This is a genomic window from Nostoc sp. (genome assembly GCF_036917535.1).
GTDB lineage: Bacteria > Cyanobacteriota > Cyanobacteriia > Cyanobacteriales > Nostocaceae > Nostoc.
This window is the reverse complement of sequence record NZ_JBALDA010000035.1, coordinates 1-115,343: the sequence shown is the minus strand read 5'-3', so window position 1 is coordinate 115,343 and position 115,343 is coordinate 1. Positions and strand designations below refer to the sequence as shown.

Genomic DNA, 115,343 nt, shown 5'->3' with positions numbered 1-115,343 from the left:
GTACCGAGTCCGAGTTCTGGTTGCTGAGTAGAAGTCCATAACTAAAGTTAGCGGATTGAATGAGGAACTCGTTTATTTTTCTTTTAGAGTTGAAAGCGGGGATTGGGACTAATTGCCAAGCTGTGAATACTAAGTTACTTGCTTTTACTCAGGACTCAGGACTCAGCTACTGCTTCAGAGGAGGATTGGCAAGTCACTAACTGCCGATAGATGCTTTCAGGACACAAATATTCAGGACACAGAATAATTGGCAAAAATTGAGCGTGTTAATGTGTCTCTGACAGAAAAGCCACCTTAGAAGCCGCGTTGGCTTTTTTGGATGTTAAACTCCTGATTGCCTGGCTGTCTGGGGATTTGACTGAATCTGTCACTTTCTTTCAACGAAAGGCAACTGACCAACAACTACCAATATAAAATCTTAAGCTGACTGAACGCACCCTCCATTGAATAGATGTTTGAATTTATCCTACATTGATTTGGAGCAATTGATAAGCTAAAATTTGCATCTATTTCGGATTTTCTGCTGACAGTGGGGATCGTCCAAAGTTACCATCCTATATTACTAGTTGCTTCCAGTAACAGAGGGTGTGACCACCAAAGCAAAGCTATAAAAATGGCAACTCCCAAATAGGCAGGGCGGATAAATTCCTGCCATTTGAGAGATTGACGCCCGTCAAGAATTGCTTTAAAGGGAATAATTGAAGTCCGCTGTTTGGCAATTTCAAAAGCTTCCCCATAACGATCGCTCAAACGACGATCCCCGTGCCAAACCCCAAACAAATGATGCAATACCAATCCAATGGAAGTCACAAGGGTAAAGGTAGTGCCCAGCCAGAGAGTATGGGCAACACACCAAATTATTTGTCCCACCATCTGGGGATGACGGGTAATCCGAATAATTCCTGTTTCGTAGAGATGAACTTGGGGCTTTTGAATAGCAGCAATTTCTAGTAGATTGAAGGTAGCAGGATATAAAAACAAAAACGAGATTGCTGACAGCAGCCAAACAAATTCTCGCACTCCTGGCACCCCTTGTACCTGCCAAATTTGCAAACCATCATAGCGGTGCCCAAAAAAGTAAATAATTAATATCACAGCCAACAGTAGGCTGACTAATGCAAAGAGAATGCGATAAAACCTTGGGCCAATGTATTTTTCTGCCCAAGGGCGTAAAGCAGCGCCTCCACTGTGAGCGATCGCAAAAACTATTTGTAACCCCAGTATGACAAAATGACTGGGTGTCAACCAAGAAATCAGCAGCATATACACAGGTGAAGTAATTTAAAGAAAACTGAATTCAGTACAACCAATACCACAAAGTATTCAAAAGGGGACTTTAGTCAAGATGTTGTGCTACTGTCTTTTTCGAGTCAAACCTTCAAGTTTAATATGCCAACAAATCATGTCCGGCTAATTGCTGCCAAACCGGATTTATTACGTGCATCTGCTCCTTTAAAAGTTTGTGGGTTGAGCCTTATGTCTGACCTTCCTTTCACTTTAGATCAGTTACGTATCCTGAAAGCGATCGCCCAAGAAGGAAGCTTCAAGCGTGCCGCTGATAGTCTTTACGTCTCTCAGCCTGCCGTCAGTTTGCAAGTTCAAAATCTCGAACGGCAACTCGATGTGCCCTTATTCGATCGTGGAGGACGACGCGCCCAATTAACCGAAGCTGGGCATTTACTCTTAAATTACGGTGAAAAAATCCTCAGTCTCTGTCAGGAAACTTGCCGCGCCATTGAAGATTTACAAAATCTCCAAGGTGGTACTTTAATTGTCGGTGCTTCTCAAACCACTGGCACTTATCTTTTGCCCAGAATGATCGGTATGTTCCGACAAAAATATCCAGATGTGGCAGTGCAATTACACGTCCACTCTACCCGACGGACTGCTTGGAGTGTCGCTAATGGACAAGTCGATCTGGCGATTATTGGTGGTGAAATTCCTGGTGAACTGTCAGAATCTTTAGACGTGATTCCTTACGCTGAGGACGAGCTAGCGCTGATCATACCTGTCTTTCATCCTTTTACCAAACTTGAAAAAATCCAGAAAGAAGACCTATATAAATTACAATTCATTGCTCTAGATTCCCAATCGACTATCCGCAAGGTAATTGACCAAGTGCTAGCACGCTGTGAAATCGATACCAGACGTTTTAAAGTTGAAATGGAATTGAATTCCATTGAAGCAATTAAAAATGCTGTGCAATCTGGTTTAGGAGCTGCCTTTGTTTCAACTAGTGCGATCGCTAAAGAGTTACAAATGGGCGTTCTGCACCGTACTCCCATTGAAGGCGTTGTCGTCAAACGGACGCTGTGGCTGATTTATAATCCCAATCGCTATAGATCCAAAGCCGCAGAAGCCTTTAGTCAAGAAATTTTGCCCCAGTTTGCCAACCCAGGATGGAATCAAGATGTCTTAAAATTAACACAAAAAAGTCTAGTGTTAACTACATTGGAGGTAGCAACACCCACCTCATCTAGCGAAGACTAAAATCAGGTTATTAGTCCCTTGTCATTTGGACTTTGTTTTTTGTAAATGACCAAATAATTCGTAATGACGCTCCTCTATCGCTAACTTAATTCGTAATTATTAACCCATTGTGTTCGTACAGGGTGCTGTAGGCAAACCAAGGGTTTGACATCAGGAAAAAAGTTTCCTGTTCCTCATTAACAAATTTAGTTACTCTGTAACCGGAACTAATTACGAATTACGTAGCTTGCTTCTTGCCATTCGCGTAGCATCTCGTAGAGAAGGTGAGTATTATCAATTGCGAATTATTTTGACTAATCACGAAAATGGAAGTTTACTGCACTCGTCCACGTTGTCCACGCCCACAAAACTATTTTGCCGATTTAGATGATGTTACGACACTGAAAACAACCCAGCAAAAATATTGCACTACCTGTGGTATGCCATTAATGCTAGATGGTCGATACGTACCAACAAAACTACTGGGAAGGGGCGGATTTGGAGCCGCATTTTTGGCACGCGATCGCCGAATACCAGGAATGCGTCAATGCGTGGTTAAGCAGTTTCAACCATCGGGAAATTTAACCTTAACTCAACTGCAACAAGCGCAGTTAATGTTTGAAAGAGAAGCAGAAGTTTTAGCACAACTTGGTAACGATCATGAGCAAATTCCTGACTTGTTTGCTTTCTTTCCAGTAATAGTTAATAGCTTGCAACCAGGAGAGGAAGACCAATTTTTTTACTTGGTACAAGAATACATTGATGGGCAAACTTTAGAGGAAGAATTAATCCAACAGGGCAAATTTTCTGAACAGCAAGTGTTAGAGATATTGCAAGGAATTCTACGGGTTCTAGAGTTTGTTCATGACAGAGGCATTATCCACAGAGACATCAAACCTTCAAACATTATGCGTCGTCGTGATGGTAAACTTTTTTTACTAGACTTTGGCGCCGTCAAGCAAGTAACAAATGCTGCACTTGGTTCTGCTGCTTCTTCCACAGGAATTTATTCTATGGGATTTGCACCGCCTGAGCAAATGGCTGGAGGCCAAGTATTTCCATCTACAGATTTATACGCTTTAGCTGTAACTCTGATTACCTTGTTAACAAATAAGGAAGCAATTCAACTATTTGATGTTTATAATAACCAGTGGAAATGGCGAACCCAAGTAAGTATCAACCCTCACCTTGCTGACATTTTAGACAAGATGCTGCTACCTGCGGCTAATCAGCGCTTCCAGTCAGCCCAGGAAGTTCTACGCGCACTTAACTCACAAGCGGCTCAAGCCCCTACACAACTTAATTCGCCCTCTGCAACCCTCCCGCCACAACCACCCCAAGGTTCTAGCCCTGTTGTTCCCCGTCGTCCACCAACTCAGCCAGCGTTTTCGACATTGGAATTATTGGGTGGGGCGGCATTTAGTGGATTTGAGGGTGCATTGATCGCGATCGCCCTCTTCAGTCTAGTCAAATCACCAATAGTTACTTTGATTACTTCCGCCCTGATCTTAGGTATACTTATTTTTGCCCAAACTCGGCGATGGATTGAAAAGTTCGATTTATTAATTATTCCCACAATTACTTTTGCAATTATTTTTTTTCTCCCCTTTTTACGGGGAGGTCTTGACCTTCCGTCAGTGGTGATTTTAGCAGTTGGAGCAGGCTTAGTAGCTATTTCATTGACAGCTGTATTTCGACTTATTTATAAATTACTATCTTTCTTACTTTAAAAAATTTCTGGTACTAACAGCTACATAAAGATCTCAGACACACGAAACACTTAGTCTTTTTTTTAGCCGTTGTCATCACTATTGGTTTAATCTTTGGTGGTCTGTGGTTTCTTGTATTAAACGGAACTGGCAACAAGTGGGTGGAGCCAAATACCCGCAATTTATTTGTAATTGTTAAACAGAATGGTCAAAGAGACCAGTAAGCTAGTGAAGCTTGTGCAAATTGGCTGTTGACACCTCAGGGTCAAAAACTGAGCGAAAAAACTGGATTTGTTAGAATTAAATGATAAAAATGCTTAAGTTTAGCCAAATAATTAAAATAATAAATATTTTTTCTTTATTTAAATTTGTTCATGTCACAAAAGAATGAAACCGCAATTTTAGCCTTGGCCCTGCTGCTGACAGTTGGTATAGTTGGCGGTAGTTTTTGGTGGTTTAGTAACAATGGGGTCAAAATTGGTAATAACATCATTCCAAATCAAGAACCAGGCAACAATTCATCTTTACAAGACCGCATTAGTTTTGGAGAAAAATTTTTTACTCCGGGTGACATTTCTCCTGTGAAAAAAGAAGGAGTACAGGCGCTCGCAGCTAAAAATTACGATCAAGCGATCGCCAATTTCATAGCTGCCCTAAAACTCAACCGTAACGATCCAGAAGCATTAATTTTTCTTAACAATGCCCGCATCGGTTCTTCCAAAAGCTACACCATTATGGCTTCTGTACCATTTGGCACTAACCCCAACGTTTCTTTAGAAATTTTACGTGGGATAGCCCAAGCTCAAAATCAAGTCAATAGCTCTGGAGGAGTCAAGGGAGTACCGTTGAGGGTAGGAATAGCTAATGACGACGATAATCCAGAAATATCCAAGCAAATTGCTTCTACCCTAGTCAGCAATTCCGAAGTATTGGGTGTAGTTGGGCCGAATACCAGCGATTCTACCTTAGCCGCAGGTGCTATCTATACTTCGGGACAACTTGTAGCCATATCTCCCACCAGTACATCTGTCAAAATTTCTAACTTTAGCCACTACGTTTTTCGTACAGTTCCCAGTGATTTTATGGCTGCGAGAACTTTAGCTAACTATATGGTGAGAACCTTGCAGAAAAAAAATGCAGTGGTTTTCTTTAATTCTCAGAGTAACTATAGCCAGTCTTTAAAGTCGGAGTTTGTCTCATCTGTTTCTCTAGAGGGTGGACAAGTAGCCAGCGAATTTGACTTATCCAAGGCGGATTTTAGTGCGGCTAAAAGCGTAGAACAAGCAACGAAGCAAGGTGCAGAAGTGTTGATGTTAGCTGCTAATACTGAAACTTTGGATAAAGCGCTGCAAGTAGTTCAAATTAACCAGAAAAAGTTAATTCTGCTGGGGGGAGATGATGTTTACATCGCTAAAACTTTGGAAATTGGCAGAGAACAAGCTGTAGGAATGGTATTAGCAGTTCCCTGGCATATTGATAGCAATCCGAAGTCAGATTTTCCCCAGAAATCGCGGCAGTTATGGGGCGCTGATGTGAGTTGGCGAAGTGCCCTCAGTTATGATGCCACTGTCGCTCTAATTGCGGCATTAAAACGCAATCCCACGCGAGATGGAGTCCAACAAGCACTCTTGTCCTCTGACTTTTCTGCCACTGGCGCTTCTGGTACAATTCGATTTTTAGCATCAGGCGATCGCAATGCGCCAGTCCAACTTGTAAAAATCGTTCCTGGTTCTCGCTCTGGAACTGGTTATGACTTTGAACCAGTACGATAACAATTCAAAATTTAAAATTTAAAGACATTTTGCCTATGGCACGCTGTGGGAACAGAGCGGGATTTAAATCCGTCTGAAAATGATGCTACGTGTAAACATAGGTGGCTTAAACTCTTCAATTTCCGATAAACTTTGCTTTTTCTTAACTTGTCATTAATTTTCAGGTAACAAAATTTAGAAGTAGAGATTTTTAGTAACTGGTGAGGTGGGAGTAACTACCGAAGCTAAAAGGCTAATGGATAAGTGGTTTAATAGCTTGTCCTTTGTAGGGAAAATCAAGAATAATTTGATGCGATAGAAATTGTATTAAATTATGGATGCAGTCATTTTTGGATTTTTCTTTATACCTTCAAGCCTAGTACAGCACGGCGGAAATAAACATACCCTTCGGGTTCGGCAGTTCCTCATGGGGGGAACCCCCAAGACCGGACTGCCTCACCATTTCAAATGGCGCAAGAGCTTGGAACACAATTCTTTTGACTTCCACTTTGTGGTACTAGCCATAAGAATCTCTTCACTTTGGCATTATTTTCGGTGTGCAAAAAGCACACTTACATAAACTATGGGCAAAAATATTAAGACCCAACTTATGCTGAGTGCAACACCTCTAAAAAGGTTATCGCAAGCAACTGCCACCGCAGCAGTTGCTTTTGCTATGCTTACAGCTATTGGCACAGATCCTGCCCAAGCTGTCAATTTGAAAACATTTAATATTTCAGGAGATTTTGCTCCTGCGCCTCTTGATGGTTCAGTAGGGCTACCTGTGAGTTTAGCAAATGCCTCTTTTAATGGGACTTATACAGTAGATGTCGATCAATTACCCACTTCTAATTCTTTTGTTGATTTGACAAGTTGGACAGTCAATTTAGTCAAAGATAATACTGTTTTGCGAACATTATCCAATAGTTTAACTGGTAATACAGCTTACATTCAAGAGAACATACTTGCTTTTTCAGACGCAGGCTTATTAACAAAGCAAAACAATAACTTGTACAGTTTGGAACTGAATTTTGACAAAATTTTCACAGGTGCGGGTAGCACCAATGATGGAAAGTTTTTAGACAATAGTGACCTTGGAAGTGTCCAAAATTCAGGACTTACTGGCGTTACTTTCGCTCAAAGTGAGCCTGTCCCTGAACCTCAAAGCTTTGCCGGAACAGTAGTTGTTGCGACTATCGGTTTGTTGCTGAAAAGAAAGCAAAAAACTTAAATAGCAGCACAACTTTGCTTATCTTCAACGGTATTATTTGTTTCTAAATTTTGCAACCAATAAAGCACAGTGTAACCAAAACACCTATTCTAAATCAATCAAATGCTTGCGGTATATGAATACAAATTCTGAAATACGCATAGCAATATTAGCTAGATAGAAATTACTAAGGAGATGTGCTTTGAAAAGGTTTACGAAGTTCTATTTTGCTCTAACACTCTTGCTACTTCCGTCCTTCATTGTCCCGGTGATCGCAGAGGATTCTTCTTCACAGGAAGTTTCGCAACCAAAATCAACCGTTACGACTCAGCCAAATGCAACGCCAGACGTGGCGCGATACTTAAACGATCCAGGCAAGGAACCCCAGCTACCGCCGAAGTTACTCACAAGGCTGCTTCAGGAGCGGATCAAGTACGTCTTCGTAATTTTTAACGAGAACCATTCCTTCGACAACGAGTATGGCACATTGCCCGGTGTGAACGGAGTCTACTCAGATGGACAAAAGCCTCGTGACCCAAAGAATACGCCGGGCTTCACCCAGACCTACACGGATACTGACGGTGCAACCGTCACAGTTCAGCCATTCCGAATCGGATCTGAGCAGAATGCCAGTGCTGTTGACAGCGTTGATCACTCACACACCGGACTGGCAACTAAGCTCCACGTTGTGGACGGCAAGCCACAGATGGATCAGTTCGTCTACGACGAGTACACGCGGTTCGCGTCGAAAGGTGGAGCCGCCAACATTGCTGAGGGCAAGCAGTTCGCGCGTCTTGTCATGTCGCATATCGACTGCGATACCATTCCGTTCTTCTGGAAGTGGGCTAGTCGCTTCACGGTTTTTGACAATATTTTTGCAACTGAAGACACGCCCTCAACCCCGAATGCAGTGGCGATGATCGCGGGGCAAGCGGGTGAAACGCAATGGGTCAAGCACGGTGCAAGTGGCCAATCCTACACCGTAGGTAGCCACACTGGTACGACGCAGGGAGTACCCCTAGTCAACGATCCACAGCCCTTCTATGGCTCCCAGTTCGACACAACGACAGATAACAAGCAACCTGCTGGTACGAAAGAGAGCTACGCCGATGGCAACATTTCCTCCAACCTGACCTTCGCCAGTCTGCCACTCACCTTCCAGGGGCGCGATATTCGATGGGTTTTGGCTGGTAACAAAAATCCTTTATTCGACCTAGCCGACATCCAGCAGGATATTCCCTATATTCACAAACTCCAGACTGAGCCAGTCAATTGGCGCTGGTATCAAGAAGGCTACGATCTTGAACCGACCGATACCAACGGCATTGCTTCCCACAATACCTATGTTACCCATCACAATGGCGCGCAGTATTTCGGCTATATTGCCAACACACCGGAGGTGAGCAAAAATCTTCGGGGGCTAAATGACTTTTTTAGCGACATAGCCAATAATTCACTGCCCAAAAGTGGCGTGTTCTACATTCGTGGCGGCTATACGAACCAGCAGGGTTTAAAGCCGCCGATCACCAACCCTAATACGCCCGCGGATGAAATCGCCGCAATTAATGCCGCGAAGTCAGGTGATGACGACCATCCGGGTTACGCCGATCGCCAACTCAGTGAGGGAATGGCGGCTAGAGCAATCAATGCGATCGCATCAAATCCAAAAATCTGGCAGCAGAGTGCCATCATCATTACCTACGACGAGTCCGATGGCTTCTACGACCATGTACCACCAAGAATCTTGTCCTATGGCCCTGATGGGCTGCCGCTCTCTCGTGGTGTCCGTGTGCCACTGATCCTCATCTCACCCTATGCCCGGACGCACGCCGTCTCGCACGTCGAGGGCGACCATAATTCGGTGATCGAGACGATCAACACGATCTTCGGTTTACCAGCTCTTGCCAGCCTACCCGATGAGGCACAGGCGCTCGCTGCTGGCAATTCTCCAGAGTTCAACAAATTTGGACCGCCAGGATTCCAGCAGAAGTATCTCGGCCCACGGGACATCAATTCGCCGATCACCGACAGCTTGCTGTCGGGCTTTGATCCCAAGCGCCTACTAGGCATATCGCCACCACTGCCAGCCTCCTTTGCGAAGATTCCAGATAGTGTTGTGAACACATTACCGCACTACGGCGGTGAAGGCTGTCGGGCGATCGGAATCACACCGGAGGACAAGCGCCAGGGGATAGTCAACAACATCCCCAAGGGTTTCAACCCGCTACCAAGCACTTATCCAGCCGCTAACCCTTAAAAACACAGACGGATGGGGCACACGCCATCCACCTTTCAACCCAAGATACCTTTTGATCGCGCCGAGGACTGGGTATTAAAGAAGAAAATATGAGTATGAGTAAGATTTGCTTAGGGTCTAAATTCCCATTCAAATCTTCCCAGTCCCCAATTCATATCGTCGTTTTTCGATATTTCTTGAGGAGAATTCATGCGTTTTGTGTTAGTCTTCCTGACTCTGTTTGGTTTCTGCTGCTCGATTTCCGACGCTCAGGCGGGTTCTGTTATCAAACGTGTAAAGGAACGCAATGTGGTTCGCTGTGGCAGCGTTGAGCGGACGGGTCTGGCAACTGAAGCCGAGACAGGTGGTTGGAGTGGTCTCAACGTTGATATCTGCCGTGCGATTGCTGCCGCCGTGCTGGGATCTTCTGACCGTATCGAATATCATGAGTATGAGACCCCGAAGGACTTCGATGCGGTGCGTAACCAGCAGGATGACGTATACTTCCTTACAGGATCGGAAATTGAGGAGCAAAAATTAGCAGGGAAATTGCTACCTGGCCCGACTATCTTCGTAGAATCCAACGCGGTAATGGTGGCATCCACCTCGGCTGCACACCACGTCAGCGACCTGGCCGGAGAAAGTATCTGCTTCATGATTGGCAGTTCGGTTGAGCGGAGCCTCACGGCTTACTTGGGTGCGCTCCACAAAAACTGGTTCCGTCGGCCGTTCTCTGAAGATGGGGAGATGATCGATACATACAACGTACAAAATTGCCACGCTATTGCTGGTGAGATTACGACCCTCGCCAAGATCCGCCTCGACCCTGGGGTAAACCGATTATCGAGCCGCATCCTTCCAGAGCCGCTGACGACCTTTCCGGTGATCGCCGCGACCGGAACCGAGGATGCCCAGTGGTCAGCGATCGTCGCTTGGACAGTACATACATTAATCAACGCACAGAGAACAGAAACACGCTGGTATGCGGGCGGTGCTGGGACGATGCCGATTTCCGCACCAGATTTGGGTCTTGATCAGGAGTGGCAGCGCCGCGTTCTTGGATCTGTAGGCAACTACGGCAACATCTTTGATCGCCATCTGGGGAAAGGCTCGCTACTCAAGCTTGATCGCGGATTAAATGCAAACTATTTTCAGGGAGGACTTCTTCTGAGTCCATTCCTTGAGTAATTTCTATCAAGTATAGAGGTGTGAGAATTTGTGATTGAAACAGGCAGGAAAAGCTTTTTCAACAGGGGATTCAACCCCTACTTAGAAAGAAGCCACTGACCGAGAATTCAGTGGGTGTCTTAAAGCTTTGCTTTCAAGGCGTCGTAGCAGAAAACAGAACGAAGCCGCTTTGCCTTTGGGGCAGTTTCCCTCGTGCCTCCTGACTTGAAAATGCTTCTTCGATAAGTATCTATATAGATAAATCTCGGTTGCTATTTTCATACTTGGTGATGAAATTTTTTCATGGGATTGCCTTTCTGGATAAAACACCTGTCCTCCAAATACAATCTCAAGTAGCAAGCACTTATCAAGTCAAGCACTTATATTGAATGGACGCGCGGGTAATTATACTATGTCCCAAAAAAATGAAACAACTATTCTTGTATTATCCATCCTAATCACTGTCGGGCTAATAGCTGGCGGTTTTTGGTGGTTTACTAGAAAGTCTGGTGTTGATCTAAATACAATTAATTCTGGTAGCACCAACACGCCCCAAACTGGATCGGAACAACCTAGTGGCAATACTTTCACTTCAGTAAAGGATGTTCCTACAGGATTATTCAATTACGGTGGCAGTACATCTTGGGCACCGATTCGACTAGTAGTTGATCCAGTAATTCAAGCCGCGCGGCCAGAGTTACGGCTGCGCTATGTAGAACCCAGCAATGCATCTCCTGGTTCTGGTACTGGCATTCAGTCCTTGATAGATGGTCAACTAGCGTTTGCCCAGTCCTCCCGACCAGTTCTAGATCAAGAATTAAGCCGTGCCCAACAGCGTGGGTTCAGTTTGAAACAAATTCCTGTGGCAATTGATGGTTTAGCGGTTGCAGTTAACCCCAACCTGAATATCCCTGGACTAACGGTAGAACAGTTAAAGTCAATTTATACAGGCAAAATCAATAATTGGAGCCAGGTGGGCGGTTCCAATATCCCGATAAAGCCCTATTCTCGCCGCATTGCTGATGGCGGTACTGTCGAACTTTTTGTCCAAGACATCTTGGGTGGTCAAGCTTTCAGCTCCAATGTAGAATTTATCTCCACAACCACCCAAGCCTTGCAAAAATTGGCTGGTAGTCCTGGTAGCATTTACTACGCTTCTGCCCCAGAGGTGATTCCTCAATGCTCAATCAAAGCCTTGCCGTTGGGGCGCACGCAAGGGCAATACATTGCTCCATACCAAGAACCTTCTGTCCTCTCGTCTGAATGTCCTGGTAAACGGAACAAGTTGAACATTGAGGCTTTCCAATCAGGAAAATACCCGATTACCCGCAATCTGTTTGTGGTGGTCAAACAGAATGGTCAGACTGAGCAGCAAGCAGGTGTCGCTTACGCCAACTTACTGCTGACTGAGCAGGGACAGGAACTGATTAGTCAAGCTGGGTTTGTCAAAATTCGCTGACTTTTGCGATCGCTGTGGCGGGGTATAGCCCATCACACTCAAGACAGAGTGGCGGAAATCGCCGCTCTGAACTGTACCTTAACCAGCTCTATTAATCGACTCTGCTGGCAAGCATATTAAATTATCCCCTTGAGTCAGGATTAAACCACGTTGACGCAGCTTACCCATCAAGCGGGTGACGGTGACACGAGTCGAACCAATCGCGCTACCAATTTGGGCATGAGTGAGGGGGAAGGGCAGACAATAACCGCGAATCACATCAGGATCAGTGTCGCTCATTGCTGGCTCTCCATATTCCTCAATTAACAACGTGAGAAATCCTAAGAGTCGGTCAATTGTACGGCGCTGTCCCAAGGCACTCAGCCACAGCAGCTTACGCTGGTGCTGATACCTAAAGGCATCCATAACTTCGCGACGGAAGTGAGGCCAATTGTCTAAATCATGCCAGTACATCCACAGCACCGCAGTTTGATCGACATGGGCGTAAGCCTGGAGTGTGAATGGTGATTGGGCAACAATTTCAAATGGCTGTCCCGCTCCCACAAAACCCAAGAACGCTTCTTCTGGGGTTCTGTTAATTCGTCGAGACGTTAGCTGACTGGCAGTCGCACTAACTTGGGCGGTTCCTACCATGCGGATCGCACCCCTTTGCACCAAATATAGCAATCCAGGCCGGGCTGGAATGCGCTCATCTTTGCTAAAGGTGCGGCAGCGATAGTGTTCTTGAGCCCAGTCAAGAATGCGTTGCCAAGTCAAAAAAGGCCGTGATGCCTCAGAAAAGGAGGATGGAGATTGCATAGGTAACAAAGAGCGTTCGGCTGAAGACAAAGACGTAAATAAAAGGGTGCAAGGAGTGTCTTTGTGTTGACGAGGCAGGCTTAACGCCTAACAGCGCCAGCCAATCCAAAGAATAGAAAGCAAATTACTCTCTACTCTTTTGTTATACTTCCTACTGTACAATGATGGTAGTAAAGTTTACTTACTATTCATCGATTATTCATCAAATTTTATCCTCTTCTCATTTTTCTTCATCTAAATTAAATTTATACCGCAAGATAGATGACAGAAATGTAGCGAATATATCTTACATGAATATTTAAATAATATTACGTGCATTATAAATTACCAGTTAGCAAATATACATCAATCAAACAGCTATTATATAGTTGTTTAATAAAATCAATAAGCATTGATACTTATAAGATAGAAAAAAGATGCATAAAAGACGAAAAAATTCCTCTATATAAAGGTAGAGATGATAATAGAGTTTTCTATACCTCAAGTGTGTCTCTGCGACTATCAAAATCTCAGAATCGAAAAGCGATGGAGCTTGCCAATGCGATCGCCTCAGATATATCAGGGATTTGTGGCGGCGTTTTTAGCATCCAAATAGTTCCCCCTGGTTGGATACATTTTGAATTAACTCACTCAACCTTAGCAAATTGGTTACAAAGTCTTGTAGTCGGGAGTTATGGGGAAGCAGGGGAGCAGAGGAGCAGAGGAGTAGAGGAGACAATTAATGCCCCATGCCTAATGCCCAATTCATTGTTTGCTGTTGAATACGCTCATGCACGCTGCTGTTCGCTAGTGCTGCTGGCTCATCGAGAGGGATTGATTAAACTTAGAGAACCAGTTCCAAATACTAGTCCAGCTTTTTGGGAGGTTATTTTTCCTAACCCCCTACCTTGGCTTAATTACGACGGAATACTGCGACTCGATCACCCAGATGAGCGTCGTCTAATTGGCGAATTAATACAAGTGGTAGACAACATAGAGTGTCCTGATGTTAGCGGTTCTGTGAAATGGGAAAAAGTAACGCTGAATTTGAGCCAAGCTTTTGAAAAGTTTTGGTCTAATTGCCGGATTTGGGGTGAGGTGAAAATTACGTCACCAGAACTAGCCCAAGCTAGACTCGGATTGCTTATGGCTACTCAGTCAGTATTAAAATTGGTTCTAGAGGAAAATCTGGGGGTTTTTGCGCCTTTGGAGTTATAAATTGGTAATGTCGCTTAGGCAAAAATAAAAACTTTTTATATTAGCTATTGACTCAATGCACCACCTCGGCTACATTAGCTCTTGTGTGAGGAGCGAACCAGCTAGGGCACCGAGACGAAACACGGCCAGTCGTCGGTGTCCTTTCTGATTTGTATGGGTTAGATTTGAAAAAATGCCTTCACTACAGCAAAAACTTTTTAATTGCTACTGCTGCCCCATCTTCCTCTACGCTAGGAGCTACCCACTTAGCGATCGCTTGCACTCCTGCTGGTGCGTTGCCCATAGCTACACCAAGTCCAACATACTCTAGCATTTCCACATCATTGAAGTTATCGCCAATTGCCATAACGTTGGCTAACTGTAATCCTAGCAATTCTTCGGCTAGGTAACGTACAGCAGTTCCCTTATTTACAGAGGCGTTAGTTGCTTCAAAAAAGGTAGCAACAGATGTTGTCATATAAAGTTCAGCGGGTGTGTATTGGCGGCGCAAATTTCCTAGTAGCTTGTCGATTACATCAATGTCATCAGACAAAGCAAGAATTTTTGTCGGTTCATTCGTTAAGGCTTGACGCAAATCACCTACAGGAATCGGGATAACACCAGAACGTTCTGCATAAATTTTGGTTTCTCTGGTTAACTCACGGACGTATAGCTGATCGTTGATGTAAAAGTGAACAGATAAAAGCGATCGCAACTCAGGCTGTTCAAAATAGTCTAGTAGCTGGTAGGCAATTTCCCTGGAAACAACCCAATGGCGATGAATTTTTTGGGTGATTGGGTCTTGAATCCAGGCTCCCTGATAGGCCATTAATGGTAGTGTAGAGCTGATGTCTTGGTGAAAACGCAAAGCTGAACAATACATTCTACCTGTAGCGATCGCCACTTTAATTCCTCGTGCTTGGGCTGCAAAGATTGCTTGCTTTACAGGTTCGCTAATAGTGTTAGAGTGTCCAGCGATCGTGCCATCTACATCCAAAACTAATAATTTAATGTCTTTTGCAGCAGCCTGATTGTCAGTAGATGCTTTCTGCATAATTTCCTAGATTTTAAGTTCCAGTAAGAGGTTAACAGGCTCTAGCGACCAGTGGGGAGTAGTAGAAAAAATTGGGTTCTCCAGTCAACTCAATTTCCCTACCGTGAGGATGCTGAGTCACACAATTTTATATTTTAGATTTTAGATTGACCCCAGTGAGCAATCCACTTGCTTTGAGAATTTTGGATTTACCTAGAAGTATTAAAAATTATGGCTTATAGGCACAACAAAAAACCCGATTTTTTCGAGAATCGGGTTTTTTAATTTAAATTAGATAGCCTGATCAATAGATAGAATGGAAAAACTTATCTATTCAAAAAAGTCTATGAATTGGACACCTTGATCCAACTTTTTTTGCGTTGTGACAATAGACAAAGCCCAGCAATTAAACCAACTCCAAGTGTGCTGGAAGGTTCAGGTACTGATTTCACCTCATCGTAGTCGTAAGTTACTGTGATACCTGCTTTGGCAAATGTATCAACATAGGAACTTATGTTACCCGATCCCGAAACTACTGAGCTAGCTATGGCTGAGAACAAAAAGTCTATGTTGCCATTACCAATGAAAGACTTCAAGAATTGGGTATTAGTGAAAGACTGAGTACCAGATTGTGTGGCAGTTAAATTAGAAACAATCTTTCCAGAGGTGCCACTATAATCAGTCTTGCCGTCATATTTTGCAACTTGATAACTGAAGCTATCTTTTGGATTAAGCGCAAACAGAGACTGATTATTTAGTTCTAAGCTGAGTTCGCTGGCAAGCTTTACTGTTACCGGAGTTGGGGTTTTACTCCTATTTTCAAACCCTGCATTAGCAAGTATGTCGCCAGTAAATCCTATCGTTACACCCTTGAGTATGCCTAGAGATGAGTCAAATTTTTGGATGCTCAGAGGTGCATCAGTGATATCTGTCAAATCGTAATCAAGGGAACTAGTGTAGGAGAGAGAAGCTGCATTAGCCGCGCCAGATGTTGCAATAATTCCTACCAAAGTTGTGGCAGCAGCTAGAGTGTTGAATAGTTTTGTTGTCATGATGGAAGATGCTTTTCTAAAACGAATCATTACAGGATTGGTAATTTATTTTTAACTTTAAAGTTTTGGTTATAGGCTTGATAAATACACGTAAACTTGTATAAAGCTTTTATGTTAAAATTCCTTCGATAAATATACCTTTGCGTAGTCATATATAAAGTTTTGTTAAGGCAAAGAGGCTTTATTTATAGTAGCGATCGCGTGTTGAAAGATTAAGCTACTTTTTGTTGGTTTCTGAGAATTGAATTTTAGTCAGTAGGCTAACCTAATTAAACAAAAAACGTTCAGGAGATAGATCCCCGACTTCTGATGAGAAGTCGGGGATCTGGTTATTATGTTTCTTTATACTCATGTAGTTATCTTTGCCAAAAATTGAGTTCTACTGGGTTTCCGTACTGAAATTGTAAATACGTAGATTTAAATTGTATAAAATTAATATAAACTTTATAAATATAAAAAACTGGGCTATTGTTACCAAAGCCAAGCTGAACGAGCATCTGAAATTGCCAACCACGTGACAAAGCTTCTGGCTAAAATAGGGCTATGTCTGAAACTTTTACTTCTGCAACTGCAACCCGCCCCACCTTCATCCTTGTAGATGGGCACTCGCTGGCTTATCGTTCATATTTTGCTTTCGCCAAAGGGCGAGATGGAGGACTGCGTACTAAAACAGGCATTCCTACCAGTATATGTTTTGGTTTTGTGAAGTCCCTGCTAGAGGTAATGGCAACACAACAGCCCCAAGCAATGGCGATCGCTTTTGATTTGAGTGAGGCAACTTTTCGCCACGAAGCTGACGAGACTTATAAAGCCGATCGCAAAGAAACGCCAGAAGACTTCATTCCCGACTTAGCAAACCTGCATGAGTTGCTGAATGGCTTCAATCTACCAATTTTCACTGCCCTTGGTTTCGAGGCTGATGATGTTTTGGGAACCTTAGCCCAACGAGTAACTGCTGCTGGATATAGAGTGAAGATTCTGACTGGCGATCGCGATTTATTTCAACTGATTGACTCTAAGAAAGAAATCACTGTTCTAAATTTTAGTCCAGATGCTCTAAAGCGCTCTACAAATAGCATCACGGAATTTGAAGCAGAACAAGTCAAAGAAAAAATGGGCGTTTTACCTTCACAAATTGTTGATTTCAAAGCTCTTTGTGGTGATAAATCAGATAATATTCCTGGTGTCAAGGGAATTGGGGAAAAAACAGCGGTGCAACTGTTAAATACCTATGGTTCACTTGAGAATGTTTATGCTGCGTTAGATGAAATTAAAGGCGCAACTCAGAAAAAACTAGCAGAAGGGAAAAAAGATGCCGATAAATCTCGCTATTTGGCAACTATAGTTTTAGATGTTCCTATAGAATTTAATTTAGAAGATTGCAAATTAAAAGGGTTTGATACAAGCGTTTTATCACCAATTTTAGAAAAATTAGAATTTAAGTCTTTTTTAGGTAAGATAAACGACCTACAGCAACGTTTTGGTGGCAAAATTGAAGAAAAACAAGAAGCCCAAATAGACGCAATTAGGCCCAATACTAACTTAGAGTTAAGCGCTGATGAAGATAATGATATGTGGTTTTTCAGTGCTAGCGATACAGCAGCAGTTACACAACAATCTACTTCCCCAATTACACCACGCATCATTAACACCGAAGCAAAATTAACTGAGTTAGTGAAAATTTTGCAAAAATTCACTAATTTAGAAACTCCCGTTGCTTGGGACACTGAAACCACCGATTTAGAACCAAGAGATGCTGAGATAGTAGGAATTGGTTGCTGCTGGGGAACGAAACCAGATGACGTAGCCTATATTCCTCTAGCGCACAAAACTGGCGAAAATTTGCATAAAGATTTGGTGCTAGAAACACTACGTCCAATTCTTGAAAGTGCCGATTATCCCAAAGCTTTACAGAATGCCAAATTTGACCGCTTAGTTTTTAGATGTCAAGGAGTTAATTTGACGGGAGTGGTGTTTGATCCCATGCTGGCAAGTTACATTCTAAATCCAGATTCTAGCCATAATTTGATGGATTTAGCGCAGCGATATTTGGGATTGATAGCAAAAAGTTACTTAGATTTAGTTCCTAAAGGCAAAACCATTGCTGATATAGATATTCCCGCCGTCGCAGATTACTGCGGTATGGATGCTTATTCTACCTTTAATTTAGTGGCAAAATTGCGTGAGGAACTGGATAAAATTCCAGCTTTATCTAAGCTATTAGTGGAAGTTGAACAGCCGCTAGAAGCAGTTTTAGCTCAAATGGAATATACAGGTGTTCGGATTAATTCAGCTTATTTACAAGAACTTTCGCAGCATTTAGAAACTGAGTTAGCCAGATTAAAAGAGGAAGCAACTGAAATAGCTGGGGAAATTTTTAACTTGGGTTCTCCTAAACAATTGAGCCAAATTATATTTGAAAAATTGGGGTTAAGCACCAGACATTCTCGTAAAATTCAAACGGGCTACTCTACAGATGCAGCAACACTAGAAAGACTTCAAGAAGATGATAACACTGGATTTGTTAAAGCGATCATTGAGTATCGCACCCTATCTAAATTAAAGTCTACTTATGTTGATGCATTACCTGCATTAGTGCGTCCAGATACCCAGCGAGTGCATACTGATTTTAATCAAGCAGCAACATCAACTGGTAGGTTATCTTCTTCTAATCCGAATTTGCAAAATATCCCCATTCGTACGGCTTTTAGTCGCCAAATTCGGAAGGCATTTTTGCCCGAACCTGGCTGGTTAATGGTGGCTGCTGATTACTCACAAATTGAATTACGGATTTTGGCTCATTTGAGTCAAGAGCCGATATTAGTGCAAGCATATCAGCAAAATGAAGATGTTCACACTGTTACTGCACGGTTAGTCTTTGAAAAAGAAAATATCACATCAGAAGAACGAGGAATGGCAAAAACTATCAATTTTGGTGTGATTTATGGAATGGGTTCTCTAAGATTCTCACGCTCAACTGGGATAGATAAGACTGTTGCCAATGAGTTCATTAAGCGGTTTAATGAACGATATCCAAAAATATTTGCATATTTGGAGCGAGTAAAAAAAGAAGCGATCGCTCTTGGTTATGTAGAAACTATTTTCGGTCGACGTCGTTACTTTAACTTTACTAATAACAGTTTACGCAAATTAAAAGGCAGTAATCCTGAAGATATAGAACTGAGTAAATTGAAGAATTTGGGTGCTTTGGATGCAGGTTTATTACGCTCTGCGGCTAATGCACCAATTCAAGGTTCCAACGCTGATATTATCAAAATTGCAATGGTGAGATTGCATGAGGTTTTGAAGAACTATCAGGCGCGTTTATTGTTGCAAGTTCACGATGAATTAGTGTTTGAAATTCCCCCTCATGAGTGGGAAGAATTACAACTACAAATTAAGTCAATGATGGAAAATGCAGTTCAGTTGAGTGTGCCGTTATTGGTAGAGGCGCGTGTTGGTGAAAATTGGATGGAGACCAAATAAGTTTAATTGGGTATTGGAAGAACTACATTACTAATTTGTAATTCGTAATTCGTAATTAAACCGATAACGTCGTTAGTAATTACGAATTATAAATACTAATATTTTACTATTATTAATTATACAAGGAATTTTAATATGTACCGTCGTTGGTTTTTACCTGCTTTAGCAATTTTGTTGAGTATAGTTTTAGTTGCTTGCAACACTGCAAATACTCAACAATTACAAACAAAAGTGGAAAATACCACTGGAGCGACTAACACGAACTCTCGGCAATTACCAAAAGGATCGGCAAAAAGAGTGGTTGCTCTTTCTTCTCTATCAGCTGATATTATCTCTCGACTCGATCAAACAAAACTTGTTGGAATCACTGGTAGTAGATTATTTAAGAATGACTCAAGATTCAAGGATATTCCCCGCGTTAGCGAAGGTCAAAATCCGCCAAATTTAGAAAAAGTGGTAGCACTCAAACCAGATTTAGTTATTGGTGCGGAAGGTTTTTCTAACATTCCAATTCAAAAACTTCAGCAGCTAGGAATTTCGACTTTGCTTACTAAGGTGAATAGTTGGGAATCTTTAGAAGAACTTACGAAAACACTGGCTCAGTCAATTAATGCCGATCCTCAGCTTTTATTAAATCGTTATAAAACTTTCTTGCTAGATAAGTCAACTCAGAGTCCGTCTATTTTAGCGCTGGTTAGTCGTCAACCAATTTTAGCGCCGAATAAAAATAGTTGGGCAGGGGATTTGCTGGCGAAATTCCAAGCGAAAAATATAGCAGCAGATTTACAAGGAAAAAATCCAATTGCTGGCTATGTGACGCTTTCGCCTGAGAAAGTTTTAGAAGCCAATCCAGAGGTAATAATTTTAGTTAATCCTCCACAAGGAAATTCGGAAGTGGCACTTTTAGATTCGTTGAAAAAGGAAGCTTTTTGGCAACAACTGCAAGCAACTAAAAATAACCGAGTCTATGTGTTTGATTATTTTGGTCTGGTGAATCCAGGTAGTATAGATGCAATTGAAAAGGCTTGTCAGCAGCTTAAGCAAGCATTGTTTGCACCACAGAGTTAGCTCAATAATGGGAGCATGATTAAATAAGTAAATTCTTATTTAAACTTACTCATAGTTAACCAAGAAGAGTAATACCAATTCAAAATTCAAAATGACGCTCTCTACGAGACGCTAAAAGCGTAGCTTGCAACTCTTACAGAGTATGCGGACTCGCTCTAAGCGTTTGCGTAGCGTCTCTAAGAGTTGCCATGCCGTTGGCGTTCGCTGTCTTCGTCTCCCAAAGAGAAGAGAAGGCTTTGCGCTGCGCTAACAAAATTCACGCATTAATACCAATTCTTTATGAAGCTGCGCTAAATAAGGCTTCAAGAATAAAGTCGTAAGAAGTGAGAGAGGCAATCATCGAAGGTGTAATTTCTTTGAGTACATCAGTTAACTTGTGCTGTAGTTGTGTGAGAGTTTTACAATTTTCCCATTGGAGTTGAGATTTGAGAAATTCCCAAAACCGCTCAATTGGGTTGAGTTCAGGAGAGTGAGGAGGTTGAAAAATCGGGATAATGTTATCTGGGATATCGAGAGCTTTAGCTTTGTGGAAAGATCCTTGGTCGAACTGTATAACCGCGATATCATCACCAAGGTCAGCAGATAGCAACTCCAAAAAGTGTTGAAAACAATCAGCATTTAGCTTTCTTTTGTCACTCCGGGGAGAGTAAAATCAGAAAGAAGGGCTGAAAGCCAGGAGGGGAGGATGACACAGCCAAGAGACCCCAAACCAAGCATCAAATTTGTGGACGAATATTGTGCAATCTACAGAAACATCTTTCCAGAAGTCAGGAGTTTTGAAAATTTCCGAAATTTACATTTGGAAATGATATCCGAAATAAAAAGAAAATCATTACCAGAAATAGCTCTTGTTGTAGGGTTAGAGAATCAGCAGTTCATAAATCATTTTTTGACAGCATCACCGTGGTCAGTAGAATTTTTAAAGAAGCGAAGATTAGAATTAATACTGCGAGTATTAAAAGAGCGAGCACTAATTATAATAATTGATGAAACAGGAGACAAAAAACAAGGTCGTACTACAGACTATGTAAAACGGCAGTATATTGGGAATTTAGGCAAAATATAAAATGGAATAGTGGTAGTGACAGCCTATGGTGTGATTGAAGATATGACCTTACCATTAACATTTCAAATTTATAAACCACGGGAGAGATTGAAAGCAGGAGATAAATATAAAACAAAACCAGAAATTGCAGCAGAATTAATCAGAGAACTCCAAGGAATGGAGTTTAGGTTTGAATTGGTTTTGGCAGATAGTTTGTATGGGGAAAGTGATGGAAATTTCATTAGTATTTTAAATCAATTAGAACTAAATTTTGTTGTAGCTATACGTAGTAACCACGGAGTTTGGCTCCCAGAAGGGCAAAGCATCAGGTATAATAAATGGCGAAAATTAAACCGTGTTTTCTCGAATGGTAATCAGGAAGTTCGATATATTAGAGAAATTATTTTCGGGAAGCGGCGCAATATTCGTTATTGGCAAATTACAACGGATACAGAAAAGCTACCAGAAAATTCAACATGGTTTTTAATGACGAATGTTCCAGATATTAAGTATTCAGAAGTCGGGAATCTTTATGGTTTACGAACATGGGTAGAATATGGACTAAAACAGAGTAAAAATGAACTCGGATGAGCAGATTTCCGGCTTACTCATTATCCTGACATTCAGAAATGGTGGGAAATAGTTTGTAGTACCTATCTCATGGTCAGCCTTCATTCGAGTGTCTTCCATGAATCCCACAGTTATATTCTCCAACTATTTGCGGAACACCCTTTATGGGATGAAAATTATGGTTGGAAGAATATCTTGAATAATTTACGTCTTATTGTTCAACCTTTTATCCTTTTCAACTTGATTAAACCTTGGCTCAAAGTATTTTCTATTCCGCAACTTCAAAATGGATTTTCTTACCTGATTAGTCTCATGAATACCTTGCACAATCACCTATTTTTATCGCTTTGGTCAGACTTTTTCTCTTTTTCCTCTGCCTAGAGTGACAAAAGAAAGTTATACCAATTCTGTATGAAGATGCGCTAAATCATAAGTACAAAAAAGAAAAACGAATCGGAAAGGACGCATTCGCGTAGCGTCTCGTAGAGAAGAACACAAAGAAAGAAGTTAAAAGGGTTTGGCGCAGCCTCAGAAAGAAATGGTATTAAAAAGGCTTGCCCTAAGAACTGCTTTGTAAAGAAAATCTTAAGCATATCCAATTCATTGCTGGGCAGAACTTTCAAAGAATAAACGCTCTTATGGCTCAAATTCCTGAAACCCCTACGAATCAAAGACTTTACTTTAGTTTACAAATTAGCTCTAATTCTCTGCTTTTTAAGAAGGTTAGGTAGAATCAAGCTTTAATCCAAGTGTATAGAGTTATAAGGTAAATTTACACATTTTGAATGCTTCGATTAATAACGTCTGTTCAAAGTCAAATAAAAATCATTACATGCAGCAATGCAACACCAATATCCAACATCCAAAATCCGAAGCTGACTATGGTGTTGGGAACTTTTTTTACAAGTTTGGCTCCTTTTATATCCAATAATTGTGCTAATTCGGTCGTATTCAATGACTTGACGAGACTCAAACCAAGCGACTTACTAGAAATGCTTTGAGTATAAGCGGCGTTTAAATAGGGTGTGTATTGCGGCCTGCCTGCAATGTATGTTTGGAAGAAAGGTAAACTCAAAACATTCATGTAACGACGCGCTTGAGAAGCATCGCCAATCATATCGGCAGGTAATGCTACTTGTTGATTTGCAGGGTTTGCATTACCAATGGTGGAAAAGTGTGTGCCACCAACAAGCACGACGAGATACTTTTGGGAATTTGCTAACCAGGAAAAAGGTAAAATTTGCTCGGAAAAAGCTGGTGCAACTGTATCATCACTACTGCTGACAATCATCACTGGAGTTTTAATTTGACTTAAGCCAGCTTTGCCGAAAATCGAACTAGTAATGGGATTAACTGCGATCGCAGCTTTCACTCTCTCATCCCGCAGGTTATAATCTTTGCCAGACTTGCTAATGCTCAATTCTAAAGCGCGACACTGAAGCAGTAAAGACATATTCCAGGTATTTTGCAGTGCTGCTGGTTGACAGTCTTGTTTTAGCTGCTCAAAGTTGATTTTAGCGCCTGCTAGGGCCAAGGCTGTGTAGCCTCCCAAAGATTGACCAAATACTCCGACTTGTTGCAGATTTAGGCGACCTTTAAACCGTGAATCAGATTGATTGCCTTTTTCCAATTGATTCAGTATATATGTTACATCCAAAGGTCGGTCTTGAAATTCGCTTGGTTGTGCGACTTCAATGGCGCGTCTATTTAACAGAGAACGCAATTGTTTAGCATCACTACCAGGATGATTGGGAACGACGACGGCAAATCCGTAAGAAGCTAGATGAGTAGCTAAATATTGAAAGTTACTGCTGTCTAAACCCAAGCCATGAGAAATTACAATTATCGGTGCAGCATTCTGGACATTGGGAATATAAACATCAGTTAATAAAAGCCGATTACGGGTTGAGTCGAAAAACTTCAGGATGTATTTTTGCGACTTAAACTTTCCTGGAACATTTAAATCGAGTAATTGCGAAAAATTTGGTTGGGAAATGCTATCAGCTTCTATTTTAGACTTTTGAGAAACGGCTGCGATCGCCCGATGGGTTTGGTTAACAAGTTCCTCTAATTGTGTAGCTATTTCCAAAGTCTCGGCGACATCAAGACGAATGCTGCTGGTGGGATATTTACGCAACACATTTAAAAGTGTCAAGCCTCCCGATTCACCAGAGGCTAAAATTAGCGCCGAACGCAAAGCACCTAATTCTGGTTCTGGTTGACTAGTTTTAATCACTTGCGCCAACCGATGCAGTAAAAATTCTCCTTGCGGTGTGTAGAGAAGTTGCGAAACTATTACCGGACTAACTTTCACACGATTAAGTAAAGTTCGCCGCAATTCTTGAAGCTGTTCTAGAGGCAGATATTGCTGATAGGCTGCTAAGTCTTCGTTAATTACACCTGTTTTGGCGTAATTCTCTAAAGTTGTGACTGAAATGGAAAGCTCCAAAGCTGAATAAGATGCATAAATCCGCTCTGCTGCCAAGACAGAATTACTAATTCCAAATGTTGGCAGCACCATTGAAAGAACCAGCAATAAAGAATTTTTTCTGAGGATGCTGGCCCAATTACCAAACAAACTATTCATCGCTCAACTATTTCGGTGGTCTGGTTTTATCGGGTGTTGGCTTTGGTAGTTATTCGGGCGCCCTGCTTAGTTTACTTAAAGTTATTAGCCTCAATTTTATCAAAACAGAATTTAGGAGTCAGGAGTTATCAATCAGGATGAATTATATATGGTTGCGAATGTAGCTTGCTTAAAATGATGGGTAATGATGGGTTTTAAATTCCTACTAAATCTTAAATTGGGTAGTTTTAAAAAGTAGTGATTCCCAATTCCCTAGTAATGTATTCTGACTCCTGAATTCTTATTTTTGAATTCTTCTTCAAAGAGATTTCGGCTAGAAAGTCAACAATCAAATACTACAAAATCACACAGATGGGTAAAGTATCCAGCTGACTTCAGTAGTTTGCCTTCACTATTAAATCATAACAAATAAAAAATAGTATGCCTCAGTATTTATGTTGTAGCTTTGAATATTGCACAAAATCACTAAATGAAAAAGCCAGTAAAAATCCTGAAAAACATTGCAATTAATCAGCTTTTCCCCAAGGCGATCGCTACTGAACCTGTGACTACTAAACCCGCTCCTAATATTGCTATAAAGGTGAAGTTTTCTGGTAGTGTCCAATCAGGTGCAATAACTGATACAACTGCGACTGATATTAATGTCACAATGGGAGATAAAGCTATTACTGCACTGACTCGTGATGCTTCCCAATGTTGTAATGATTCGGCAAAAGCACCATAAGCGATTAAAGTATTCAAGGCACAAAAAATCAACATTCCTAAATGGAAAGTATCAAGTATAAAAAGTGATTTTAATTTAACTAGAGGAGTGAATAATAAAGCACAGCCTCCATAAACGATCAACATGATGCTGGTGGAAGATAAAGATTGTAATAACTGCTTTTGCGCCAAAGCATAAATAGCCCAAGCCATCGATCCTAGCGCAATTAAAATACTACCTAGTATATATGTGCCATGTGCTGTAATTAAATTCGTTAGTTGTTCGCGAAAAAATAAAAGATAACCACAAATCATTACACTAACGCCAATCCATTGAGACAGCCGATAACGTTCTTTAAAAATTACTAACCCTCCTAAACCTAATAAAAGGGTAGATAATTGAATGAGAACTTCAGCGTTAGCAGGCGATGTTAATGCTAAACCTTGGGTAAACGAAAAGTAATTAATCCCTAAGAATATTGTCGCGATCGCTAATAATTTTCCAGAAGCAGAGCGCAATTGTTCTAATTTTGGTAATTTGCCGCGAATCCCTAAATACACAGCAAGCAGTATAAATGATACCAAAAAGCGAAACCAAATAACGGTATAGACATCAAGTACTTGTAGAGTTACTGCTAGGGCAATAGGTAAAATTCCCCACAATAAGAGCGTTAGTAGCGATAATACTAGCCCTAAGCGCCACCGACCAGAACTTTGATGTAGTAACATTTAAATATCCTACACAAAGTAGGGCTGCTAATAAGTTTTAGATATATATAAGTGATTTTATCAAACTCTTGTTGAGAATAGATATTAGTAGTTTAGTCAATGCAAATTCAATATAAAATAATCAGCTGACGAAACTCAATTGATTATTCGTAGCCCCAAGAGGGAATTTTTTGTTCACATAAAATTTGTAATTTGCGTGTTTATTTTACATGAATATTAAATTTAAAACTTGCTCGTAAATGTATACTTTATCTCGGTGTTACTTTAGAAAACAACTATGGGGATTATACCCATAATCAGCTTAGTAATCTTTATCACTGTATTATCAAGTTACTTATTGCTAACCTCAAGAGGTCGATTTTTGCTCAAATCTTTAGTGACAAAAATAAAGCGGCAAGAGTGGAAATTCAAATATAGCAAGCCTAACTACTTGAGATCGAAATTTTCAAGGACTATAACAATTGCTGCCATTATTCTGGTAGCAGTAATAGCCGGAAATACTGTATCAATAGGGGTTACAGCCCCGTCTTTAATTTCGCTCAAGAGCGTATCGGTTCCAGAACCTGACAATCTTGGGAACTTCGTAAAAGACAAAACAGCTGCAATCAAGTTAGGAAAGACTCTTTTTTGGGATATGCAGGTTGGGAGCGACGGACAGACCTCCTGTGCTAGTTGTCACTTCCATGCTGGAGCCGACAATAGATCCAAAAATCAGATTTCTCCTGGGCTTTTACGGATTAACGCTGATGGTACAGTGAATCCAGATACAGTTTTTAATATAGGTGGTGCGCCAAACTACCAACTTAAACCAGGAGATTTTCCCTTCCACAAGCTGTCTGATCCGAATAATCCTAATACCGTTGTATCTGACCGAAATGATGTCAGTTCCTCTCAGGGTGTCTTCAATAGTAAGTTTGTTAATGTCGTACCTGGTAGCGCAGAAGACGAAGTAAAAACGGAACCAGATCCGGTGTTTAACGTGGGAGGTACAAATGTGCGCCGCGTGCAGCTGCGTAACACGCCAACCGTGATTAATTCAGCATTCAACTTCCGCAACTTTTGGGATGGAAGGGCACAGAACATCTTTAATGGGGTGAATCCCTTCGGTTTAAGAGATCCTAACGCCTCTGTGGTAAAAGCAGAAAGTCCAAATCAGCTCCAATTTGTCAAAATTAGACTGAATAATTCGTCTTTGGCTTCTCAGGCGCTCGGGCCACCATTGAGTTCCTTCGAGTTGTCGGCTGATGGTCGCACTTTTCTAGAAATTGGTGATAAGTTCGGGCGAGTTGACAACAACAAACCTTTCAGCAATCTGCCGCTAATTAATCCTCTGATTGACCCGGCATCGGTATTCCGTTCCGTTGATAAACTTCCTGGTGATTTGCCGCAAATTGGCAACAGTAAATCTTTCAGCACACTGGTGCAAAATGCTCTGTCAATTAGGGGTACAAAGCTGCCTCGAGTCCTGGGGCAAAAGTTATCTCGCCTCAGACCGCTAGGCAAACAGATTGTGCATCCACAAGACAGCGTTTTAGGTGCAAACAGTAGATATCCTCTGCCCGGACTGAAGGATAAAACCTACGACCAGCTGATTAAAGATGCCTTTAAGTCGGAGTGGTGGAATTCTAATCAACTCATCCAAGTTGATGCTGAAGGTAAAAGGACTTTTGTCAACAGTGCTGATAACTCTTCCAAAACTAAAGAGTACACGCAGTTGGAGTATAACTTCTCACTGTTCTTTGGGCTGGCAATTCAGTTGTACGAGTCTACACTCATAGCCAACGATACGCCCTTTGATCGCTTCTTAGAAGGAAACACCACAGCCTTAACTAAGCAGCAGCAACTAGGTCAACAACTGTTCCAGGGCAAGGCTCTGTGTATTGGTTGCCACGTTGGATCGGAATTAACAGCTGCTTCAGTGAGTAGCGTGGCTAAAGACGGACGAATCAAACGTGCGCCAATCGGTGCAAGACCCGCTGAAGACAATGGCTTCTTCAATATCGGCGTTAGACCTGTAACGGACGACCCCGGTTTGGGTGGTAGTGACCCTGTGCAAAATAATCCGCTTTCAGAGGCACGATTGGCTCAGTTAGGGAAATTTCAGCTTCTCCTTGGCGAAAACCCCCCTGTCCTCAATCCACCGTTGAATTCTAGTGAAACTGTGAGTGCAAACGGAGCTTTCAAAGCGCCTGGACTTCGCAATGTCGAACTCACTGCCCCCTACTTCCACAATGGAGGTCAAGCAACTTTAGAGCAAGTGGTTGATTTTTACAATCGAGGTGGTGACTTTGGAGTTCTTCCCCCACTGAATCTATCACCAGAAGAAAAACAGCAATTGGTTGCCTTTTTAAAGGGACTGACTGATGACCGAGTTAGGTATGAGAAAGCGCCTTTTGATCATCCGCAACTTTTTGTGCCCAATGGACATCCAGGTAATGAAAAATTCGTTACCGACGATGGTACAGGCAAAGCTACAGATAGCTTCCTGGAAATTCCTGCTGTTGGTAGATATGGCGGTAGTGCTATACGAAATTTCTTGAAATAACATTTCACGAAATACCTGATACCGATAGATATGTAGGGGCGTACAGCTAGCTGTACGCCCCTATATTTATTAAGGAGTGCTTAGAGGTAGCCCGCCGGAGGCATTGCCAAGTATCGGTTGTATATTGCTAATTTTGGTATTGTCTAGGTAATTATAGACTCTTCTCGAAACTTCACGGACAAAATCTCCAGCTTTGGGATCGTAGTTTAGTCTTTGTACTAAAACACCTGCTAAATAGCTTTTGCCGTTGGGCATTTGAATAATACCCGCATCACCAATGATAAATCTCAATGTACCAGTTTTATGGGCGATGGTAGCTCCTTGACCAATACCTGCTGGTAGTAAACTATTGGTTTTGACATGGCGCATAATGCCTAAAACTTGATTGCGGCTAGTTGGGGATAACAAACGATTATTAGAAACTAACGCCGCTAATCTGACCAAATCTTTGGAACTAGTTGTATTTGTGCCAGCGATGTCTGGAAGTAGATTCCGAAGTGCTGTATTTTGCAATCCCCAGCTGCGAAAACGTTGACTAACTTTTGCTGCACCACCCAAGCGATCAAGAATCAGATTTGTGGCGGTATTATCGCTGATTGTCATCATCAAGGTAGCAGTTTCTAAGACGCTAAATTTAGTACCAATGGGTTTATATTGCATAATTCCAGATTCGCCAACCTTTAAATCGCGCCGCATCACTAATTTATCGGTGAGTTTAATTCTACCTGCATCTATTTCTTGGAAAAGAGCCACTAATAAGGGAAATTTGATTGTACTGGCAGCAGCAAATCTTTTTTCGCCATTAATATCTATATAATTACCTGTAGATAAATCTAAGAAAAATATTCCTGGATCCAATGTTTTATAACTTGCTAACAAACTGCGAATTTGAGAAGTGATACCAACCATCTCTTGACCAAGATTCACAACTCCAGCAAATGTCGATGCATCTGTGGATTTGATAGCAATATCTTCTCTGTTTTCTCCAACAATGGGATTAGTTTGGCGGTTAAATGAATTGAATTTAAAAATCCAATGCGAATAAGAATCTCCTTTTATTGATATATTTTGGGAAGTAACATCATAACCAGGAGCTAACTCGACGACAAAACGAGTGGTTTGAGAGTCTGGTTTACCGAGGCGAATTTCTTTTATCGCCTTACCAAAACTTTGTTTGACAGTCTCGGAATCAAAATTAGTTCCAGGTAAGTCAATCACTAATCGATTCGGATTATTTAATAAAAAGGCTTTTGGTTCTATTCCCGAAGTGGTAGTTAAGTCTAATTGGTTTTGGCTAGAATCATAGTACCAAGACTGTAATTGTGAGGCTTTAGCTTGTCCAGCAACTAAAAGCAAACTACTTAAACCAATCGCCAGTAGATGTGATTTCATTTTGTGAATGTGGGTGTGCAAGTAAGGAGGAACTAATCAGGTTTACTTAGATTGTTTTCTGATGACTGTGCTCAACTTCCGGAGGAAAAGTCATAAATCCCGTTGAGTTATTTTTACCAGATGATATTTGGGATTAGATAAGCACGATAAATCATCATTACTTATTAAAAGTAAATCGCTGACAGTTTTATTTGTGGTGTGAGTTGACAACAACAGAAATTGTTAATCTAGCGGAAGGACGAGCGAAGGATTAATTATGTTTCCAACTTATGTTTTGTAGAGAGAGAAAGTAAAACTTATTCACTAAAACCCTAATACATATAGATTTCGCGTAGGGAACATTGCCTATTGGTGTCAACTTAACGTAAAACTCTTGTCAAGACGTGAGATTGAGTTCATTCACTTACGGTTACTCACTGAGTCACCCCATCCTAACCCTCCCCTTTGAAACTATCCATTACCCGGATCTTTCTCAACATTTGCGAGAGTATTCACTCACGTTTTTTATAATAAAAACTTACTTTTAGCGAGAAGATTAAGAGGTAACTTGTCAAATATGCCTTACACCGAGCGTGTTTAAGATGCCTATGCCTACAAAACAAGCGTTTTAAGATTGTAAAGAAAGATATGACTAATGGATAGCCGTATGTGTTGGGGAGGTAACTAGATTTCCGGCTTCCACCCTTTGCAAGAGGGTTTTGAAGGGGGGTAATTTGACTGTGTGTACACCGTACACCGTAGTCTAAAAGGAGAGAGGCTTTGAGGCTTACTCCCCTTCCCTCTCTTCTCTACGAGAGGCTGCACCAACGAGACGCTGTGCGAACCCAGGGAAAGGGCTGGGGGTTAGGTCTGTATTTCACGCAATTGAGAACCGCTATATTTGTTATTTCGGCGAACGCATTTGTTATTTCGGCGAACTCATTTGTTACTTTGGCGAACGCATTTGTTATTTTGGCGAACGCATTTGTTATTTTGGCGTACGCATTTGTTATTTTGGCGTACGCATTTGTTATTTTGGCGTACGCATTTGTTATTTCGGCGTACGCATTTGTTATTTCGGCGTACGCATTTGTTATTTTGGCGAACACATTTGTTATTTTGGCGAACGCATTTGTTATTTTGGCGAACGCATTTGTTATTTTGGCGAACGCATTTGTTATTTCGGCGTACGCATTTGTTATTTTGGCGAACGCATTTGTTATTTTGGCGTACGCATTTGTTATTTTGGCGTACGCATTTGTTATTTCGGCGTCTCCATAACACACCCTACGAAACAACTAGAAGAGTTAAAACTAATGCTGGTCATACTTGTGTGTACACCGTAGCCTTAAAAAGGGGGGTTAGGGGGGATCTAAATCTAGGTGGTACATCGAAAAATTTTCACTCTTCTTATTCAGACTAGGCTTTCACGTTAAGTTGACACCTATGGGCTGTGCCGTGCCCCTACGGGTGTACCTCACGCAAACAAGAACTATGAGTCGCCAACCGAGAAATTTTCAACCAGGATTCTCTTACCACGTTACTACTCGCTGCAACAACCGCGAGTTTAATCTGGCGCAGCGAGAATGTCGGGAGGTCTTTTTGTATGCTATCAAAAAAGCTTTGGACAAATATGGTTTTAAGCTTTATGCTCTGTGCATTCTGTCAAATCACGTACACTCATTGTAAAATCATGCATTTCTTGAATTGGTACACAGCGATGTGTTTTAACAGAATGTTAAATCGTACTGGACATTTCTGGGAGAAGCGATATTACTGTGATGGGTTTCCTCCCACAGATACGCAGCGAGCATTAAATACTTTACGCTACATTCATGGCAACCCCAAGGCTGCACAAATGCGGCAGAGTTTTTTTTACGATTTCAGCAATTATGGTAGTTACGACGGGTTGACTAATGATGGCTTAACTCTGTGGCATCCAGCTTTTTTACAATTGGGCAAAACATTAGATGAATGTGCCAAAAAGTATCGCGGGTTTTGCCAAAGGTATAAACCGAAATTAAAAATAGCCAGCAAGTCCTACTGGGGTAGTAAGCTGCTAGCTGGTCATCAGGTTCATAAGGGCAAGGGCAAGGGCAAATGTTCACCTGGTCAACTAGCATTGCCAATTGGGCAATTGGGCATAGGGGGCAATAGGGGGCAGTGCCAGGTAACGGAAAGCCCCGAACTAGCAGAAGTGGTACAGAAATTCGTCCAAGCAAATCGAGGTTGTAGGTTTGATTTGCGGGTGTGAGGTATTATAAGGATATTGTAATTAGGTATTTCTAAAATGGCTGAAACTGTCTGTCTTCAGCAAACAAAGTGTAGTTACACGTAATCCAGCAGTTATTCAGCAGCTATTGACTGCATACGTAATCTATCAAAAATCAACAGGAGAAATCAAGGGTTTATACAAAACATCCAACGAAGCGTACGAACATGAATATTACGGGATAAATACGGATGAGTTGTGAGCTAAAAGTTATTGAAACAAAAACAAACCTCACTCCAAGTGCTGACTTTAATCCCTCTGGCTGGTTTTACTACGCAAAACCGTCCAAACCAACTAAGAGAGGGACAGACTTTAACTTTAGTTCAACGCAGAGAAAGGTTTGTTGACAGATCACGTTAAAAGAAATCAGCCATCCAAGGAGAGGTAGCTGCAAATATTTGCGTAGCTGCTGAAATAGCTGTTTCTGTCCCATGCAGTTTTCCAGCTATTTGCAAATGGTAGGGAGCGAACAAACTTGTATATAGTGGTGCTAGTTCTCGGACATCTAGCTGCAACTCACCCTTTCCACCTTTTGTAACTTCACCGCGTCCATTGGCAACAGAAAGAATGAATTTACCATTGTTTGCATCTAGCAAATTATCTTGAATATCTAAGTGCAGTTCAGTTTCAATTCCCGATGGATAACCCCGCATCTCCAGCGCTTTGACTACATCCACTACCCGCAGCAGCCAACGCATCGTATGCTTGAGTTTGGCTGTTTGCTCTGGTAGCAGCAATGTCAAGGAATCAATTGCAGAACTCCTCCATCGCACCTGTTCGATTTGGGAGCGATGACTGGCAAGAAAAGACCAGAATGTTTGTGCAGCCGCAACTGTGAGAATTACCCAATCCTTTACCCGCAAGATTGCGCCATCCTCTTTTGAATGTTGACTGAAGAGGATGTAGCCTTCGGGTTTCTCTTTTGTACCGATAAAATATGCGTAAAATGTTTCTTTCTCATCTGGCTGGATTAAGCGCTCCCAGATTGCTCGATGTCGGTCTAAATATCCATGCGTTAGTCTCGCCTGCTGCTGATATAGTTCGTGAAAGACTTGATGATTGATGCTCATTATTGGTTGTAAAGGTAGGGGTTGGCCCCGTACTTGGATACTTTTAGTTGGAACTTCCCAATTACACCAGCTACCGCCCTGCTCATATCCGACTTTTCGATACAAGTCTTGAATTGATGGATAAAGAGCAGAGAGCGGTATACCTCTAGCATAAAGTTCCTTGAGCGTCTGCTGCATGAGAGCGATCGCTGCTCCCGAACCACGGTATTCTGGAGCAATACCCACAGAGGCAATTCCTGTCATTGGTACACGCACACCACCCCACCACTGACCCATATCCAGTGTTGCCAATCCACCAATTAATTGCCCAAATCCCCGAATAATACGGAAATTTTTGACGCCAATGAGATTAATATAAGCTTCCTCGCTACCACTTGCGGTGATGAAACACTGCTCAAGGATATATATTAGCTGCTGAATATCCTTTGGATCGGCAAGAGTACTGTATTCAAATTGAGCCGTCATCTCTTATACCATTAGTAGGACAAAAACACAATCATACTACAGCAGACGTTGCCCCAATGCTTGAGCAATTTCATCGCCATAAAGCCCCGGAATCAGCCTCAATTATACTACTGCACGTTTGGTTTTAAATGTTAGAATACTTGTATCGCATGCATGCTCGATTAAAGGTTATTGATGTAAGTAATTAGTCTTTCAAAACGCGATAAATCTGCGACAAATCGCATCTCTACATTTGGGTTTTGTTGCTGATTCTGAACTGTATTTACTTAAATCGTTTCTTTGTGAGGCTGCATATATTTACCCTCGGCTACGCCTTGCTCCCAAAGCATCTTCATGGAGAACTGAAATTATACTTGTAAAAGTTTTTCATGAGTTACTTTAGGACTGTTTATTCTATTTTTAAGGCGAGTTGCTCTTAACAAACTACTTACAAAAAATATGTCAATAAGTTGGATTTACCTTATATTAGCAATCCTTTTTGAGGTTTCAGGTACAACTTGCATGAAATTATCACAGGGATTTACTAAAATAGTTCCTTCAGTATTAATATTTGTCTTCTATGGACTTTGTTTTACTTTTTTGACCTTTGCCCTCAAAAGACTTGAAGTGAGTGTCGTCTATTCTATCTGGGCTGGATTAGGAACTATTCTAATTGCTCTTGTTGGTATTATTTGGTTTCAGGAATCTGCTACATTAATCAAACTTGTGTCGATCGCCTTAATCATCATCGGCATAATTGGCATCAACGCAAGTCAATGAAGGAGGCAGAGGCTAGTAAGTCAAAAGCTAAAAATAAAAAGTAAAAAGAAAAGAATTAAGACTTCATCAGTTTTCTTTTGCCCTTTAACTTTTGACTTTTAACTTCATCTTGGGGGTAGGGGAGAGGGTTTGCAGATTTTACACAGCTTAGTATTCGCTGCTTTAGCTAAACATTACTTAGGTAGCGGTGAACGAATTGAATGGCGATCGAACCTTCTCCCACACCGGATGCCACTCGCTTAATTGAGCCATAGCGGACATCTCCGGCTGCGAAGATTCCGGGAATGTTGGTTTCTAATAAGAAAGGAGAGCGTTCCAAAGGCCAACCACGAGGAGATTTGCCATTATACATCAAGTCTGGCCCTGTGATGATAAACCCCTGAGCATCGCGTTGAATAACGCCATCGAGCCAATCAGTTTTGGGGCTAGCACCGATAAAAATAAACAGCGATCGCGCCGACACGGTTTGGGTTTGTCCAGTGTTGGCATGATTAATCACAATTGCTTCTAAATATTCTTCTCCCTTGACTTCCACGACGCTGCAACCTGTGCAAACTTGGATATTTTCTGTAGCAGCAATTTGGTCAATCAAGTATTGGGACATACTTGATGCTAGTGATTCTCCCCGCACCAACATAATCACTTTGCTGGCATACTTAGAAAAGTGCATTGCTGCTTGTCCAGCAGAGTTTGCCCCGCCTACCAAGTAAACCTCTTCGTTGGTGCAGGCGATCGCCTCGGTCATGGCAGCACCGTAATAAATTCCTGCTCCTGTGAGCCTCTCTGCTCCTGGAACCTTTAGCCAACGGTAGGAAACGCCGGTTGCAACTAAAAATGCATGGCAACTAATCTCGCTACCATCTGCTAATTGCAGAATCCGATAAGGATCTTCTAGTCGAACCCCAGTTACGACTTGAGGAGTGAGAATTTCTACTCCAAATCGCCGCGCTTGGGTGACTCCCCGCCTTGCCAAATCACTGCCACTCAAGCCAACAGGAAATCCCAAATAGTTCTCAATCCGCGAACTCGTACCGGCTTGTCCTCCTGGCGCTTCACGCTCAATTAAGACAGTACTCAATCCCTCAGAAGCACCATAGACGGCGGCTGCCAGTCCGGCAGGGCCAGCACCCACGATCGCCAAGTCATAGAAGGGCCGCTCTGCCTGAGTTTGCAGTCCAATTTTGGCGGCAATCTCTAAATTAGATGGTTGAATTAACTGGGAACCATCAGGAAACAGCACCAATGGCAATTGTTGTCTGCCATCAGCTTGTGAGTATTCCACTAATTTTGCGGCATCCGGTTCCAGTTCAATATCTAACCATTTGTATGGAATCTGGTTACGTGCTAGAAAGTCTTTCACCTGATGTGAAAAAGGCGACCAGCGATTACCAATGACTCGAATGCCTTCAAAGCGTGGGCGGAATCCAGCTAGCCAGTCATCTAGCAAATCATTTAAAACCGGATATAGTCTCTCTTCTGGTGGATTCCAAGGCTTGAGTAAGTAATAATCAAGTCTGGCACTATTAATCGATTTAATTGCAGCATCTGTATCTGCATAAGCTGTCAACAAAGCACGTTTCGCATCGGGAAAGATGCCTTTTGCCTGTTCTAGAAACTCTACGCCTCCCATTTGGGGCATACGTTGATCCACTAGAAATAAAGCAATTGCTTCATTCCGCAATTTCAGTTGCTGCACCACATCCAAAGCCGTAATACCTGAATCTGCCCGGACAATGCGGAAGCGATCGCCATACTGATGACGCAAGTCTCGTGACACCGCTTGCAACACTTCTGGATCGTCATCGACGGTTAAAATTGCTGGTTTCGCCATAACTACTGTTACTTAACAATTGCAGTGTCTAGCCGTTGTCTTCAAAAATCTATCGTCAAAATATTTACTGTTTAACCAGTTGCTTTAAACGAAAGTATGCCTCTTCTGGTGTCAGCGGTTCCGATTTACTTTCATTAGGTATATAAAATACCCAAGTATCAGGAAAGTAATGCACCACAAAGCTGGGAATCAAACCCAAGCTCACTGCTTGCTTTCCGAGTTTTTCAGCTTGTTCCTCTAAACTAAGTTGGTCATGAAATGGGTGTTTAACCATACTTTTGCATCTCCCTGTACTTTATTTGACTCTGGAAGAAGGTTCAAAACCAGTATTGCACAAATCACCTTTCGGTAATTCACCATTCACCATGTTCCAGAATGAGCTTGAGAATATTTTGGTAGTAGACCTAAATAATTTCAAATATGCTTTCGTAGAGAATCATAAAACTATTTGGGTCATTCAGGGTAATCTGAAATTGGATTGAATAAGGCAGCAGGGCATTCCTTCCATTGAGGTATTGGGAAATCATCTGTACTTTGTCAACCCTCGTATCATTAACTACGATTTCATTGTATCAATACTAATTCAATACAGTTCAGTTAAGCATTTCTCCCTTCTCTCTGTGTTCTCTGCGCCTCTGGGGTTCGTTAAAAAAAATTGACTTTGACAAAGAAGTATAGCCTTAACTGAACCGTATTGAATACTAATTGGCAAATTGCCTTAACTATACTATTTGACGATTGTTCTCAATTCCCCTCAGCTGATACCATTTCACGAAATACTTAATACAAATGATTTGTCTCTAACTCTTTCTTGCTGCTCCCCTGCTGCCTATTTGTATCAACCTTAAAGTGAAGCTTTAGCAATACCTTCGCCAAAAAAAGAGTATGATTCGTCAACAATTGCATCTACCCGTCGTGTTTCTCACTACCCATAGCGATGAGACTACATTAACAGAAGCGATCGCTTTGCGCGATCGTGTGGATCAGTTGTTAGTTAATTTCGCTATTCCTAAACTTTGCCCGATAGCGATACCACCACATCATAAAGCCAGTGTAAGGATTAACATCGACCAATGGCCATTCAATAGCTTTGGCTTTGAGCAAGATGGTAACAGGATCGTGCGGATTGGTGGGAATGTAAGAACCTGGAATATTGGAATTTCCACATGGTGCATTGATTAATTTGCCAACAAAGTGGCAGTGTTCAAAACCAGACAGTGGATGCTGGTGTACCAAAGCCGCAAGGCGTTCAGCATCAGACGGAACAAAAGTGGCACTGAAGTAGTAATGAGGGCCTTGTCCGCACTCTTTAATTTCCCAGAACCAATCCTGAAATATACCCATACAAAAGCCGCCATATTGGAAATTTTGATCTTTGCCTAATTTCGCTGCTCAACTGTTCATTTTGGAGTTTCCTAAGCATTTTTAATTTCTTGCTGGCTGCTAGACTGTAGCGCTTCACGGGTTAGCCTAAAACCACCATCTACGAAGACTGCTTTTCAATCTTGCCTATTTACTTAGCAGCGATTTAATAACCACACCAAAGCAGCATCAACATTATTAACCTGCTCCCCTGGCGGTATGGCTGGACGATTTACCATCACAATCTTCACGCCCAGTTCTCGCGCTGCAATAATCTTGGGCTTTGTGGCATCACCACCGCTATTTTTACTGACAATGGTATCAATGTTATTCTCAATCAGAATTTGTCTCTCATTCTTGAGGATAAAAGGTCCGCGATCGCACAATACCATCCCCGGTGGTACTAAAGCATCATCGCTAGGAGGGTCAATCATCCGCATCAAAAACCAAATTTTCTCTAGGTGAGCAAAAGCGGCCAGTTCTTGTCTACCAACTGTCAAAAACACTCGCTGTGCCTGGTTTTGCAAGGCTGTTGCTGCGACTTTAACATTATCAACTTCAATCCAGCGATCGCCACTTACTTTTTCCCAAGGCGGACGAATTAACATCAGACGGGGTACTCTAACTTCCATTGCCGCATCTGCCGCATTGAAAGAAATCTGAGTCGCAAAAGGATGGGTTGCATCAATTAATAAGTCGATTTGCATGATTTGCAGATAGGTAGCCAATCCAGCCGCACCACCGAAGCCTCCAACCCGTAAATCGCCCAGCGGTACTGACGGTTCACGGGTGCGGCCAGCTAGAGAGGTGATTACTTCTAACCCTTGGATAGTCGTAACTTTGGCAGCTAGTTCTGCGGCATCACCCGTCCCACCCAGAATCAAAACACGGATCATTTAGATAAAGGTGGAATCTTTGCTAAAATGCCCTTCTTCATTGCTTCTGGACGCTCTGACCAAGGTAGTAAACCATCTGCTTTAGCATAGTATTGACTAGCACATCGCAGTACCGCAGAGGCACTACCATCAACGCCTAAATCACCAAATAAATATGTTAATTTGCCTTTGGCAGCAAAGGCGACTACACAAGAACGATTACAAGCACTCATACATTCCACTTCCTGAATCGGGAATTGATCTCGTAAGTCCCAATCTTGTGCCAGCTGCTGAAGTTCGTGTAAAAATTTTTCACCACCACTTTCACCTAAGCGTTTTCCATTTTGCCAAACACTGGCACAGGTTTTGCAAACAAATAAAGTATGTTCAGCAACATCCAAAGGACTAGTTGGGGAAATATTTACAGTAGTAGTCATCTGTACCTCGCAGATATGTGAAACTGATAAATCTACTTCGGCGGGCATCCTGACTCACTCAATTTGAGATTTTCGATGTAGTTCTTTAATCTCAAATTGGTTCACAGTTGCGGGACAGTGCCGGATTTACACCGAACTTTCCCCGTTACCTCTGGTGGCTGACTCCCACCAGAACCGAATAACTTTATCGATCATACACTACGGGTTATCGGAGAATACGAAACAATAAGCTTTGCGCTAACCATCAAATTGGGCGACAGCTAGATAAAATACTGTGCATATTTACTACTTGTTCAATAACTGCGATCGCAGACGCACTATAATCCAGTTTGCTCTACCTCAACTATATTGAAATTGACCGATAGCCTTTAATAATTTCAGGAACCTATGTCGGAATTTATATTAAATTCAGCAGAGATTGCAAAGAAAGCAATGGATAGTGTTGATCCATCACTTAGCGATAAATTTACAATGGTCATACGATTTCTTTCGGATAACCCTGCTGCGGCTTCACCGCGAAAAGGTAAAAATCAGCCTATCGTCGGGACAGAAGAATATATTATTGCCAGTGCTACAAATTTCAAAATAGGTCGTGACCCAAGAACACCCTTGCCACCTAGTACAATACCGGATGAAATGGTAAGTATCATCCTGAATAAGTATTTTGAAGTTCCGTATGAGGAATTGGGAAAAGCTGAAGAATTGCACCGCCTATCAATGGGGGCTGAGAACATTGTAGGGGATTTGCTAGAAAGGTACGTTGCGACAGTTATTGAGCCGCATGGATGGATATGGTGTTCTGGTTCTATAGTTAAAGCAGTTGATTTTATATATTTTGATAACAAAAATGTCTGGCAATCGCTACAAGTAAAAAATAGAGATAATACTGAAAACTCTTCTTCTGCCGCTATCCGTAAGGGAACCCCAATTAAAAAATGGTTCCGAACTTTTTCTAAAAAAAAGGGGGACAACTGGGCTAAATTCCCCTCATTGGAAGGAAAAGAAGAGCTTTCAGAAGAAGGCTTCAGATCGTATGTTGAAAAATACCTTGCTGCTTTAAGAGAGATAAAGTCCTAACTCTTATACAGCATATGCTGTTGCTGTAAAAAGCGAACCTTGGATCGGTTTTATCTCTTCTAACGACTCACTAATTTTAGCTTCCCATAAAACATCATCGTTACCTTTATAACGTGAAAATGGGAAGTTCAAAGGGGGATGTTTTATCTTACCACTCATGTGTGCAAGGATTGCTTTGCCTATTGCTTCTCCAAAACCGACAGGTACGGCATTCCCTATCTGCCGATATTGCTCAATGAGGGAACCACATACGACCCAACTATCTGGAAATTGCTGAATACGTTTATATTCCTGAATACTTAACGGGCGCAGATGTTCTGGGTGACAGATATCCGTTGCTGGCATGGCTGGGGATGTCACTAAAGTACAGCTTGGTCTATCCCATGACAAGCGTCTAAAGAAACCAGTTTTCCCTCCACCTGAGTAATAGGATTTTCCTAATGCTTCTTTCTGCAATTCTTCAGGTAGATGTTTCCAGTATTGACCCTCTTTTAACATTCTGTAATACTTTAGCCTCCCTTCTGGGAACTCGATATACTCTGCCTCACTTTGGCTTAAATCTGCAATAGATTCACGTAGGGTTATCCACCTATCAAGACCAAAATCACCACTTTCTGAATGTGTGGGGTATAAATAAGGAACCTTTTTCTTTCCACGATGGCAGATCATGACCACTCTTTCCCTAATTTGGGGGACACCATAATTTGCCGTGTTGTATAAGTTAAAGCTGATACTGTAACCACCTTTACGAAGTTCATTCACAATATATTTCAAAGCACCACCTGGCATTTCTTCTCTGGATAAGGGAACACTGCCGCTTCCTCTTTCTGAGTGAGGGCGGTGCAGTAATGGTGCTGAAAGAAAACCTCTTACATTCTCGATGACGGCGTATTTTGGGCTTATTTCTAAGATAAGTTCAATGTACTTTAAGAATATATTGCCCCTCTCATCTTTGAAACCACGCCTTGCCCCTGCTGTGGAAAAAGCTTGGCAGGGTGGGCCGCCTAACATAATATCTACATCTTCTTTGGCTAGTTTGGCATGATCCAGGATATCCTGAGCAGTGTAAGACGCTATATTCCCCAAAAGTGCAATATCTGGCTTGTTTGCAACTATGGTCTGTCGGCAGTGTTTATCCACCTCACACGCAAGGGAAATTTCGATACCTGCTTTCTCAAAACCAAGATCCAGTCCCATAGCGCCTGAGAAAAAAGAAATGGCTTTAACTGCTTGGTGATGATTTTCCTTGCTCGTCCTATCTACAGGATAATTTCCCTTGATCCGGTGAATGTAATCTTCAACTGCCTCTGGCTCCATAACCCACACTTTCCCTACCTGCTGCCCCTTGATATCCCCACTACGCAATAGAGTGCGAACCCTTTGCTCAGAAATACCTATTTTTGAAGCTGCTTCCTGTGTGGACAAATAGGGATAGTTTTTCATTTCGCACTCGAAACTTTTTTTATACCATAAATATCATTATCAAGTGGTTATGTCAACCGCTATTAAGTATAGAGATAAGTATTCGCAAAACCGACCGTTTGCGAGAATGATTTTATGTGCAGGCTAAATGTTGGACAACCTTCAAACCAACCATCAAACTGGACGACAACCAGATAAAATACTGTGCATATTCACTACTTGCCCAATAACTGCGATCGCAGGCGCACTAAATCCAGTTTCCTCTACCTGTTTGACAATTGTCTTTAAAGTACCAATCAATTCTTCTTGTTCTGGGCGTGTACCCCAGCGCACCAAAGCAATGGGCGTTTCTAAATTTAACCCAGCGGCACTTAATTCTTCCACAATATAAGGCAGATTGTGAATTCCCATATAAATTACGATGGTTTCGGAACCGTGAGCGATCGCACTCCAATTTACAATCGGTCTATACTTACCCGCCGCCTCATGACCAGTTACAAATGTCACTGACGAACTATACAGCCGATGTGTCAAAGGAATACCTGAGTATGCTGCTGCTGCAATTCCTGAAGTGATACCGGGCACTACTTCCGTTGATATTCCAGCGTTGACTAATTCTTCCATCTCTTCGCCACCGCGACCAAAAATAAACGGATCGCCACCCTTTAGTCGCACTACAATTGTATTATCCTGCGCTTTATCAATCAGCAATTGAGTTGTTTCTTCCTGGAACAGCGAATGTTTTCCTCTCCGCTTACCAGCGTTAATTTGCTCGGCTTGGGGATTAATCATTGCCAAAATTGCCGGACTCACCAAGGCATCATAGATAACCACATCTGCACATTCCAACAAACCTTTCGCCTTCAAGGTAATTAATCCTGGATCTCCTGGCCCTGCACCTACTAAATAAACCTTTCCCAAATACTTATTCCTTTGTGTCATTGTGCAGTTCATCTATCTGTTAAATCCCAAATTAGCTCGGCTAATTCTGCACTTGCTCCCAATGGCTCTGCCAATTGGAAATTCACCGCAGAAAATTGTAATTTTAGCTCCTCTATTGAGGTGGCGATCGCATCGGTTATTCCACCAGCGAATAAAAAGTATGGCAAAATTGCAATTTCCCGATAACCAGCACCTACCAACTCTTTCACCCGCGATTCTAAACTAGGAGGCCCAGCCCAATAAGCAGTCACGGCTCCCAAACTCACCGCCATTGCTTCCACAGTTTTTTGCGAACCTGGGCGACGGCTACCATGAGCTAATAGAATCCATGCTTCTGCTTTTATAGCAGCTATTTGCTTTGCCAGCAATTTCTCTAAATTGCGATGAGAGCCTAAATATGGTTGCAACTCAATTATGACATCTTGACCGATAGCCTGTTGTGCTAGTACTATTTCGGCGGGAATATCTGTCATCACATGGACTCCCGGCAGCAAAAATAGCGGTACAATTTTGAGGCGATTTTCATTGAAAGCGACGGGAAACTCCATCCCCTTGTGGGTAGAGAGGGATAGTCGCCCCGTCGCTTGGGGCATTGGGCATTGGGCATTGGAATCTTCCCCATGCCCAAAAACTCCATCCACAAGGGGATGGAGTTTTTTATTTTGAGATAGTTTGCCATCGCCAAAAGCGCTCTTAGCAAATTGTTGAATCTGCTCGTGTAAAGGCTGAGGATTCATTTCCAAAGCAGCGATGCCAACCAAATGTTCGCTATTTGCTAAGTTGTGGTTTTTTGACAATTTCTGACATATCAGCCTAGCTAGTTGCTGCATAGCAATTTCTGGGCGCGGGTCGCGACTTCCGTGAGATAGTAGCAGATAGGCAGATGACATCGGTAAAGCTTAAATTCTTAGTTACTATTCTTATTTAAAATTAAGCCGGGATAATAAGTACTCTGGTAATTATTGAAACTATTATTAATTACTAATAAAGAAGTATTCTTAATCACTTTTATATTCTTGCCCTACTCTTTACCTTATTGTTCTTCGGCAGTGTAAGTATAAAATTGATTGAAAGCCCCTACCGTTTCAAATTTGTACGAAGGCATCCAAGAATTTATTTTTAAATCTGTATGGTAAATGCTAAAAATAACGAAATCTTGCCTTTCTGTGGTCTTGGCAATAACTTTTTGAATTTGCGGGCTAGCCGAGTCAACCAATTTCTCACAATTAAAACGGATTAAATTTTCAATAATATTCGTAGTTTTTTTACATACATCGGTTTTTAAGTATTTTGTCAGCAGTTGAACTGCATATTCTTCATATTCAACCTGACTGGGATTGGTTTTCGCCATTGTCACACCCAAGGCGGCAAGTCCTACCGCTGCTCCAGTATACGCGATGATGGTCAATGGTTTCATACTTGCCAAGTAAAATTCGTTGTAATCGTCAGATTCCAGAGACTCTAAATCAACTAAGTCCGTTCCTTGAACAAAAATTCTTGATCGCTTACCAAATTATTGCTATAATTCAAATTGTTGAATGGCGAGCGTAGCCAAGTGGTTAAGGCAGTGGTTTGTGGTACCACCATTCGTGGGTTCGAGTCCCATCGTTCGCCCTACATAATTTAATATTCATAGCTATACTCTTATTGAACGTGTGTTGTATGGTGTGAACAATCATAAGCATCACTTTACCAACAATTCTGTCATCTTATAGCTTTATAGACTTGCAAAAATTGCAAGCCTACGATGATTCATTAGGTTATCTTATTATATAAATTTATGTATATAAGCAAGTTTACTTGCTAAGTTAAAATTAGGTATGCAATGCCTTACATCCTTTTGGGCTGATGCGATCAAGGCAAGTAATACCACATTTAATTATCTTATTCCTTTATTATATAGAGTGCCTCGATTTCATCGTAATTCTGCTTCTGCAAGCCTCTGTTCTCTCAGACCCAAGCTCTGGACTGTTGAAGCTATAAATTTACGCTTTGCAGCACCCTTTAATTGGACTGCTGTTTGTTTTAATAGCTTTTTAAGCCAAGAAGTTAATACCGATCAGAGAAAGGGATGCTGAATTTTCAAACCTTATTTGAATCAATACCGGGATTGTATATCGTCTACTCACTCGACTTTGTGATTGTCGGGGGGAGTGATGCTTACTTTTGGGCAACGAAGACTAAACGAGAAGAGGTTGTTGGTCGCCATTTTTTCGAGGTTTTTCCAGACAATCTCGACGATCCGAATGGTACTGGAATTCAGAATTTGCGTACCTCGTTGTCAAGCGTACTGAAGTATCAAAAGCCTCACACGATGGCAGTGCAGAAGTATGACATTCGCCGCCCCGAATCAGAAGGCGGTGGTTTTGAGGAGCGATACTGGACGCCAACCAACTCCCCAGTCTTTGATGAAAACGGTGAAATGACGCACATTATTCACCGAGTCGAAGATGTCACCGAATTTGTGCGGGTGCAGCAACAGCTAAATGAGCAGCGTCAGCTCAATCAATCACTCCAGTCTCACACCGAGCAAATGGAGAGAGAAATTTATGCTAGAACGCAGGAGTTACAAGAGGTCAACGAACAAGTACAAGCAGCGAATGAGGCGTTGTCAGAATTCGAGCGTGCTAAGACCTTATTCTTCAGCAATATCTCGCATGAATTTCACACGCCTTTAACGCTGATGTTGAGTCCAATTGAAGACCTATTACTCGACATTCAAGCTCCATTAGCACCGCAACAGCGCGATCGCCTTGAACTCGTGCAGCGAAATGGACTTCGGTTACTGAAATTAGTCAACGCACTGCTTGAGTTTTCGCAACTGGAAGCGGGAGAGATTGAAGCTTCATCTGAACCAATCGCTGACAACAAAAGTTTACCTTCAGCGATCGCGCCATCTTCCTTACCCGCCCGAATTTTGCTAGCAGATGACAACGCCGATATGTGCGATTATCTGTGGCGATTGTTAAGTCAACGATATGAGGTTGAGGTAGTCACAGATGAAGCTGCGGCTCTGGCTGCGATCCAGGCACAGCGCCCAGATTTGATTCTCTGCGATCTAATGATGCCGGGGATGGATGGGTTTGAGTTGCTGCGTCAATTGCGGGCTGACCCCCAAAGAAGCGAATTGCCCGTAATTTTGCTGTCAGCCCAGGCGGGTGAAGAGTCTCGCGTGTCAGGGTTGGCAGCAGGAGCCGATGATTATTTAATCAAACCGTTTTCGGCTCGCGAACTACTGGCTCGTATTGAGTCAATCTTAAAACAGGTAGACATCCGCAAACAAGCGGCTCAGACACTGCAAGCCAGCGAACAGCAACTTAAACTCGCCCTTAAAACCAGCAAACTCGGCTCCTGGCAATTCGATCTCAAAACAAATGTTCTGTCTGTTTCTGACCAGTGCAAAGTCAATTATGGTCTACCCATTGAGGCTGATTTCTCGCACCAAGTTCTGATGGAGCGGATTCATCCAGAGGATCGGACTTGGGTGCAGGCGGCAGTTCAAAACTCGATTACCAACCGCACCGATTACGATGTGGAATACCGCAATGTTTGGAACGATGGCAGTTCGCACTGGGTAATCGTTCGCGGGCATCCGATTTACGACGAGGCGGGCAATCCTGAGCGCATGGTCGGGATATCAATAGATATTACCAATCGCAAACAAGCCGAAGCTGACCTCCGGGAAGCTTATGTGCAATGGGAGGCCGCTTTAGCAGCAGGAGCGATTTACACATGGCGGTGGAAGATTGCCGAGAATCTGGTGATCGTGAATGCAGCCTTTGCTCACTTGTTTAGTGTTGACTCTATGGAGGCGGCGAACGGTTTACCGATTGAACTGTTTATACAGGCGATACATGAAGAAGACCGCCCCCAAGTGGTCGCCACAATTAGCCAGGCGATTGAAACTGGCGAAGAATTTATCAGTGAGTACCGTGTTTATACGGCGGCAGGCGAGGAGCGGTGGCTTGCCGCCCGTGGTCGCGTTGAATATGCTGCTGATGGCACACCGCTTAATTTTCCTGGGGCACTGGCAGATATCACTGAACGCAAACAAGCTGAAAACGCTTGGCGACAGATTTCCGCCGAACTCGAACGACAACTGCGAAAGTTTGACGCGATCGCCTCTTCTGTACCCGATTTTATTTATACATTTGATCTGTCGGGACGGTTCACTTATGTTAATCAGGCGTTGCTCGACCTCTTGCAAAAAACTTCGGCTCAAACCCTCGGCAAAAACTTTTTTGACCTGGATTATCCAATAGATTTAGCAACCAAACACCAAAGGCAGATTCAGCAAGTCATCGAGACGCGCCAACTGCTCAAAGATGAAACGCTGTACACAAGCGCATTTGGCACGCGCGCTTATGAATACATTTTCGTCCCGCTTTTGGACGAAAATGGGATGGTAGAAGCGGTGGCAGGTGTGACGCGAGACATTACTGATCGCAAGCAAATCGAAGCGACTGTCAAAGCCAGCAACGAACGGCTGAAGCTGCTTTCAGAAGTTGCCAATGATCTCTTGCTCAACGAAGATCCTAAGGTATTTTTAGCGAGTTTGTTTGAAAAGGTTTCGACTTATTTGGGACTCGAAGTTTACTTCAATTACTTGTTTCAAGAAGACCAGCAACGCCTTGAGCTACACACCTCTGGGGGTATCTCAGAAGACGTTGCTTTATCCGGGAAATTTTTGGAGTTAGGGCAAGGGGTGGGTGGTTATGTGGTGCAACATCGCCAGCCAGCAGTCGTTGAAAATGCGCTCTCAACGACCGATCCACTTGCTGTACGAGTTCAGTCAATCGGTATCAGAGCTTATGTCTGTCATCCACTGATGGTAGGCGAGCGCGTCTTGGGTACTCTGGGACTAGGAACTCGTCAACGCGATCGCTTTACGCGCGACGAACTCGATCTCATGCAAACCCTTGCCAATCAAGTTGCTGCTGCCTTAGAACGCTCGCGCCTGGTTGCAGAGTTACAGGCACGAGCTGAAGCGTTAGATCAAAGTAATCGCATTAAAGATGAGTTTTTAGCGGTTCTCTCCCATGAGTTACGTACTCCCCTGAATCCAATTCTGGGATGGTCAAAACTGTTGCAGCGGGGAAAGCTGAATCCTGAAAAAACGAATATTGCGATCGCCACGATCGAGCGCAACGCCCAGATCCAGGTGCAGCTAATTGATGACTTGCTTGACATTTCCCGGATTTTGCAGGGCAAAATGAGCTTATCAGCCTCACCCATTGACCTCAATGCAGTGATTTCAGCCGCGTTAGAAACGGTTCGGCTAGCCGCAGAAACTAAATCAATCCAAATTCACACGACCATTTTACCGATTATGGGAGTGGTAATCGGGGATGCAGGGCGATTGCAGCAGGTTGTGTGGAATCTTCTGTCTAATGCTGTTAAGTTTACACCTGAAGGAAAACAAGTTACGGTTGCCCTATCTCAAGTTGAAAATCACGCTCAAATTCAAATCATCGACACCGGAAAAGGGATTTGTACCGAATTTTTGCCCTACGTGTTTGAGCATTTCCGACAAGAAGATGGCGCAACCACCCGCAAATTTGGCGGACTAGGCTTGGGATTAGCAATCGTGCGCCAAATTTTGGAAATGCACGGTGGAACCGTAACAGTAGACAGTCCAGGTGTTGGGCTAGGAGCGACATTTACGGTTAAAATTCCGCTTGCGCCTCAGTTAACTCAAGCACCAATCTTAAATCAATTACCCATAAAAGAGAGTAATTTGAGCAGCATTCACATTTTAGTCGTCGATGATGAAACAGACTCGCGGGAGTTTATCGCTTTTGTTTTAGAGGAACATGGCGCGCTCGTTACTGCTGTTGGATCTGGCACTGAGGCGCTGCAAGCGATCGCTCAATCCATTCCCAACATCATCATCAGTGACATTGGGATGCCAGAAATGGATGGCTATATGCTGATGCGACAAATTCGTACCCTTGGGCTTGAGCAAGGGGGACAAATTCCCGCTATTGCCTTAACAGCTTATGCCGGAGAACTTGATCGAAAGCTTGCGATCGCCGCCGGATTTCAACGTCACGTTCCCAAACCTATCGATCCAGAAGCTTTAGTGGCGATCGTCGTCGAAATGCAGACTTACAGTAGAATTTAGAGTTCAGAATTCAAAATTCAAAATAGTTAAAGAATTAGAAGAACATTTGATCAATAAATATACTAATTATTCTAGATTCCTTTGAAAAAGAGATAATAGCGGCACAATTACTTGTTCTCAAAATTAGCACAATATCGCCAATACTCAAAGTTGCAGAATAAATTATTTATACGCACTATAAAAATGAATATTAGCACTCTAAAATAATTAAAAAAATATTGAATTACAAGTCTTATAGAGCTTGATAAGTAGGTCGGCGTAAATAATTATCGTTGGGATAAAGCAGAGGGCAGGGAGCAGGGAGCAAGAAGAAAAAGGGTTTGAGCCTTGTTTACTTTTATTCACACAGTTTGGTTTTATTGTGCTAACTTACTTAGTTAAATATTTTCCTTCTAGATGCGTTGACAATCAAAATATACGCAAATAAATGATATAGTAAAGATTACATCAAGCTATTGAGGGCGTGATAATTTGTGCCTAAAATATTATAATGAAATTATTTACTAACATCTATCAAAAGAAATAAAAATTGTATTCCTTTAGTGAGATCCAAAAATACTGAGTCATAGATACTTTAGGTAAAGAAGAACACGAATTAAGTTTCTGCTAAAAAGTTGATACTTGTAGGTACACAGATAAATTATATTTATCTGTGTTATTTCGTGTTTATATGTGTCTAACAAAAGGTGGAGGCTTATTTGTCTTGCCTAGAAAGTTATTAATGCAAACATCGTCATTTAGTGGAGTTGCTATGTCTGAATTGCTTCAAGCAGTCTTAGATAGTGAAGAAAGAAGTGATTTACGTTCCTTTATTAGTGAATTACGGCAACAAGAAAAGAAGTACTTGCTGCGGAACGACATACTTAATGTATATAGTGAGTATTGCTCTAAGTCCCAAAAACCTGAATCTTTTTACACTTCCTCGGAGTTAAGCAAACTCATTTACTATACTCAAGAAATAATTCAAGAGGACTCAAACTTCTGTTTCATCATCCGTTCTAAGATTGCCACCCAAGAAGTTTATTGGTTGACATCAGACTTAAGCATTGAGCCGATGACGGTGCAGGATTTGTTGGATCTGCGCGATCGCTTGGTAAATAAATTTCATCCCAACGAGGGCGGCCTGCTAGAATTGGACTTCGGCCCATTTTATGACTACTCCCCAGTCATCCGCGACCCCAAAAATATTGGTAAAGGGGTACAATTTCTCAACCGCTATCTATCTAGCAAAATATTTCAAGACTCCAAACAATTGCTGGACAGCTTATTGAATTTCCTGCGGCTGCACCACTACAACGGTATTCAACTGCTGCTCAATGATCGCATTCAATCACAGCAGCAACTTTCCGAACAAGTTAAGAAAGCGATCAGTTTTGTTAATAATCGCCTTGAAGATGAACCCTACGAACAATTCCGGTTTCAATTGCAGTCAATGGGTTTTGAGCCGGGTTGGGGTAACACCGCAGCGCGAGTGCGAGAAACCTTAAATATTCTTGATGAATTGATTGATTCTGCCGATCCTCAGACTCTAGAAGCCTTCATTTCTCGTGTTCCGATGATTTTTAGAATCGTCTTGGTGTCAGCTCACGGTTGGTTTGGGCAAGAGGGAGTGTTGGGTCGTCCCGATACTGGGGGTCAAGTAGTTTACGTCCTTGACCAGGCAAAGAGCCTAGAGAAGCAGCTACAAGAAGATGCCCTGCTTGCAGGTTTAGAGAAATTGAATGTCGAGCCAAAGGTAATTATTCTCACCCGCTTGATTCCCAATAGTGATGGTACTCTATGTAATCAACGGCTAGAAAAAGTCCTTGGTACCGAAAACGCCTGGATTTTGCGAGTGCCTTTACGGGATTTTAATCCTAACATGACTCAAAACTGGATTTCTCGGTTTGAGTTTTGGCCTTATCTAGAAACTTTCGCCATTGATTCCGAAAGAGAACTACAGGCAGAATTTCACGGCACACCTGACTTAATAGTTGGAAACTATACTGATGGGAATTTAGTAGCATTCTTGCTGGCGCGACGGCTGAAAGTTACTCAATGCAATGTTGCCCATGCTTTAGAAAAATCTAAATACTTGTTTAGCAACCTCTATTGGCAAGAATTAGAAGATAAATATCATTTTTCTTTGCAATTCACTGCTGATTTGATTGCCATGAATGCTGCTAATTTTGTGATTAGCAGTACCTATCAAGAAATTGTTGGAACACCGGATAGTATGGGACAGTACGAGTCTTATAAGTGCTTCACCATGCCGGAGTTGTATCATGTGACCAATGGTATTGAATTATTTAGTCCCAAATTTAATGTCGTACCACCTGGAGTAAACGAAAATAATTACTTCCCCTACACCCAAAATAAAGACCGAGTAGAGAGCGATCGCCAACGCCTTGCAGAAATGCTCTTTACTCTGGAAGATCCCACACAAATCTTTGGTAAACTCGACGATCCTAACAAGTGTCCTCTCTTCTCAATGGCGCGTCTTGACCACATCAAAAACCTTACAGGTTTAGCTGAATGTTATGGTCAAAGTAAAGAATTACAAGAGCATTGTAACTTAATTTTAGTAGCGGGTAAATTACGCGTCGAAGAATCAGATGACAACGAAGAACGCAACGAAATTATTAAACTTTACCAAATAATTGACCAGTACAATCTCCACGGGAAAATTCGTTGGTTGGGTGTGCGCCTCTCCAAAACCGATTCCGGTGAAATTTACCGAGTCATTGCCGATCATCAGGGAATTTTTGTACAACCAGCTTTATTTGAAGCTTTTGGTTTGACAATTTTAGAAGCAATGGTTTCAGGATTACCGACTTTTGCCACACAGTTTGGTGGCCCATTAGAGATTATTCAAGATAAGGTGAATGGATTTTATATTAACCCGACAAATTTAGAGGAAACAGCCACAAAAATTGTGGAATTTATTACTAAATGCGAACAAAATCCTAACTATTGGAATGAAATTTCCCAGCGAGGCATTGACCGAGTTTACAGCACCTATACTTGGAAAATTCACACTACTAAGCTGTTATCGTTAGCAAGAATTTATGGCTTCTGGAACTTTACCTCAATGGAAAATCGGGAAGATTTATTGCGCTATATCGAGGCTTTGTTCTATTTAATTTACAAGCCAAGAGCGCAACAGCTATTAGAGCAGCATAAGTACCGTTAGTTTGTCATTTGTCATTTGTTATTAGCCAAAAACTAAAGACAAATGACTAAAGACAAATAATTAAATTGTCAACGCACTCCAAGTTCGTTGACCAACTATTCCGTCTACTCCTAAATTTTGCTGGTTTTGAAAGGCTTTGACAGCAGTCTCTGTTAGTGCGCCAAAAATCCCATCCACCCTCACAGCATAACCGTTAGACACTAATAGCTGTTGTAAGGCTCTGACAGCAATACCAGAATTACCAAAATAAAGAGTCGGTAGTTGGCTGTTAAACTTCTGGAACCGTCCTGTAGCCTTTGTACGGACTTTACCTCCAGACTGAAAAGATTTCTTAGGTTTACCTAAGTTAGAAGAAACTAGTCCCAGATTCTTTTTGCTGATTTTCTGAAGTATACGTTCTTTTTCTAATTTCAGGGCTGAGAGAGAAGCCTGGGAAATTCCATCTGTCTGCATGAATTCAGGTGGTGTGACTTTAGCAGCTATCTCTAACTGACTCTGTTTTGACTGGTTTACGTCATTTTCCAGCTGAAATAATTGCTGCTGTGGCAAATTAGCCGCAGATGCTTGTCTTATTGTTAACACGCCCGTCATCAGGCTAATTTCAGTCATTTTAGTTTATTTTACTTTAACCAATTATTTCTTTTAACCAACAACATTGTTGCTGTTCGAGATATAGCAATCCTAAATGAGTCGTGAAAAATATAGATAAGGAAACGAACCGCCAAGAATGCCATCGCGTAGCGTCTCGTTAGAGAAGGACGCAAAGGGAAGAAAGAAGAAAGAGATATAAAATTTTCACAAATGATTTAGGACTGCTATAGTACATACTGACCAAATCAAAAAGTCATGTATTAATTTTTCCAGATAATATTTTCATGTTCATATTTGCTCACCTCCGATTCCATTTAATCAGATTAATATACTTAATCAAGTAATCAAAACTTTTTATCTTTTTTCATCTCGCCATAAAGCTATACCGCCTAATAAACCAGTGATATTGGGGATGAGTTTGACATTTAACGGTAGCTGTAAATTCACTCTCACAGCTTCACCACCACCAATGTAAAGGTAGTCATAATTGAATAGATGTTGCAAGGATGCGATCGCTTTTTCTAAACGCCTATTCCATCTTTTCTCACCAATTTTTTCTAACTCTGCACGCCCCAACTGCTGCTCGAAAGTTTCTCCTTTGCGAAACGGATGATGCCCCATTTCCATATTTGGTACTAGCTTACCATCCACAAATAAAGCTGAACCAAACCCCGTACCCAGAGTAATCACTAATTCAACACCTTTACCTGCGATCGCACCAAAACCCTGCATATCTGCATCATTAATCACCCGTACAGGCTTGTTTAAGTGTTTTAATAATGCTGTTTCCAAATCAAATCCGATCCAATCTGGATGTAAGTTTACTGCTGTTTCCGTGACTCCAGACCGCACGACACCGGGGAAACCGACTGAAACGCGATCAAATTCACTTTGAGCCGCTGCTAACACCACAATTGCATTAATTACAACATCTGGTGTAGCAGGTTGGGGTGTATCTAAACGTGTCCTTTCCGTTACAGGATTCCCCGTAATATCTAAAACCATAGCCTTAACGCCACTACCGCCAATATCAACCGATAAGGTACGAATCGATCCATTTTCTTCAACCATTGAGTTACATCCTTGTTAATGCTTGTTATTTCGTTATTATGCTCTGCTGCATTTGATAATATCTGGATATTTGGAGAGTCTTTATATTGGTGGAAAATGGGGAAGGTGGGGCCCCCCTCTGGGGATAAGGGGGAATGGCGTTGCAGAACAGGGGGATGAATTTAGGCAGGCAGGGGAAGGGGGTGCTCTTGAAGCAGGGGGAGAAATTTTATAACTTGCTAAATCATCCCTCAATTTAGCAATGCCGGGAGAATTATTGAACAAGTCTCTCCCCGAAGTTCTGATGCCTACGGCGGGCTGCGCCAACGCCGGAAGCCGGCGCTCAGACTTCTCTCCTTGTCTTTCCCCTCTTCTTGGTCTACCTTGTCTCTCTTCTCCATGCCCTGTTTGGCCAAAGTTAAAAATCCCATACATTCGATGCCGGACAGCATCTAGATTTGTTAATCTAAGAATAATAGAGATAGTACTGGCGTAGCTGCTTAAAATCTATCAAGCAGCAAATTTCTGTTAAAAGTAATAAGAGAAAGAATTATGACGGCGTTTGAACCTCAAAGCATCCGCTCGTATAGCCAAGAAGATGTTCAACAAATTCTACACTTAGCGATCGCTCGTCAAGCTGATGATAAAGACACAGAATTTTCTTACGAGCATATATTAGAAATTGCTGCTGAGTTAGAAATTTCACCTGAGTCTTTAAAGTTAGCAGAACGCGATTGGGTATTACAACAGGGCCAAGTTCAACAGCGAAAAGCTTTTGACGCCTACCGCATCAGACGATTTCAGAAGCGTTTAAGCAAATATGCAATTTTCAATGGCTTTTTTATACTGCTTGATTTAATCACTGGTGGCGGAATTTCTTGGTCGCTGTACATTTTGCTATTCTGCGGATTGCCTGTAGCGCTTGATGTCTGGAATACCTTTCAAATTAAAGGTGAAGAGTATGAAATGGCATTCCAAAAGTGGAGTCGTAACCATCAGATTAAGAAAACCATCAGTACAGTTATAAATAAGTGGTTTAAAGTATTACAAACTTAATAAAAACTTTCCCTAACGCTAAGAGGTTGTTTGAAAAGTGTTTCACTGTGATTTTAGGCACTTTTAGATTCTCCCTATTCCTCCTTTATAAGGCAATACGCTTCGGTTAAACATCTTCTCTTCACTGGCACAAAGGGGACAAGGAAACAAGGAGGACAAGGAAGCAATTTTCTCCCAAGTCTTCCCTCTTTCTCCCCCTCTCCCCCCTCTCCCTTGTCTCCCTTAACTGAACCGTATTGCTTTATAAGGGAAGATTAGGAGGAGTAATGCAACTTGTGTGTACACCATAGCCAGAAAAGGGGGGAATATTTTGCGATTAAACTAACTAGATACTGAATTAGCCGCCTCGGAAACCTTCTCAGGGGGTGGAAAGCCACCCATACGAATCTCAGAAGTGAAGGAAGTGATACTAAATCCACCAAAACTCTTGAGGACATTTACCCGCATTCGCAAATTGGGGCTAGCAAACCACAGGCGTTCCTCTGAGAATATGTTTTCATCCTCTGTAGTTAAGATCAAAGCACCGTCACTGTCAATTTTATAGCGTCCGGCAACTGGAGTTTTATTGGCATCAACTATTTCTCTGAGTAACCTGCCTTGGGTCGGATTATCTACATCAGGTACCGAAACTAACACAGTTGAACCACTATGTTTTGTTTGATCCTTGTCCATTGTGCCGTTCCAGGTAATTTTGATAGCACAAGAAGCAGAACTAGGATTAATATTATAACTTTGACACAGCTTAACTGCTTCTGGACGATCTACTGCCAGCGCCTCAATGATGATATCTGATTTGCTATGCTCCGATTGGTTAAAAGCCAAATGTTGACTAGTACGATGAGAAAACCATTTACCAGCACTTAACTGAAAAAACTCTTCAATATTCATGAATGAAATTACCCTGCATCAAAATGCTAAAATTCCCACTTAATTTTTATTAAAAGGTAGCAGGAAGCTTTAATATTAAGCTTGATTGCCTATTTCCTCAAGCTTCTTGAGGCCAATTCTGGCTGCTTCAGCAACGTTGAAATGATTATCTTTTTCCAGGTATTTTAAAGCCGAGACACTCTTGGGAGTGGGAAGATTTCCCAAGGCTTCTGCCAAACGCTGCCTGACTAACCAATCATCTGATTCGGCGAAGCGCAGGATCTTATCTACAGACTCGATGTCTTGAATTTCTCCCAGTGCAGAGATTGCAGCTTGTTGCAACACGACTTCTTTGCTATCCAATGCCTGAATAAGAATTTGATGGGCACGGGGATCTTTAATATTACCTAGAGAAACAGCTGCACTAAAACGTACTAGCCAATCAGTATCTTCATAAAATGCCCGTGAAAGTACCTCAAAAGCTCTGGCATCACCCAAATATCCTAAAGCACCGGCGGCATCAGCGCGTATACCATAATCAGGGTCATTTTCAAGAATTTTTACCAAAAGAGAATAACATTCTGGTGTTGGCTTGATTCCCAGAGCAAATATTGCCATCGATCGCAGTTGCAATGATTCGTCGTCTAGTACCTTTTTAATCAAAGGTACTGCATCCTCAGCCGCAACGTGACGTAGATTAGCAAGGGCTACCATGCGATCGCGTAAATTCGGACTTTCTAACTGAGTAGAAATTTCTTGTAAGCTTATATCTGCCATTTAATTCAAAGCGTTTTCTTTACTTATCTTAATTTACCCGATCTGTTCCTCAGGCTGTCGCCCTACTGAAGTAGGAGTTTGGCGACTTTACAAAATGGCTTGATTATGAGTTAAAAATAAACAAATATTACTTACTGTAAGATTATGTGTTGAATTTAGCAGTAATTAAAGGATAATCTGCAAAACTTCAGTCGCTTGTTTTTTGTTGAATGTAGATGTAGGGCGATCGCGCCTTTTCGTCAAAAATCGCAGTTTTCCCTCAAACATAGCTCTGTATCCACTCTCTTACGCTAAAGTTGCATAAGAACGTGCATTTAAAGCCAGGAGGAAAGAGTTGTGAAAGCAGTCTTGATGACAGCAGCTGGCAGTCCCGAAGTTCTGCAAGTACAGGATGTGCCAAACCCTGCTGTTCCTGTAGACAATACTGAACTTTTAGTGCGTTTGGTGGCGGCTGGCATTAACCCCATTGACACTAAACTTCGTAGTCGAGGCAGTTTCTACCCCGATCGCACGCCAACAATTTTAGGATGTGATGGTGCAGGTATTGTGGAAGCTGTAGGTGCTAGTGTCCAGCGTTTTCGCGTAGGTGATAAAGTATATTTTTGCTATGGTGGCTTGGGCGCACACCAAGGAAATTACGCTGAATACACCGTTGTAGATGAGCGATTTGTGGCACATAAACCCGCCTCTATCTCCTTTGCTGAAGCAGCAGCAGCGCCTTTAGTATTAATCACCGCCTGGGAAGCTTTATATGAACGCGGACGATTAGAACCTGGGGAACGGGTTTTGATTCATGCGGGTGCTGGTGGTGTCGGCCATGTAGCGATTCAATTGGCGAAACTTAAAGGTGCTACTGTTTCCACCACAGTAAGTTCTGAGGAAAAAGCTAATTTCGTCAAAGAACTTGGTGCCGATCAGATAATTTTTTATAAACAAACAGACTTTGTGCAAGCAGTATTAGATTGGACTGGTGGCGAAGGCGTAGACTTGGCTTTTGATACTGTAGGCGGCGAAACCTTTCACAAAACCTTTCCCGCAGTGCGCGTCTATGGCGATATTGTTACCATTCTCGAACCAAATGCCAATACTGTTTGGAAAACTGCTAGAACTCGCAACCTCCGCATTGGTTTAGAATTCATGTTGGCACCAGCATTGCTAGGATTACAAGAGAGTCTCCACCATCATGCAGAAATTCTCGAACAATCTGCCACCTGGATCGATGAAGGCAAATTAAAAATCCATGTGAGTCACAAATTTCCCTTAAAAGAAGCAGCTAAAGCCCACCAACTGATTGAAAGCGGTACTGTGGCAGGAAAAATTGTTCTGCTAATTAGCGACGAATTTGCATAATTTATTCTTTAAACACAGATACACCCAAAAGTTAAATGCAAAGATACCCAAAAAACTCTCTTTGCGTACCCACCAAAGTTCAGATGCCTGCGGCGGGCTGCGCCAACGGCAGAAGCCGCCGCTCCGACTTCTCTTTGCGCTTCCCTTTGCGTACCTTTGCGTTTTACTTCTCCTCCTCCCTCTACCTGCTTGGGCAGCACAAACACAACCAGAACGCACACCTCTAACTCTAGAATTATTGCAAGAACGACTACGCACGCCCATACTCCGCGAAGGAAATTTGACTGTAGATTTGCAGAAGATGGCGATTGATTTACGCCCAGAAAACGCCAGCTTTCGTGATGCTTTTTACCAACTACTACGAAAAGAACTTGGTACAAAACCTCTAGGTTTAGACCTCAGCAATGCTTTGATTTTGGGGGATTTTGTCGGCAGCGATTTGGGTTTAAGAACACCATTGTATGCAAAAGCCATTGCACCCATTTTCACTCCTACCGAACAAGAAAAACTAGAACGTTTGCGCTTCGTTTGTCTAGAGTCACTCGCCATCGCTTTACCCAACTCCAAAGATTGTCGATCGCTTCTGGGAACAGAATCAACTCCATACAGTGAAATCGCCGTCTTTCGTGGTGTCTTAACACTGGTGCAAACTCGCTTCAACGGCGAAGTGAAGTTCTCCAATACATTTTTTCTTCAGTCTGTGGATGCCCAAGGTGCAACTTTTCTCCAACCCACAAACTGGACTGAAACCAGATTTGCTCGTCCCATTAGTTTCACCAATGCTAACTTTCAGCAACCAAGCAATTTTCAGGGCAGTATTTTTTTTGAAAAAGCTAATTTCAAAAAAATCAAATTTCGGGAACTCGCTGATTTTCAAGGCAGTTTCTTTGAGACAACTGCCAACTTCAACCAAGCAATTTTTAAACAGTTGGCTAAATTCAGTAGCGTGCAATGGCAAGGGAATGCTGATTTTTCGGAAGTGTATTTTGCCAATCAAGCCCAGTTTACTAAAGCAGATTTTAATCAGTTCCTCCTTTTAACAGAAGCGACTTTTGAGCAAGCTGTAAGCTTCCGAGAAGCGAAGTTTAACCAGTTAGTAAATTTGCAAGGTGGGAACATTCTGAACCAAGCAGATTTTAGTGATGCGAGGTTTTCTAAAGAAGCTTGTTTAAGCGTATCTGGTTTAACTTTTAACTCCAACCAAGCGAAAATTTTAGGTAATCCTGGTCAGATTGGTCAGATGTTCTGCATCCCAACATTGCAAGGTAATCAAAACGTCTTGCGGAATTTGGGGCAAAATTTCCGTCAGCAACAACAAGTTGCCGATGCTAATGAACTGGAATACACAAAACAACGATTGCGATTAATAGAGTTAGGGCATCGTCTGACGGCTATAAATATTAATAGTGCAACTGTTGCAAGTTTGATTAACTTAGGTTTTTCTGCAACTCAAGCTGAGGCGATCGCCCAGCGTCGTCTGCTAAAATCCTTTCGCAGCAGTAGTGAGTTACTCACCATAGCAGACATCGATTTAGAAAAATATACCCAATTGAGCGATCGCTTAATTGTTGGTGAAACCCTTTCTATCGGTGGGTGGTTACTGCAAGCTTGGAGTTGGTTGGCGTTGAGTGTATTGCTGTTGTTGAGTGGCTATGGGACAAATTTTTGGTTAGTCTTTGGCGTGGGAGGATTAGCGATCGCTTATTTCGGCTTACTATTTTGGCTAGTGGATCGCTATCGCAGGCTGCATCCCGTACCAATTATTCCCACATCTTACGAAACCATTTCGATATTAGTCAGTTTTAGCATTTTAGAATTCTTTAGCTTACTAGCGATTTTTCGCAATGCTGAACAACCTTGGCTGACATTGGGGTGTCTTTTTATAATTATTGTCCCCGTCCCAATGGCTTTATTAATCCAACTTTACCAACAAGGTCGTTATCACGATTTAATGAACATTTCTTACTTCACAGAAGACGGTACATTTCGCCAGTTACGATTGTTGATTGGACGTTTGCCAGTGATACCAAGGAATGAGACATTTCGGGAACGATATATGCCCTTGTTGTGCGATCGTCGTTGGAACTGGCTCAACTATTATGATTTTAGTCTCAACAACCTAATTAAATTAGGATTTAACGACATTCGCCTGCGAGACGAACATTTACCGGGTATCATCTCTGCACTTGCTTGGTATCAATGGAGTTTGGGTTCAATTTACATCACCCTAGTTTTGTGGACACTTTCGCGTACAATTCCGGGATTGAATTTGCTGATTTATCTGAAGTAATCCCTGTACCTGAACTTTTTTCGCTGCACTTCGTAGTGGTGCTAATATGATGTAAAGTAACTAGGGCGGCGTAAATAATTATCGTTGGGATAAGGCAGGGAGTATGGGCAGAGGGCAGGAATAAAAAGCGTTTAAACCTTGTTTGCTTTTATTGATATAGTTTGCTTATATTGTGCCGACTTAATTATTGTAAGCTATAAGTAACCGTGCTATTCGTTATGATCAGTCTTGCGCTATCACGTTGGATAAAAGTGATATAGCACCGGATAAATGCAGATAAACTAAATATCTAAAAATTTGGTAAATTTATCAAAATATTATTCATTGCAATATAATACTTAATCCAAATTTAGTTTTATTATCTAAAAAGTTTAGTTATTTTTTTAAATCTTGTCTAAAAATCTCTACAAATTTTATAAACATATCAAAATATTTTTCATTGTCCTTCAAAATTAAATCATATACATTGTAAAGTGTCAGTAGTATTGAGGAAAATTGATTATCTTTACTTAACAAAGATAACCAAATAATCTAATAACTACTAATTAGTTTTGCTAACAAAAAGATAACAATAAAGTCACAAAATAAACTTATATTTTGTTTATTTTATGTTGCGATGCTAGCAAAGTTTTCACCAAAAAAACAGGAGGATTAATCCTAATGGCAGATTCAAGTAATAGTAGTAGCGGTAACTCCTCTACTAGTGGGAACAATCAGCTTGGACAATCACCCTTCGGTCGCTTGGAAGAAGTTCTCAGTGAGGAAGAACTCAAAAATCTATTCAGTGGTGTTGGCAATGGAGAAGGTGGCAGTAGCCCATTTGGTGGTGGTGCTGCTGGCAGTCAGCCTGATTTACCCTACAATGGCAATCCTTTCGCTGGTGACAACTTCTGGAATATCTTTGCAAAGGGTGTAAACCCATCTAAAGTTGGTGGTAGCCCATCCACAGGTGGTGGTAATCCATTTGCAAGTGGTAATAATCCATCTGTAGGTAGTGCTAGCCAAGGTAGTGGCAGCGACCCTTTGACTGGTAGTAGCAGCCAGACCTATGGTATTAGCACAACTGAAATACCGGACGGGTTCACTTTGAGGGCTACTATTGACAAGCTAGTTAACTCAAAGCTTGACAAGGAAGTTGGTGGTGGACAAATCCCCTCATTTAATGAAGGACAAATCCCCTCATTTGGTGGCAGTGGTGGACAAATCCCCTCATTTAGTGAAGGACAAATCCCTTCATTTGGTGGCAGTGGTGGACAAATGCCCTCATTTGGTGGCAGTGGTGGACAAATCCCCTCATTTGGTGATGGACAAACCCCCTCATTTGGTGGTAGTGCTGGACAAATGCCTTCATTTGGTGCTGGACAAATGCCCTCATTTGGTGCTGGACAAATCCCCTTCGCTTAATAGAATCCTTGCGAAAATCAGCAGATAAATAGAAGGGAACAATGATGAGTTCTTCAGTACATAGTATGCTAGTACAGCTTGGCGCAAATAAACATATTATTTGATAAACCAAAAAAGCGTGTATTATCGCTGATCTGACTTCTGCCTGACTGTACTAGTTTGCTATTTTACGCCCGAAACTCTTCTCAGGTAAAGGCTTAGGCAATATTTTCTGTTAGTTTGACGGTAAAATATTAAAGCTTTTATTTTAGAGAGATTTTAGGTTTAGCAAATTCATAATTGGTATAAGAAGTACTGAAGACCCCATAACTTTTTAACTAAAAATAGGAGAATTAGTGCCAATGGAAGCGTCTGCTGTCAATCCCATTAATGGTGGAGTTAATCCCTTAAATGCAGGTGGCACTAGCAACCTATATAGCGGTAATTCCTTTGCTGCCAATGACAGTTTGTCTGCTGTTAAAGGCAGCCTGTTGACGGGTGGTAGCAATTTGTTATTAGGTAACGGTAGCAATTCGATTCCAGGTGGCGGTATTAACCCGTTTGCAGGTGATGGTGGCAGTGGGCTTCAGAAATTAATTTTTGAGCGATTAAAGTTAGTTCTGGGTGATAACTATTTCAAGGGTATTGATAACACATTAGCAGCAGGTAGTAACCCGTTTGCAGGCAGTGGTTATCCCATTCCAGGTGGGGCTACCAACCCATTTGCAGGTAACAGCAATCCGTTTGCAGGTGGGACTACCAATCCATTTGCAGGTGGCGCTACCAATCCATTTGCAGGTAACAGTAATCCGATTGCAGGTGCAGGAAGTCTGCTTCAACAATCGCCTTTCGATCCGTTGAAAGAAGTCCTTGGTAACAATATACCCTTTAGTAACACTGGGAATACATCTAATTCAGGTAGCCAAACCTTTAATCAGAGCAACGCACCGATTGGGAATGGTAATAAGGACTCTGGTAGTAATAACGCAACTATTGGTAATTTTAACTTGGATAATGGCAGTAACAGCGCAACCATTGGTAATGGGAACTGGAACTTTAATAATGACAACGCAACCATCGGTAATGGCAATTGGCTATTTGGCAAGGATAATACAACCCTTGGTAATGGCAACTGGTATTGGGACAATGGAAGTAAGAATTCAACATTAGGTAATGGTAATTGGCACTTTGGCAGTGACAACGCAACCATTGGAAACGGCAATTGGGACTTCGGCACTGATAACACAATTATTGGTAATGGTAACTGGGTTTTTACCAATGGAAATGAAATTATTGGTAATGGCAATTGGTTAACAAAGACTGATAACACAACGATTGGAAACGTCAATAATCTCAGCAGTTTAAAGTTATCCCCATTAGGAATTAAAACTGATGTCAACAATCTGATTGACTCTCTTATAGGTAAAATAGGTCAAAATTTTCTTGGGTTTACAGGAAATTTTGATGTATCAAGTAGCCAAACCTTTAACCGCCTCATCTCTTCTAAAAGTGTTGGGAATGACACTGATATATCTAAGGATATTGAGCAACTTTTGGCATCACTCCGCCCAATTCAAGGAAATTTAATCAATTATCAGCCTGTGCAAAACCCTCAGCCTGTCCCAGAATCTGCTTCTTCAGTGTCGTTAGTAGTAATGGGACTGGTATGTTTGTTATTGTCACTCTTCAAAAAACAACAACACTGTTAACGTAAATTCAATTCTTCTAATGGGACTTAGACAAAAAGTAGCCTTAAAAAACCATCAAACCTATATACAGAGTGACTTTGACATCGTTTTACCTGTTTTCTTGATATATCTGGGTTTCAAGCGTTTTTGAGCTTTCGGTGTATTTCCCTTATCCTGTATAGGTTTGAGGCTTGTTTCTGCCTCAAAAATGTTTAAGTCCCGCTAAGCTGATTGCGATCGCAACCCAATGTAATACTACTTTATTAAGAAGATTTGTCGATTGGGCTGCACTTGCTTTTTCACCCCTGTCTTTCTGCCCTAATCTGTTTATCTGGTTGTGGTCTTAAACTCATGACACCTGCTTGGCTTAAAGTCATTGCAGTGATCTTGCCTGTGTCATCTTTCTCAAAAGAAATACTTGTATTTACTGCTTTTGCAAAGAATTCTAGCTCTGATGTCGGAAAAAACTGTAACGGCGGTTGCTGGTCACATTCGATAAACAAATTTTCATTTTGGCTCACTACTTTGAACTGCAATCCAGATTTTGTTAAATATAACCCTGAGTAACTTTCAGCTTGCGATAGGGTGATGATTGGTTTTTCTTTCTCAAACACGTCAGGCCAGTCATACTCAAGCGCAAGAGATCGCATTACTTCCGACATCAGTTCAACTTCATTCGAGTTGAGCATGACAACAGCACCTTTTCCAATATGCGCGTAAACACGCATCAATCCTACAAATCCTTCATTTTTACCACTATGAAAAAAGTAGAAACCATCACCAATTCCACCACCTGCGAAGAATCCTAATCCTATAAATAATCCATTCCCTAACCCCACGAACTCACTATTCGATCCTTGTGTTTGCTCTATCTGTTGGGGACGCAACATTTCTTCTACCGTCTCTTGACTCCACATAGTAGGAGAGAACCCACGCAATACTTGCAAGAGATCAACGCCAAGTTTGGCTAAATCTGATGCCGTTGTCCACAAACCTGCTGCTACCATTTCAGGATAAACATGGTGCTTGCTTTCAAGTGGCACACCAGAGAACGGGTGAGCCGTTGCTGCTCTTGCTAACCAATCGTTCGGGAGCGGCTGTTGGTAAGTGCTATTTGTCATGCCTAACGGTTCGAGTACCAATTCGCGCATGATTTCTGGAAAAGGTTGCTTGAGCAAATCAACTAATACCTGTTGGGCAACTGTTGTCCCGCCACCCGAATAGCGATAATGCAAACCAGGGATGATATTGACTTCTACTTTCTCGGTGTTGGCTGGAGGTTCCCCATTGAGAACTTGAATCGTCGTTGGCAATGCAGCCGAGGTTGAATAGCCAGGAAAGCTTTGTACAGTCAAACCAGCCGTATGACTCAACAACTGGCGTAGCGTTACTCGGGGTTGCCAAGGAGCGATCGCAGGCACACGCCATGAGGTGAGATAATTATTCACATCTTCATCAAGACTGAGACGACCTTCTTGTGCAAGACGCATGACTGCTAAAGCAAAAACAGGTTTGCTGATTGAGCCTGCTTGAAACAAGGTGTCTGGTGTGACTTCACAAGTTGTTCTAGCCTCACACACCCCAAATCCACGCGCCCATTCGATTTCAAAATCATTAATAACTGCAATACTGATACCTGGGGTGTGGTAATGTGCTAATTGCTCATCCAATGTTTTCGGTGAACCGAATTTTCCTTCTAACGCTGTTGCTGGCAGAAGATTATTGATGACACGCTCAATGCGTTGCTCAATGGATTGCAGCATTGGTATACACCACTTTTCCGTTCTGAGTTTGTCAGTGCTATCCAATTCTACTCAAACTTTGCGAAATGATTTAAACCTTTCTTATACATGAACAAGTAATTGTTGCAAAGCATGAAGCATTTGCAGCAACTGCTTATACATTTCTTGGAAATACTTAAACCTTTCTTATACATGAACAAGTAATTGTTGCAAAGTATGAAGTCTTTGCAGCAACTGCTTATACATTTCTTGGAAATACTTAAACCTTTCTTATACATGAACAAGCAATTGTTGCAAACGTTTCAATTTTGGCAACTAGTGTTGAGGGTTAAGCGAGTTACAAGTGCTGATACCAAGGAATGGAGAGACAAAGCATAGCTTTGGCTCTTTGGGGCGCAATGACTGTAGGAATCATAACTAATTTCCGAACTTGCGCGCGGAGTTTTATGAGTCCTATAGCTGTATTACAGCACGGCGTAAATAAGCAGACCATTGAAAAGCCCTAAAAAGCTTATTCCATAATACTTTTGACTTTTGACTTTTGACTTTTGACTTCCGCCTTGCGGTAGTATTTGCTAAATTTGATGGGCGATCGCTTAAAATTTAGAAGTTGGTGATTGTTATCTGCTCGAAAGAATGTCTCAGTCAAGTTTTCAGCGTGCAAATACTCTTAAAGCGGCTTTTTTGGCTTGTAATGTTGAGCCGCTTGAACCAGCAGAAATGGAACGGTATTATGTCGATCTGTCGCTGGTGCGGAAAACTTCGGCTATTGATAATGTCAGTACAGTTTTGGATTTTCAAGAAGCAGGTGATTTTACAACAATTTTATTTACTGGACATCGCGGTTGTGGTAAAAGTACGGAGTTAAAAAAAATTCAGAGTCTTTGGGAAAACAATTATTGGGTTATTTATTTGGAAGCGAATGAAGAGACAGATATTAATGATATTCGCTATACAGATTTATATTTGATTGTAATAAAACAAGTTGAATTTGAATTACGAAAATTAGGTTTGACTTTTAATCAAGATTTATTAAAAAGTTTTGAATCATGGTTTAAAGACATTACTCAAGAAAACGAGCAAAGTGTCGAAAAATCAGTCAACGTCAAGGCAGAAGCAACTCTCAGCCCTACTGCGCCATTTCTCGCCAAACTAATGGTCAAATTGCTGGCACAAATTAAAGGCTCGGACAAGCAAAAGACAACTATTCGACAAACTCTAGAAAAAGATTTATCTCGCCTCAAATCTGATATTAATCTGTTATTAAGCGACGCTTACGCAAAATTGCGGCAAAAATTTCCTCAATGTAAAGATTTATTAATTATCTTCGATAATTTGGATCGGGTTCCTCCTGTTGTAGCAGAACATTTGTTCTTGGATTATGCGGCTCAGATGCAAGAATTAAATTGTACAATCATTTATACAGTACCAATTTCAATTCTTTGCTCGCCGAAAAATCCCCTAAATCAATTTGATGGTGATCCTCATATTGTGCCGATGATTAATATATATGAATTTGAACGGCAAAAATGTGATTTAAATTATCATCAGACGGGCTTAGATGCAATGGCAAGTGTAATTGAAAAGCGGGTTGATATTCATGCAATTTTCGAGAGCCGTAATCAATTATTAGAACTAGCAAAAGCAAGTGGTGGCCATGTGCGTCAGTTAATGCAAATGATGCGCTCTGCATGTCAAACAGCGAGTACCCGAAAACATGCAAAAATTATGTCTGAAGATGTAGAGTATGCAGTTAAACAGCAACAATTTAGTTTTGAGCGGTTTATTCCTGAAGAACATTACCCTCATTTAGCTCAGGTTTGCTTAACTAAAAATGTCAGTAAAGATGAAATTGGACAATTAATGTTATTTAATACTTCCGTCTTGGAATATAACGGTGATAAACGGTGGAATTATCCAAATCCGGTGGTGAAGCGAAATGAGTTCTTCCAACAAGCTCTCCAATCAGCACAAAAACAGTGAACTTCAAGCCGAAATAGGTAAATTTATTGCCTATAATCAAGATGAATTTGCTGAATTAGTGACATTTGTCGATTTTGCCGAAAAATTTACATTAGGTTTTATTGAAATTAACTTTACACCCGATATAGATCTATTAATTGCTGGATTGCAACAGAATCCTCAATGTCAAGAAATCCAATTTGTGGTTTTAGACTTTCCTGATGAGAATTTGCGATTTCTCCGGGATAAATTGGTAGAGCAATTAGCCAAAATTACTAAAGAAACAAATAAAAAACTTGTTTTATTAATTCGGAATTTAGAAAAATCGATTGGTGTTTTTGGAGATTATCCACCAGTTTTACAGGATTTAAACTTTGTCCGCGATTCCTATCGTCAAACCGTACCTCATCCGCTTTTATTTATCTTGCCAGATTATGCGATTTCGCGGTTAGCAAAATTTGCACCTGATTTTTGGGCTTGGAAATCAGGTTTATTTCGCTTTAAAACCACAGAATTGACTAGAGATAGGGCAATTGCCAATACTCTGAATGCAGACACAAATATAGAACGCTTACCAACACCAGAACAACAAGAACGTATCGATTTATTACATGGCCTGTTGATGGAATATCACCCAACTGGAGAAATACCCAGCCGAGAACATCTCCGCAATTGCTGTAATATTTTAAATGAATTGGGCAAAGCATATTTAAGCCAGCATAAACCAATCAAAGCTAGAGAATATTTAGAAAAAGCTGGGAAAATTGCCAAGCAATTTCCTGATTATTCCTTACAAATCGAAGTTATCAATCAGTTAGGTAAAAGCTATCAGCAGCAACGACAGTTTGAAAGTGCAAACAGCTATCATCAACAAGCTTTAGATATTGCCAAAAAGCAGAAAAATCGTCCTGCTGTCGCCAATTCCTTATTTTATTTAGGTAATGTCTCTCTGGATATGCGACAGTTCCACCAGGCACGGGATTATTATCAACAAGCCCTGGAAATCAAAATCGAATTTAGCGATCGCTATTTGAGTGCTAGCACTTACCACCAGTTGGGAATAGTTGCCCAACAGTTGCGCCAATACGACCAGGCATGGGATTATTATCAACAAGCCCTGGAAATCAAAATCGAATTTGGTGATCGCTATTCGAGTGCTAGCACTTACCACCAGTTGGGAAGGGTTGCCCAAGAGTTGCGCCAATACGACCAAGCACGGGAGTATTATCAACAAGCCCTGGAAATATATATCGAATTTGGCGATCGCTATTCGAGTGCTAGCACTTACCACCAGTTGGGAATGGTTGCCGAAGAGTTGCGCCAATACGACCAGGCACGGGATTATTATCAACAGACCCTGGAAATATATATCGAATTTGGCGATCGCTATTCGAGTGCTAGGACTTACCACCAGTTAGGAATGGTTGCCGAAGAGTTGCGCCAATACAACCAGGCACGGGATTATTATCAACAAGCCTTGGAAATCAAAATCGAATTTGGCGATCAATATTCGAGTGCTAGCACTTACCACCAGTTGGAAATGGTTGCCGAAGAGTTGCGCCAATACGACCAGGCACGGGATTATTATCAACAAGCCCTGGAAATAGATATCGAATTTGGCGATCGCTATTCCAGTGCTAGCACTTATCACAACTTGGGAATGGTTGCCCAACAGTTGCGCCAATACGACCAGGCACGGGATTATTATCAACAAGCCCTGGAAATATATATCGAATTTGGCGATCACTATTCCAGTGCTAGGACTTACTACCAGTTGGGAAGGGTTGCCAAAGAATTGCGGGAATACGACTAGGCACGAGATTATTATCAACAAGCCCTGGAAATATATATCGAATTTGGCGATCGCTATTCGAATGCTAGCACTTACCACAACTTGGGAACGGTTGCCCAACAGTTGCGCCAATACGACCAGGCACGGGATTATTATCAACAAGCCCTGGAAATCAAAATCGAATTTGGCGATCGCTATTCGAGTGCTAGCACTCACCACAATTTGGGAATGGTTGCACAAACCCAGGAGAATTACACAGAGGCTAGGGCTAATTTGCAGACAGCGTTGGAGATATATGTTGAGTATCAGGATGAATATATGGCTACAGTGACGCGAGAGAAGTTAGAGGGTTTACCGGAGTAGGTGGGGATATGGGCGATCAATCGCGTTTTGGGTTTTGTGAGGTGCGATTGGGTTTAAGTTTGTGGAGGTGCGTTAGCGAAGCTGTCCGCAGGAATCGCGTTTGCTTGATTGGTTTGGGAGAGCGATCGCTCTCCAGTTATCCTTAAAAGTTACAATGAGTATGGTATTTACAGGAAAGGCAGAAATGACTGCAAAAGACAAAATTCACGCTGAAATTGATAGCCTTAACGAAGAATATCTAGATGAACTATATCTTTTAATCAAAGATTTTGCCCAATCTAAACAACATCTGAAAAAACCGAGTTTCATGTCAAAATTGAAACAAATCAAGATAAATGCTCCAGAGGATTTCGCTAGCAATCTTGATTCTTATCTAGCTGGGTAGGAGGGTGATAAATAAAATCTTTGTTGATACGTTATTTGTGGTAGCTTTAATTAATCGAAGTAGTATTTTCAAGTCAGGTCGGTGTGAATATTTATCGTTGGGATGAGGCAGGAGGGTTTGAGTCTATTTAATTTTTTAATTTTTCTTAACATAGTTTGGTTTTTCCACATCGTTCTACTTATACTTTGTAAAGCTTACAGTAGGAATCGCGTTTAAGTTTGTGGAGGTGCGTTAGGGAAGCTGTCCGCAGGAATAGCGTTTGCTTGATTGGTTTGGGAGAGCGATCGCTCTCCAGTTATCCTCAAAAGTTACAATGAGTATGGTATTTTCAAGAAAGACAGAAATGACTGCAAAAGACAAAATTCACGCTGAAATTGATAGCCTTTACATGGGATGCTAGTTGATGATTAGTGAGTTTTACCAATGTCTGTTGTTTCTGGTGTCACTGTTACTGTTCCTGCCACAACTGCTAATTTGGGGCCTGGTTTTGATTGTATTGGTGCAGCTTTAAAGCTGTACAACGAGTTCAAGTTCACTCGGCTGGAAGAAGGTGGGTTAACTATTGATATCACTGGTACAGAAGCCCAACAAGTCCAAACTGATGAAAGTAATCTTCTCTACCAAGCGTTTGTCAAGTTCTATCAACATATAGAGCAGACACCGCCAACTGTGAAAATAGAAATTAAGTTGGGTGTACCGTTGGCGCGGGGTTTGGGTAGTTCGGCGACAGCAATTGTTGGTGGGTTGGTTGCGGCTAATCAACTAGAAGGTGCAACTCTGTCTCAGTCACAGGTTATGGAGTTAGCGATCGCAATGGAAGGACATCCTGATAATGTAGTTCCAGCTTTGTTGGGTGGATGTCGTCTTGCTGCTACCAGTGGAGCAGGTTGGGAAATTTGTGATGTTCCCTGGCATAAAGATGTTGTACCAGTTGTGGCTATTCCTAATTTTGAACTTTCTACTTCAAAGGCGCGGGGCGTTCTCCCCACTGACGTGAGTCGTGCTGATGCGATTTTCAATATGGCACATTTGGGGTTATTGTTACGCGGCTTGGAAATTAATAACGGACAATGGTTAAAGACGGCTTTGCAAGATAGATTGCATCAGCCTTATCGCAAAGCTTTAATTCCTGGTTATGATGCTCTCAACATCGCAGCTGTTAGTGCTGGTGCTTATGGTATGGTGATTAGTGGTGCGGGACCGACACTGTTAGCTTTGGTGGATAAGTTACACTCAAAGGCAGTGGAGGCGGCGATGTTAGCTGCTTGGCAAGAAGAAGGAATTACAGCCGAGGTGCGATCGCTTTCTCTAGATACCCAAGGTGCAAAAAGCTTTTAATATTTTACTCAGCACTTAAAACTCGATTTATGGAGCAAACTCAGGCTGAAATAGCGGCGCTTAAATCTCAAATTCAGATTCTTTTAGAAGAACGCGCTGCACTCACTATTAATAATGTCATCTCTGGCGAGAATGATTCACCCCAGGCAGTGGCGGAAGCTTACCGCCGTCAAGCCAGAGAAAATGCCCAATTATCAGTTGAACTCCAAGGCATAGATGCAGCGATCACCGCCTTGGAAGGCAAGATAAAACAAAAACAAGGTAAGTTAGTGCGTTGGCAAGGTGAATCAAAGCAACTTATCCAACAGCAACAGCTAGAAGAAGCAAAAGAAGTGGCTCAGGTTCATGCTCAACGCATTAATCAACTAGCAAGTGAACTGGCCGCAGAAGTCCGTTTTCTTAAGGCTTGTGCCAATCAACTGAGTCCAATGTATTGGCAGATTTATTACAAGCCCTTTATTACTGGCTTGAAGACAATCTCCGTTCCCTATGTCCGCTCTGATGCAGAGGTATGGACAATTGTCAACCGGATTATTTAATGCTTTACCCTTTTCGTTGGTATGCAACACATATTTACAACAATCTTAAGAAAAATGTGACTAATGCATATCAACCTTGAGAGAGGGATTTAGGCTCAGGGTTCAAAAATATTTCTTCCAAAATGGGATGCTCCCTGATGCTCAAAGATAAATGCTGGCTTTCCTTACAAGTTCCTTAAATTGTTTTGCTATAAATATAAATATAGGGCGAAAATTTTTAAGATATTTAAAATTCAAAAGTTGCTAAACATAGTTGAGGAATTAATCATTTTTGACAATCCAGCATCTGGAAACCCGAAACCGTAAAGACCAATTACCAATGAAATCGGAGGTCTATATGATGTTTAAAAAGATTTTAGTTGCATTAGATCGCTCGGAAATAGGGCAACAGGTTTTTAAGGAAGCATTGGATTTAGCAAAGTTAACACAAGCTAGCTTAATGTTACTTCACGTCCTGTCTTCCGAAGAAGAGGGTAGTCCTTATGTACCTATGCTGTCTAATATGGACTACTATCCAGAATTGACCAGTCAAAGCTTTGAGTTATACCAACAACAGTGGGATACCTTTAAAAATCTAGGAATCCAGATGTTGCAATCTTTCTGTGCCCAAGCAAACACAGCAGGTGTCATTACGGAATTTACACAAAATGTTGGTAATCCTGGTCGGATTATTTGTGATTTAGCCCATAGTTGTGGCGCTGACCTAATTGTTATGGGGCGTCGGGGTCATTCTCGATTGATGGAACTATTTCTCGGTAGTGTGAGTAACTATGTTCTTCACCATGCTCCTTGTTCAGTGCATATTGTGCATCTTTCAATTACTCCTAAAATAGATAAAGTTGTTAAAGAAACTACAAGCACTTTCAGCGTTGACTAACTACTAAGCTATTCCACATCTAACTTGCATAATTAGAGTGGGTAATACTTCGGCCTGACGCTATGCAAAATTAAAGTTGAGAGCGAAAAGTGGATCTATGAAAGAAGATACTAGCGAGATCGTTGGTTTTCATGCTCATGTTTACTTCGATCCTGCAAGTCGAGATGTAGCTGCGCGTGTACGCGAAGGATTAGGCGCTAGGTTTGACGTGCAACTCGGATGCTGGTTTGACAAGCCCATCGGGCCCCATCCAAAAGCGATGTATTAAGTTGCTTTCTTACCGAATCAGTTTAATAAAGTCGTTCCTTGGTTAATGCTCAATCGTGAGGGATTAGATATTCTCGTTAATATTTAGTCATTCTGTATTTGCTTGAGTAAAGCTATCCACATATCAGATGGAGCGGAGTAGTAATCAATTTCTTCAACTTGATATTGATAAGATTCACAACCTTCTCGTAAAATAATGCGATCGCAAGCTTTAATGCTTTTCCCTACTCCAGTCATGTACCCAATTGTTCCTTCATTGAGGCGCTCAAATATGTAGTCGCCTCCACAAACTTGCTGTCTGTAATCATGGATTTTATTCTTTTGTTTTAATTCTGTTACTGGAGAGGTAACCAGAGCTAATTTATTTAAAAAACTAAAACTTAAGTTCATACCTGTTCTGATTGAAGAGAAGGCACTTAAAAACAATAAAAAAATAGGACTTATAATTCATTTAAAAGCCGATTCTTTTAAATTTACAGTACTGTTAACCGCAGATTCAACTGTAAAATCACCTAACTGTTGGACGAGATTTGGTGAAATATAAGTTTTTTGCTTAACTATCTAGTATTAATTAATAAGCTTTTTATGTCTTGAAAATGTCATATATGTATATATTTTAATATCAATATAATCTAGTACAACGGGCGCGTAAATAAACCACCCCTACCCTTCGGGAACGCCAAGGGCGAACGGGTGACGCTCTCTACGAGACGCTGGGCGAACGCAGGCTCGCTAATGGCAGTTCCTCATGGGGGAGGGAAACCCCCTTGGCGCTAGCCTCTCCCTCTGGGAGAAGACCGGACTGCCTGAAGGGGTGACAAGCGTCCGGCAAACCGTACATAGCAAGTCTTTCAGCTCAATTACCTCCAAAAAGATTGTCTGACTTTTGTGCCAACAAACTGATACCAATTCAAAATTCAAAATTCAAAATTCAAAATTAAGAATCTAGACAGGACAAGGTTTTGGAGATGTGTATCTGTCGCATTCTTTTTTCAAATTGGTATGACACATTTGACCAAAGTATGGGATGAGTCCACAAAGCGATGGCTGCGCCAACGCCAAGGGCGAACGCTATTTCATTGTCAATAAGCCTGTCAATAAGACTCTATCTTTTTGGAGGTCAAATAAATTAAAAGCTTGATGGGCAAAGCTCTTAGCGGTCTTGTCACCCCTTCAGCCGGACTGCTTCACCATTCCAAATCAGCTGTATACCTGTTTGAATGAGAGAATTTTGAATTCTGCCTTGCGGTACTAGTCACTACAAGTAGTGACTAGAGCTACATCTACCTGTTTGAGTAGTACTTCTAGGGTAGAAGAGTTATCTAAAACGACATCTGCATGAGCCACTTTTTCTTCGATGGATAATTGGCTGTTAATCCTGGCTCGTGCCTGTTCTGTATTTAAATGGTTTCGTTGTATCAATCTTTGCAGTTGTTGTTCTTGGGAACAACGCACTACCCAGATTTCTGTTACCAAATCAGTCATCCCAGCTTCAAATAATAGAGGCACTACTAACACCAGTATTTGTGACGAAGACTGAGCAATTGCTTTGAGAAAGCGATCGCGCACATTAGGATGAATCAAATTGTCTATCCAGTTGCGTTCATCTTGACGATTAAAGATAACTTCACCTAGCCTTTGGCGGTTGAGGCTGCCATCTGGTAGTAAAATTTGTTCGCCGTAACGTTGAGCGATCGCACCCAAAACAGGCGAACCTAAAGATACTGCCTTTCTAGCATAAATATCTGCATCCAAAATCGGCAGGTTATAAGTGCTAGCTAAATAATTGGTGACAGTGGTTTTACCTGTGGCAATACCTCCAGTTAAGCCGATTATACGTTTTGTCATTTGTCCTCTCTTACAAAGTTGAGGCAGTCTGTTGGCGGGGTTCCCCCGCTTAAAGGAACTGCCGTCTGATGCCTGCGGCGGGCTGCGCCAACGGAGGAAACCTCCGCTCAGACTTTGCGCTTTGTCATTTGTCATTGAAAAAGAAGAGGCAGGAGGCAGGAGGCAGAAGTTCTTTAATTTTGAATTTTGAATTTTGAATTTTGAATTGATTTGTCCCCCTTGTCTCCCCTGCTCCCCTGCTTCCCTGCTCCCCTACTTCCCCTGCTCCCTCTGCTCTCTCATCTAAGAATTTGCCGCCCATGCGATCAGTGCTTGGGTTAAACCATCTAAAGTATATTCTTGGGCTTCTATATCCACACGTCCGAATAAATCATGGCAAGTTTTGGAGGTTTGGGGACCGATAGAGGCAATACAAACTCCATCTAAGAATTGGCTAGCATCAGAGTTGTTGGAAAATATATTATTAGTAAGTTGACAGAAAAATTGTACAGTTTTAGAACTGGCAAAGGTGATCGCATCTACCTTGCGGTTTTGGAGAGCTAACTTTGCCGCAGGCGGAATACTACTAGGACAACAAGATTGATATGCCGCAACTTCTATCACTTTTGCTCCCTTGAGAGTTAATTCTTTAACTAAAACTTCTCTGCCGCCGCTTTCAACTCTGGGAAATAACACCTTTTTACCATCTAATTTATCTGGGAAATTTTCCACTAAAGAATCGGCAACAAAGTTGGGGGGAATAAAATCTGCTTGCAGAGAGCGTTGTTTGAGACTTTGGGCTGTTTTATCACCAACGACGGCAATTTTGATGCCAGCTAAGGCACGGCTATCTTTACCTTGGGTAGTTAGCCTTTCAAAAAAGTAGTCTATGCCATTGGTAGAAGTGAGAATTAACCAGTCAAAGTCAGATAAATCAGCGATCGCACGATCCAAAGCTTCCCAACTGGAGGGCGGGCCGATTTCTAAGGTAGGCATTTCGATAACTGTTGCACCTGATGCAATGAGGCGATCGCTAAATTGACTCGATTGGCCAACTGAACGTGTTACCAAGATCATTTTACCAGTAAGGGGAGATAGGGGAAAATTGTTTGACATAGCAGGGGGGCTATAAGTTTTGGCTGAAGTCGAATCCTGACAATCTATTTTCTCAGGTTGTAAGTACTTGCGTAGCCCAACAACTTCCCCAATCACAATTACCGCTGGGGAAAGGGGTAATTTGGCAGTTTGTTCCAGAATATTGCCCAGTTGCGCTGTCCAAATTTGTTGATCAAGAGTTCCTGCCCAACGGATGATGGCAATGGGTGTTAAGTGCGATCGCCCATGCCGCAATAGTTGATCTACAATCTCTGGTAGATGTTGCCCTCCCATCAAAATTACCAGTGTCTCTAAGCGTGAGAGTGCCTCCCAGGCTAGAACCTCTGGTTCATGAGCTGTAAGCACTGCAAAAGTGCGGCTTAACACCGGATCTGTTAAGGGAATTCCTGCCAATAAAGGTGCTGCAAGGGCTGAGGAAATTCCTGGTACTAGTTCAAAATCACAACCGGATGCTTTTAACGCTTCAATTTCGGAAGTGCAACGCCCAAAAATCAACGGATCGCCTGATTTGAGGCGTATAACTTGTTTTCCTTGCAGACAGTGCTTTACCAGTAACTTGTTAATCTGTGCTTGGCTTGTACTGGGTTTGCCACCGCGTTTACCGACATCTAACTTTAGGCAATCATCTGGTACGTACTGCAATAATTGAGCATCTACTAAAGCATCGTAGACTAACACTTGAGCAGTAGCTAAGAGATTGTAAGCTTTTACTGTCAGGTATGCCGCATCTCCAGGGCCAGCACCTACGAGGTAGACTTTACCCCTTTGTTTTGTCATTTGTCCTCTCTTACAAAGTTGAGGCAGTCTGTTGGCGGGGTTCCCCCGCTTAAAGGAACTGCCGTCTGATGCCTGCGGCGGGCTGCGCCAACGGAGGAAACCTCCGCTCAGACTTTGCGCTTTGTCATTTGTCATTGAAAAAGAAGAGGCAGGAGGCAGGAGGCAGAAGTTCTTTAATTTTGAATTTTGAATTTTGAATTTTGAATTTTGAATTGATTTGTCCCCCTTGTCCTCTACTTCCCTGCTTCTTTCACCATGCCCTATGTCCCATACCCCATATTCAATTCGTTTGGCTATTAATTTTTTGGATTAGCTGATCGACTTGCTCAACCATCTCCTTGTTTTTCTCAGCTTGGAATAATTCTCTGGCTTTTTTGAGATTTACGATCGCTTCTTTTGGCTGTTGTTGTCTTCCCAAAGTGATTCCCAAATTATAGTAAGTGAATGCATCGTTGGGGACGAGGCTAATGGCTTTTTTGTAATGTGCGATCGCTTCTTGAGGTTTACCTTGATCGTCCATCGCATTTCCCAAACCTGTGTAAGCTTGTGCGTGTTTGGGATCGAGGCGAATCGCTTCGGTATAGCCAGCGATTGCTTCTGTTAGCTTGCCTTGAGCGTAAAAAGCACTTGCTAGATTATAGTGAGCGTCTGCATAGTTGGGAGCGAAGCTGATGGCTTTTTTGTAATGTGCGACCGCTTCTTCTAGTTTGCCTTGAGCGTATAGAGTATTTCCCAAGGCATTATAACCTGCTGGATTTTTCGGAGCGAGGCGAATGGCTTGGGTATAGTTGGCGACTGCTTCTGCTGGCTTTCCTTGAGCGTACAAGGCGTTTCCTAAGTAATAGTGAGCGTCTGCATAGTTAGGATCGAAGCTAATGGATTTTTTATACTGGGTAACTGCCTCTGCTAGCTTACCTCGATCATACAGAACATTTCCTAAACGGGTATAAGTCGGCGCATAGTCTGGTTTGAGGCGAATAGCTGCTGTATATTCGGTAACTGCTTCTGTGAGCTTGCCTTGAGCGTAGAGAGCATTTCCTAAGTTATAGTGAGCTTCAGCATACTTGGGTTCAAGGCTGATGGCTTTCTGATATTGTGCGATCGCAGGTTCTAACTGATTTAGTCTTGCTAAAGTCAAACCCAGATTAAAGTATGCTCCAGAGTCTTGAGGAGCGAGACTAATGGCTTTATTGTATTGGGCGATCGCTTCTTGTGGTTTACCTTGATCGTCGAGAGTATTTCCTAAGGCAATATAAGCTTGTGCAAAATTGGGTTCTAGTTCAATTGCCTTCCGAAAAGCTGCCTCTGCTCCTTTTAAATCTCCCTGTTTATAGAGATTGCTTCCTTGCTCGAAGTTAGCAACTGCGTTTTTGTTTCGAATAACTGCGTACTGAGTATTTTGAATTTTTGCTAAAATAATGCCAACATCTTTACCAAAAGCAGTATTCCCATTACTCAAACACAAGCAGATAATAGCTGCTACCAGTAGATTCTTATTTTTCAGCATTTTTATTACCTTACCTGCTTGGTTTATATATAATATCAAGTTCGGCTAATTGCGATCGTTAAAATACCCCATCCCAGCCTTTCCTTACTCTTAAAGAAGCAAAAGCGTCGCTTTGGCGGGGTTCTAGCAAGAATTATAAGTGATTAAGCTAACTTGATACAAGTGTACTTTTATATATAGGAATTTGGTTTGATTCCTGAATTTACTTGCGTGGAGAGGGAATCAGAGAACAGGGTACAGGGTACAGAAAAAAAGGGATAGATACGTACTGAGTCTTGTTCAAAAATCAAATAGGAATCCTATAATTGCCTATTTGTATACAAAAGTTCTCACCCTAAATTCCTCTCCCAAGCTTGGGAGAGGGATTCATATAAGAAGTTTAATAGATGGTGCTTTATTAAAAGTAAAAAGTTGTTTTTAGGTAATTGCTGACACTTTTGTTTCCATAAGTTTAACAATGGCTGCAATTAATTTTTCTGAGTTAAGAGGTTTGGATAAATGCATCTGAAACCCAGCTTTCAGGGCTTTTTCGTGGTCATAGTTTCTTGCAAAGGCAGTCAAGGCAATTGCTGGAATTTGTCCACCTTGTTCTGGTGTCCGAGTTCTCACTTCATGTATTAACATATAGCCATCCATATCGGGCATACTAATATCGCTGACTAACACATCTGGCTTGACCTCTGCTAAGGTTTGTAATGCTTCATCAGCAGAAGATACCGTCATCACAAAAGCCCCATCTTGCTCTAATACAAAAGCAACAAAATCTCGTGAATCAGTATCATCATCAACAACTAAAACCCGGATACCATTCAAAGGTAAGGAGTTAATAGCTAAGAATGCAGCGTAATTTTGTTTATCCGTCAGCCTTGGACTTTCATCTGTCAGAAGCGGTAAGCTAACAGTAAATATAGCCCCTTTACCCTCACCGTGGCTATCTGCTTTGACAATGCCGCCATGCATTTCGATGATATTACGCACAATTGCCAATCCCAATCCTAATCCACCAAAATTTCTCGTAGAGGTGCTGTCTGCTTGGCGAAAGTAATCAAACACGAATGGCAAAAAGTCAGCGCTAATTCCCTTACCCGTATCGCTAACGATGATTTGAGCATAGTCATCAGTTTCCTGGAGTCGCACTTCTACCTTTCCTCCCTTGGGTGTAAATTTGATTGCGTTAGAAAGGAGATTCCAGACGACTTGCTGCAAACGAGTCGAGTCGCCCATGATTTGCCTTACATCCGGTTCAAATACTGTATTCACCTCAATCAATTTTGTTTCTGCTGCTAATTGCATTGTCTGTAGTGCCGACAATACCGTAGACTTTAGATTAATCTTCGTAATATTCAGCGTCAGTTTACCTTGTAAAATTCTGGAAATATCCAGTAAATCCTCAATGAGTTGAACTTGTAAGGTAGCATTCCGCTCGATTGTGGCTAGTGCTTCAGATGTCTTTGTTTCGTCTAACCTGCGGATTTGCAACAACTTTGACCAACCGAGAATTGCGTTGAGTGGAGTGCGTAGTTCGTGTGAGAGGATGGCTAAAAATTCATCTTTAATTCGATTGGCTGTTTCTGCTTTTGCTCGTGCTACTTGTTCTAATTCCAGCAGGTGCGCTCGTTCTTCAAGTATTTGTTTTTGTTCGTGGATATCTGTACAGGTTCCAAACCACTTGACTACAAAACCTTGCTCATCTTTGAGTGGTAAACCTCGTGCTAGCTGCCAACGATAGGAACCATCAGCAGCTCGTTTAAAGCGATATTCATTGTTATATATAGTGCTATTTTTTACAGCATCAGACCACACTTTGTCAGCTCTTTGAACATCATCTGGATGCAATGCAGTCAACCAACCAGAACCCAAAGATTGCTCTAATGTTAGCCCTGTGTATTCGCACCAATTTTGATTAAAAAAATCACATTCCCCGTTAGGCTTCGTTGTCCAGACAAGTTGAGGAATTGCCTCAGCCAAGTAACGGTAGCGTTCTTCACTTTGTCGGAGAATTTCTAAAATACGTTGGCGTTCAAGGATTTCTTGTTGTAATTGCTCGTTAGTTTTGGTAATTTCATTAGTGCGAACAGCAACCATTTCTTCGAGATGATTCTGGTATTTTCGCAGTTCTTCCTCTATCCATAAGCGTTCGGATATTTGTGTTTGAAGTTGTTGATTTGCTTGTTCTAATTGAGTAGGGCTAGGAAGTGCCAGTGCTTGGGGAACTAAAGGTATAAGCTCTACAGCTGTAATTACAGAGATTGTAGCAGTTACTGCTTTAAGAAATCCCGACATCCAATAGGTTGGATGCCAAAGTGTCCAAATCTCCATTAAATGAGTGGTGCCGCAAGCTACGATAAATCCACTAAACAGCAAAAAAATCCAATCAAAAGGCAAATCTTGTCGCTTGCGGACAAAGTAGAAGAGTGTAGCTGGAATCGAGTAATAAGCTAGTGCAATGAATGCGTCAGATAATATGTGTAACCAAACTAAATTTGTTTGCCATAAATAGCAGTGTCCATGTGGAATAAATGATTCTGATGTCAAAAAGTTAGTCCACAATTTTGATATTATATTTGACATAAATACTTCATTGTTTAATTTATAAAATCCACTATTAAATCTCTGTTTTTGCTTAAGACTATTCTATTACCTAAGGAAATTACAATATGTCTTTACAAACAAAAAGGCTGTTAGTATCATCGCTGTTTGGCAAAAATAAATCATTGAAAACTCCCAATATTTTCTCTTTTCAAGTCTAAATCAATTAATGAAGAGTGCTGAGTTGAAAGTGCTGAGCAAAGCCGGAGACTCCGAAGCTCCGGTCTGAGTGGAAGAAGTGATAAGCAAAAAAAGTTGTGAGTTAAAAAATAAAACCTATCGCTAAATACTCTCTACTCTCTTTCTTCCACTCTCCACTCGTTTCTTCTTACTCAGCACTCAGCACTGAGTTGGTTAATTGTAACTATAGAGCTTGTTACGCATCCGATTGCAATTATAATGGCTATAAATAGAGCGGTCAAACTTGCGGAAGTTGCGGATATAATTCTGGTGTACACTAGTAAGTTAACAAAGAAAAACCATTCCCATCATTATGGTGAGAATAGCAAAAAAATTAGGAGACACAACAGGAAAATTTAATCTCTGCAATTCTCATTAAAGTTAAGATTCGCTTGACTTAGCACTCATTTTATCTAACAGTTGAGTGATTTTTTTAGCTTTTTCAGGTTGGCGCTGTTTTTGTAATAAATCTTTAGCTTGTAGCAGGTTATTTTTAGCTTCTTCTTCTCGCTCTTGCTGCATGAGGATATTCGCCAAACGCAAGTAAGCATCAGGATTTTTTGGACTGCGGCGAATTACTTCTTGAAATAATTCTGTTGCTTCCTCTACTTGTCCTTGTTGGTTTAAAACATCTCCCAAAAACAAGCGTACTACATCATTTGTAGAGTTGATGGAAATCACTTTGCGAAAAGCTGCTTCTGCACCTTGGTAATCTTTTGCTTCGGCAAGATTGATGCCTTTTTGAAACAAGTTTGAGGTGATCAAAGTTTTCCAAGCGAAATAGCCAAGGACTGACAAACTCAGAACAACTACAACAGCAGCGATAATCGAACTAGTGGGAAAGGTTTCTAGCATTGTCTAAGCCAAAAGACAGGCGATAGGAAAAATCAGATATTCGATAAAAAAGAGTTTCCAGATAAATTGGTAGAATTGAGCGATCGCACTTTTATCTTGTAAGTCTACCCTCAAACTCCGCAACCACAGCCAAGTTAACAGGCCCAAATGAGTAACTACCAGGAATATGGCGTTAACTGAGGCGACGTGTAGCACCCCAACCAGAATTATTCCCAGATAGCAGGCTGTTATTACCCAAAGAGACAAATTGAACACAGCTTGGGGCCCAAGTTTGATGGTGAAAGTAGTAATATTGTAGAGGCGATCGCCTTCCATATCGGGGATATCTTTAAAGATAGCGATCGCAAAGGTAAACACTAAAATAAATAATGTCAACACCCACACCACAGGCGGAATTGTTTGGCTTTGTCGTAACGCCCAACTGTAATGCAGATATAGCCCTAAGTTAACAATCGTACCACGCACCGAAAAAATACACAGCGCCGCCCAAACGGGAAACTGTTTTAAGCGAATTGGCGGTAAAGAATAAGCAGTACCAATAGCCAAGCTAATTGCTACCATACCCAATAAGAACGGGCCAGTTAGCCACGCCACAACCAGCGCCAAAATCCCAGTAGAAGCGACAATTAATTGCCCAGTTTGCTGGGAAAACTCCCCAGACGCTAAGGGTAAATGAGGCTTATTAATCTTGTCAATTTCCACATCTTCTAATTGATTCAACCCCACAATGTAGACATTGCCACACAGACAACCAATCCATGCACCGAACACAGAGAATAGGGAATACGTAGAGATATGATTCATCGCGTCTGTAGAGATATGATTCATCGCGTCTCTACTTGTGGCAATGGCAATTAAATATAAACCCAAAACACTCAGACTTGTACCAATAATTGTGTGAGGGCGAGAGAATTTCCAGAAAGCGTATAACCACTGGAAATATGATTGAACAGGTTTGCCTGGTAAAGGGCTGTTTTGAGAACTTTGGCTCATGAGTAGCTTAGATACAGTATTCTGGCTGGTTGTTAATCATTGTCACAGAATACTCACCGAATTAACTCTCATTTTCTAGGATGACATAGAAGCCAACTAGGCGCATCCAGTAAAAGATTAATAGATGGTTAACCTTTATATGATGTTTACTAGCACTAATTATTATCAATGTTGTTTTGCGATTAGTTGTGGAGGAGCGCTTATTGAAAAGATTAAGTAGTATATATCAAGGAAAGTCGCCCTTCTAGGGCGAGGCTTGTATCCCAAATTTTAGGTCAAATCAGAGATGGATGCTAGAGAGACTAACTCGATGATGCTTGCGCGAGGGCAAGTCCGCGCTCGCGCTTGGGAAGACGCTTTTCGCCTTTCTCGTGAACCGCTGCTTTCTAGCACATCTGTTGGTTGGCAAGACATTCATCTGGAATATCACTGCCAGCCTCCTAGTGAAGTGCCAGAGCATCTTGATGCTGAACACGAAATTTACATCCCTCACTTTCAGTGCGATCAAGCTATGCAGTGGACAATTGACGGATGCTATCAGCAAAAGCAGATAGGTAAAGGCGAGATTGCCATTATCCCAGCCCATGTCTCTCACAGCTTGTCCTGGGATTTTGACGCCGAATGTACCATAATCTCCCTCGCTCCTAGCTTTGTGAGCCGCATTGCCTACGAATCGCACGAGCCAGTTACGGTCGAGCTGATACCAATTTTTGCCCAACTAGATCCATTAATCTGTCAAGTTGGGGCAGCACTGAAATCAGTGTTAGAAACTGATAGCGTTTACAGCCGCTTATCTGCTGATTCTGCCGCGACCCTTCTTGCAGCACACCTTCTACAGCACTATTCGGTCAGGAAAGGCTCGATTCGCACTCATAACGGTGGACTGCCAAACTACAAACTACGCCGAGCGCTTACCTACATTCAGGAGCATCTAGACGAGAACTTGAGCCTGAGCGTAATTGCCGCCGAGGTCAGCATGAGCCAATACCACTTCTCACGCTTATTTAAGCAATCGATGGGAATTTCAGTTCACCAGTATGTGATTCAATGCCGGGTAGAGTGTGCTAAACAATTGCTGTTAAAGCATGAGTTAAGCGTTACTGATGTCGCTTTCCGAGTCGGGTTTGCCAATCCTAGTCATCTAAGCCATCACTTCAAGCGCATCGTTGGTGTCACTCCCAAAACGTTTCTCAACCAGTAGCAAGAATCTGTTGAAGCCAGCAAGAATCTAGGCGACATTTTCTCGTCAAACTTTTTATAGTCGAGGCGATGCCCTTAACCCGATAGGAGACCATCATGACGACAATGACCAGCACGCCCCTGGCGTCCCTGCTCGATCAACTGTTTGCGGAGGCAGACGAGGCGTCGGCGACAACCAACGCAGCCGTGAGTGACATTCCCGCCGAGGAGCTGGCGCGACTTAAGGCCAGCAAGACCGAGTACCTCGACTTCTATGGCCGCTTGAGGGACGCTCCGCTCGCTGTTTCTCGCGAGACGGGCACGCTCCTCTATATGCTCGCGCGGGGTGCGAAGGCGCGAAACATTGTGGAGTTCGGGACCTCGTTCGGGATTTCGACGCTCCACCTCGCTGCGGCGCTCCGTGACAATGGCGGCGGCAGGCTCATCACCACAGAGTTCGAGTCCTCAAAGGTCGCCCGCGCTCGCGAGAACCTGATTGCTGGCGGTCTCATTGACCTCGTAGAAATCCGGGAGGGCGACGCGTTGCAGACGCTGAAGGCGGGCCTCCCTGAGACAATCGACCTCCTACTTCTGGACGGCGCCAAGGCCCTTTATCCCGAAGTTCTTGCGCTGCTGGAGGATCGGCTGCGCCCTGGCGCCTTCGTTGTGGCAGACGATGCAGACGTGAGTCCTGACTACTTGGCGCGAGTGCGTTCGACCGAGCAGGGGTATCTCTCGACGCCGTTTGGCGGCGATGTCGAAGTCTCGATGCGCCTGATCTGAGTTCTCCAGCTTCTTGCGCACACCTTCACGCGACAAGACCTAAATAGCCGTCTGAAGAACGTCCTCCACGAGTAGCATCAATGGCGCCCATTTGGGCTGCTTACGTGAGGAAGTCAAAAGTTTGAGCGACGCACGGGGCACTCCCGGAAACGCGACTAGTGAATGCGACAAATTCGTCGTATTTCTCGAACGAAGTAAATGGCGTGCCAGCCTCGATTAGGTTGAGTTCGTCCAGAGATTTAGCTGTTAATCAAGAGGCGATAATAAACATGTCTGAAACGAATACTGCCGACCGGATACTGACGGTGTTCATGCTGGTCAAGACAACCCCGGAGTGGCTTGCCTTTCCTATTGAGGAGCGAGTCAGGTTTGGTCGTGACTGCCTGCAGCCGCTCCTTGACGAGTTCCACAACAGGGTTCGCCTGAAGTGGTATGACGTCGAATTCTACTCTGCACGGATCACTGACGTCTTGATGATAGAGACCGGGGATCATCAGAGCTATCAGCTTTTCTGCGAGAAGCTCCGTGAGACGCCTTTCTGGGATCGCTACTTCAAAATCGAGGAGATTCTTCTCGGCGAGGAGAACGCTTGGGCGAAGAACTACCAAATCGACCCGTTTCGATCCTGATTTCTGCTGTCAATGCTGGTCAGGCAGCCCTGACACGCAATCCGATATTCATTAGACCTCTTGCAAAAGTCCCCTAAACCCCACCCCCAGCCCCTCCCCGCCTGCGGGGAGGGGAGACTTTGACGTAAGTCAAAGGCGGTGTGGGGTTCTTATTTTGGATTTATGCAAGAAGTCTATTCTAAACCTTGGTTTGAAAGATTTAATCGAAGAAACCTCTAAATATCGTCAATAATAAAACTTGGTTCGCGTAAGATTTACGCGAACCAATTCTCCTTTTCTATATCCTGTGAAAAGTCAGCTTGCGCCAACTAAAATCAAGAATGCGATTAATTTTATACAGTAAACCCGGCTGTCATTTATGTGAAGGCTTGCAAGAAAAGCTAGAACAAATCCAAAATCTCAGTTTTGAGTTGGAAATTAGGGATATTACGACTCGTGAAGATTGGTTTGCTGCCTATGAGTATGAAGTGCCGGTGCTTTATTTATCGAACCGCAGAGGCGCAGAGGGCGCAAAGGGAAGTGAGAAACCATTGCCGCGTCCTTCTCCTCGTGCTAGTGTGCAGCAGTTGGAGCAAATGTTGCGTAAATATTTAGCCAATTAGAAAAAAATAATGCAGAATAAGCGCAAGATCGAGAATGTGACGAGGTTCACAAAATGAAATTGCGGGAATTACTAACAGCGGTAGACAGTGTTGAGCAATTGCCTAGTTATCCAACTTTGGAAGATGTGGAAATTAGGGGTTTAAAGACGAATTCCCATGCTTGTCGTGTGGGAGATTTATTTATTGGGATGCCAGGAACACGGGTTGATGGTGGGGAATTTTGGCAAAGTGCGATCGCATCGGGGGCGGTAGCTGCGATCGTTTCTCCCGAAGCTGCACAAAAAAATCCTCCCACAAATCAGGCTGTGGTGATTAGTGCAAGTAACATCACTCAAGCTTGTGCCCAGATAGCCAGTGCTTTTTACGGTTATCCAGGGCGAAAACTCAAGTTGGTAGGCGTAACTGGTACAAATGGCAAAACTACAACTACTCATCTAATTGAATTTCTGCTAGGGCAAGCTAATTTAGCTACAGCTTTGATGGGAACTCTCTACACTCGTTGGGCAGGTTTTGAGCAAACTGCTGCCCACACTACCCCTTTTGCAGTGGAACTGCAACAGCAGTTAGCAGAGGCGGTAAAGGCTGGGAGTGAATTTGGGGTGATGGAAGTCAGTTCTCACGCTTTGTCCCAAGGTAGAGTATTGGGTTGTGAATTTGAGGTGGCGGTATTTAGTAATCTTACTCAAGACCATCTCGACTATCACAGCGATATGGAAGATTACTTTGCTGCCAAAGCGTTATTGTTTAGTCCTAATTATCTTAAGGGACGGGCAATAATTAATGCTGATGATTCTTACGGGAAACGGTTAATTGCGTCGTTGGATTCCCAACGGGTTTGGAGTTACAGCGTCAACGACAACAGCGCTGATTTATGGATGAGCGATTTAAGTTACCAGCCAAATGGTGTTAGTGGGACATTACATACACCAAAAGGTGACGTGGCTTTTCGATCGCCCCTAGTCGGACAATATAATTTAGAAAATCTTTTAGCAGCCGTAGGAGCAGTTTTGCACTTAGGGCTAGATTTGCAGTTAGTGGCATCTGTGATACCTGAATTTCCCGGAGTTCCCGGACGGATGGAACGGGTACAGATTAGTACTGAGCAAGATATTAGCGTGATTGTGGATTATGCCCACACGCCCGATAGCTTGGAAAATTTATTGAAAGCTGCGCGTCCGTTTATACCTGGTAAAGTGATTTGTGTATTTGGTTGTGGAGGCGATCGCGATCGCACTAAGCGCCCAAAAATGGGTAAAATCGCTGGTGAGTTAGCTGATGTGGCTGTGGTGACATCAGATAATCCCCGAACTGAAGATCCAGAAAGGATTTTGCAAGATATTTTGGCGGGAATAGCTGACACAGTGCAGCCAACAGTAATTTGCGATCGGGCGATCGCAATTCGTACCGCTATTTTACAAGCACAACCCGGTGATGGAGTATTGCTTGCTGGTAAAGGTCACGAAGACTACCAAATTCTCGGCACCGAAAAAATCCATTTTGACGACCGAGAACACGCACGTGACGCTTTACACGAAAGACTTAACGTACAAGCTTAATTTGGGCATTGGGCATGGGGCAGAAGTTCTTTAATTTTGAATTTTGAATTGATTTCTCCCCTGCCTCTTTACTCTCCCTCTAGGTAGAGTTTTTTATAGTTATATTAATTGAAAAAAGAATGCGACAGATACATACGGACATACCTTTGTTCTGTCTGGCTTTCTTAATGCGTGAATTTTGAACGCGTGAATTTTGAATTGGTATTAATGTTTCTTTCCGTGGTGATTTTGTAAAAAATGCACACATAAAGGTGAGAATCGAAGACAGAATTATTTATTGCTTCATCCAAGTTGTGCTTGACTCATGAATGTTTCTCTGGCTAAGGATCTATCTGTTTATCAACTGGTTATGGGAGTGCAAGCGCCTCCTAAACCATTGTCCCTCAGTCCTGCTACTCTGCTATCACTGGTGAGAGCGCAAATTGACTTACTCATTGAGCAGCAAATTGCAGCCACTCTCTGGGTGAAGCTACCACCAGATAAAATTTGGCAATCAGAATTAACGCGTTATCAATCCTCGGTAGGTGCGTCTAGTCTCATTTATACTTGCCAGATTGAAGAGAGGGAAAGAACCGGAGCAGGGGAAGCAGGGGAAGCAGGAGAGGAAAATTTTACTTTGTCTTCCTCATCTCCAGATTATGTCCCCGTTCACCTACCACCAGATAGCCAAATGCGACGGGAAAACTTTCTGATGGTGTTATCACCCCAGTTTTGCAGTTTGATTTTGGCTCATCGACCACTTAAAAAACGCAAAAATCAGACATTAGGGAAGGTAAATATTAATAAAAACCAGCCGTTGCTGATTATAACTACTGTTGAGGGGAGAGTAATTCAGCAAGTATTAAATGGTATCCAACAAGCGATTGCACCAGAATCATCCTCAATTTTACCTGCTAGTTTTATTTGTCCAACCGTGCCCCAAGCCGTACTGATGAATCAACTGTTGGCAAAACAACTCCTCCGACAAGATGAAATTAATCGTCAAATCATCACAGTACGCACTAATAAGTTAGAGCAGCAAAATCAAGAACTGCACAACAAAGAGCAACTCAAAAATGAATACCTGAAAAATGTCTGTCAGGAACTGCGTATACCCTTGACGCACATGAAAACAGCACTTTCATTATTAAATTCCCCTAATCTTAAACCTCCACAACGACAACGTTATTTACAGATGTTAAATACCCAGTGCGATCGGCAAAACTCTCTGATTACTGGTTTCTTGGAACTGGTGCAACTAGAACAGAATTTGGAGGGGACGACTTTGGAGTTGGTGCGTCTCTCAGATATAGTACCTGGAGTAGTTAGTACCTACCAACCTCTAGCCCAAGAAAAAGGAATCATGCTAGCCTACACCGTACCGACTGAACTCCCATCTGTTTGGTGCGTGAGTGGTAAGCTGAGGCAAATTGTGATTAATCTGTTGCACAACAGCCTTAAGTTTACCCCTAATGGAGGTCAAGTATGGGTGCGTGCCCGTAATCAAGGTGATTATGTCCAATTAGAATTCCGCGACACAGGTATCGGTATTACCGAAAACGAAATTCCCAAAATCTTTGATCGGTTTTATCGTGTGCGTACAGCAGCAACCGAAGATTATGGTGGTGCTGGGTTGGGGTTAACGATAGTACAGCAATTGCTGCTGCGCTGTGGTGGATCTGTTTCTGTAAAAAGTAAATTATCTGAAGGTTCTACCTTTACAGTGCAACTGGCAACTGTTGGCAATATCCCAAGAGCGATCGCTACAGAAAATGAGTTATGAATTATGAGTTATAAGTGATGAGTTATAAATTTATAACTCATCACTCATAACTTATAACTTCTACAGTTATGGTACATTCAAGGGTTTAAGACCCCTGCGTCTACACGTAGCATATTTTGAAGTCGGGGTTTAAATCCCCGACTCAAAATGTCTTGAATTTTGAATTTTGAATTTTGAATTTTGAATTTTGAATTGGTATTACCCTTGTGCTTGGGCTTTTTTGAGTTTGTCCATAATGCCAAGAAGAGGGACAAAGCCTACTCCCCGTGCTGAAGCAACGGCAAGACTCGGCGATCGTGGCCACCACCTCAAACCTTGCCTTTGTCCCGCGCGCTGATTTTCCGACCTACTGCGCGAGCAAAGCCTTTCTACACTCGTGGCTGCATGTACATTCGCAGATTAAATGTCGGTGCTCGCAAATTAATGTCGAATTTAGCACTATACTGTCGTTTGTATGCAAATAACGCTTTTGAGCGATTCTTGATGCTATTAGCAAATTGATGTCGCCCAAAAGCACATTTATTGCCCAATAAAATATTCATTGTTAGGCAGGCGCTCCTTTCAACCCTCCTGTCAAACTTTAAAATTAGAAGTTTTAAAAACGAACAAAGCTCACTAAATTATTACTCACTTTTAATTAAGGAGCTTTGTTAAATCCTGAATAAATTATTTTTAGTACGGGAATGTTTTCAACCCATCCCTAGCTGGGATAGTTCTTGAAACCTTGAGCGATCGCTCGTGTAATTCCCTATACGATCCTTTCAACCCACCCCTAGAGCGTGTTTTCTTGCCTCGTTGTATCCGAAAAAAGAGGCGATCGCAGACAGGGTAGGTTAATCAACCGAAAAGACTAAAGTAGCGAACAGTGGGAAAGGTTAAAACCATTACGACCACAACAAAAACCCAGAACAGGAAAACCCAATAAAGACCAGACGCTCGTTCCTCACTAACGCTTCGCTATCGCACAGTCATCAATGGAATTCTATGGATTCTCACAACAGGAGCACCGTGGCCAGACTTACCAGAGTGTTATCACCCGTGGGCAAGTGTAGCAACAAGATTTTATCGATGGCAAAAAGCTGGAATTTGGTGGTTATAGTTTGAAAACACGCCCTAGTCGCTAATCCTCAGTCCCCAGTCCCAACAATGGGAAGAAGTGCCCTACAGGGCCTTGTCCTTCGCCAATATTTAGAGCGTAAGTGAGCGCGGTAGTCACATATTCCTTTGCCTGTTGCACTGCCTGCCACAAATCTTTTCCTTTAGCTAGATTAGCAGCGATCGCAGCCGATAGTGTACAACCAGTACCGTGGGTATTTTTTGTCTCTACTTGTTGGCAAGTCAAAACTTTCAACTTATCCCCATCAAACCAGATATCAACACCACGCAAATCTCCCTGCATACCTCCGCCTTTGACTAAAACAACCTTCGTCTTTAAAGTCTTGTGAATAATTTCAGCAGCGGCTTGCATATCCTCTAAAGAATTAATTTGTAAACCGCTCAAAATTTGGGCTTCATAGCGATTGGGCGTAATCATAACCGCTTTGGGAATCAGGGCATGGCACAGAGTCTTTATAGCATCATCATCAATCAATTGTGCTCCTGTGCGTGACACCATTACTGGATCGACTACTAAATTATTGATTTGTAAAGCTTCCACTTGCTGGGCAACAGCAAAGATAATTTCCTGATTGAGCAACATTCCCGTTTTGGCAGCTTGTACACCAATATCCTCAAGTACTGCCTGAATTTGCGCCACAACAGCCTCTGTTGGCATAGCATCAACCCTCTTCACTCCTAGAGTGTTTTGTGCCGTGACGCAGGTTATAGCACTAGTACCGTGGACACAGTGAAAAGCAAAGGTACGTAAATCAGCTTGAATTCCTGCACCGCCGCCGCTATCTGAACCAGCAATGGTTAAAGCAACAGGTATTCTGGAGTTTATTTCAGTGTTCATATTATTAAGTAAGTTAGTGTCATCAAACCAAACTATCTCAAAGATTGATGAACTAGGCTAAAATCCTCTTCCCTCTTGCCTGATTTCAACGACTGACTCCACTAGTACCGCAAGACGGAATTCAAAATTCAAAATTCAAAATGAATACAGTGTAAACGTTTCATTGATTTGGAATAGGTGGTTTATTTAAGTCGTGTTGTATTAGACACTTCCATAGTTTTTTCATTTTTGTTGTAAAAAATTTTACTACATTCAGGATATTCACTGATATCAAGTGCTATTTGTAAAGGTTAGTTTTAATTAAGTTCACAACGCTCAGTTACACCGCTTAAAACAGGTTCAACTAAGTTGTTACATTAGTCCCCTTAAGTTAAAGGGTCAACCTAACTAAAGTTTCAACCAATTTAACTTTAAGTCCCCAATTATCAGCCAAGGGTGAATTTTACCATGCAGATTTGGCAACCTCCTGACCTAAAACAACGTATAAAGTCCAGAGGAATTACTATGCCAAATACGATCGTTTTATTGAAAAAGCAGATGCTAAAGCTGGTTTGCAAAGAACAGCGATGTCTATAACGGGCTACGCTTATGCAGCTGCTAAAGATGAAGACACAATTCAATTTAACTTTATCTAGTCTTGCTAAGAAGATATCTGATGACAAGTCTGGAGTAGAGCATCTACGCGTTAATCGTCCAATTACTCTCAACAAAACTCTGATGATTGACGGTATTGATATTCCTAGTTTGACCGTCAACGGTTGACAGGAGAAAAATTTTTCAGGTTTACAACAGCGTTTCTATAATCGACGCGATTTTAAGTCGCGACGGACAACTGTGACTGTCCTTAACAGTACAGATAAATGACTCATTCCAATAACTACTTAGCAACTGAAGAAAGTTGCTGAGATTGTACTACCAATTTTCCTTACACATCTTCGGAGTAAACAAATGGCTGGCAATACATATTACGTTTCTGCAACAGGCAGTGATAAAAATAATGGCTTAGACGAAGAATCCGCATTTCTCACCTTGGGTAGAGCCGTGTATGAGATGAAAGCAGGCGACACGCTCTACGTCATGAATGGAAATTATCAAATGAAAGGGGTTACGCTTTTTAATTTGAATGGCTCACCAGATAACTGGACAACAATAAAAGCTTATCCAGGGGCTACGCCCAAGATAACAACAACGGGAAGTGGCATTAATATATTCAGTTCATCCTACGTGCGGATTGAAGGACTTGATATAAAAGGCAATCGGGAAAACATTACTCTCGAATATGCCTTGCAAGAGAAGGATAACCTTAATAACCCCTTGACCAATAGTAATGGAATTGCTGTTAATGCATGGAAAAACGCCGCTGGTGTAGGTGGTACTAATCCTCATCATATTGTCATTACTGGTAACACAATCCATGACTTTCCAGGTGGAGGCATAGCATTGAGTAATTCAGACTATATAACTGTTGAGAAAAACATTGTGTCTGGAAACGCTTGGTATTCACCTTACGGCAATCAGGGAATAACCGCTCTCCATAGTTTTAATTTTAATAACAATACTACTGACTACAGAATGATTTTTCGAGACAACATTGTCTATGATAACCAAAGTTTAATTCCGTGGAAAGAAGGAGGCAATGGCAAAATCACTGAGGGACATGGGATTATGCTTGATACTACCGATACCAGCATAGATAATGTGGCCTATACAGGTAAGGCATTAATTGCAAATAACATTACTTACAACAATGGAGGTGCAGGCATTAATGTTTTCAAAGCTACCAATGCTGATGTTATCAATAACACGGCTTACAAGAATGGCCAGGTTATTACAACTTCTGGAGAGATTGGTGTTACTTACTCGGAAAATGTACGTGTCTACAACAACATTTTGTATGCAAGCGACAATCAAAATGCTAACAGAATTAAGTATGACACAAATGTAATTTTTGATCGCAATCTTGTTTATAACTCGAACGTATTCCAAGCTTCAGATAATTTAAACGCTACAGGGTTACAAAATCTTTTGGGTCAAGATCCTCAATTTGTTGATGCAGACAATGGGAATTTTGCACTCAAACCTGGAAGTGTTGCGATTGATGGTGGTTCCAATGCCTTCAATAGCATCACTAAGAGGACTCCTCAAGATGGTGATGGTAATGGCAGTACAGTCATTGATATTGGTGCATATGAAGCTCCCCGCAACCCTACCAAAACCCCAGAAATTCAAGTTCTCAATGGCAATGTTGACATTATAGATGGCAACACCGCTATTAACTTTGGTGAGACTCTTGTTGGTGAACCCTTGACTAAAACCTTTACCATCAAGAACACCGGTATAGCTGTACTCAAGCTGAGTAATCTCAAACTTCCCGACGGATTTAGTTTGGTTGGAACTCTTCCAACGAGCCTGGCTGTTAATGCTTCTACCACCATATCGGTGGCACTCAACCCCACTACACCCGGCTTTTATAGTGGCAGCCTCAGTTTAAACAACAACGATATTAATGAAAACCCCTTTGACTTTGCCATTAGTGGCACAGTTACTACTCCGGAAATTCAAGTTCTCAATGGCACTGATGACATTACAGATGGCAACACCACCGCCATTAACTTTGGTGAAACGACTGTTGGTGACTCCTTGACCAAAACCTTTACTATCAAGAACACCGGTACAGGTCCACTCAAGCTGAGTAATCTTAACCTTCCAGACGGATTTAGTTTGGTCGGAACTCTTCCAACGAGCGTGGCTGCCAATGCTTCTACTACCATATCGGTGGCACTCAACCCCACTACATCCGGTACTTATAGTGGCAACTTCAGTTTAAAAAACAACGATATTGATGAAAGCTCCTTTGACTTTGCCATTAGTGGCACAGTCAGACCCGCTCCTGCCCCGGGAATTAAAGTTCTCAATGGTACTAACTCCAATGACACCTTTGTTATCCGACGAGGCGATGGCAATTACAGCATCACTGACTTTGGTGGTGTAGGTACTGGCTCAAATCCTCCGGCTGCCGTGATTGCCAAGATAGACACCTTACAATTTATTGGGACTGAATTGACTGCAAGAAATCTGCAATTGACTCAAAATGGCAACAATTTAGAAGTCACCTTTGGAAATGTGGCTAATACCAAAGTCACTCTGCAAAACTTTAAGTTAGAAAACCTAGACAACTTAGCCGCATCGACAACAAGACCTGCCATCGGCAATATCATCTTTGACGGAGAAGACAGTGTTACCAAAAGCTTTGATGTGATTAATGCCAACTCCACTCCAACGTATATTTCTACAGCAAACGCTGTCACTTTCCTCAATGACTTGGACAATAACATCAGCGGTTTTTACAGTTCCAACGATGTGATTAATGGTCAAGGGGGTGATGATACCATCAATGGCAGCGGTGGAGACGACCTGCTGCGGGGCGGTACTGGCAACGATCTTCTGATTGGAGGACAGGGCAACGATACTCTTGTGGGTGGTACAGGTGCTGACTCTTTCCTCTACGACACCAATTCTATCTTTGATAGCGCTGTTGTAGGTATTGATACTATTGCTGACTTCAATCGCTCTCAAGGTGATAAGATTATCCTTGATAAAACTACCTTTAGTGCTATTACTTCTGATGTGGGAACGGGTTTTAGTAACGCCAGTGATTTTCAAATCACCAGTTCAGGGGCACTTAGCAATGCTGTAATTGTCTACGACCGTATGACTGGGCAGTTATTTTATAATCAAAATGGTAGCGCTGCTGGTTTCGGCAGTGGTGGTCAATTTGCACAACTTACTGGTGCGCCCTCTCTTACTGCCTCTGACTTCATCATTCAAGCATAGCTGGGTCGGGTCAACTGAGTGGAAGTGTAATCCAAACATGAATCGAGTTTTAAGACGGCTTTCAATTAGATAGACCACACCCATAGGGATGCAACATTTGGTGAAAAAGAATGTAGAGATGTAGCACGGCTACGTCTCTACAAGGGTTTTGGATAACATATATTTAATTTATGGAGATGTTGAGTAAATGGTAGTCAAGTAAAAGCTATTCCAAAAAACATCTTTCTAATAAAAACGTCGTTGCACATGAATAATATCACTACTAGCGATCTAACTTTTTGACCAGAAATAGCCGTCTTCTTTGGAACTTATAGTTAATATAACTACTGCTGTGGTTGCGATCGCAAGTCTTGTAATAGCCCCTGCAAAAACTTACCCCATTCTGCTGCCAAAGGGATTTCTGTAAACGGAACCCGCACTGAGTTAGTAGATTCAGAAAATAGAAATTCTAATTCTATAGAGCGACCTCTTTCAGGTGGATTGTTTACATCTACTAATTTCTCATCTACTAAAACTTGGATTTGTTTGATATCAAGCAAGGAGAATGTTTCTAGTTTAATCAGCCCTTGAGGCGTGGGTTTTCCCCAAGTGATATTGTTACCTTTTTGACCCAATACAGCATAAATATCATACTTAGCCCGTTCAAATTGCTCTGCCCAGACGCGATAGGCTTCGACTTTTTGATACTCCTTCGAGCCTTGCCAAGCTAACCAGAAAAACATTATTAACAGGGGCAACCACAAAAGACCACGTTCCATTGTTAAAAAAATCCTGATTTCTGAATAAAACTTGTAACTAAAAGTGCAAAATCTACCAACAAGGGATGCAGATAAGTTATGGTAGTGAGCAAACTGGCAAAAAGCGGTGATGAGTTAATATGAGAAAACTTATATTATTGTGCTTGTTTGTCATTGGGCTGGGAGCTGCCATATTTGGTTTCCTGAATTTTCAGGGATTGGCAGCTAAAGGAGAGTTTGAGACGATTGTGCTTGATTTTCGGGAAGATATTCCATCACTTGTAGTGGAACAGGATTTGCAAGCGATCGCCAAACAATACAACGTTACACCCCAATTAGACAACAAGTTTTCCAAAAAAGATAATGTGTATATTATCAAGGGCGATCGCCAACGGCTCCAAGAACTGAAAAAATCTCAGTTTGCCCAAGCGACAGAATTCATTGAACCAAACTATATCTACAACAAAATTCCACAACCAGGTAAAACAGCTTGGCTGGGTGAATTTTTAACACCCCAAGAAGATGAAGAAGCAAGTCCTTCATTAACTGGCCCTAATGACCAATATTACAGCAAGCAGTGGAACTTGCACAAAATCGGTGTTGAAGGCGCATGGAGTCAAACCAAAGGCAGTGGCATTACAGTCGCAGTGATTGACACTGGAATTACCAAGGTTCGCGACTTGTATGAGACAAAATTCGTCAAGGGCTATGATTTTGTTAACGACAGAGAAGAAGCCACAGACGATAATGGTCACGGTACCCATGTTGCCGGAACTATTGCTCAAGCCACAAATAACAAATATGGCGTCGCTGGAATTGCCTACGAAGCCAGTCTGATGCCGCTGAAAGTACTCAGTTCTTATGGTGGCGGTACAGTTGCCGATATTGCCGAAGCGATTAAATTTGCTGCTGATAAAGGCGCAGATGTGATTAATATGAGCTTGGGTGGTGGCGGTGAAAGCAAGTTGATGAAAGATGCGATCGAGTATGCCCATAGAAAAGGTGTTGTTATTATTGCCGCAGCTGGTAATGAAAACGCCAATGGAGCAAGCTATCCAGCCCGCTATCCCTATGTCATCGGCGTTTCGGCAATTGGCCCAGATGGCGAAAAAGCGCCCTATTCTAACTTTGGTGCAGGGGTAGATATCTCTGCTCCTGGTGGTAGTGAAGCTGGTAAGATTCTCCAAGAAACCATCGACGAAAAAGGCGAAGGCGTATTTCTGGGCTTCCAAGGTACAAGCATGGCTTCTCCCCACGTTGCTGGTGTTGCAGCACTAATCAAAGCTGCTGGTATCAAAGAACCAGATGAAGTTTTAAAAGTCCTCAAGCAGTCCGCACGAGTTATCCAGGATGATGGTTTGAACTATTATGGTGCTGGACAACTCAATGCACAAGCAGCAGTCAAACTAGCCTTTAGCGGACAAATCAGTTTCCCAGATTTCTTTCGGTGGTTACGGGATAGCGGCTATCTTAACCCCGGCTTTTGGATTGATGGTGGTGCGATCGCACTATTACCCAAAATTTTGATGGTAGTTGGTTCCTATCTGCTAGCTTGGTTTTTACGCGTTTACTTCCCCTTCGCTTGGAGTTGGTCTTTATCCAGTGGACTAATTGCTGGCAGTTCTGGGTTATTCTTCCTCAAGGGAATCTATATTTTTGATCTTCCTCAATGGCCTTTCCGAGTTTTGGGCAGTTCAATTCCCGAATTAGGCAATACTCTCCAGGGAACTGATGCATTAAATCCTCTATTTGCCAGTGTACTAATTCCCATTGTGTTGATGGCATTGCTGCTAGGACATCCTAGTTGGAAATGGTTTGCCATTGGTTCAACTTTAGGTATAGCAGCGTGCTTAACTACAAGTGCGTTTTTTGAGCCGACAGTTTGGGGATTGGGAAGTGGTAACATAGCACGTCTCTTCCTGATTGCCAACGCCCTAGTCTGTTATGGACTTGCTCGTTTAGCATTGAAAAACGAAGAAAAAACGGCATAAAAAGTAACTGAGGACTATGTATCTGGGACTGGGGATTGTGAAAATTTTTCCCAGTCCCCAGTCCTCAGTTTCCAGTTCCCAGTCCCCATTCCCCAACTCAGCACTCTTATGAGCACTACACTTACAGGTACAATCGAACGTCGTGATATTGGTACAGGCGCATGGGCGTTAGTTACAGAAGAGGGTGTTACTTACGAGATCCTCAAAGGGGCTGACAAAGACTTACTCAAAGCCGGACAAAAAGCAAAAGTTAAAGGACAAGTGCGCGAAGATATCATGACAACTGCCATGATTGGCCCTGTCCTTGAGGTCAAGTCTTTTGAGGTAATTAGTTCTGATTAGCTGTGGAATTCAAAACTTCTTGCAGACGGCTTCTAAACTCTCCTTTGGGATGACCTCCTTTTACTTCACCAACAATCTGAAATTCTCCCTCTGGAGAATTGCAGATGATGTAAGTAGGCCATCCCATTTCTGATTTATCGGGATATTGAGTCAATAAAATCTTGCGATACTTGCGATAAGCAGTCGTATCTTGCATTTTTACATCAATAAATTCTAAACCCAGTTCTTCAGCCACCTTTTTGTCATAAAAAGACATTTTGTGGCAGAGGCCGCACTCTTCTGAAGAGAACTTAATTACAGCTAAACTCATGGGTTGGCTACTCTTTGATTCTAAACAAAGTTTTTTAGCATAATGCCATGAAATATTACCATATAGCTGGTCATTAGTGTCAATCTAAGGCTGAAATCCCGATCTAGTATTTTTATCCTTTTTCCTTAATAGAGTCTGTCAAGTTTAAATTAATAGGTTCATTGGTGACAAAGCGGTGTGATGTTTACGACGGACTACGCCTACGCCAAAATATCAAGTAAGATGTGTTTATCAGCCCAAATCTATTCACTATAAGGATTTAGGCTTGTACTTAACAACACCCAAATCTCGATTTTTGGAAAAAATAAAGTGCGTTAGCTGTCTTTGTAACGCACCTTCTATTAGTAATTGCAGATTAATAAATCTACACTGCTTATTCTTCTGGTTCTAAATCTACTTCTTCCTCTTCATCTTCGTCACTAGCTTTAGCTACAGAGTTAGCAGAAACAACAGCACCTTTATCTAGCTTTTCACGCACTAGTTTCTTAATTTCTTCAGCAAATTCAGGCTTTTCTTCTAGATACTTAATGGCGTTATCTCGGCCTTGGGAGATATTATCGCCATTGTAACTATACCAAGCTCCTTTGCGGACAATAATGCCAGTTTCTTCTGCTAAGTCAATCAGACAACCCAAGGTAGAAATACCTTTACCGAAAATTATGTCAAATTCCGCTATTCTGAAAGGCGGCGCTACTTTATTTTTAGCGACTTTGACTTTAACGCGATTACCAAATTCATCTGTACCTTTTTTTAAGGTTTGAATTCGGCGAATATCCAAGCGCACTGAAGCGTAAAACTTCAATGCATTACCACCAGTTGTGGTTTCTGGGCTACCGTAAGTAACACCAATTTTTTGCCGCAACTGGTTGATGAAAATTACTGTGCAACCGGATTTACCAATATTGCCAGTAATTTTACGTAGGGCTTGGCTCATTAATCGTGCTTGCAGACCAACGTGGGCATCACCCATATCGCCTTCAATTTCAGCACGGGGAACCAGCGCTGCTACTGAGTCAATGATTACAATATCAACGGCAGCAGAGCGAACAAGTTGATCGACAATTTCCAAAGCTGATTCGCCTGTGTCAGGTTGGGAAATCAGCAGATTGTCAATATCTACACCCAATGCCGCAGCATAAGTAGGATCGAGGGCGTGTTCAGCATCAACGAAGGCAGCAATACCGCCATTTTTTTGCACTTCGGCGAGGGCGTGTAGCGCTACTGTAGTCTTACCGGAACTTTCCGGGCCATAAATTTCAATTACCCGACCCTTGGGTAAACCACCACCCAATGCTAAATCTAGGGTGAGCGCCCCACTGGAAATAGTCTCCACCCGCATTCGGGTGGCATCGCCCAAGCGCATGATTGCTCCTTTACCAAAGCTGCGCTCAATCTGGTTGAGCACCATAGTCAGCGCTTTTTGCTTGCCTGAGGTTTCTGTGTTGATAGCCATTCCTGCCTCTAATGCCTCTAAATATATGGTTTTAAGGAGTGTTGGTTTTGGAGTTTGAGTAGAACAGATATACTATTTTAACCAGAAAATTCTGGAATAGGACTTCTCAAATCAAAAAAAGGGTGTGACAAGATCGTAACTCGATCGCTACCAAATTAGGGTAACTCTGCACAATGATACCAACTTGCATTCAGAGATAGCTTTTTTTGGCTTGGTAAGCAAGGGTTTTCAAAAAAAAGATACTTAACAACACTGTCAGTAGAGCTGGACTCGTGAGCATTTGCGGGGGTTGCTAAATTAGGAGCGATCGCCATGCCAATCAGCATATCATCGATAGCAGCTTCATCAGGTCGGGGTTAGACATAGAAAGCTTTTAGGGAAGTAGTAAAGGGATTTTCAATGCTTGATGTGACTTTCAGCTTTGAGAGGCTATGATGTTTAGTTTTACTTGCTGCCTATAAGCTTGACGTATAATTAATTGTACCAATACAGGGGAAAACATCATGGCTAAAGTTAATCTAGATGCTCTGATTCCACGAGAAGATTTTGATGTGGAAGAAAATATTAATCTAGGTAAGAAAAAAGAAACAATTTCTATTGAAGATCTTAAAATTGACTCATTCTTCTTTTCAAACATCAGAAAACCTGATTTTCAAAGAGAAACTAACGAATGGGACAAAAATAGAATTTGTGAATTTATCAAAAGTTTTATTGAGGGCGATTTAATACCAGCAATTATTTTATGGCGAAGTACAGGTGGCTATTTGTTTGTAATTGATGGTAGCCATAGATTGAGTACTTTATTTGCTTGGGTAAATGATGATTATGGTGATGGTAAAATTTCAAAACTTTTTTATGATGGGGTAATTTCTGATGAGCAATTAGAAATTGCTCAAGAAACACGAAAATTAGTAAATAAAACAGTCGGCTCCTATGATGATTTTAGGTTGGCTTCCACACACCCTGATAAAGTTAAACCCGAAGTTGTCAAATATGCTAAAAATTTAGCAGCTGTGGCAATTCAGCTTCAATGGGTTGAAGGTGATGCAACTAAAGCAGAAAGTTCATTCTTCAAAATTAATCAACAAGCTGCACCAATTGATAAAACTGAGTTAAAACTCCTTGAATCTAGGAAAAAGCCTAATAGTATTGCGGCACGTGCAATTATCAGGAGTGGTAAAGGGCATAAATATTGGTCATCTTTTTCAGATGAAACGCAATATCAAATACAAGAAATAGCTAAAGAGATTAATGAGATACTTTTTGCGCCTAAGTTAAAAACTCCGATAAAAACTCTAGACATCCCAGTTGCAGGAAAACTCTATTCATCGCAAACATTACCACTAATCTTAGATTTTTTGAATGTCGTTAACAATCTAGATTTTAATAATAAAGGACTTAATGATGACTTAACTGGTGAAGCAACAATAAAGATTTTAAAGAATACCAGAAATATAGTGTATAGATTAAATAGTAATCATTCATCATCTTTGGGTTTACATCCAGTTATATACTTTTACTCAAAAGATGGACGACATAGAACAGTATCTTTACTCGCTGTAGCTGATTTTGTAATGGAACTTGATAAAAGAAAAAAAATCAATGACTTCATTAAAGTACGAGAACAGTTTGAAGAATGCCTCATCAAATATGATTACTTGATTCAGCAAATTTATTTGAAATACAGGTATGTTCAAAAAAGCTACAAAGATGTATCAAAACTATTTCAAAAAATTGTAACTAATTTACAAACAGAAATAACAAATAATCATGTTATAAATGAGATTATATCTAGTAATGATTTTCAGTATTTGACTATTCGTACAATAAATCAAGAAAATCATTCATCTGCACAAGACTTCAATACAAATAAAAAAAGTGAAATTTATATAAAAGATGCGTTACAAAATGCACAAAAATGTAAAATTTGTAAGGGTTTTATCCATAGAAACTCAATTTCGATTGATCATATCCAGCGTAGAGAAGATGGCGATTGGCGAGTGTAGATAACGGACAGATAACGCATCCATACTGTAATACAGGATATAAAAATTAAGTAATAAAATACATCTGCATTAGAGCATTTAGCTAATGGCGAAACTTGATGGCATTTTATCCATCACCCTTGTTACTATAAACGCCAGTTATCTAGTCTTAGTGAATAATCTAAATCCTGAATCCTTTGATAATGAGATAAATTGCCAGTAACTAAAGTTAGATTATGACTGACGGCAATTGCTGCAATCATACAATCAGGATAACCAATTCTTTTTCCGGCTGTCTCTAAATCAGCGTATATTCTACCTGCTAATACTGCTTCTGTCAAATCAAAGGATAGTATATCCTGTGAATTCACGATGGTTAAAAATTGCTGAAGGCGTTGTTCTTGCTTACGTTTTTGCCAACCTTCTATAATTTCCATAACTGTAATTACAGAAATTGTATATTTATCAAACTGGTTTAAGTAGGTATTGGCTTTGGCAATAATACGAGGATTTGCTCGTTTAATAATTTCTGAAAGAATATCCGTATCAAGTAGGGATTTTTCTACTTTATTCATCTGATACAGTATATCCTCTTTTTTTCATCGCCTCAGCAACAATTTCATCAACAATTTCTGGGACATCGGCATATAATCCCATTAATGGATCTTTTTTTTCCTGAATTTCTGCTAAACGTTCAATTACATCAGTAATCAATTCTGATAGAGTTGATTGATTGACTATTGCCAAAGTTTTTGCTCGTTCAAAGGTGAGTCTATCCAGTTCAATTTCTATCTTTTCCATGATGGTTTTAAACTCCTATATAAATTATTAAGGGTCATTAGTATAGTGTAACTCAACATTAATGGCGGTGCAGTGAGGCAGCAATATTTGTTATAAGTGAAAAGTTGTTTGCTTATAATAAATAAATCGTTGAATAAGTTTCTTCTCTACCTATTAAACTTAAACAATTCCTTGAATCATTTACTAAATTCATTTATGTTTAATGGAATTTTGGAGTATTTCCAATTTGATAATTCAACACAATAGCTATCAATTAACGTTATTTGCTAAGATTTGACTAGGTTTTTGCCCCCACGCATCTTTGATGATTTTCGACCTTCCCGACTCTCTAATTCTCGATACAGCGCTTTCAGTATCTGGATTAACTGACTATATCCGCTTGCTGTTAGAGCAAGATGAACAATTACGGCAAGTTTGGGTAACTGGCGAAGTTTCCAGTGCTAACCACCATCGCAGTGGGTTATTTTTCACGCTGCAAGATCCTGATCGCACCGCCGGAATTAAGTGTGTAGTATGGAATAGCCAATTGCCAAAACTCACCCAGATACCTGTTCCCGGCGAGCAAATAATCATTTTGGGCAGTATCCGCCTGTATCCGCAACGGGGAGAGTATCAGTTATCAGTTTGGCAGACTTTACCTGCTGGTGTTGGTTTACAAGCGCTACGCTATCAACAACTCAAAAATCGCTTGCTGGCTGAGGGGTTGTTCGACGCGCAAAGAAAGCGATCGCTCCCCACTCACCCCCAAACGATCGCTGTCGTCACTTCAGCAACGGCTGCTGCTTGGGGTGATATTCAAAAAACCCTGAAGCAAAGGTATCCAGGTTTACGCGTTTTATTTTCTCCGGCGACAGTACAAGGCGAGCAAGCACCGGAATCTATCGTTAAAGCAATTGAGCGGGTAGAAAGTGATGGTCGCGCCGAAGTGCTAATTTTATCACGAGGTGGTGGCGCGGTGGAGGAGTTGGCTTGCTTTAATGATGAACGAGTGGTGCGATCGCTTGCTAGTTGTTCTATTCCGGTAATTACTGGTATCGGCCATCAACGAGATGAATCTTTAGCAGATTTAGTTGCAGATGTCTGTGTGCATACACCTACTGCGGCAGCGGAAAGAGTTGTACCAGCACTTTCAGAGTTGTATACTGAGCATCGCCAGCGAGTTGTCGCTTTACATGAGGCAGTACATGACTTTAGAGAAAATGCTGAGAATAAACTGCAAATATTACGGAATCGTTTGCGACGTTTGCGGTTAGATCGGCAAGTGCAGCAGGAGGTGGAAAAGCTAGCTTGGAAGCGTCAGCATTTGGTACAAATTACGACGGGGCGATCGCAGCAAGCAACGCAGCATTTAGAATTATTGCGGCAAAAGTTGGCTAGTCTTGACCCGAAAGCGGTGTTACAGCGTGGTTATGCGGTGGTGAGGCAGGAAGATGGGGCGATCGCTCGTTCGGCGGCAAAGTTGGCTGTGGGGCAAGATTTAGTGATTCAGTTGGGGCAGGGTGGAGTTAAAGTGAAGGTTATAGAAGTGAATGAACCGCAGAGGCGCAGAAAACATGGAGAGTTGAATGGTTAAACGTAAGGGTGCTTCTAGTTCTGAGGAGGGTTGGAATTATGAGGCGAAGGTTGCTGAAATAGAAGGAATTATTACTCGCATTGAGGCGGGTGAGTTAGAATTGGAAGCTGTGTTTGACCAATTTACAACTGCTGTGGAGTATTTGCGTCAGTGCGAAGGTTTTTTGCAGCAGCGACAACAGCAGGTAGATTTGTTGATTGAAACATTAAATCAAGAATAGAAGCTAGAGCCTGCCATTAAGGCTAAAACAGTTAAATTTCAACCCGCAGATCCCCGACTTATTGGAAAAGTCAGGGGCTGGTTACTCACGAATTGATTTAGGATTGCTATAGTTAAAGCATCTATTTAAAATCTGTATAGTTTAGAAAAAGTTCTATTAGTCTGTTCAATATAATTAAAAAAGCTAAATAGCTAAAAAGAAATAATTTGACTTAGGAAATCTCCGTTTTGACTACATATTCAACATTTCTTAATTATGCCAGAGTTCTAATAAGGAGTTTAAGAAACTGAGAATGACTGATGAAATCATTGATTTGACAAACTGCGATCGCGAACCAATCCACATTCCCAATCTGATTCAGCCTCACGGGGTTTTACTGGTTTTGCAAGATCCTACTTTGGAAATCCTTCAGGTGAGCAGCAATACCCAAGAAGTTGTTGGTCGTCAACCTGAAGAGTTGTTGGGCAAGCCGTTGTCAGATTTACTCGACGCCAAGCAGATTAAGCTGATTCAACAATGTCTGGCAGAGGATTTTGAAAGCGTTAATCCCCTCAATTTGTCTATCAAATATTTGAATAAATCAATTTACTTTGATGGCATTATACATTGCTTAAATAATATAATTATTCTGGAATTAGAACCGAAAAAAGCGAAGGGCAAAACAAACTTTTTTGACTTCTATCAACAGGCAAAAGGAAGTATCACTCGCATTCAAAAAGCACCCACACTGCTAGAAATGTGCCAGATTGTGGTTACAGAAGTCCGGCGAATCACTGGTTTTGAACGCGTCATGGTCTATCGATTTGATCGGGAAGGAGCAGGCAAGGTAATTGCTGAAGACACTGATCAAGAAACACCCTATTTGGATTTACACTATCCGCCTTCTGACATTCCCAAGCGAGCCAGACACCTATACACCCTCAACTGGCTGCGGCTGATTCCAGATGCCAGCTACCATCCTGTTATCTTAATTCCAGCGAACAATCCGTTGACAAATCAACCGCTCGATTTGAGTTTATCGGTGTTACGCAGTGTTTCTCCGTTACATCTAGAATATCTGAAAAATATGGGCGTGACTGCCTCCATGTCTATTTCCCTGATACAGGATCAAAAGCTTTGGGGATTAATTGCCTGTCATCATTCCTCGCCTAAATATGTTCCTTACAATATCCGCACTATCTGCGAGTTCATTGGACAGGTGATGTCTGTGGAGCTGGCAAATAAAGAAGCGAGTGAAGACATTGATTATAAAAGGCAATTGAAATCACTGCAAACTCAATTTGTGGAAGGGTTGTCTCAGGCTGAGTATTTCCTAGATGGAATGGTACAACTGAAATCTCAATTACTCAATCTGACTAGCGCCACGGGAGCGGTGATATGCAGTGGCAACCAGTGTATTCGACTGGGTAAAACGCCATCAGAGTCAGAGATTCACGCCTTACTTGATTGGATTAAACCTCACCTGTCTCATAACTTGTTTGAGACGCGATCGCTCACTAAAGATTACCCTGCTGCCGAGTCATATAAAGCGATCGCCAGTGGCGTTTTAGCCCTAGAAATTTCTAGAGTTCATCACAATTACATTCTCTGGTTTCGTCCAGAGATAATTCAAACTGTGAATTGGGGCGGCAACCCCAACAAGCCTGTGGAAGTTTTGTCAGATGGCAGTTTAAGAATGTCTCCTCGCAAATCCTTTACATTATGGCAAGAAACGGTGCAAGGCTCTGCCTTACCCTGGAAACCCTGTGAAGTTGAAACGGTTATTGAACTGCGAAGCCTGATTGTGGGCGTGGTGTTACGACAAGCAGACAAACTGGCATCAATGAATTTTGAATTACAACGCAGTAACGAAGAACTAGATTCTTTCGCCTACGTTGCCTCCCATGACTTGAAAGAACCACTCCGGGGCATTCATAACTACGCTAACTTTTTAATGGAGGACTATGCAGAGGTACTGGATAACGATGGAATTGCCAAACTCCAAACCCTGGTGCGGCTGAGCCAACGGATGGAAGACCTGATCAATTCACTCCTTCATTTCTCCCGGTTGGGACGCGCCGAACTAATCCGGCAATCAGTGAATCTGAATGAGTTAGTCCCGCAGGTGATCGCCACATTAACCATTGCCCGACCGGAGAGCAAAGTTGAGTTTCGCATTCCTCAAGCTTTTAAGAGCATTCAATGCGATCGCACTCAGATTAATGAACTCTTCACCAACCTAGTTAGCAACGCCATTAAATACAACGATAAACCTAAAAAATGGGTGGAAATTGGTTTTATCGAAGGAAATGGAGAAACAAAAGTTGCTTCTAGTTCTTTGATTTTCTATGTTCGTGATAACGGCATTGGTATCGCCCAAATGTATCTTGACAAAATCTTTCAAATCTTCCGCCGCTTACATGGACGGGATGACTTTGGCGGTGGAACTGGGGTAGGGTTAACCATTGCCCGCAAAATTGTGGAACGTCATGGTGGTAGAATTTGGGTGGAATCTACCCCCACTGAAGGTAGTACCTTTTACTTCACCTTGTCAGCGGAGGCAAATACATGACTCAGATTTCAGCCTCCCATATCCAAGAAATGCCACTACTATTAATTGTGGAGGACAGCAACGAAGACTTTGAGACACTGCAACGATTTCTAGGACGCTCTGCCATTGCGTTCGCTATTCAAAGGTGTGTGAATGGCGAACAAGCCTTGGCGTTTCTTTATCGGACTGGCAGTTATGTAGAGCGCCAAAGTGCGCCCCGGCCCGGCTTGATTGTGCTTGACTTGAACCTGCCCGGAACTGATGGACGAGAAGTGTTACGCCGGATTAAACAGGATGACAACTTGAAGATGATTCCGGTGGTAGTGTTTACTACCTCTAACAATCCCAAAGACATTGAAGTATGTTATCAATATGGTGTCAACAGCTACATCGTTAAGCCAATTAATTTTGCTCAACTCAAACGAGATATTCAGATGCTCGTGGAATATTGGTTTGAAGTGACGACGTTACCCGATTATTCAGAGGATTAGTCATGAGTCAGAGATCTCGCACTGTCTTAGTTGTTGATGATTCCCCAGAAATCGAGAACTCTATCGGCGGTATTTACTGCGTGAACCGGAGTATTCCCATACCAATTTTAGAGGAAGTGTTTGGCAGCTTAACCGCGAAACAAAGCCAGTTTTAAAACGCCATCAAACAGCGTGGGGAACACTTAATGACATTGATTAACGATATTTTAAACCTCTCTAAAATTGAGTCATGACAATTAGGATTCAAATCATATTCCGCAGATATGTAAAAAGAGATAAAAAGGGTTTTAAGTTGTTTACATAAAATGTCTATATGAACGAACAAAGCAGATATGCTCTTCATAAAAAATTTGTATTAGTGAATAAATAGTTATAAATTGTTCTCTGGCAAAAGTGATATAAGTCTTATAAGTAGGTTAAAAGCAAAATATACATTAAAACGATTAAACGAGTTAATGCAAAGCTGATCTAAAGAGCAACCAAATAAAGTCTATCAAGTATGTTAAAATCCTGACATCATAAGGATTTTAGCATTTTTTGAAAAATACCAATTTTTCTATGCCAACCTACGGAATATGGGTTAACTCATACTCGATTAATTAATTCACGATGTCTCAGCAACAGCGCACTCTCTTAATTGTCGATGATTCGCCAGAAGATCGAGAACTCTATCGGCGGTATTTGCTGCGCGATCGCGAATATTCTTACACTATCCTAGAAGCAACGCTGGGACAACAGGGGCTAGAACTTTGGCAGCAACATCAGCCCGATGCTGTATTGCTTGATTATCGATTGCCCGACCTAGACGGACTGGAATTTCTGGCACAATTGCAACCCTCGACCCAACAGCCTTGCCTACCTGTGATTGTCGTCACTGGACAGGGCAATGAAGCGATCGCAGTTAAGGCGATCAAAGCGGGCGCACAAGATTATCTTGTCAAAGAGCAAATTACCCCAGAAGGGCTGCAAATAGCAGTCAATGGGGCAATTGAAACAGTACATCTACGCACCCAACTACAACAGCGTATTGAACGAGAGCGCGTAGTCTCACATATTACCCAGAAAATTCACCAATCGCTAAATCTGGATGAAATTCTTCAGACAATTGTAGCCGAAGTGCGAGAATTTCTGCACACTGATCGCGTTTTGGTTTTTCAGTTAAAACTTGATGATAATGGGACAGTAGTAGCCGAATCGGTTGGGGCAGAGTGGCGATCGCTGCTCTCGTCTACTATGTACGATCCCTGCTTGGCTGAGAGCTACATCGCCTCGAATCGACTGCAACCCGTCAGGTACAATCCCGCCTTAATCAAAAATTATATCGAACGCTATTATCAGGGGCAAGTAACGGCAGTATCAAATATTTACGATAGCATTATTGACCCATGCGACAGAGAATTATTGGCACAGTTTCAAGTCAAAGCTCATCTGATTGTACCAATTCTGCAAGATAACCAGTTTTGGGGATTGCTAATTGCTCATCATTGTACCTCCCCTCGATTTTGGCAGCCCTTAGAAATTGACTTGCTTAAAGAGTTAGCAACTCAGATGAGTATCGCTCTACGACAGGCAGAACTGTATCAACAGGCACAGCGTGAACTAAAGGAACGCCAACAAGCAGAGCAAGAACGCGATCGCCTATTGCAACTAGAACAAGCAGCAAGAGCAGAAGCCGAACGCGCTAATCAAATCAAAGATGAGTTTCTGGCCATTCTCTCCCATGAATTGCGATCGCCTCTTAACCCCATTCTCGGTTGGACAAAACTGCTGCAAACCCGCAAATTTAGTGAAACTAAAATGGCTGAAGCGTTAGCCACTATTGAACGCAACGCGAAACTGCAAACTCAACTGATTGATGACTTGCTCGATATCGCCAAGATTCTGCGCGGCAAACTCAGCATAGATGCAGCTCCTGTGAATTTGGCATTTGTGATTGAATCTGCGCTCGACACAGTAAATACAGCGGCCCTTTCCAAATCAATTGTGTTGCATTCAGTACTGCCGAATATTGGGCAAGTCTCTGGAGATTCTAACCGCCTTCAACAGATCGTTTGGAATTTACTTTCCAACGCAATTAAGTTTACCCCGAAGGGAGGACGAGTAGAAACCAGACTAGAGCGAGTTGACGAGTGGGCACAGATTATCGTTAGTGACACTGGCAAAGGCATTAACTCTGAGTTTCTCCCGTATATTTTTGAGTCATTTCGTCAAGAAGATGTCTCAATTACTCGCAAGTATGGCGGGTTAGGATTGGGGTTGGCGATCGTCCGGCAGTTGGTTGAGGCGCACGGCGGCACCATCACAGCTAATAGTCCTGGTGAAGGCTTGGGAGCTACCTTTACAGTCCAGTTGCCACTGCTGAATGTAGAACCGGAAATCAAGCAGCCAAATGAATTGCCACAACAAGCACTCGAACTCACGGGGATTCGAATTCTCACAGTCGATGACGATCCCGATGCTCGTGAGCTATTAACAGTATTGCTTGCTGAATACGGAGCAAAAGTGCTGACTGTTGCCTCGGCGACAGAAGTATTGGCAAACTTGGAATCTTTTCAACCCGATATTTTAGTCAGTGATATTGGGATGGCGGAAGTCGATGGCTATTCTCTAATCAAACAGATCCGCACTTTAACGCCTGAAAAAGGGGGAGAGATTCCGGCGATCGCTTTGACTGCTTATGCTAGAGTTGAGGATTCCCAGCGAGCGATAAGCAGTGGCTATCAACGGCACGTTACCAAGCCCCTCAATCCAGAAGAGTTAGTTCAAGCTGTGGTGGCACTTGCACACGTTAAACTAAACCATCCCATTCCTCAAAATGATTAAGTTTAACCTTCAATCAACACCTGGGTTTGGATTGACCTTCAAAAGTACTTCTCGAATAATGGCAGAGGACTCCTTGGCAGAGTCTGCCTCCTCTTTCAAGCTTTGTGCCGCCAAGGTTTGATTGCGAGCTTTCATCCTTGAAGCCATACGATGTGATAAAGAAGCTTTCTCTTCCAATGCCCTTAAAGCTATCCATAGTGCATCCTCCACCTTATCAGACTGGGTGGCCAGCAAAGTTTCTGCTGAATAAGCATGACCCGTGCGGCACCGGAAGCGCAACAAATTTCCCTCTTCGATTTCCCAGAGGACACCGCCGCAGTCAGGACAGCCAAAGGTTGATGGTTTACCAGGTCGATTGCCTTCGTTTTCTACTGCTTCCAAACTCAATTGCGCTATTTTAGATTCAAACTCCATCTCGCTAGGTACTGGGTTTTCCGGTTGTACTTCCATTGGCGTATTAACTAAAGCTACTAAAGTAGAAGGAATATCTGAAAGTGGCAGAATATGGTCAATATCCTCTACGTTCTTGATCGCATTACGTGGCATATCAGGATACAAAGCATCGTCAGGATTTTGGACAATTGCCACACCACGCCGCATTTTTACAGCCATTAGTCCCGCCGTACCGTCGTCAAGCATACCTGTTAGTAGCACAGCAATCACTTGCTGCCCATAAGTTCGCGCTGCACTGCGAAACAATGGATCGATAGCAGGACGACAACGGTTTTCTTTGGCACCCCGCGTCAAACGCAAATATCCTTTTTCTACCAGTAAATGGTAGTCAGGCGGAGCGACATAAATCGAACCATGAACAATAGCTTCGCCGTCCTGAGCGTGAGACACTGGCAAGTTGCCAGCGCTACTTAATATTCTTGGCACAACACTTGTGCTATGACTTGATAGATGAAGGACTATAATTACAGCAGCATTAAGATCGGGTGGCAAATGCTTGACTAGATAAGTCAGTGCCTCAACTCCACCTGCTGATGTTCCAACGACAATAATATTGTATTTAAGCATTAATAATGTAATGATTTTACTAGCATGGCAGAATGGGCAGCAAAAGCAGATTTACTTCCAGCCTTGAGATTAACGTAGCCAAAAAATTCGCTCACCTAACTTTGAGAGGATTATATTCTTCTTTGAGGAATAAAACTTTAGACAAATAGCAAGAAATGCAATTTTGCGTCTTTAAAAGAGTTTTAAAATCACCCAAAATTATTTTCCGAGATTGAAAAAATATAAATTGCGGAAAATTATTTCCACAAAAGTATAGCAGGAGGCAGGAGGCAGAGGGCAGGAGGCAGGAGGTAAAACTATTGCTAACTCTAGCATTCACCCAGGGCAAATGTCCTAAGAGAGTGTGACTACGGCTATATATTCTAAGGATCGTAGCAGTGCTACGTCTTTACATTGTTTTTCGCTGCTACGCTCAGTAGACATCGCTCAAATTTAAACATTAGTTATCAAAATTTGAACGTTTGCAGCTAATGTTCTTCCATATATAAGAAAGGCTTAAGTATTTGCTGCAAATGTATAATTAGTTGCTGCAAAGGCTTAATACTTTGCAACAAACGTTCTTCCATATATAAGAAAGGCTTAAGCATTTGCTGCAAATGTATAATTAGTTGCTGCAAAGGCTTAATACTTTGCAACAAACGTTCTTCCATATATAAGAAAGGCTTAAGCATTTGCAACAATCATTGTAATGAACTTATAAATTGATTTATTTCCTGAAATATAACAGATATCCTAAGAGGCTACGGTGTACATACAAGTCCTAAAAACTTGGTTTGATCAGACTTTACTGAAGGCGGACTGTTTGTATGTATCGCTTGTATGAAAAACTGGACAAACTAGCAACTTGGGTTACTAACAACAAAGTAGATTGACTTTGTTGGGCTAGGTATTGACCTTTTACTGACAATAATTCTAACTATCCTTAATCTCAAATTGAATGTCTGATATATTTTGTATTTAGATGACACCCTCGTATATCGCACCGTCGATGATGACAGCGCTTTACCAAAACTAAATCAACTGCTGGAGAGACATCGCCAAGAATATGGGACTAAAATCGTTTATTCTACTGGGCGATCGCTTGTACTTTACAAAGAAATCCAAGCTCAAAAAAATCTTTTGCAACGGATGCCCTCGTCATATCTGTAGGTACAGAAATTTACCTTGATGGTAGTAATACTCCATACTCAGATTCGTTAGAAATCCTCTCTTTGGGATGGGAAGGGGAAACTGTATGATCTATTACAAGAAAATATCCTGAGTTAGTTCAGCAACCAGATTTAGAACAGCGTCCCTTCAAAATGAGTTGTTTTCTAGAACCAAGAAGTATCTGCGAATGTTCTACCACAACTTGAAACAGAGTTACAGAAATCTAAATTACTAAATTAAATGTAAAGTTAATCTACAGTAACGGAATAGACCTTGACATTGTACCCCTGACCAGCGATAAAGGTCAAGCAATGCAGTTTTTACGCCTGAAGTGGAAATTTGCAGCAGAACAAACAGTTGTCTGTGGTAATTCGGGTAATGATATTGCTTTATTTGCTGTAGGCAACGAACGCGGAATCATTGTGGGGAATGCCCGCAAACAGTTACTCTAATGGCACAATGAGTATCCCGCAGACTATCGCTACCTGGCTTTATGTTTTTGTGCAGGTGGAATTATCGAAGGCTTAAATTATTTTGGTCTCTTGTATGATTAGTTATTTAAAAGGTATAGTCGCTGGTATCCAAACAATTGGCGCTAATCGCGTGATTCTGACTCTGGAAGTGAATGGCTTAGGGTATGATTTGCAAGTTCCCCAACGGCTAGCAAACCAATTACCAGAGTCGGGAGGAGTGGCGCAAATTTTTACTCATTTGCAAATTCGTGAAGAAGTGCCCTTTCTATATGGCTTTGCTTCCCCAGCCGAACGCGATTTATTTCGCCACTTGCTGACTGTCACAGGTATTGGTGCAGCCTTAGCGATCGCACTCTTAGACACTCTGGAACTACCAGATTTAGTCCAAGCAATTATTGCTGGCAATACGCAAATCTTAATTCAGGCTCCAGGTGTCGGTAAGAAAATCGCCGAACGCATCTGTTTGGAACTGAAAAGCAAATTAGTCGAGTGGCGTAAATCAGCCGGGTTCTTCGTCGCCACAGGCGGGCCAGCACCGGGAATTCTCGAAGAAGTGCAAATGACCCTCTTCGCCTTGGGATATACTGCCCATGAGGTCAGTCACGCCCTGCATGTCGTCAGCGAAGACATCGGACTACCCAAAGATGCCTATGTCGAAGATTGGATAAAACAAGCGATCGCTCATCTTAGCAGCGAACAAGTTTAATAGTCATTAATCATTAGTCATTTGTCATTTGTCCTTTGTCATTAGTTATTTCTTATTCTTCCCCTGCTCCCCTGCCCCCCCTGCTCCCCCTGCTCCCCCTGCTCCCCATTCTCTCTATGCCCACTGACCCTTATGCTTGGCTAGAACAGTCCTTAGCAACAATTCATCGGGCGGACTGGTATCGCTCAGTACAATCTATCAATGGTCGTCCGGGTGCAACGGTGGTTTTAGCTGGGCAAGAGGTAATTAATTTTGCCAGCAATGACTATTTGGGATTGGCTGGAGATGAGCGTTTAATGGCAGCAGCGATCGCAGCCGTCGCCGAATTTGGGACTGGTAGTACTGGTTCGAGATTACTCAGTGGGCATAGGAAATTACATAGAGAGTTAGAGGAGGCGATCGCATCTACCAAACAAACAGAAGATGCCTTAGTATTTAGTTCCGGGTATCTAGCCAATTTGGGTGCAATTACTGCTCTTGTGGGCAAACGTGATTTAATATTCTCTGACCAGTACAATCATTCCAGTCTGAAAAATGGAGCGATTCTCAGCGGTGCAACAGTTGTGGAATACCCACACTGTGATATTGCAGTATTAAAAACTCAATTGAACCAGCAGCGGCAAAATTACCGACGCTGTTTGATTCTTACTGATACCGTCTTCAGCATGGATGGTGATTTATGTCCAATGCCAGCACTGTTGGATCTCGCTGATGAATTTAGCTGTATGCTGCTAGTCGATGAAGCTCATGCCACTGGGGTACTAGGAAAAACTGGGGCTGGATGTGTCGAACATTTTGGCTGCACAGGAAAGCAATTAATTCAAGTTGGCACCTTGAGTAAAGCTTTAGGTAGTTTAGGCGGGTATGTAGCAGGAAGTAGCGCCCTAATTGACTTTTTGCGGAACCGCGCACCTAGTTGGATTTATACCACTGGGCTTTCACCTGCTGATACAGCCGCGGCCTTAGCAGCAATCAAGATAGTGCAACAAGAACCGCAACATCGTGCCCAATTGTGGGGGAATATACATTACTTGAAAACTTTGCTGCAACAGCTACCTAACCTGAAATTACTGCCTTCTGAATCACCCATATTATGTTTTCAATTGCCTAATGCTACCGATGCGCTCAAAACTGGAAAACAGCTAAGAGATGCTGGCATTTTTGCCCCTGCAATTCGTCCCCCCACAGTATCCACAAGTCGAATCAGAATATCTGTGATGGCAACTCATGAAGTAGCACATATTGAAAAATTGGTAGCAGTACTAAAGGATGTTATGGCGACAGTAGGATATGGGGCATCATAATGAACAAAGTTCTGAGGTGGATAAATCTAGTTCAAAGGTGGATGAACAAAGTTCCCAATCTCCAATCCCTTTTAACGTGAGTTCTTTGAAAACTCTTTCTCCTCCTGCCCCCAGCAAGAACTGCCTTCTTAATGATAAGTCTTTAACCGGACATGATGTGATTTCTCATCCTACCAGACCCAGATCATTTTCACGCACTACCCAATTTTCTATCAATGCGTAAGTTCTAACAGCGACAAATAAAAAGTCACTGTACAATTTTCCTTGTCAGTTTGATTGAGCGTAGCACTTTGAATCTCGGTGCGGTTTACATTTTTGGTACCTTTGCCCCGATGATTGTCGTTTGAACAATCTCTGGTGCCTGAGTAAACAGTTCATCTACCCTTGCAAGCAGTGCCTTCGCAACGGGTCCGTTCACATGGGCATCGCGAGCCGCTTCGTCGGCGAAGGTATCGAAGGTGCTGTATGTATTCGGTCCGACTTTTAAGGCGTAAAAAGTGGTCGTCCCTGGCTCCTGCTCAATCAGGGATTGTGCATATTTTAGGAACTCTTCCAATTCCTGTTCCTTGCCCGGTTTGACTTCCATGCGTGACCAGATGGCAAACCTATCCATTTCATTCTCCTCACATATTTACGTTGTGGCGGGGTAATCTTGCTCAAGGCTTAAGCTGTCGTACTTTTGCTGGCGGTGGGTGTATAGTTGTGATTGTTTGATAGCCACTCGTAAAATGGCAGATGACCACCGAGGACGTGCTTGAGTGTGCCCTCAGCGGTGGGTCGTCGCCAGTCCCGTTGCAGCATAGCGGCGATCACCGTCGAGTTACAAACGATCGCACCTACTTGCAGCCGCATACAGGAATTGATACCATTTCACGAAAAATATGATACAGAATCAAACCCTGAAATATATACTAGTGGTCTGTCCCATTAATTTTGATGGGTAATACCAGATCGTGATTAAATAGCAATGTGGGCGGATTAGTAACTCACAAGCAGGCAGGCGA

Annotated in this window: 88 protein-coding genes, 1 tRNA gene, 7 pseudogenes and 1 riboswitch; of the genes and pseudogenes, 56 read left to right on the top strand and 40 right to left on the bottom strand. The window is 42.0% G+C overall.

Going from position 1 to position 115,343, the window contains the following annotated elements:
- Positions 1-546: 546 nt before the first annotated feature.
- Entirely contained in the window at positions 547-1,263 is a 717-nt protein-coding gene (locus V7K56_RS11725) for an NnrU family protein (protein WP_334910572.1), read from the bottom strand.
- A gap of 213 nt (positions 1,264-1,476) precedes the next feature.
- On the opposite strand from V7K56_RS11725, the gene V7K56_RS11720 reads away from it, so the two are divergent.
- The 7 genes from V7K56_RS11720 to V7K56_RS11690 all read left to right on the top strand — a co-directional run bounded on the left by V7K56_RS11720 (position 1,477) and on the right by V7K56_RS11690 (position 12,001).
- Positions 1,477-2,490, top strand: coding sequence for a LysR family transcriptional regulator (locus V7K56_RS11720; RefSeq protein ID WP_334910760.1), 1,014 nt, complete (start codon positions 1,477-1,479; stop codon positions 2,488-2,490).
- Positions 2,491-2,795: 305 nt separating this feature from the next.
- Positions 2,796-4,199 carry a protein kinase domain-containing protein gene (locus V7K56_RS11715; RefSeq protein WP_334910570.1) on the top strand — a complete coding sequence of 468 codons (1,404 nt, stop codon included), beginning with the start codon at positions 2,796-2,798 and terminating at the stop codon, positions 4,197-4,199.
- 353 nt (positions 4,200-4,552) lie between these two features.
- On the top strand, positions 4,553-5,950 hold the full coding sequence (locus V7K56_RS11710) for an ABC transporter substrate-binding protein (protein ID WP_334910569.1): 1,398 nt from the start codon (positions 4,553-4,555) through the stop codon (positions 5,948-5,950).
- 589 nt (positions 5,951-6,539) lie between these two features.
- On the top strand, positions 6,540-7,160 hold the full coding sequence (locus tag V7K56_RS11705; RefSeq protein WP_334910567.1) for a PEP-CTERM sorting domain-containing protein: 621 nt from the start codon (positions 6,540-6,542) through the stop codon (positions 7,158-7,160).
- A 181-nt stretch (positions 7,161-7,341) separates the two neighbouring features.
- Positions 7,342-9,396, top strand: a complete 2,055-nt coding sequence (locus V7K56_RS11700; RefSeq protein ID WP_334910565.1) for a phospholipase C — start codon at positions 7,342-7,344, stop codon at positions 9,394-9,396.
- A gap of 189 nt (positions 9,397-9,585) precedes the next feature.
- Entirely contained in the window at positions 9,586-10,563 is a 978-nt protein-coding gene (locus tag V7K56_RS11695; protein WP_334910563.1) for a hypothetical protein, read from the top strand.
- A 391-nt stretch (positions 10,564-10,954) separates the two neighbouring features.
- On the top strand, positions 10,955-12,001 hold the full coding sequence (locus V7K56_RS11690; RefSeq protein WP_334910554.1) for a PstS family phosphate ABC transporter substrate-binding protein: 1,047 nt from the start codon (positions 10,955-10,957) through the stop codon (positions 11,999-12,001).
- A gap of 78 nt (positions 12,002-12,079) precedes the next feature.
- Here V7K56_RS11690 and V7K56_RS11685 read toward each other — a convergent pair whose 3' ends face one another.
- Entirely contained in the window at positions 12,080-12,799 is a 720-nt protein-coding gene (locus V7K56_RS11685) for a Crp/Fnr family transcriptional regulator (protein WP_012412419.1), read from the bottom strand.
- 525 nt (positions 12,800-13,324) lie between these two features.
- Between V7K56_RS11685 and V7K56_RS11680 the strand changes: the two genes are divergently transcribed.
- Positions 13,325-13,996, top strand: coding sequence for a DALR anticodon-binding domain-containing protein (locus tag V7K56_RS11680; RefSeq protein ID WP_334910552.1), 672 nt, complete (start codon positions 13,325-13,327; stop codon positions 13,994-13,996).
- A gap of 181 nt (positions 13,997-14,177) precedes the next feature.
- On the opposite strand, the gene V7K56_RS11675 is transcribed toward V7K56_RS11680, so the two are convergent.
- Positions 14,178-15,029, bottom strand: a complete 852-nt coding sequence (locus tag V7K56_RS11675) for a Cof-type HAD-IIB family hydrolase (protein WP_334910550.1) — start codon at positions 15,027-15,029, stop codon at positions 14,178-14,180.
- 323 nt (positions 15,030-15,352) lie between these two features.
- A complete protein-coding gene (locus V7K56_RS11670) occupies positions 15,353-16,060 on the bottom strand; it encodes a PEP-CTERM sorting domain-containing protein (RefSeq protein WP_334910548.1) in 708 nt (235 codons plus the stop codon).
- A 543-nt stretch (positions 16,061-16,603) separates the two neighbouring features.
- On the opposite strand from V7K56_RS11670, the gene polA reads away from it, so the two are divergent.
- Both polA and V7K56_RS11660 read left to right on the top strand, forming a co-directional pair.
- Positions 16,604-19,546 carry a DNA polymerase I gene (polA, locus tag V7K56_RS11665; protein ID WP_334910546.1) on the top strand — a complete coding sequence of 981 codons (2,943 nt, stop codon included), beginning with the start codon at positions 16,604-16,606 and terminating at the stop codon, positions 19,544-19,546.
- 135 nt (positions 19,547-19,681) lie between these two features.
- Entirely contained in the window at positions 19,682-20,614 is a 933-nt protein-coding gene (locus V7K56_RS11660; protein ID WP_334910544.1) for an ABC transporter substrate-binding protein, read from the top strand.
- A 277-nt stretch (positions 20,615-20,891) separates the two neighbouring features.
- On the opposite strand, the pseudogene V7K56_RS11655 reads toward V7K56_RS11660, so the two are convergent.
- A pseudogene (locus V7K56_RS11655) lies at positions 20,892-21,227 on the bottom strand (transposase); the annotation flags it as partial.
- A 72-nt stretch (positions 21,228-21,299) separates the two neighbouring features.
- On the opposite strand from V7K56_RS11655, the pseudogene V7K56_RS11650 reads away from it, so the two are divergent.
- Positions 21,300-22,610 (top strand): annotated as a pseudogene (locus V7K56_RS11650) (IS701 family transposase).
- A 433-nt stretch (positions 22,611-23,043) separates the two neighbouring features.
- On the opposite strand, the gene V7K56_RS11645 reads toward V7K56_RS11650, so the two are convergent.
- Positions 23,044-24,816 carry an alpha/beta hydrolase gene (locus V7K56_RS11645; RefSeq protein ID WP_334910542.1) on the bottom strand — a complete coding sequence of 591 codons (1,773 nt, stop codon included), beginning with the start codon at positions 24,814-24,816 and terminating at the stop codon, positions 23,044-23,046.
- 510 nt (positions 24,817-25,326) lie between these two features.
- Positions 25,327-26,247: a DMT family transporter gene (locus tag V7K56_RS11640; protein ID WP_334910540.1), complete on the bottom strand. Its 921-nt coding sequence runs from the start codon at positions 26,245-26,247 to the stop codon at positions 25,327-25,329.
- A gap of 277 nt (positions 26,248-26,524) precedes the next feature.
- Here V7K56_RS11640 and V7K56_RS11635 point away from each other — a divergent pair, with 277 nt between their 5' ends.
- Positions 26,525-28,792, top strand: a complete 2,268-nt coding sequence (locus tag V7K56_RS11635; RefSeq protein WP_334910538.1) for a cytochrome-c peroxidase — start codon at positions 26,525-26,527, stop codon at positions 28,790-28,792.
- Positions 28,793-28,861: 69 nt separating this feature from the next.
- Here the strand turns inward: V7K56_RS11635 and V7K56_RS11630 are convergent, their stop codons facing one another.
- Positions 28,862-30,184 carry a serine hydrolase gene (locus V7K56_RS11630; RefSeq protein ID WP_334910536.1) on the bottom strand — a complete coding sequence of 441 codons (1,323 nt, stop codon included), beginning with the start codon at positions 30,182-30,184 and terminating at the stop codon, positions 28,862-28,864.
- Positions 30,185-31,609: 1,425 nt separating this feature from the next.
- Between V7K56_RS11630 and V7K56_RS11625 the strand changes: the two genes are divergently transcribed.
- Both V7K56_RS11625 and V7K56_RS11620 read left to right on the top strand, forming a co-directional pair.
- A complete protein-coding gene (locus tag V7K56_RS11625) occupies positions 31,610-31,852 on the top strand; it encodes a transposase (protein WP_334910534.1) in 243 nt (80 codons plus the stop codon).
- 46 nt (positions 31,853-31,898) lie between these two features.
- On the top strand, positions 31,899-32,417 hold the full coding sequence (locus V7K56_RS11620) for a transposase (RefSeq protein WP_334910532.1): 519 nt from the start codon (positions 31,899-31,901) through the stop codon (positions 32,415-32,417).
- A gap of 374 nt (positions 32,418-32,791) precedes the next feature.
- On the opposite strand, the gene V7K56_RS11615 is transcribed toward V7K56_RS11620, so the two are convergent.
- Positions 32,792-33,970 carry a GNAT family N-acetyltransferase gene (locus V7K56_RS11615; RefSeq protein WP_334910530.1) on the bottom strand — a complete coding sequence of 393 codons (1,179 nt, stop codon included), beginning with the start codon at positions 33,968-33,970 and terminating at the stop codon, positions 32,792-32,794.
- A 438-nt stretch (positions 33,971-34,408) separates the two neighbouring features.
- Between V7K56_RS11615 and V7K56_RS11610 the strand changes: the two genes are divergently transcribed.
- A complete protein-coding gene (locus V7K56_RS11610) occupies positions 34,409-34,729 on the top strand; it encodes a DMT family transporter (protein ID WP_334910528.1) in 321 nt (106 codons plus the stop codon).
- A 166-nt stretch (positions 34,730-34,895) separates the two neighbouring features.
- Here the strand turns inward: V7K56_RS11610 and V7K56_RS11605 are convergent, their stop codons facing one another.
- The 5 genes from V7K56_RS11605 to V7K56_RS11585 form a co-directional block, all read right to left on the bottom strand.
- Complete coding sequence (locus V7K56_RS11605) at positions 34,896-36,560, bottom strand: FAD-dependent oxidoreductase (RefSeq protein WP_334910526.1); 1,665 nt, start codon at positions 36,558-36,560, stop codon at positions 34,896-34,898.
- Positions 36,561-36,624: 64 nt separating this feature from the next.
- Positions 36,625-36,834, bottom strand: a complete 210-nt coding sequence (locus V7K56_RS11600) for a hypothetical protein (protein ID WP_334910524.1) — start codon at positions 36,832-36,834, stop codon at positions 36,625-36,627.
- A gap of 716 nt (positions 36,835-37,550) precedes the next feature.
- Positions 37,551-37,904 (bottom strand): hypothetical protein, encoded by a 354-nt coding sequence (locus V7K56_RS11595; protein ID WP_334910522.1) that lies wholly within the window; start codon positions 37,902-37,904, stop codon positions 37,551-37,553.
- A gap of 173 nt (positions 37,905-38,077) precedes the next feature.
- Complete coding sequence (locus V7K56_RS11590) at positions 38,078-38,818, bottom strand: cobalt-precorrin-6A reductase (protein ID WP_334910520.1); 741 nt, start codon at positions 38,816-38,818, stop codon at positions 38,078-38,080.
- On the bottom strand, positions 38,815-39,234 hold the full coding sequence (locus V7K56_RS11585; RefSeq protein ID WP_334910518.1) for a DUF1636 family protein: 420 nt from the start codon (positions 39,232-39,234) through the stop codon (positions 38,815-38,817). Before V7K56_RS11585 ends, V7K56_RS11590 begins: the two co-directional genes overlap by 4 nt.
- Positions 39,235-39,256: 22 nt before the next feature.
- A riboswitch (cobalamin riboswitch) is annotated at positions 39,257-39,428 on the bottom strand.
- Positions 39,429-39,621: 193 nt separating this feature from the next.
- Here V7K56_RS11585 and V7K56_RS11580 point away from each other — a divergent pair.
- Positions 39,622-40,311 carry a SinI family restriction endonuclease gene (locus tag V7K56_RS11580; RefSeq protein WP_334910516.1) on the top strand — a complete coding sequence of 230 codons (690 nt, stop codon included), beginning with the start codon at positions 39,622-39,624 and terminating at the stop codon, positions 40,309-40,311.
- A 3-nt stretch (positions 40,312-40,314) separates the two neighbouring features.
- Here the strand turns inward: V7K56_RS11580 and V7K56_RS11575 are convergent, their stop codons facing one another.
- The 4 genes from V7K56_RS11575 to V7K56_RS11560 all read right to left on the bottom strand — a co-directional run bounded on the left by V7K56_RS11575 (position 40,315) and on the right by V7K56_RS11560 (position 44,092).
- Positions 40,315-41,754, bottom strand: coding sequence for a DNA cytosine methyltransferase (locus tag V7K56_RS11575; RefSeq protein ID WP_334910514.1), 1,440 nt, complete (start codon positions 41,752-41,754; stop codon positions 40,315-40,317).
- Between the two features lie 153 nt (positions 41,755-41,907).
- A complete protein-coding gene (gene cobA / locus V7K56_RS11570; protein WP_334910512.1) occupies positions 41,908-42,687 on the bottom strand; it encodes a uroporphyrinogen-III C-methyltransferase in 780 nt (259 codons plus the stop codon).
- Positions 42,684-43,565, bottom strand: a complete 882-nt coding sequence (locus V7K56_RS11565; protein WP_334910510.1) for a sirohydrochlorin chelatase — start codon at positions 43,563-43,565, stop codon at positions 42,684-42,686. Before V7K56_RS11565 ends, cobA (V7K56_RS11570) begins: the two co-directional genes overlap by 4 nt.
- A 143-nt stretch (positions 43,566-43,708) precedes the next feature.
- On the bottom strand, positions 43,709-44,092 hold the full coding sequence (locus tag V7K56_RS11560; RefSeq protein ID WP_334910508.1) for a DUF4359 domain-containing protein: 384 nt from the start codon (positions 44,090-44,092) through the stop codon (positions 43,709-43,711).
- Positions 44,093-44,216: 124 nt separating this feature from the next.
- Here V7K56_RS11560 and V7K56_RS11555 point away from each other — a divergent pair.
- From V7K56_RS11555 to V7K56_RS11545, 3 genes are all read left to right on the top strand, one after another.
- Positions 44,217-44,289: transfer RNA gene (locus V7K56_RS11555), tRNA-His, on the top strand.
- Positions 44,290-44,746: 457 nt separating this feature from the next.
- Positions 44,747-48,799 carry a response regulator gene (locus tag V7K56_RS11550; RefSeq protein WP_334910506.1) on the top strand — a complete coding sequence of 1,351 codons (4,053 nt, stop codon included), beginning with the start codon at positions 44,747-44,749 and terminating at the stop codon, positions 48,797-48,799.
- A 751-nt stretch (positions 48,800-49,550) separates the two neighbouring features.
- Complete coding sequence (locus V7K56_RS11545; protein ID WP_334910504.1) at positions 49,551-51,971, top strand: sucrose synthase; 2,421 nt, start codon at positions 49,551-49,553, stop codon at positions 51,969-51,971.
- A 60-nt stretch (positions 51,972-52,031) separates the two neighbouring features.
- Here V7K56_RS11545 and V7K56_RS11540 read toward each other — a convergent pair whose 3' ends face one another.
- Together V7K56_RS11540 and V7K56_RS11535 are read right to left on the bottom strand one after the other, a co-directional pair.
- Entirely contained in the window at positions 52,032-52,580 is a 549-nt protein-coding gene (locus V7K56_RS11540; protein WP_334910502.1) for a peptidoglycan-binding domain-containing protein, read from the bottom strand.
- A 336-nt stretch (positions 52,581-52,916) separates the two neighbouring features.
- Positions 52,917-53,633, bottom strand: a complete 717-nt coding sequence (locus V7K56_RS11535) for an ROK family protein (protein ID WP_334910500.1) — start codon at positions 53,631-53,633, stop codon at positions 52,917-52,919.
- 531 nt (positions 53,634-54,164) lie between these two features.
- Between V7K56_RS11535 and V7K56_RS11530 the strand changes: the two genes are divergently transcribed.
- Entirely contained in the window at positions 54,165-54,668 is a 504-nt protein-coding gene (locus tag V7K56_RS11530) for a 2TM domain-containing protein (RefSeq protein WP_334910498.1), read from the top strand.
- A gap of 321 nt (positions 54,669-54,989) precedes the next feature.
- Here V7K56_RS11530 and V7K56_RS11525 read toward each other — a convergent pair whose 3' ends face one another.
- On the bottom strand, positions 54,990-55,556 hold the full coding sequence (locus V7K56_RS11525) for a phycobiliprotein lyase (protein WP_334910496.1): 567 nt from the start codon (positions 55,554-55,556) through the stop codon (positions 54,990-54,992).
- Between the two features lie 75 nt (positions 55,557-55,631).
- Complete coding sequence (locus V7K56_RS11520; protein ID WP_334910494.1) at positions 55,632-56,312, bottom strand: HEAT repeat domain-containing protein; 681 nt, start codon at positions 56,310-56,312, stop codon at positions 55,632-55,634.
- 336 nt (positions 56,313-56,648) lie between these two features.
- Here V7K56_RS11520 and V7K56_RS11515 point away from each other — a divergent pair, with 336 nt between their 5' ends.
- The 4 genes from V7K56_RS11515 to V7K56_RS11500 all read left to right on the top strand — a co-directional run bounded on the left by V7K56_RS11515 (position 56,649) and on the right by V7K56_RS11500 (position 63,044).
- A complete protein-coding gene (locus tag V7K56_RS11515; protein ID WP_334910492.1) occupies positions 56,649-57,662 on the top strand; it encodes a zinc-dependent alcohol dehydrogenase family protein in 1,014 nt (337 codons plus the stop codon).
- Between the two features lie 301 nt (positions 57,663-57,963).
- Positions 57,964-59,952 (top strand): pentapeptide repeat-containing protein, encoded by a 1,989-nt coding sequence (locus tag V7K56_RS11510; RefSeq protein ID WP_334910758.1) that lies wholly within the window; start codon positions 57,964-57,966, stop codon positions 59,950-59,952.
- A 660-nt stretch (positions 59,953-60,612) separates the two neighbouring features.
- Positions 60,613-61,356 (top strand): hypothetical protein, encoded by a 744-nt coding sequence (locus V7K56_RS11505; RefSeq protein WP_334910490.1) that lies wholly within the window; start codon positions 60,613-60,615, stop codon positions 61,354-61,356.
- A 341-nt stretch (positions 61,357-61,697) separates the two neighbouring features.
- Complete coding sequence (locus tag V7K56_RS11500; protein ID WP_334910488.1) at positions 61,698-63,044, top strand: hypothetical protein; 1,347 nt, start codon at positions 61,698-61,700, stop codon at positions 63,042-63,044.
- Between the two features lie 278 nt (positions 63,045-63,322).
- Here V7K56_RS11500 and V7K56_RS11495 read toward each other — a convergent pair whose 3' ends face one another.
- On the bottom strand, positions 63,323-64,786 hold the full coding sequence (locus V7K56_RS11495; protein ID WP_334910486.1) for a serine hydrolase domain-containing protein: 1,464 nt from the start codon (positions 64,784-64,786) through the stop codon (positions 63,323-63,325).
- A 615-nt stretch (positions 64,787-65,401) separates the two neighbouring features.
- Here V7K56_RS11495 and V7K56_RS11490 point away from each other — a divergent pair.
- From V7K56_RS11490 to V7K56_RS11450, 9 genes and pseudogenes are all read left to right on the top strand, one after another.
- Positions 65,402-66,748 (top strand): P-loop NTPase fold protein, encoded by a 1,347-nt coding sequence (locus V7K56_RS11490; protein WP_334910483.1) that lies wholly within the window; start codon positions 65,402-65,404, stop codon positions 66,746-66,748.
- Complete coding sequence (locus V7K56_RS11485; protein WP_334910482.1) at positions 66,705-68,540, top strand: tetratricopeptide repeat protein; 1,836 nt, start codon at positions 66,705-66,707, stop codon at positions 68,538-68,540. Before V7K56_RS11490 ends, V7K56_RS11485 begins: the two co-directional genes overlap by 44 nt.
- Positions 68,541-68,552: 12 nt before the next feature.
- Positions 68,553-68,702: pseudogene (locus V7K56_RS11480) on the top strand (tetratricopeptide repeat protein); the annotation flags it as partial.
- Positions 68,685-68,882, top strand: a complete 198-nt coding sequence (locus V7K56_RS11475) for a tetratricopeptide repeat protein (RefSeq protein ID WP_334910756.1) — start codon at positions 68,685-68,687, stop codon at positions 68,880-68,882. The pseudogene V7K56_RS11480 and the gene V7K56_RS11475, both read left to right, overlap by 18 nt.
- A gap of 100 nt (positions 68,883-68,982) precedes the next feature.
- Complete coding sequence (locus tag V7K56_RS11470) at positions 68,983-69,267, top strand: hypothetical protein (protein WP_334910480.1); 285 nt, start codon at positions 68,983-68,985, stop codon at positions 69,265-69,267.
- A gap of 423 nt (positions 69,268-69,690) precedes the next feature.
- Positions 69,691-70,605 (top strand): homoserine kinase, encoded by a 915-nt coding sequence (thrB, locus tag V7K56_RS11465; protein WP_334910478.1) that lies wholly within the window; start codon positions 69,691-69,693, stop codon positions 70,603-70,605.
- A gap of 29 nt (positions 70,606-70,634) precedes the next feature.
- Positions 70,635-71,144 carry a hypothetical protein gene (locus V7K56_RS11460; protein WP_334910476.1) on the top strand — a complete coding sequence of 170 codons (510 nt, stop codon included), beginning with the start codon at positions 70,635-70,637 and terminating at the stop codon, positions 71,142-71,144.
- Positions 71,145-71,484: 340 nt separating this feature from the next.
- Positions 71,485-72,021, top strand: a complete 537-nt coding sequence (locus V7K56_RS11455; protein ID WP_334910754.1) for a universal stress protein — start codon at positions 71,485-71,487, stop codon at positions 72,019-72,021.
- A 97-nt stretch (positions 72,022-72,118) separates the two neighbouring features.
- A pseudogene (locus tag V7K56_RS11450) lies at positions 72,119-72,370 on the top strand (DOPA 4,5-dioxygenase family protein); the annotation flags it as partial.
- A gap of 2 nt (positions 72,371-72,372) precedes the next feature.
- On the opposite strand, the gene V7K56_RS11445 reads toward V7K56_RS11450, so the two are convergent.
- The 7 genes from V7K56_RS11445 to V7K56_RS11415 all read right to left on the bottom strand — a co-directional run bounded on the left by V7K56_RS11445 (position 72,373) and on the right by V7K56_RS11415 (position 82,132).
- Complete coding sequence (locus tag V7K56_RS11445; protein WP_334910474.1) at positions 72,373-72,678, bottom strand: hypothetical protein; 306 nt, start codon at positions 72,676-72,678, stop codon at positions 72,373-72,375.
- 861 nt (positions 72,679-73,539) lie between these two features.
- Entirely contained in the window at positions 73,540-74,136 is a 597-nt protein-coding gene (coaE, locus tag V7K56_RS11440) for a dephospho-CoA kinase (protein WP_334910472.1), read from the bottom strand.
- A 282-nt stretch (positions 74,137-74,418) separates the two neighbouring features.
- The gene (cobA, locus tag V7K56_RS11435; RefSeq protein WP_334910470.1) at positions 74,419-76,008 is read right to left on the bottom strand and encodes a uroporphyrinogen-III C-methyltransferase; all 1,590 of its coding nucleotides are present in this window, start codon (positions 76,006-76,008) and stop codon (positions 74,419-74,421) included.
- Between the two features lie 280 nt (positions 76,009-76,288).
- Complete coding sequence (locus V7K56_RS11430) at positions 76,289-77,515, bottom strand: tetratricopeptide repeat protein (RefSeq protein WP_334910468.1); 1,227 nt, start codon at positions 77,513-77,515, stop codon at positions 76,289-76,291.
- Positions 77,516-77,932: 417 nt separating this feature from the next.
- Positions 77,933-80,086 (bottom strand): hybrid sensor histidine kinase/response regulator, encoded by a 2,154-nt coding sequence (locus tag V7K56_RS11425; RefSeq protein ID WP_334910466.1) that lies wholly within the window; start codon positions 80,084-80,086, stop codon positions 77,933-77,935.
- 579 nt (positions 80,087-80,665) lie between these two features.
- The gene (locus V7K56_RS11420; protein WP_334910464.1) at positions 80,666-81,139 is read right to left on the bottom strand and encodes a tetratricopeptide repeat protein; all 474 of its coding nucleotides are present in this window, start codon (positions 81,137-81,139) and stop codon (positions 80,666-80,668) included.
- Positions 81,140-81,142: 3 nt separating this feature from the next.
- A complete protein-coding gene (locus V7K56_RS11415) occupies positions 81,143-82,132 on the bottom strand; it encodes a homogentisate phytyltransferase (RefSeq protein WP_334910462.1) in 990 nt (329 codons plus the stop codon).
- 310 nt (positions 82,133-82,442) lie between these two features.
- Between V7K56_RS11415 and V7K56_RS11410 the strand changes: the two genes are divergently transcribed.
- From V7K56_RS11410 to V7K56_RS11380, 8 genes and pseudogenes are all read left to right on the top strand, one after another.
- Positions 82,443-83,333 (top strand): AraC family transcriptional regulator, encoded by an 891-nt coding sequence (locus V7K56_RS11410; protein ID WP_334910460.1) that lies wholly within the window; start codon positions 82,443-82,445, stop codon positions 83,331-83,333.
- A 95-nt stretch (positions 83,334-83,428) separates the two neighbouring features.
- Positions 83,429-84,094, top strand: coding sequence for an O-methyltransferase (locus V7K56_RS11405; protein WP_334910458.1), 666 nt, complete (start codon positions 83,429-83,431; stop codon positions 84,092-84,094).
- Positions 84,095-84,363: 269 nt separating this feature from the next.
- A complete protein-coding gene (locus V7K56_RS11400) occupies positions 84,364-84,723 on the top strand; it encodes a darcynin family protein (RefSeq protein WP_334910456.1) in 360 nt (119 codons plus the stop codon).
- 320 nt (positions 84,724-85,043) lie between these two features.
- Complete coding sequence (locus V7K56_RS11395) at positions 85,044-85,325, top strand: glutaredoxin family protein (RefSeq protein WP_334910454.1); 282 nt, start codon at positions 85,044-85,046, stop codon at positions 85,323-85,325.
- Positions 85,326-85,378: 53 nt separating this feature from the next.
- Positions 85,379-86,881 (top strand): UDP-N-acetylmuramoyl-L-alanyl-D-glutamate--2,6-diaminopimelate ligase, encoded by a 1,503-nt coding sequence (locus V7K56_RS11390; protein WP_334910452.1) that lies wholly within the window; start codon positions 85,379-85,381, stop codon positions 86,879-86,881.
- A 304-nt stretch (positions 86,882-87,185) separates the two neighbouring features.
- Entirely contained in the window at positions 87,186-88,643 is a 1,458-nt protein-coding gene (locus V7K56_RS11385; RefSeq protein WP_334910450.1) for a DICT sensory domain-containing protein, read from the top strand.
- A gap of 263 nt (positions 88,644-88,906) precedes the next feature.
- Positions 88,907-89,107 (top strand): annotated as a pseudogene (locus V7K56_RS37050) (hypothetical protein); the annotation flags it as partial.
- 399 nt (positions 89,108-89,506) lie between these two features.
- Positions 89,507-89,733, top strand: a pseudogene (locus tag V7K56_RS11380) (transposase); the annotation flags it as partial.
- A gap of 30 nt (positions 89,734-89,763) precedes the next feature.
- Here the strand turns inward: V7K56_RS11380 and thiD are convergent.
- On the bottom strand, positions 89,764-90,597 hold the full coding sequence (gene thiD, locus V7K56_RS11375) for a bifunctional hydroxymethylpyrimidine kinase/phosphomethylpyrimidine kinase (protein ID WP_334910448.1): 834 nt from the start codon (positions 90,595-90,597) through the stop codon (positions 89,764-89,766).
- Positions 90,598-91,200: 603 nt separating this feature from the next.
- Between thiD and V7K56_RS11370 the strand changes: the two genes are divergently transcribed.
- Both V7K56_RS11370 and V7K56_RS11365 read left to right on the top strand, forming a co-directional pair.
- Positions 91,201-91,359: a hypothetical protein gene (locus V7K56_RS11370; protein WP_334910446.1), complete on the top strand. Its 159-nt coding sequence runs from the start codon at positions 91,201-91,203 to the stop codon at positions 91,357-91,359.
- Positions 91,360-91,545: 186 nt separating this feature from the next.
- Positions 91,546-94,431: a choice-of-anchor D domain-containing protein gene (locus V7K56_RS11365; protein ID WP_334910444.1), complete on the top strand. Its 2,886-nt coding sequence runs from the start codon at positions 91,546-91,548 to the stop codon at positions 94,429-94,431.
- A gap of 323 nt (positions 94,432-94,754) precedes the next feature.
- Here the strand turns inward: V7K56_RS11365 and V7K56_RS11360 are convergent, their stop codons facing one another.
- Positions 94,755-95,189, bottom strand: a complete 435-nt coding sequence (locus V7K56_RS11360) for a hypothetical protein (protein ID WP_334910442.1) — start codon at positions 95,187-95,189, stop codon at positions 94,755-94,757.
- 119 nt (positions 95,190-95,308) lie between these two features.
- Between V7K56_RS11360 and V7K56_RS11355 the strand changes: the two genes are divergently transcribed.
- Both V7K56_RS11355 and V7K56_RS11350 read left to right on the top strand, forming a co-directional pair.
- Entirely contained in the window at positions 95,309-97,159 is a 1,851-nt protein-coding gene (locus tag V7K56_RS11355; protein ID WP_334910440.1) for a S8 family peptidase, read from the top strand.
- A 108-nt stretch (positions 97,160-97,267) separates the two neighbouring features.
- Entirely contained in the window at positions 97,268-97,501 is a 234-nt protein-coding gene (locus V7K56_RS11350; RefSeq protein WP_334910438.1) for a hypothetical protein, read from the top strand.
- Here V7K56_RS11350 and V7K56_RS11345 read toward each other — a convergent pair.
- Together V7K56_RS11345 and recA are read right to left on the bottom strand one after the other, a co-directional pair.
- Positions 97,488-97,811, bottom strand: coding sequence for a thioredoxin family protein (locus V7K56_RS11345; RefSeq protein ID WP_334910436.1), 324 nt, complete (start codon positions 97,809-97,811; stop codon positions 97,488-97,490). The two genes, V7K56_RS11350 and V7K56_RS11345, sit on opposite strands and share 14 nt — an antisense overlap.
- A 373-nt stretch (positions 97,812-98,184) precedes the next feature.
- Positions 98,185-99,264 (bottom strand): recombinase RecA, encoded by a 1,080-nt coding sequence (gene recA, locus V7K56_RS11340; RefSeq protein WP_334910434.1) that lies wholly within the window; start codon positions 99,262-99,264, stop codon positions 98,185-98,187.
- A gap of 503 nt (positions 99,265-99,767) precedes the next feature.
- Here recA and V7K56_RS11335 point away from each other — a divergent pair.
- Positions 99,768-101,270, top strand: a complete 1,503-nt coding sequence (locus V7K56_RS11335; RefSeq protein WP_334910432.1) for a DUF262 domain-containing protein — start codon at positions 99,768-99,770, stop codon at positions 101,268-101,270.
- 125 nt (positions 101,271-101,395) lie between these two features.
- Here V7K56_RS11335 and V7K56_RS11330 read toward each other — a convergent pair whose 3' ends face one another.
- Together V7K56_RS11330 and V7K56_RS11325 are read right to left on the bottom strand one after the other, a co-directional pair.
- Positions 101,396-101,824, bottom strand: a complete 429-nt coding sequence (locus tag V7K56_RS11330) for a type II toxin-antitoxin system VapC family toxin (RefSeq protein WP_334910430.1) — start codon at positions 101,822-101,824, stop codon at positions 101,396-101,398.
- Complete coding sequence (locus V7K56_RS11325) at positions 101,817-102,050, bottom strand: hypothetical protein (RefSeq protein ID WP_334910428.1); 234 nt, start codon at positions 102,048-102,050, stop codon at positions 101,817-101,819. The genes V7K56_RS11330 and V7K56_RS11325 overlap by 8 nt, the downstream gene beginning before the upstream one ends.
- 304 nt (positions 102,051-102,354) lie before the next feature.
- On the opposite strand from V7K56_RS11325, the gene xseA reads away from it, so the two are divergent.
- From xseA to V7K56_RS11295, 6 genes are all read left to right on the top strand, one after another.
- Positions 102,355-103,623 carry an exodeoxyribonuclease VII large subunit gene (gene xseA, locus V7K56_RS11320; protein ID WP_334910425.1) on the top strand — a complete coding sequence of 423 codons (1,269 nt, stop codon included), beginning with the start codon at positions 102,355-102,357 and terminating at the stop codon, positions 103,621-103,623.
- A complete protein-coding gene (gene xseB, locus V7K56_RS11315; protein ID WP_334910423.1) occupies positions 103,616-103,843 on the top strand; it encodes an exodeoxyribonuclease VII small subunit in 228 nt (75 codons plus the stop codon). Before xseA ends, xseB begins: the two co-directional genes overlap by 8 nt.
- 292 nt (positions 103,844-104,135) lie before the next feature.
- On the top strand, positions 104,136-106,394 hold the full coding sequence (locus V7K56_RS11310; RefSeq protein WP_334910421.1) for an ATP-binding protein: 2,259 nt from the start codon (positions 104,136-104,138) through the stop codon (positions 106,392-106,394).
- Positions 106,391-106,864 (top strand): response regulator, encoded by a 474-nt coding sequence (locus V7K56_RS11305; RefSeq protein WP_334910419.1) that lies wholly within the window; start codon positions 106,391-106,393, stop codon positions 106,862-106,864. The genes V7K56_RS11310 and V7K56_RS11305 overlap by 4 nt, the downstream gene beginning before the upstream one ends.
- 2 nt (positions 106,865-106,866) lie before the next feature.
- Positions 106,867-107,019, top strand: coding sequence for a hypothetical protein (locus tag V7K56_RS11300; protein WP_334910417.1), 153 nt, complete (start codon positions 106,867-106,869; stop codon positions 107,017-107,019).
- A gap of 454 nt (positions 107,020-107,473) precedes the next feature.
- Positions 107,474-109,687, top strand: coding sequence for a response regulator (locus V7K56_RS11295; RefSeq protein ID WP_334910415.1), 2,214 nt, complete (start codon positions 107,474-107,476; stop codon positions 109,685-109,687).
- Positions 109,688-109,696: 9 nt separating this feature from the next.
- On the opposite strand, the gene V7K56_RS11290 is transcribed toward V7K56_RS11295, so the two are convergent.
- On the bottom strand, positions 109,697-110,707 hold the full coding sequence (locus tag V7K56_RS11290) for a chemotaxis protein CheB (RefSeq protein ID WP_334910413.1): 1,011 nt from the start codon (positions 110,705-110,707) through the stop codon (positions 109,697-109,699).
- A gap of 467 nt (positions 110,708-111,174) precedes the next feature.
- The gene (locus tag V7K56_RS11285) at positions 111,175-111,378 is read right to left on the bottom strand and encodes a hypothetical protein (protein ID WP_334910411.1); all 204 of its coding nucleotides are present in this window, start codon (positions 111,376-111,378) and stop codon (positions 111,175-111,177) included.
- Positions 111,379-111,658: 280 nt separating this feature from the next.
- Here V7K56_RS11285 and V7K56_RS11280 point away from each other — a divergent pair, with 280 nt between their 5' ends.
- From V7K56_RS11280 to bioF, 4 genes and pseudogenes are all read left to right on the top strand, one after another.
- Complete coding sequence (locus tag V7K56_RS11280) at positions 111,659-111,856, top strand: HAD family hydrolase (RefSeq protein WP_334910409.1); 198 nt, start codon at positions 111,659-111,661, stop codon at positions 111,854-111,856.
- 152 nt (positions 111,857-112,008) lie between these two features.
- Positions 112,009-112,308: pseudogene (locus tag V7K56_RS11275) on the top strand (HAD family hydrolase).
- Between the two features lie 94 nt (positions 112,309-112,402).
- Positions 112,403-113,035 carry a Holliday junction branch migration protein RuvA gene (ruvA, locus tag V7K56_RS11270; RefSeq protein WP_109007998.1) on the top strand — a complete coding sequence of 211 codons (633 nt, stop codon included), beginning with the start codon at positions 112,403-112,405 and terminating at the stop codon, positions 113,033-113,035.
- 116 nt (positions 113,036-113,151) lie between these two features.
- Positions 113,152-114,339: an 8-amino-7-oxononanoate synthase gene (bioF, locus tag V7K56_RS11265; protein ID WP_334910407.1), complete on the top strand. Its 1,188-nt coding sequence runs from the start codon at positions 113,152-113,154 to the stop codon at positions 114,337-114,339.
- Positions 114,340-114,646: 307 nt separating this feature from the next.
- Here bioF and V7K56_RS11260 read toward each other — a convergent pair whose 3' ends face one another.
- A complete protein-coding gene (locus V7K56_RS11260) occupies positions 114,647-114,952 on the bottom strand; it encodes a putative quinol monooxygenase (protein WP_334910405.1) in 306 nt (101 codons plus the stop codon).
- Between the two features lie 50 nt (positions 114,953-115,002).
- On the bottom strand, positions 115,003-115,191 hold the full coding sequence (locus V7K56_RS11255; RefSeq protein WP_334910403.1) for a hypothetical protein: 189 nt from the start codon (positions 115,189-115,191) through the stop codon (positions 115,003-115,005).
- Positions 115,192-115,343 lie beyond the last annotated feature (152 nt).

Bases quoted from the DNA above. Each gene is read 5' to 3' on its own strand.
- V7K56_RS11725 (WP_334910572.1), bottom strand. From the start codon at position 1,263: ATGCTGCTGATTTCTTGGTTGACACCCAGTCATTTTGTCATACTGGGG.
- V7K56_RS11720 (WP_334910760.1), top strand. From the start codon at position 1,477: ATGTCTGACCTTCCTTTCACTTTAGATCAGTTACGTATCCTGAAAGCG.
- V7K56_RS11715 (WP_334910570.1), top strand. From the start codon at position 2,796: ATGGAAGTTTACTGCACTCGTCCACGTTGTCCACGCCCACAAAACTAT.
- V7K56_RS11710 (WP_334910569.1), top strand. From the start codon at position 4,553: ATGTCACAAAAGAATGAAACCGCAATTTTAGCCTTGGCCCTGCTGCTG.
- V7K56_RS11705 (WP_334910567.1), top strand. From the start codon at position 6,540: ATGCTGAGTGCAACACCTCTAAAAAGGTTATCGCAAGCAACTGCCACC.
- V7K56_RS11695 (WP_334910563.1), top strand. From the start codon at position 9,586: ATGCGTTTTGTGTTAGTCTTCCTGACTCTGTTTGGTTTCTGCTGCTCG.
- V7K56_RS11690 (WP_334910554.1), top strand. From the start codon at position 10,955: ATGTCCCAAAAAAATGAAACAACTATTCTTGTATTATCCATCCTAATC.
- V7K56_RS11685 (WP_012412419.1), bottom strand. From the start codon at position 12,799: ATGCAATCTCCATCCTCCTTTTCTGAGGCATCACGGCCTTTTTTGACT.
- V7K56_RS11680 (WP_334910552.1), top strand. From the start codon at position 13,325: ATGGAGCTTGCCAATGCGATCGCCTCAGATATATCAGGGATTTGTGGC.
- V7K56_RS11675 (WP_334910550.1), bottom strand. From the start codon at position 15,029: ATGCAGAAAGCATCTACTGACAATCAGGCTGCTGCAAAAGACATTAAA.
- V7K56_RS11670 (WP_334910548.1), bottom strand. From the start codon at position 16,060: ATGACAACAAAACTATTCAACACTCTAGCTGCTGCCACAACTTTGGTA.
- polA (WP_334910546.1), top strand. From the start codon at position 16,604: ATGTCTGAAACTTTTACTTCTGCAACTGCAACCCGCCCCACCTTCATC.
- V7K56_RS11660 (WP_334910544.1), top strand. From the start codon at position 19,682: ATGTACCGTCGTTGGTTTTTACCTGCTTTAGCAATTTTGTTGAGTATA.
- V7K56_RS11645 (WP_334910542.1), bottom strand. From the start codon at position 24,816: ATGAATAGTTTGTTTGGTAATTGGGCCAGCATCCTCAGAAAAAATTCT.
- V7K56_RS11640 (WP_334910540.1), bottom strand. From the start codon at position 26,247: ATGTTACTACATCAAAGTTCTGGTCGGTGGCGCTTAGGGCTAGTATTA.
- V7K56_RS11635 (WP_334910538.1), top strand. From the start codon at position 26,525: ATGGGGATTATACCCATAATCAGCTTAGTAATCTTTATCACTGTATTA.
- V7K56_RS11630 (WP_334910536.1), bottom strand. From the start codon at position 30,184: ATGAAATCACATCTACTGGCGATTGGTTTAAGTAGTTTGCTTTTAGTT.
- V7K56_RS11625 (WP_334910534.1), top strand. From the start codon at position 31,610: ATGGGCTGTGCCGTGCCCCTACGGGTGTACCTCACGCAAACAAGAACT.
- V7K56_RS11620 (WP_334910532.1), top strand. From the start codon at position 31,899: ATGTTAAATCGTACTGGACATTTCTGGGAGAAGCGATATTACTGTGAT.
- V7K56_RS11615 (WP_334910530.1), bottom strand. From the start codon at position 33,970: ATGACGGCTCAATTTGAATACAGTACTCTTGCCGATCCAAAGGATATT.
- V7K56_RS11610 (WP_334910528.1), top strand. From the start codon at position 34,409: ATGTCAATAAGTTGGATTTACCTTATATTAGCAATCCTTTTTGAGGTT.
- V7K56_RS11605 (WP_334910526.1), bottom strand. From the start codon at position 36,560: ATGGCGAAACCAGCAATTTTAACCGTCGATGACGATCCAGAAGTGTTG.
- V7K56_RS11600 (WP_334910524.1), bottom strand. From the start codon at position 36,834: ATGGTTAAACACCCATTTCATGACCAACTTAGTTTAGAGGAACAAGCT.
- V7K56_RS11595 (WP_334910522.1), bottom strand. From the start codon at position 37,904: ATGGGTATATTTCAGGATTGGTTCTGGGAAATTAAAGAGTGCGGACAA.
- V7K56_RS11590 (WP_334910520.1), bottom strand. From the start codon at position 38,818: ATGATCCGTGTTTTGATTCTGGGTGGGACGGGTGATGCCGCAGAACTA.
- V7K56_RS11585 (WP_334910518.1), bottom strand. From the start codon at position 39,234: ATGACTACTACTGTAAATATTTCCCCAACTAGTCCTTTGGATGTTGCT.
- V7K56_RS11580 (WP_334910516.1), top strand. From the start codon at position 39,622: ATGTCGGAATTTATATTAAATTCAGCAGAGATTGCAAAGAAAGCAATG.
- V7K56_RS11575 (WP_334910514.1), bottom strand. From the start codon at position 41,754: ATGAAAAACTATCCCTATTTGTCCACACAGGAAGCAGCTTCAAAAATA.
- cobA (WP_334910512.1), bottom strand. From the start codon at position 42,687: ATGAACTGCACAATGACACAAAGGAATAAGTATTTGGGAAAGGTTTAT.
- V7K56_RS11565 (WP_334910510.1), bottom strand. From the start codon at position 43,565: ATGTCATCTGCCTATCTGCTACTATCTCACGGAAGTCGCGACCCGCGC.
- V7K56_RS11560 (WP_334910508.1), bottom strand. From the start codon at position 44,092: ATGAAACCATTGACCATCATCGCGTATACTGGAGCAGCGGTAGGACTT.
- V7K56_RS11550 (WP_334910506.1), top strand. From the start codon at position 44,747: ATGCTGAATTTTCAAACCTTATTTGAATCAATACCGGGATTGTATATC.
- V7K56_RS11545 (WP_334910504.1), top strand. From the start codon at position 49,551: ATGTCTGAATTGCTTCAAGCAGTCTTAGATAGTGAAGAAAGAAGTGAT.
- V7K56_RS11540 (WP_334910502.1), bottom strand. From the start codon at position 52,580: ATGACTGAAATTAGCCTGATGACGGGCGTGTTAACAATAAGACAAGCA.
- V7K56_RS11535 (WP_334910500.1), bottom strand. From the start codon at position 53,633: ATGGTTGAAGAAAATGGATCGATTCGTACCTTATCGGTTGATATTGGC.
- V7K56_RS11530 (WP_334910498.1), top strand. From the start codon at position 54,165: ATGACGGCGTTTGAACCTCAAAGCATCCGCTCGTATAGCCAAGAAGAT.
- V7K56_RS11525 (WP_334910496.1), bottom strand. From the start codon at position 55,556: ATGAATATTGAAGAGTTTTTTCAGTTAAGTGCTGGTAAATGGTTTTCT.
- V7K56_RS11520 (WP_334910494.1), bottom strand. From the start codon at position 56,312: ATGGCAGATATAAGCTTACAAGAAATTTCTACTCAGTTAGAAAGTCCG.
- V7K56_RS11510 (WP_334910758.1), top strand. From the start codon at position 57,964: ATGGCGATTGATTTACGCCCAGAAAACGCCAGCTTTCGTGATGCTTTT.
- V7K56_RS11505 (WP_334910490.1), top strand. From the start codon at position 60,613: ATGGCAGATTCAAGTAATAGTAGTAGCGGTAACTCCTCTACTAGTGGG.
- V7K56_RS11500 (WP_334910488.1), top strand. From the start codon at position 61,698: ATGGAAGCGTCTGCTGTCAATCCCATTAATGGTGGAGTTAATCCCTTA.
- V7K56_RS11495 (WP_334910486.1), bottom strand. From the start codon at position 64,786: ATGCTGCAATCCATTGAGCAACGCATTGAGCGTGTCATCAATAATCTT.
- V7K56_RS11490 (WP_334910483.1), top strand. From the start codon at position 65,402: ATGTCTCAGTCAAGTTTTCAGCGTGCAAATACTCTTAAAGCGGCTTTT.
- V7K56_RS11485 (WP_334910482.1), top strand. From the start codon at position 66,705: ATGAGTTCTTCCAACAAGCTCTCCAATCAGCACAAAAACAGTGAACTT.
- thrB (WP_334910478.1), top strand. From the start codon at position 69,691: ATGTCTGTTGTTTCTGGTGTCACTGTTACTGTTCCTGCCACAACTGCT.
- V7K56_RS11460 (WP_334910476.1), top strand. From the start codon at position 70,635: ATGGAGCAAACTCAGGCTGAAATAGCGGCGCTTAAATCTCAAATTCAG.
- V7K56_RS11455 (WP_334910754.1), top strand. From the start codon at position 71,485: ATGTTTAAAAAGATTTTAGTTGCATTAGATCGCTCGGAAATAGGGCAA.
- V7K56_RS11445 (WP_334910474.1), bottom strand. From the start codon at position 72,678: ATGAACTTAAGTTTTAGTTTTTTAAATAAATTAGCTCTGGTTACCTCT.
- coaE (WP_334910472.1), bottom strand. From the start codon at position 74,136: ATGACAAAACGTATAATCGGCTTAACTGGAGGTATTGCCACAGGTAAA.
- cobA (WP_334910470.1), bottom strand. From the start codon at position 76,008: ATGACAAAACAAAGGGGTAAAGTCTACCTCGTAGGTGCTGGCCCTGGA.
- V7K56_RS11430 (WP_334910468.1), bottom strand. From the start codon at position 77,515: ATGCTGAAAAATAAGAATCTACTGGTAGCAGCTATTATCTGCTTGTGT.
- V7K56_RS11425 (WP_334910466.1), bottom strand. From the start codon at position 80,086: ATGTCAAATATAATATCAAAATTGTGGACTAACTTTTTGACATCAGAA.
- V7K56_RS11420 (WP_334910464.1), bottom strand. From the start codon at position 81,139: ATGCTAGAAACCTTTCCCACTAGTTCGATTATCGCTGCTGTTGTAGTT.
- V7K56_RS11415 (WP_334910462.1), bottom strand. From the start codon at position 82,132: ATGAGCCAAAGTTCTCAAAACAGCCCTTTACCAGGCAAACCTGTTCAA.
- V7K56_RS11410 (WP_334910460.1), top strand. From the start codon at position 82,443: ATGATGCTTGCGCGAGGGCAAGTCCGCGCTCGCGCTTGGGAAGACGCT.
- V7K56_RS11405 (WP_334910458.1), top strand. From the start codon at position 83,429: ATGACGACAATGACCAGCACGCCCCTGGCGTCCCTGCTCGATCAACTG.
- V7K56_RS11400 (WP_334910456.1), top strand. From the start codon at position 84,364: ATGTCTGAAACGAATACTGCCGACCGGATACTGACGGTGTTCATGCTG.
- V7K56_RS11395 (WP_334910454.1), top strand. From the start codon at position 85,044: ATGCGATTAATTTTATACAGTAAACCCGGCTGTCATTTATGTGAAGGC.
- V7K56_RS11390 (WP_334910452.1), top strand. From the start codon at position 85,379: ATGAAATTGCGGGAATTACTAACAGCGGTAGACAGTGTTGAGCAATTG.
- V7K56_RS11385 (WP_334910450.1), top strand. From the start codon at position 87,186: ATGAATGTTTCTCTGGCTAAGGATCTATCTGTTTATCAACTGGTTATG.
- thiD (WP_334910448.1), bottom strand. From the start codon at position 90,597: ATGAACACTGAAATAAACTCCAGAATACCTGTTGCTTTAACCATTGCT.
- V7K56_RS11370 (WP_334910446.1), top strand. From the start codon at position 91,201: ATGAAGACACAATTCAATTTAACTTTATCTAGTCTTGCTAAGAAGATA.
- V7K56_RS11365 (WP_334910444.1), top strand. From the start codon at position 91,546: ATGGCTGGCAATACATATTACGTTTCTGCAACAGGCAGTGATAAAAAT.
- V7K56_RS11360 (WP_334910442.1), bottom strand. From the start codon at position 95,189: ATGGAACGTGGTCTTTTGTGGTTGCCCCTGTTAATAATGTTTTTCTGG.
- V7K56_RS11355 (WP_334910440.1), top strand. From the start codon at position 95,309: ATGAGAAAACTTATATTATTGTGCTTGTTTGTCATTGGGCTGGGAGCT.
- V7K56_RS11350 (WP_334910438.1), top strand. From the start codon at position 97,268: ATGAGCACTACACTTACAGGTACAATCGAACGTCGTGATATTGGTACA.
- V7K56_RS11345 (WP_334910436.1), bottom strand. From the start codon at position 97,811: ATGAGTTTAGCTGTAATTAAGTTCTCTTCAGAAGAGTGCGGCCTCTGC.
- recA (WP_334910434.1), bottom strand. From the start codon at position 99,264: ATGGCTATCAACACAGAAACCTCAGGCAAGCAAAAAGCGCTGACTATG.
- V7K56_RS11335 (WP_334910432.1), top strand. From the start codon at position 99,768: ATGGCTAAAGTTAATCTAGATGCTCTGATTCCACGAGAAGATTTTGAT.
- V7K56_RS11330 (WP_334910430.1), bottom strand. From the start codon at position 101,824: ATGAATAAAGTAGAAAAATCCCTACTTGATACGGATATTCTTTCAGAA.
- V7K56_RS11325 (WP_334910428.1), bottom strand. From the start codon at position 102,050: ATGGAAAAGATAGAAATTGAACTGGATAGACTCACCTTTGAACGAGCA.
- xseA (WP_334910425.1), top strand. From the start codon at position 102,355: ATGATTTTCGACCTTCCCGACTCTCTAATTCTCGATACAGCGCTTTCA.
- xseB (WP_334910423.1), top strand. From the start codon at position 103,616: ATGGTTAAACGTAAGGGTGCTTCTAGTTCTGAGGAGGGTTGGAATTAT.
- V7K56_RS11310 (WP_334910421.1), top strand. From the start codon at position 104,136: ATGACTGATGAAATCATTGATTTGACAAACTGCGATCGCGAACCAATC.
- V7K56_RS11305 (WP_334910419.1), top strand. From the start codon at position 106,391: ATGACTCAGATTTCAGCCTCCCATATCCAAGAAATGCCACTACTATTA.
- V7K56_RS11300 (WP_334910417.1), top strand. From the start codon at position 106,867: ATGAGTCAGAGATCTCGCACTGTCTTAGTTGTTGATGATTCCCCAGAA.
- V7K56_RS11295 (WP_334910415.1), top strand. From the start codon at position 107,474: ATGTCTCAGCAACAGCGCACTCTCTTAATTGTCGATGATTCGCCAGAA.
- V7K56_RS11290 (WP_334910413.1), bottom strand. From the start codon at position 110,707: ATGCTTAAATACAATATTATTGTCGTTGGAACATCAGCAGGTGGAGTT.
- V7K56_RS11285 (WP_334910411.1), bottom strand. From the start codon at position 111,378: ATGCTTAAGCCTTTCTTATATATGGAAGAACGTTTGTTGCAAAGTATT.
- ruvA (WP_109007998.1), top strand. From the start codon at position 112,403: ATGATTAGTTATTTAAAAGGTATAGTCGCTGGTATCCAAACAATTGGC.
- bioF (WP_334910407.1), top strand. From the start codon at position 113,152: ATGCCCACTGACCCTTATGCTTGGCTAGAACAGTCCTTAGCAACAATT.
- V7K56_RS11260 (WP_334910405.1), bottom strand. From the start codon at position 114,952: ATGGATAGGTTTGCCATCTGGTCACGCATGGAAGTCAAACCGGGCAAG.
- V7K56_RS11255 (WP_334910403.1), bottom strand. From the start codon at position 115,191: ATGCGGCTGCAAGTAGGTGCGATCGTTTGTAACTCGACGGTGATCGCC.